113 protein-coding genes, 2 tRNA genes and 1 pseudogene (1 of these 116 running past the window's edge) are annotated in these 109,487 nt (G+C 64.4%); 59 read left to right on the top strand and 57 right to left on the bottom strand.

Annotation, left to right across the window (positions count from 1 at the left end; genetic code table 11):
* The 3 genes in view from LZA78_RS07010 to hslO are tightly spaced (each overlapping or abutting the next) and all read right to left on the bottom strand, a layout consistent with a single transcriptional unit that may run on beyond the window.
* On the bottom strand, nt 1–613 hold the 5' portion of the coding sequence (locus LZA78_RS07010; protein WP_233676228.1) for a CCA tRNA nucleotidyltransferase. It extends 533 nt beyond the left edge of the window; the window shows 613 of its 1,146 coding nt (coding positions 1–613); its start codon is at nt 611–613; the stop codon falls past the left edge of the window.
* On the bottom strand, nt 610–1,206 hold the full coding sequence (locus LZA78_RS07005; RefSeq protein WP_233676227.1) for an NUDIX hydrolase: 597 nt from the start codon (nt 1,204–1,206) through the stop codon (nt 610–612). The genes LZA78_RS07010 and LZA78_RS07005 overlap by 4 nt, the downstream gene beginning before the upstream one ends.
* Complete coding sequence (gene hslO / locus LZA78_RS07000) at nt 1,199–2,215, bottom strand: Hsp33 family molecular chaperone HslO (protein ID WP_233676226.1); 1,017 nt, start codon at nt 2,213–2,215, stop codon at nt 1,199–1,201. The genes LZA78_RS07005 and hslO overlap by 8 nt, the downstream gene beginning before the upstream one ends.
* A 96-nt stretch (nt 2,216–2,311) precedes the next feature.
* On the opposite strand from hslO, the gene LZA78_RS06995 reads away from it, so the two are divergent.
* Entirely contained in the window at nt 2,312–2,755 is a 444-nt protein-coding gene (locus LZA78_RS06995) for an NUDIX hydrolase (RefSeq protein WP_233676225.1), read from the top strand.
* Here the strand turns inward: LZA78_RS06995 and LZA78_RS06990 are convergent.
* Nucleotides 2,752–3,999 carry a PP2C family protein-serine/threonine phosphatase gene (locus LZA78_RS06990; RefSeq protein ID WP_233676224.1) on the bottom strand — a complete coding sequence of 416 codons (1,248 nt, stop codon included), beginning with the start codon at nt 3,997–3,999 and terminating at the stop codon, nt 2,752–2,754. The genes LZA78_RS06995 and LZA78_RS06990 overlap by 4 nt on opposite strands.
* A gap of 189 nt (nt 4,000–4,188) precedes the next feature.
* Between LZA78_RS06990 and LZA78_RS06985 the strand changes: the two genes are divergently transcribed.
* The gene (locus LZA78_RS06985; RefSeq protein ID WP_233676223.1) at nt 4,189–4,515 is read left to right on the top strand and encodes an Hpt domain-containing protein; all 327 of its coding nucleotides are present in this window, start codon (nt 4,189–4,191) and stop codon (nt 4,513–4,515) included.
* A gap of 3 nt (nt 4,516–4,518) precedes the next feature.
* On the opposite strand, the gene ilvA is transcribed toward LZA78_RS06985, so the two are convergent.
* Nucleotides 4,519–5,766 (bottom strand): threonine ammonia-lyase IlvA, encoded by a 1,248-nt coding sequence (gene ilvA / locus LZA78_RS06980; RefSeq protein WP_233676222.1) that lies wholly within the window; start codon nt 5,764–5,766, stop codon nt 4,519–4,521.
* A gap of 211 nt (nt 5,767–5,977) precedes the next feature.
* On the opposite strand from ilvA, the gene LZA78_RS06975 reads away from it, so the two are divergent.
* From LZA78_RS06975 to mog, 3 genes are all read left to right on the top strand, one after another.
* The gene (locus tag LZA78_RS06975) at nt 5,978–7,000 is read left to right on the top strand and encodes a hypothetical protein (RefSeq protein ID WP_233676221.1); all 1,023 of its coding nucleotides are present in this window, start codon (nt 5,978–5,980) and stop codon (nt 6,998–7,000) included.
* Nucleotides 7,001–7,143: 143 nt separating this feature from the next.
* Entirely contained in the window at nt 7,144–8,370 is a 1,227-nt protein-coding gene (locus LZA78_RS06970) for an argininosuccinate synthase (protein WP_233676220.1), read from the top strand.
* The gene (gene mog / locus LZA78_RS06965) at nt 8,367–8,894 is read left to right on the top strand and encodes a molybdopterin adenylyltransferase (RefSeq protein WP_233676219.1); all 528 of its coding nucleotides are present in this window, start codon (nt 8,367–8,369) and stop codon (nt 8,892–8,894) included. Before LZA78_RS06970 ends, mog begins: the two co-directional genes overlap by 4 nt.
* A 63-nt stretch (nt 8,895–8,957) precedes the next feature.
* Here the strand turns inward: mog and hemH are convergent, their stop codons facing one another.
* Complete coding sequence (gene hemH, locus LZA78_RS06960) at nt 8,958–10,007, bottom strand: ferrochelatase (protein WP_233676218.1); 1,050 nt, start codon at nt 10,005–10,007, stop codon at nt 8,958–8,960.
* A gap of 105 nt (nt 10,008–10,112) precedes the next feature.
* Between hemH and otsB the strand changes: the two genes are divergently transcribed.
* Complete coding sequence (gene otsB, locus LZA78_RS06955) at nt 10,113–10,859, top strand: trehalose-phosphatase (RefSeq protein ID WP_233676217.1); 747 nt, start codon at nt 10,113–10,115, stop codon at nt 10,857–10,859.
* Nucleotides 10,860–10,861: 2 nt separating this feature from the next.
* Nucleotides 10,862–12,208 carry an alpha,alpha-trehalose-phosphate synthase (UDP-forming) gene (locus tag LZA78_RS06950; protein WP_233676216.1) on the top strand — a complete coding sequence of 449 codons (1,347 nt, stop codon included), beginning with the start codon at nt 10,862–10,864 and terminating at the stop codon, nt 12,206–12,208.
* A gap of 21 nt (nt 12,209–12,229) precedes the next feature.
* On the opposite strand, the gene LZA78_RS06945 is transcribed toward LZA78_RS06950, so the two are convergent.
* Nucleotides 12,230–13,066, bottom strand: a complete 837-nt coding sequence (locus LZA78_RS06945) for a methyltransferase domain-containing protein (protein ID WP_233676215.1) — start codon at nt 13,064–13,066, stop codon at nt 12,230–12,232.
* Between the two features lie 70 nt (nt 13,067–13,136).
* Between LZA78_RS06945 and LZA78_RS06940 the strand changes: the two genes are divergently transcribed.
* Genes LZA78_RS06940 through LZA78_RS06925 form a run of 4 tightly spaced genes read left to right on the top strand, consistent with a single transcriptional unit; the run spans nt 13,137 to nt 15,402 of the window.
* Nucleotides 13,137–13,838 carry a ComF family protein gene (locus LZA78_RS06940; protein WP_233676214.1) on the top strand — a complete coding sequence of 234 codons (702 nt, stop codon included), beginning with the start codon at nt 13,137–13,139 and terminating at the stop codon, nt 13,836–13,838.
* Between the two features lie 36 nt (nt 13,839–13,874).
* A complete protein-coding gene (gene grxC / locus LZA78_RS06935; protein ID WP_233676213.1) occupies nt 13,875–14,132 on the top strand; it encodes a glutaredoxin 3 in 258 nt (85 codons plus the stop codon).
* Nucleotides 14,132–14,962 (top strand): carbon-nitrogen hydrolase family protein, encoded by an 831-nt coding sequence (locus LZA78_RS06930; protein WP_233676212.1) that lies wholly within the window; start codon nt 14,132–14,134, stop codon nt 14,960–14,962. Before grxC ends, LZA78_RS06930 begins: the two co-directional genes overlap by 1 nt.
* On the top strand, nt 14,959–15,402 hold the full coding sequence (locus tag LZA78_RS06925) for a MarR family winged helix-turn-helix transcriptional regulator (RefSeq protein WP_233676211.1): 444 nt from the start codon (nt 14,959–14,961) through the stop codon (nt 15,400–15,402). Before LZA78_RS06930 ends, LZA78_RS06925 begins: the two co-directional genes overlap by 4 nt.
* 107 nt (nt 15,403–15,509) lie before the next feature.
* Here the strand turns inward: LZA78_RS06925 and LZA78_RS06920 are convergent, their stop codons facing one another.
* The 3 genes from LZA78_RS06920 to LZA78_RS06910 all read right to left on the bottom strand — a co-directional run bounded on the left by LZA78_RS06920 (nt 15,510) and on the right by LZA78_RS06910 (nt 17,959).
* Nucleotides 15,510–16,625, bottom strand: coding sequence for a site-specific DNA-methyltransferase (locus tag LZA78_RS06920; RefSeq protein ID WP_233676210.1), 1,116 nt, complete (start codon nt 16,623–16,625; stop codon nt 15,510–15,512).
* Between the two features lie 99 nt (nt 16,626–16,724).
* Nucleotides 16,725–17,360 (bottom strand): ribonuclease HII, encoded by a 636-nt coding sequence (gene rnhB / locus LZA78_RS06915; protein WP_233676209.1) that lies wholly within the window; start codon nt 17,358–17,360, stop codon nt 16,725–16,727.
* 89 nt (nt 17,361–17,449) lie between these two features.
* A complete protein-coding gene (locus LZA78_RS06910; RefSeq protein ID WP_233676208.1) occupies nt 17,450–17,959 on the bottom strand; it encodes a hypothetical protein in 510 nt (169 codons plus the stop codon).
* Nucleotides 17,960–18,119: 160 nt separating this feature from the next.
* Between LZA78_RS06910 and LZA78_RS06905 the strand changes: the two genes are divergently transcribed.
* From LZA78_RS06905 to LZA78_RS06890, 4 genes are all read left to right on the top strand, one after another.
* Nucleotides 18,120–18,404: a hypothetical protein gene (locus LZA78_RS06905; protein WP_233676207.1), complete on the top strand. Its 285-nt coding sequence runs from the start codon at nt 18,120–18,122 to the stop codon at nt 18,402–18,404.
* Complete coding sequence (locus LZA78_RS06900) at nt 18,376–19,080, top strand: winged helix-turn-helix domain-containing protein (RefSeq protein WP_233676206.1); 705 nt, start codon at nt 18,376–18,378, stop codon at nt 19,078–19,080. Before LZA78_RS06905 ends, LZA78_RS06900 begins: the two co-directional genes overlap by 29 nt.
* A gap of 78 nt (nt 19,081–19,158) precedes the next feature.
* Entirely contained in the window at nt 19,159–20,259 is a 1,101-nt protein-coding gene (gene nspC, locus LZA78_RS06895; protein WP_233676205.1) for a carboxynorspermidine decarboxylase, read from the top strand.
* Nucleotides 20,260–20,330: 71 nt separating this feature from the next.
* Complete coding sequence (locus tag LZA78_RS06890) at nt 20,331–21,578, top strand: saccharopine dehydrogenase family protein (protein ID WP_233676204.1); 1,248 nt, start codon at nt 20,331–20,333, stop codon at nt 21,576–21,578.
* Between the two features lie 63 nt (nt 21,579–21,641).
* Here LZA78_RS06890 and LZA78_RS06885 read toward each other — a convergent pair whose 3' ends face one another.
* The gene (locus LZA78_RS06885) at nt 21,642–22,085 is read right to left on the bottom strand and encodes a PaaI family thioesterase (RefSeq protein WP_233676203.1); all 444 of its coding nucleotides are present in this window, start codon (nt 22,083–22,085) and stop codon (nt 21,642–21,644) included.
* Nucleotides 22,086–22,172: 87 nt separating this feature from the next.
* The gene (locus LZA78_RS06880) at nt 22,173–23,276 is read right to left on the bottom strand and encodes a succinylglutamate desuccinylase/aspartoacylase family protein (RefSeq protein ID WP_233676202.1); all 1,104 of its coding nucleotides are present in this window, start codon (nt 23,274–23,276) and stop codon (nt 22,173–22,175) included.
* Nucleotides 23,277–23,366: 90 nt separating this feature from the next.
* On the opposite strand from LZA78_RS06880, the gene LZA78_RS06875 reads away from it, so the two are divergent.
* The 12 genes from LZA78_RS06875 to LZA78_RS06820 all read left to right on the top strand — a co-directional run bounded on the left by LZA78_RS06875 (nt 23,367) and on the right by LZA78_RS06820 (nt 33,922).
* On the top strand, nt 23,367–24,269 hold the full coding sequence (locus LZA78_RS06875; RefSeq protein ID WP_233676201.1) for a LysR family transcriptional regulator: 903 nt from the start codon (nt 23,367–23,369) through the stop codon (nt 24,267–24,269).
* A 90-nt stretch (nt 24,270–24,359) separates the two neighbouring features.
* Nucleotides 24,360–25,148: an ABC transporter ATP-binding protein gene (locus LZA78_RS06870; protein WP_233676200.1), complete on the top strand. Its 789-nt coding sequence runs from the start codon at nt 24,360–24,362 to the stop codon at nt 25,146–25,148.
* A gap of 48 nt (nt 25,149–25,196) precedes the next feature.
* Entirely contained in the window at nt 25,197–25,955 is a 759-nt protein-coding gene (locus LZA78_RS06865) for a transporter substrate-binding domain-containing protein (RefSeq protein WP_233676199.1), read from the top strand.
* Between the two features lie 10 nt (nt 25,956–25,965).
* On the top strand, nt 25,966–26,643 hold the full coding sequence (locus LZA78_RS06860; protein ID WP_233676198.1) for an ABC transporter permease: 678 nt from the start codon (nt 25,966–25,968) through the stop codon (nt 26,641–26,643).
* A 3-nt stretch (nt 26,644–26,646) separates the two neighbouring features.
* Nucleotides 26,647–27,342, top strand: a complete 696-nt coding sequence (locus tag LZA78_RS06855; RefSeq protein WP_233676197.1) for an ABC transporter permease — start codon at nt 26,647–26,649, stop codon at nt 27,340–27,342.
* A gap of 7 nt (nt 27,343–27,349) precedes the next feature.
* The gene (ocd, locus tag LZA78_RS06850) at nt 27,350–28,420 is read left to right on the top strand and encodes an ornithine cyclodeaminase (RefSeq protein WP_233676196.1); all 1,071 of its coding nucleotides are present in this window, start codon (nt 27,350–27,352) and stop codon (nt 28,418–28,420) included.
* A 134-nt stretch (nt 28,421–28,554) separates the two neighbouring features.
* Nucleotides 28,555–29,535, top strand: coding sequence for a biotin synthase BioB (gene bioB / locus LZA78_RS06845; protein WP_233676195.1), 981 nt, complete (start codon nt 28,555–28,557; stop codon nt 29,533–29,535).
* Nucleotides 29,532–30,656, top strand: a complete 1,125-nt coding sequence (locus tag LZA78_RS06840) for an 8-amino-7-oxononanoate synthase (protein WP_233676194.1) — start codon at nt 29,532–29,534, stop codon at nt 30,654–30,656. The genes bioB and LZA78_RS06840 overlap by 4 nt, the downstream gene beginning before the upstream one ends.
* The gene (gene bioD, locus LZA78_RS06835) at nt 30,653–31,273 is read left to right on the top strand and encodes a dethiobiotin synthase (protein WP_233676193.1); all 621 of its coding nucleotides are present in this window, start codon (nt 30,653–30,655) and stop codon (nt 31,271–31,273) included. Before LZA78_RS06840 ends, bioD begins: the two co-directional genes overlap by 4 nt.
* Nucleotides 31,270–32,556: an adenosylmethionine--8-amino-7-oxononanoate transaminase gene (gene bioA, locus LZA78_RS06830; protein WP_233676192.1), complete on the top strand. Its 1,287-nt coding sequence runs from the start codon at nt 31,270–31,272 to the stop codon at nt 32,554–32,556. Before bioD ends, bioA begins: the two co-directional genes overlap by 4 nt.
* Entirely contained in the window at nt 32,553–33,173 is a 621-nt protein-coding gene (locus tag LZA78_RS06825; protein ID WP_233676191.1) for a pimeloyl-ACP methyl esterase BioG family protein, read from the top strand. The genes bioA and LZA78_RS06825 overlap by 4 nt, the downstream gene beginning before the upstream one ends.
* Nucleotides 33,170–33,922, top strand: a complete 753-nt coding sequence (locus LZA78_RS06820) for a methyltransferase domain-containing protein (protein WP_233676190.1) — start codon at nt 33,170–33,172, stop codon at nt 33,920–33,922. Before LZA78_RS06825 ends, LZA78_RS06820 begins: the two co-directional genes overlap by 4 nt.
* Here the strand turns inward: LZA78_RS06820 and LZA78_RS06815 are convergent.
* Nucleotides 33,919–34,527 (bottom strand): GntR family transcriptional regulator, encoded by a 609-nt coding sequence (locus LZA78_RS06815; protein WP_233676189.1) that lies wholly within the window; start codon nt 34,525–34,527, stop codon nt 33,919–33,921. The two genes, LZA78_RS06820 and LZA78_RS06815, sit on opposite strands and share 4 nt — an antisense overlap.
* Before the next feature lie 260 nt (nt 34,528–34,787).
* Here LZA78_RS06815 and LZA78_RS06810 point away from each other — a divergent pair, with 260 nt between their 5' ends.
* The 12 genes from LZA78_RS06810 (at nt 34,788) to LZA78_RS06755 (ending at nt 43,718) form a co-directional block, all read left to right on the top strand.
* A complete protein-coding gene (locus tag LZA78_RS06810) occupies nt 34,788–35,342 on the top strand; it encodes an RNA polymerase sigma factor (protein ID WP_233676188.1) in 555 nt (184 codons plus the stop codon).
* The gene (locus tag LZA78_RS06805; protein WP_233676187.1) at nt 35,339–35,896 is read left to right on the top strand and encodes a zf-HC2 domain-containing protein; all 558 of its coding nucleotides are present in this window, start codon (nt 35,339–35,341) and stop codon (nt 35,894–35,896) included. The genes LZA78_RS06810 and LZA78_RS06805 overlap by 4 nt, the downstream gene beginning before the upstream one ends.
* Nucleotides 35,897–35,906: 10 nt before the next feature.
* Nucleotides 35,907–37,112: a S8 family serine peptidase gene (locus LZA78_RS06800; RefSeq protein ID WP_233676186.1), complete on the top strand. Its 1,206-nt coding sequence runs from the start codon at nt 35,907–35,909 to the stop codon at nt 37,110–37,112.
* Between the two features lie 147 nt (nt 37,113–37,259).
* Complete coding sequence (locus tag LZA78_RS06795) at nt 37,260–37,670, top strand: hypothetical protein (RefSeq protein WP_233676185.1); 411 nt, start codon at nt 37,260–37,262, stop codon at nt 37,668–37,670.
* A gap of 127 nt (nt 37,671–37,797) precedes the next feature.
* Entirely contained in the window at nt 37,798–38,886 is a 1,089-nt protein-coding gene (locus LZA78_RS06790) for a transglutaminase-like domain-containing protein (RefSeq protein WP_233676184.1), read from the top strand.
* 141 nt (nt 38,887–39,027) lie between these two features.
* Nucleotides 39,028–39,642, top strand: a complete 615-nt coding sequence (locus LZA78_RS06785) for a ribonuclease D (protein ID WP_233676183.1) — start codon at nt 39,028–39,030, stop codon at nt 39,640–39,642.
* Nucleotides 39,623–40,579: a KpsF/GutQ family sugar-phosphate isomerase gene (locus LZA78_RS06780; protein WP_233676182.1), complete on the top strand. Its 957-nt coding sequence runs from the start codon at nt 39,623–39,625 to the stop codon at nt 40,577–40,579. The genes LZA78_RS06785 and LZA78_RS06780 overlap by 20 nt, the downstream gene beginning before the upstream one ends.
* Nucleotides 40,579–41,178: a hypothetical protein gene (locus tag LZA78_RS06775; protein WP_233676181.1), complete on the top strand. Its 600-nt coding sequence runs from the start codon at nt 40,579–40,581 to the stop codon at nt 41,176–41,178. Before LZA78_RS06780 ends, LZA78_RS06775 begins: the two co-directional genes overlap by 1 nt.
* A gap of 7 nt (nt 41,179–41,185) precedes the next feature.
* Entirely contained in the window at nt 41,186–41,668 is a 483-nt protein-coding gene (gene lptA, locus LZA78_RS06770; RefSeq protein ID WP_233676180.1) for a lipopolysaccharide transport periplasmic protein LptA, read from the top strand.
* Nucleotides 41,668–42,426, top strand: coding sequence for an LPS export ABC transporter ATP-binding protein (lptB, locus tag LZA78_RS06765; protein ID WP_233676179.1), 759 nt, complete (start codon nt 41,668–41,670; stop codon nt 42,424–42,426). Before lptA ends, lptB begins: the two co-directional genes overlap by 1 nt.
* Before the next feature lie 217 nt (nt 42,427–42,643).
* Nucleotides 42,644–43,219 carry a ribosome hibernation-promoting factor, HPF/YfiA family gene (hpf, locus tag LZA78_RS06760; RefSeq protein WP_233676178.1) on the top strand — a complete coding sequence of 192 codons (576 nt, stop codon included), beginning with the start codon at nt 42,644–42,646 and terminating at the stop codon, nt 43,217–43,219.
* Nucleotides 43,220–43,253: 34 nt separating this feature from the next.
* On the top strand, nt 43,254–43,718 hold the full coding sequence (locus tag LZA78_RS06755; RefSeq protein WP_233676177.1) for a PTS sugar transporter subunit IIA: 465 nt from the start codon (nt 43,254–43,256) through the stop codon (nt 43,716–43,718).
* Here LZA78_RS06755 and LZA78_RS06750 read toward each other — a convergent pair whose 3' ends face one another.
* The 9 genes from LZA78_RS06750 to cysQ form a co-directional block, all read right to left on the bottom strand.
* Entirely contained in the window at nt 43,719–45,086 is a 1,368-nt protein-coding gene (locus LZA78_RS06750; protein WP_233676176.1) for a nodulation protein NodH, read from the bottom strand.
* A gap of 3 nt (nt 45,087–45,089) precedes the next feature.
* On the bottom strand, nt 45,090–46,796 hold the full coding sequence (locus LZA78_RS06745) for a DUF5927 domain-containing protein (protein ID WP_233676175.1): 1,707 nt from the start codon (nt 46,794–46,796) through the stop codon (nt 45,090–45,092).
* A 3-nt stretch (nt 46,797–46,799) separates the two neighbouring features.
* On the bottom strand, nt 46,800–47,810 hold the full coding sequence (locus LZA78_RS06740) for a glycosyltransferase family 2 protein (RefSeq protein WP_233676174.1): 1,011 nt from the start codon (nt 47,808–47,810) through the stop codon (nt 46,800–46,802).
* Between the two features lie 42 nt (nt 47,811–47,852).
* On the bottom strand, nt 47,853–49,088 hold the full coding sequence (locus tag LZA78_RS06735; RefSeq protein WP_233676173.1) for a glycosyltransferase family 4 protein: 1,236 nt from the start codon (nt 49,086–49,088) through the stop codon (nt 47,853–47,855).
* Entirely contained in the window at nt 49,078–50,064 is a 987-nt protein-coding gene (gene galE / locus LZA78_RS06730) for a UDP-glucose 4-epimerase GalE (RefSeq protein ID WP_233676172.1), read from the bottom strand. The genes LZA78_RS06735 and galE overlap by 11 nt, the downstream gene beginning before the upstream one ends.
* 3 nt (nt 50,065–50,067) lie before the next feature.
* Nucleotides 50,068–50,961 carry a UTP--glucose-1-phosphate uridylyltransferase GalU gene (galU, locus tag LZA78_RS06725; RefSeq protein ID WP_233676171.1) on the bottom strand — a complete coding sequence of 298 codons (894 nt, stop codon included), beginning with the start codon at nt 50,959–50,961 and terminating at the stop codon, nt 50,068–50,070.
* Between the two features lie 150 nt (nt 50,962–51,111).
* Nucleotides 51,112–52,332: a glycosyltransferase family 2 protein gene (locus LZA78_RS06720; protein WP_233676170.1), complete on the bottom strand. Its 1,221-nt coding sequence runs from the start codon at nt 52,330–52,332 to the stop codon at nt 51,112–51,114.
* Nucleotides 52,329–53,129, bottom strand: a complete 801-nt coding sequence (locus LZA78_RS06715; RefSeq protein WP_233676169.1) for a 3-deoxy-manno-octulosonate cytidylyltransferase — start codon at nt 53,127–53,129, stop codon at nt 52,329–52,331. The genes LZA78_RS06720 and LZA78_RS06715 overlap by 4 nt, the downstream gene beginning before the upstream one ends.
* Nucleotides 53,129–53,926 (bottom strand): 3'(2'),5'-bisphosphate nucleotidase CysQ, encoded by a 798-nt coding sequence (gene cysQ, locus LZA78_RS06710; protein ID WP_233676168.1) that lies wholly within the window; start codon nt 53,924–53,926, stop codon nt 53,129–53,131. The genes LZA78_RS06715 and cysQ overlap by 1 nt, the downstream gene beginning before the upstream one ends.
* 130 nt (nt 53,927–54,056) lie before the next feature.
* Here cysQ and LZA78_RS06705 point away from each other — a divergent pair, with 130 nt between their 5' ends.
* On the top strand, nt 54,057–54,884 hold the full coding sequence (locus tag LZA78_RS06705; protein WP_233676167.1) for an ABC transporter permease: 828 nt from the start codon (nt 54,057–54,059) through the stop codon (nt 54,882–54,884).
* On the opposite strand, the gene LZA78_RS06700 is transcribed toward LZA78_RS06705, so the two are convergent.
* Nucleotides 54,881–55,912, bottom strand: coding sequence for a LacI family DNA-binding transcriptional regulator (locus LZA78_RS06700; protein ID WP_368861019.1), 1,032 nt, complete (start codon nt 55,910–55,912; stop codon nt 54,881–54,883). The genes LZA78_RS06705 and LZA78_RS06700 overlap by 4 nt on opposite strands.
* A 255-nt stretch (nt 55,913–56,167) precedes the next feature.
* On the opposite strand from LZA78_RS06700, the gene LZA78_RS06695 reads away from it, so the two are divergent.
* Together LZA78_RS06695 and LZA78_RS06690 are read left to right on the top strand one after the other, a co-directional pair.
* Nucleotides 56,168–56,244, top strand: a tRNA-Arg gene (locus tag LZA78_RS06695).
* A gap of 474 nt (nt 56,245–56,718) precedes the next feature.
* The gene (locus LZA78_RS06690; RefSeq protein ID WP_233676165.1) at nt 56,719–59,280 is read left to right on the top strand and encodes a GcvT family protein; all 2,562 of its coding nucleotides are present in this window, start codon (nt 56,719–56,721) and stop codon (nt 59,278–59,280) included.
* Between the two features lie 75 nt (nt 59,281–59,355).
* Here LZA78_RS06690 and LZA78_RS06685 read toward each other — a convergent pair whose 3' ends face one another.
* Nucleotides 59,356–59,964, bottom strand: coding sequence for a glutathione S-transferase family protein (locus LZA78_RS06685; protein ID WP_233676164.1), 609 nt, complete (start codon nt 59,962–59,964; stop codon nt 59,356–59,358).
* Nucleotides 59,965–60,137: 173 nt separating this feature from the next.
* Between LZA78_RS06685 and LZA78_RS06680 the strand changes: the two genes are divergently transcribed.
* Nucleotides 60,138–60,683: a carboxymuconolactone decarboxylase family protein gene (locus tag LZA78_RS06680; RefSeq protein WP_233676163.1), complete on the top strand. Its 546-nt coding sequence runs from the start codon at nt 60,138–60,140 to the stop codon at nt 60,681–60,683.
* Here LZA78_RS06680 and LZA78_RS06675 read toward each other — a convergent pair.
* The 8 genes from LZA78_RS06675 to LZA78_RS06640 all read right to left on the bottom strand — a co-directional run bounded on the left by LZA78_RS06675 (nt 60,680) and on the right by LZA78_RS06640 (nt 68,679).
* Nucleotides 60,680–61,468 carry a DNA-binding transcriptional regulator gene (locus LZA78_RS06675; RefSeq protein ID WP_233676162.1) on the bottom strand — a complete coding sequence of 263 codons (789 nt, stop codon included), beginning with the start codon at nt 61,466–61,468 and terminating at the stop codon, nt 60,680–60,682. The genes LZA78_RS06680 and LZA78_RS06675 overlap by 4 nt on opposite strands.
* Before the next feature lie 38 nt (nt 61,469–61,506).
* Nucleotides 61,507–62,349, bottom strand: a complete 843-nt coding sequence (locus tag LZA78_RS06670) for a fumarylacetoacetate hydrolase family protein (RefSeq protein ID WP_233676161.1) — start codon at nt 62,347–62,349, stop codon at nt 61,507–61,509.
* A gap of 3 nt (nt 62,350–62,352) precedes the next feature.
* Nucleotides 62,353–63,846 carry a bifunctional 3-(3-hydroxy-phenyl)propionate/3-hydroxycinnamic acid hydroxylase MhpA gene (mhpA, locus tag LZA78_RS06665; protein WP_233676160.1) on the bottom strand — a complete coding sequence of 498 codons (1,494 nt, stop codon included), beginning with the start codon at nt 63,844–63,846 and terminating at the stop codon, nt 62,353–62,355.
* 3 nt (nt 63,847–63,849) lie between these two features.
* Nucleotides 63,850–64,830, bottom strand: a complete 981-nt coding sequence (locus LZA78_RS06660) for a VOC family protein (protein ID WP_233676159.1) — start codon at nt 64,828–64,830, stop codon at nt 63,850–63,852.
* 103 nt (nt 64,831–64,933) lie between these two features.
* Nucleotides 64,934–65,932, bottom strand: coding sequence for a TRAP transporter substrate-binding protein (locus LZA78_RS06655; RefSeq protein ID WP_233676158.1), 999 nt, complete (start codon nt 65,930–65,932; stop codon nt 64,934–64,936).
* A 29-nt stretch (nt 65,933–65,961) separates the two neighbouring features.
* Nucleotides 65,962–67,263 (bottom strand): TRAP transporter large permease, encoded by a 1,302-nt coding sequence (locus LZA78_RS06650; RefSeq protein ID WP_233676157.1) that lies wholly within the window; start codon nt 67,261–67,263, stop codon nt 65,962–65,964.
* Complete coding sequence (locus LZA78_RS06645) at nt 67,260–67,745, bottom strand: TRAP transporter small permease (RefSeq protein ID WP_233676156.1); 486 nt, start codon at nt 67,743–67,745, stop codon at nt 67,260–67,262. The genes LZA78_RS06650 and LZA78_RS06645 overlap by 4 nt, the downstream gene beginning before the upstream one ends.
* A 175-nt stretch (nt 67,746–67,920) precedes the next feature.
* Nucleotides 67,921–68,679, bottom strand: a complete 759-nt coding sequence (locus LZA78_RS06640; RefSeq protein ID WP_233676155.1) for an IclR family transcriptional regulator domain-containing protein — start codon at nt 68,677–68,679, stop codon at nt 67,921–67,923.
* A gap of 109 nt (nt 68,680–68,788) precedes the next feature.
* On the opposite strand from LZA78_RS06640, the gene LZA78_RS06635 reads away from it, so the two are divergent.
* Genes LZA78_RS06635 through pcaF form a run of 3 tightly spaced genes read left to right on the top strand, consistent with a single transcriptional unit; the run spans nt 68,789 to nt 71,395 of the window.
* The gene (locus LZA78_RS06635) at nt 68,789–69,523 is read left to right on the top strand and encodes a 3-oxoacid CoA-transferase subunit A (protein WP_233676154.1); all 735 of its coding nucleotides are present in this window, start codon (nt 68,789–68,791) and stop codon (nt 69,521–69,523) included.
* Complete coding sequence (locus LZA78_RS06630; protein WP_233676153.1) at nt 69,520–70,191, top strand: 3-oxoacid CoA-transferase subunit B; 672 nt, start codon at nt 69,520–69,522, stop codon at nt 70,189–70,191. The genes LZA78_RS06635 and LZA78_RS06630 overlap by 4 nt, the downstream gene beginning before the upstream one ends.
* A gap of 1 nt (nt 70,192) precedes the next feature.
* Nucleotides 70,193–71,395 (top strand): 3-oxoadipyl-CoA thiolase, encoded by a 1,203-nt coding sequence (gene pcaF / locus LZA78_RS06625; RefSeq protein ID WP_233676152.1) that lies wholly within the window; start codon nt 70,193–70,195, stop codon nt 71,393–71,395.
* Between the two features lie 45 nt (nt 71,396–71,440).
* Here the strand turns inward: pcaF and LZA78_RS06620 are convergent, their stop codons facing one another.
* The 10 genes from LZA78_RS06620 to mhpA (LZA78_RS06575) form a co-directional block, all read right to left on the bottom strand.
* The gene (locus LZA78_RS06620) at nt 71,441–72,349 is read right to left on the bottom strand and encodes a SphA family protein (protein ID WP_233676151.1); all 909 of its coding nucleotides are present in this window, start codon (nt 72,347–72,349) and stop codon (nt 71,441–71,443) included.
* 159 nt (nt 72,350–72,508) lie between these two features.
* Complete coding sequence (locus tag LZA78_RS06615; RefSeq protein WP_233676150.1) at nt 72,509–72,844, bottom strand: hypothetical protein; 336 nt, start codon at nt 72,842–72,844, stop codon at nt 72,509–72,511.
* Nucleotides 72,845–72,900: 56 nt separating this feature from the next.
* Nucleotides 72,901–73,740 carry a dioxygenase family protein gene (locus LZA78_RS06610; protein WP_233676149.1) on the bottom strand — a complete coding sequence of 280 codons (840 nt, stop codon included), beginning with the start codon at nt 73,738–73,740 and terminating at the stop codon, nt 72,901–72,903.
* 1 nt (nt 73,741) lies between these two features.
* Nucleotides 73,742–74,809 carry a branched-chain amino acid ABC transporter permease gene (locus LZA78_RS06605; RefSeq protein ID WP_233676148.1) on the bottom strand — a complete coding sequence of 356 codons (1,068 nt, stop codon included), beginning with the start codon at nt 74,807–74,809 and terminating at the stop codon, nt 73,742–73,744.
* A 9-nt stretch (nt 74,810–74,818) separates the two neighbouring features.
* Nucleotides 74,819–75,682 carry a branched-chain amino acid ABC transporter permease gene (locus LZA78_RS06600; protein ID WP_233676147.1) on the bottom strand — a complete coding sequence of 288 codons (864 nt, stop codon included), beginning with the start codon at nt 75,680–75,682 and terminating at the stop codon, nt 74,819–74,821.
* Complete coding sequence (locus LZA78_RS06595; RefSeq protein WP_233676146.1) at nt 75,669–76,397, bottom strand: ABC transporter ATP-binding protein; 729 nt, start codon at nt 76,395–76,397, stop codon at nt 75,669–75,671. The genes LZA78_RS06600 and LZA78_RS06595 overlap by 14 nt, the downstream gene beginning before the upstream one ends.
* Nucleotides 76,394–77,113, bottom strand: coding sequence for an ABC transporter ATP-binding protein (locus LZA78_RS06590; RefSeq protein ID WP_233676145.1), 720 nt, complete (start codon nt 77,111–77,113; stop codon nt 76,394–76,396). The genes LZA78_RS06595 and LZA78_RS06590 overlap by 4 nt, the downstream gene beginning before the upstream one ends.
* Before the next feature lie 42 nt (nt 77,114–77,155).
* Entirely contained in the window at nt 77,156–78,421 is a 1,266-nt protein-coding gene (locus tag LZA78_RS06585; RefSeq protein WP_233676144.1) for an ABC transporter substrate-binding protein, read from the bottom strand.
* A 31-nt stretch (nt 78,422–78,452) separates the two neighbouring features.
* Nucleotides 78,453–79,517: a maleylacetate reductase gene (locus LZA78_RS06580; RefSeq protein ID WP_233676143.1), complete on the bottom strand. Its 1,065-nt coding sequence runs from the start codon at nt 79,515–79,517 to the stop codon at nt 78,453–78,455.
* 7 nt (nt 79,518–79,524) lie between these two features.
* Nucleotides 79,525–81,186, bottom strand: coding sequence for a bifunctional 3-(3-hydroxy-phenyl)propionate/3-hydroxycinnamic acid hydroxylase MhpA (gene mhpA / locus LZA78_RS06575; RefSeq protein ID WP_233676142.1), 1,662 nt, complete (start codon nt 81,184–81,186; stop codon nt 79,525–79,527).
* A gap of 363 nt (nt 81,187–81,549) precedes the next feature.
* Between mhpA (LZA78_RS06575) and LZA78_RS06570 the strand changes: the two genes are divergently transcribed.
* A complete protein-coding gene (locus LZA78_RS06570) occupies nt 81,550–82,197 on the top strand; it encodes a TetR/AcrR family transcriptional regulator (RefSeq protein ID WP_233676141.1) in 648 nt (215 codons plus the stop codon).
* Between the two features lie 258 nt (nt 82,198–82,455).
* On the opposite strand, the gene LZA78_RS06565 is transcribed toward LZA78_RS06570, so the two are convergent.
* From LZA78_RS06565 to LZA78_RS06530, 8 genes are all read right to left on the bottom strand, one after another.
* Entirely contained in the window at nt 82,456–83,667 is a 1,212-nt protein-coding gene (locus LZA78_RS06565; protein ID WP_233676140.1) for a 3-hydroxybenzoate 6-monooxygenase, read from the bottom strand.
* Nucleotides 83,668–83,738: 71 nt separating this feature from the next.
* Complete coding sequence (locus LZA78_RS06560) at nt 83,739–85,001, bottom strand: TRAP transporter large permease (RefSeq protein WP_233676139.1); 1,263 nt, start codon at nt 84,999–85,001, stop codon at nt 83,739–83,741.
* The gene (locus LZA78_RS06555; RefSeq protein WP_233676138.1) at nt 84,998–85,492 is read right to left on the bottom strand and encodes a TRAP transporter small permease; all 495 of its coding nucleotides are present in this window, start codon (nt 85,490–85,492) and stop codon (nt 84,998–85,000) included. Before LZA78_RS06555 ends, LZA78_RS06560 begins: the two co-directional genes overlap by 4 nt.
* Nucleotides 85,489–86,475 carry a TRAP transporter substrate-binding protein gene (locus LZA78_RS06550; protein WP_233676137.1) on the bottom strand — a complete coding sequence of 329 codons (987 nt, stop codon included), beginning with the start codon at nt 86,473–86,475 and terminating at the stop codon, nt 85,489–85,491. Before LZA78_RS06550 ends, LZA78_RS06555 begins: the two co-directional genes overlap by 4 nt.
* A 52-nt stretch (nt 86,476–86,527) precedes the next feature.
* The gene (maiA, locus tag LZA78_RS06545; RefSeq protein ID WP_233676136.1) at nt 86,528–87,175 is read right to left on the bottom strand and encodes a maleylacetoacetate isomerase; all 648 of its coding nucleotides are present in this window, start codon (nt 87,173–87,175) and stop codon (nt 86,528–86,530) included.
* A complete protein-coding gene (locus LZA78_RS06540) occupies nt 87,172–87,873 on the bottom strand; it encodes a fumarylacetoacetate hydrolase family protein (RefSeq protein WP_233676135.1) in 702 nt (233 codons plus the stop codon). Before LZA78_RS06540 ends, maiA begins: the two co-directional genes overlap by 4 nt.
* A 20-nt stretch (nt 87,874–87,893) precedes the next feature.
* On the bottom strand, nt 87,894–88,466 hold the full coding sequence (locus LZA78_RS06535) for a maleylpyruvate isomerase N-terminal domain-containing protein (RefSeq protein ID WP_233676134.1): 573 nt from the start codon (nt 88,464–88,466) through the stop codon (nt 87,894–87,896).
* A complete protein-coding gene (locus LZA78_RS06530; RefSeq protein WP_233676133.1) occupies nt 88,463–89,542 on the bottom strand; it encodes a cupin domain-containing protein in 1,080 nt (359 codons plus the stop codon). The genes LZA78_RS06535 and LZA78_RS06530 overlap by 4 nt, the downstream gene beginning before the upstream one ends.
* 155 nt (nt 89,543–89,697) lie before the next feature.
* Here LZA78_RS06530 and LZA78_RS06525 point away from each other — a divergent pair, with 155 nt between their 5' ends.
* On the top strand, nt 89,698–90,189 hold the full coding sequence (locus LZA78_RS06525; protein ID WP_233676132.1) for a MarR family winged helix-turn-helix transcriptional regulator: 492 nt from the start codon (nt 89,698–89,700) through the stop codon (nt 90,187–90,189).
* 459 nt (nt 90,190–90,648) lie between these two features.
* On the opposite strand, the gene LZA78_RS06520 is transcribed toward LZA78_RS06525, so the two are convergent.
* A complete protein-coding gene (locus tag LZA78_RS06520) occupies nt 90,649–90,981 on the bottom strand; it encodes a TRAP transporter large permease subunit (protein ID WP_233676131.1) in 333 nt (110 codons plus the stop codon).
* Nucleotides 90,982–91,439: 458 nt separating this feature from the next.
* Complete coding sequence (locus LZA78_RS06515; protein WP_233676130.1) at nt 91,440–91,883, bottom strand: Fur family transcriptional regulator; 444 nt, start codon at nt 91,881–91,883, stop codon at nt 91,440–91,442.
* Nucleotides 91,884–92,005: 122 nt separating this feature from the next.
* Here LZA78_RS06515 and LZA78_RS06510 point away from each other — a divergent pair, with 122 nt between their 5' ends.
* From LZA78_RS06510 to LZA78_RS06495, 4 genes are read left to right on the top strand one after another with little or no spacing between them, the layout of a single operon-like run.
* Nucleotides 92,006–92,902, top strand: coding sequence for a metal ABC transporter substrate-binding protein (locus tag LZA78_RS06510; protein ID WP_233676365.1), 897 nt, complete (start codon nt 92,006–92,008; stop codon nt 92,900–92,902).
* A complete protein-coding gene (locus tag LZA78_RS06505) occupies nt 92,899–93,756 on the top strand; it encodes a manganese/iron ABC transporter ATP-binding protein (RefSeq protein ID WP_233676129.1) in 858 nt (285 codons plus the stop codon). Before LZA78_RS06510 ends, LZA78_RS06505 begins: the two co-directional genes overlap by 4 nt.
* Nucleotides 93,753–94,610, top strand: coding sequence for a metal ABC transporter permease (locus tag LZA78_RS06500; protein ID WP_233676128.1), 858 nt, complete (start codon nt 93,753–93,755; stop codon nt 94,608–94,610). Before LZA78_RS06505 ends, LZA78_RS06500 begins: the two co-directional genes overlap by 4 nt.
* On the top strand, nt 94,607–95,437 hold the full coding sequence (locus LZA78_RS06495; protein ID WP_233676127.1) for a metal ABC transporter permease: 831 nt from the start codon (nt 94,607–94,609) through the stop codon (nt 95,435–95,437). Before LZA78_RS06500 ends, LZA78_RS06495 begins: the two co-directional genes overlap by 4 nt.
* 118 nt (nt 95,438–95,555) lie before the next feature.
* On the opposite strand, the gene LZA78_RS06490 is transcribed toward LZA78_RS06495, so the two are convergent.
* Both LZA78_RS06490 and LZA78_RS06485 read right to left on the bottom strand, forming a co-directional pair.
* A complete protein-coding gene (locus LZA78_RS06490) occupies nt 95,556–97,223 on the bottom strand; it encodes an amidohydrolase (protein ID WP_233676126.1) in 1,668 nt (555 codons plus the stop codon).
* A gap of 80 nt (nt 97,224–97,303) precedes the next feature.
* Nucleotides 97,304–97,657: a cupin domain-containing protein gene (locus tag LZA78_RS06485; RefSeq protein ID WP_233676125.1), complete on the bottom strand. Its 354-nt coding sequence runs from the start codon at nt 97,655–97,657 to the stop codon at nt 97,304–97,306.
* A gap of 161 nt (nt 97,658–97,818) precedes the next feature.
* Between LZA78_RS06485 and LZA78_RS06480 the strand changes: the two genes are divergently transcribed.
* Nucleotides 97,819–98,415: a GNAT family N-acetyltransferase gene (locus tag LZA78_RS06480; protein WP_233676124.1), complete on the top strand. Its 597-nt coding sequence runs from the start codon at nt 97,819–97,821 to the stop codon at nt 98,413–98,415.
* A gap of 484 nt (nt 98,416–98,899) precedes the next feature.
* Nucleotides 98,900–99,610 (top strand): HAD-IA family hydrolase, encoded by a 711-nt coding sequence (locus tag LZA78_RS06475; protein ID WP_233676123.1) that lies wholly within the window; start codon nt 98,900–98,902, stop codon nt 99,608–99,610.
* 253 nt (nt 99,611–99,863) lie between these two features.
* Here the strand turns inward: LZA78_RS06475 and LZA78_RS06470 are convergent, their stop codons facing one another.
* Together LZA78_RS06470 and LZA78_RS06465 are read right to left on the bottom strand one after the other, a co-directional pair.
* Nucleotides 99,864–100,283: a hypothetical protein gene (locus tag LZA78_RS06470; RefSeq protein WP_233676122.1), complete on the bottom strand. Its 420-nt coding sequence runs from the start codon at nt 100,281–100,283 to the stop codon at nt 99,864–99,866.
* A gap of 358 nt (nt 100,284–100,641) precedes the next feature.
* Nucleotides 100,642–101,108 (bottom strand): annotated as a pseudogene (locus tag LZA78_RS06465) (DDE-type integrase/transposase/recombinase); the annotation flags it as partial.
* 631 nt (nt 101,109–101,739) lie between these two features.
* On the opposite strand from LZA78_RS06465, the gene LZA78_RS06460 reads away from it, so the two are divergent.
* The 5 genes from LZA78_RS06460 (at nt 101,740) to LZA78_RS06440 (ending at nt 108,976) form a co-directional block, all read left to right on the top strand.
* Nucleotides 101,740–103,914, top strand: a complete 2,175-nt coding sequence (locus LZA78_RS06460; RefSeq protein WP_306798963.1) for an efflux RND transporter periplasmic adaptor subunit — start codon at nt 101,740–101,742, stop codon at nt 103,912–103,914.
* Nucleotides 103,911–107,102 carry an efflux RND transporter permease subunit gene (locus tag LZA78_RS06455; RefSeq protein WP_233676120.1) on the top strand — a complete coding sequence of 1,064 codons (3,192 nt, stop codon included), beginning with the start codon at nt 103,911–103,913 and terminating at the stop codon, nt 107,100–107,102. The genes LZA78_RS06460 and LZA78_RS06455 overlap by 4 nt, the downstream gene beginning before the upstream one ends.
* A 35-nt stretch (nt 107,103–107,137) precedes the next feature.
* Complete coding sequence (locus tag LZA78_RS06450) at nt 107,138–107,482, top strand: copper-binding protein (protein ID WP_233676119.1); 345 nt, start codon at nt 107,138–107,140, stop codon at nt 107,480–107,482.
* A gap of 222 nt (nt 107,483–107,704) precedes the next feature.
* Nucleotides 107,705–108,091 (top strand): copper resistance CopC family protein, encoded by a 387-nt coding sequence (locus tag LZA78_RS06445; protein WP_233676118.1) that lies wholly within the window; start codon nt 107,705–107,707, stop codon nt 108,089–108,091.
* Between the two features lie 6 nt (nt 108,092–108,097).
* The gene (locus LZA78_RS06440) at nt 108,098–108,976 is read left to right on the top strand and encodes a CopD family protein (protein ID WP_233676117.1); all 879 of its coding nucleotides are present in this window, start codon (nt 108,098–108,100) and stop codon (nt 108,974–108,976) included.
* Between the two features lie 384 nt (nt 108,977–109,360).
* Here the strand turns inward: LZA78_RS06440 and LZA78_RS06435 are convergent.
* Nucleotides 109,361–109,437 (bottom strand) — tRNA-Met (locus tag LZA78_RS06435).
* Nucleotides 109,438–109,487 lie beyond the last annotated feature (50 nt).

Raw genomic sequence — 109,487 nt, 5'->3', positions numbered from 1 at the left:
GCTCACGCGAGAGACCATCGAGGCCAAGCGCGTGTTCGGCGCAGGCCGAAAGTCCGTCGGGGTCGATCCCGATCGCGGGATCGCCATACCAGGCGGTAAAACGGAAGAAGCGCAGGATCCGCAGGTAATCCTCGCGGATGCGCTGATCAGGATCGCCCACGAAGCGCAGATGCCGCGCGGCCAGATCGGCTAGCCCCTGCCCAAGCGGATCAAGCACCGTGCCATCGGCGCGGGCGTAAAGCGCGTTCATGGTGAAATCGCGCCGCGCCGCGTCTTCCTCGATCCGGCTCGAAAATTCGACCGTGGCATGACGACCATGCGTTTCGACATCGCGGCGGAACGTGGTGATCTCATGCGGTTCATGCGCCGCAACAACTGTGACGGTGCCGTGGTCGATCCCCGTGGGCACCGATTTGAGACCGGCGGCCTGCGCAAGCTCGATGACGCGCTGCGGGACGGCATCGGTGGCGATATCCATATCGGTCACGGCGGCGCCGATCAGCGCGTTGCGCACGCAGCCGCCCACGAGCAGCGCCTGATGGCCGCCCGCCTCCAGCATGGCCAGCACCTGTTGCAGATGCGCGGCCTCGATCCACTTGCCCGTCAGTTTCATTCCACCATCCGGTCGCCCAGTGCTCGCAGCATACGCGCGGTTGCGCCCCAGATGTAATAGGGCCCGAAGGGCGCCACGTAATAGCTGCGCCAGGTGCCGCGCCAGCGCCGCCGCTCGACCCGGAAATTGGCCGGGTTGGCGATATGGGCGAAGGGCACGGTGAAGACCTCTTCGACCTCGCCCGCCTCGGGGATCGGGGTGAAGGGCGTGTGGATGCGCGCGACAACCGGCGTCACGTTGAAACTGGTGACGGTTTCATGCGCCTCGAGCGTGCCAAGAATTTCCAGATTGCCGGGCGGCAGGCCGATCTCCTCCTGCGCCTCGCGCAGGGCGGCGTCGATCGGGCCGCTGTCCTCGGGCTCCTGCTTGCCGCCGGGAAAGGCGATCTGGCCGGGATGGTGTTTCAGATGCGAACTGCGCTTGGTCAGATAAAGCTGCAAGCCGTCGCGCGTGGCCTCGAAAGCCACAAGGACGGCGGCCGGGCGCAGCACCCGGTTATCCGGCAGGAAGACCCCCGGATTGAGATCGTAGTCCGACGAGGGCCGCCCCGGACGGGCCAGGGCGGCCAGGACCGGGGCAAGCGGATCACTCATCGACGCGCTCCTTCGGGCTGCCATCGGGATTGACCGTCGCCTCGAACCCAAGGCTTTGCGGGTCGAACTCGTAATGTGCGCCGCAGAACTGGCAATCGGCGGTGACGCGGCCATCTTCGGTCGTCATGTGACGGATGTCCTTGGCCGAGTAGATCGCCAGACTGTCGCGCACCCGCGATTCCGAACAGGTGCAGCCGAACTCGATGCGCTGCGGATCGAAGACGCGCGGGCCTTCCTCGTGGAAGAGCCGCACCAGCAGGTCGGTCGGATGCACGGTCGGGCCGATCAGTTCCATCTCCTCGACAGTATCGAGCAGGTGGTTGACGCGGTTCCAGTTCTCTTCCTCGTCGCCTTCAAGGATGTCGGTGTGCTGCAGCAGCCCCGCCTCGCCCGAACCTTCCTTGGCTGCGAAGGGCGACGCCTTTGGCATCACCTGCAACATCACGCCACCGGCGCGCCAATGCTCGCCCTGACCCGGCAGGGTCGAGCGGCCGTAGGACATGGCAAAGCGGGTCGGCAGCTGCTCGGACTGCGCGAAATAGGTCTGCGCGCAGGAGATCAGCGAGCCGCCCGCCAAAGGCGTGATCCCCTGATAGGGCACGGTGCCCTCGCCCTGGTCGATCAGGATGGCAAAGTAGCCGTCACCGATCTGGCTGAACGGGTCGGCCTCGGGTTCGAGCCGCTCGACGTCAAAGCTGGCCCAGCCGCGGATACGCGCGGGCTGGCCATCGGAGGTGGGGCCGTAGTAGTCGGTCGCGAGGATGCGGATCGGGCCATTGCCGCGCACCTGGATCGACAGCTTCCAGCGCAGCTTGATCGTCTGGCCGATCATCGCGGTCAGCAGCGCGACCTCGGCCACCAGGGCCTCGACGATCGCCGGATAGTCATGTTGCGCCAGAACCTGCTCCAGAACGCCATCCAGCCGCGCCACCCGGCCGCGCACGTCGGAACGGTCGAGCTGGAACGGCAGGACAGTATCGTCCCATGCGATTTGAGATAGCGTGGTCATTCGGGTTCCTTGGGGGTTTTCCATCAGCCCGAAGGCTGGCATACCGCGCCTATATAGGCACAACAGCCGAAAGACCCAAGGGGGCAAGGAGCCGGCATGATCCGCAGGTTTGGAGAGCCCGTCGTGCGCGAGCGCACATATCGCCGTCGTCCCGGCGCCTATGCCGTGCTGATGCGCGACGGCGCGCTGCTGGTCACCCATCAGGCCGAACCCACGCCCGAGTTTCAGCTGCCCGGCGGCGGCATCGACCCCGGCGAAAGCCCGGTGCGCGCCCTGCACCGCGAGGTTTACGAGGAAACCGGCTGGAGCATCGCCACCCCGCGCCGGATCGGCACCTACCGGCGCTTTGTCTACATGCCGGAATACGATCTCTGGGCCGAGAAACTCTGCATGATCTACCTTGCGCGCCCGGTCCTGCGCCTTGGCCCGCCGACCGAGACAGGCCACAGCGCAATCTGGATGGAGCCGGAGGCCGCGCTAGAGCAGCTTGCGAACTCGGGCGACCGGCATTTCCTGGCGCAGGCAATCGCCGGACTTTAGGCGAGCAGCCCGCGCATCTCGTCGAACTCGAACAGCACGCCCGAGACGTCATCGGCCAGCTCGCCCCCGGCAAAGCGGTCGATCTTTTCATAGACCGCATTCAGGAAGGCCTCGCCGCGCAGCCCGGCGGCGGCCTCGATGATTTCGGCCAAGCGCTCCTCGCCCAGCAGATTCGCGTCTGCGGCGGCGGCCTCGGTGATCCCGTCCGACATCAGGAACAGCCGATCGCCCGGATTGAGCCTCGCCGTCACGGTCTCATATTCCGCGCCCTCGATCAGCCCGACCGGCAGGCCGCCGTCGCCAAGATACTCGACCGCGCCCGAGGCCCGCTGGATCGCCGGATAGGGATGGCCCGCCTGCACCAGCTCGACCCGCCCCGAGACCAGATCGACATCGGCATAGATCAGCGTGAAATAGCTGTCGGTCTGCATCTCGGCCAACACCAGCCGGTTGAGATAGGCGGCAAGCTCGGCCGGGGGGCGGGCATCGCAATGGCCGTAGCTGGCGGGAACAAGGGCGATGTTCTGCTCGGGCGTCGCGCCCGACAGATAGCCCGCCAACCGCGCCGTCATCAGCGCCGAGGTGATCCCGTGCCCCGCCACATCCAACCCGAACAGCGCCACGCGATGCGCGTTGATCGGGAAGAACCCGACCAGATCGCCGCCAACATGACCCGAGGGCCGCAGCATCAGCGACACCTGCGCCGTCCCGAATGAGCGGTATCGCTCCCGCACAAGGCTTTGCTGCAGCTTGCAGGCCTCGGTCAGGTCGCGGTCGATGACGTCGTAAAGCCCCTGCAACTCTCCCAGCGCCGAAGACAGCAGGCGGTTCTTCTCCTGCAGCTGCCGCTCCATGGTCAGGATACGCTCGCCCGCGCTCAGCCTTGCGCGCAGCTCTTCTCCGCTGATCGGCTTGGCCAGAAAATCGTCGGCGCCGCTTTCCAGACCCTGCGCCACCTCGTTCTTGTCGGTCTTCGAGGTCAGCAGGACGAAATAGCCATAGCCTTTACGCGGCATCTCTCGGAACGCGCGGCAGAAATCGAGCCCCGACATGCCCGGCATCATCCAGTCGGAAAGCACGATATCGGGCGCGTTCACGGCACAGATCGCCAACGCCTCTTCGGCATTGCCCGCCTCGATCACCTCATAGCCCGAACGCGCCAGCTGCGCCGAGAGGATACGGCGCTGCATCCGGCTGTCATCGACCACCAGAACGCGGCGCGGGGCTGCATCCGCCGCGGGCATCCCCGGCCGGGTTGATTGTGTCGTCTGTTCAAGCACCTTGGACCCATCGCACAAATACCGTCTGCGCCGATCCTGCGCCGACGGGTTTTAAGATCGCGTGAATCCCTGCGCGCAATGGCATTAAAACTTGCGAAAGGAATGGCGCCTAACCTGAAGGTCAGTCAGGGTTTCAGTGCGTCGGAGGTCACGGTGATTGATTGGCAAAGGGTTCTCGACCTGCATAAGGAAATCGGTGCCGAAGGATTGGCCGAGGTGCTGGAACTGTTCCTCGACGAGGTCGAAACCGTCACCATGCGCCTTGGCCGCACGCCCGACCTGCTCGAGGAAGACCTGCATTTTCTGAAAGGCTCGGCCTGGAACCTCGGCTTTCGTGACTTCGGTGCGCTGTGCCAGGACGGCGAGCGAAAGGCCGCCGCCGGCCACGTAGCGGCCATCGACATCACGGCCATCCTTGCCTGCTACACCGAATCGAAGTCGATGTTCCTGGCGCGGATCGAGACGGTTCTGGCGGCCTGAGCCTCAGACCAGGAACTCGGCCAGCGTCTCGTCCTCGGTGATGTCGCGGTAGGTGAACCCAGCCGCGTCGAGCTTGCCGGTCAGCAGATCGAAATTCTGCGCCTGTTTCGTCTCGATCCCGATCAGGACCGAACCGAAGTTGCGCGCCGATTTCTTGAGGTATTCGAACCGCGCGATATCGTCGTCGGGGCCTAGCATCTGCAGGAATTCGCGCAGCGCGCCGGGGCGCTGAGGCATCCGCAGGATGAAGTATTTCTTCAGCCCCGAGTACCGCTGCGCGCGTTCCTTGACCTCGGGCAGGCGCTCGAAATCGAAGTTCCCCCCCGAAGTGACGCAGACCACGGTCTTACCGCGAATCTCCTCGGCCAGTTCGGGCAGCACATCGACCGACATCGCGCCTGCGGGTTCCAGAACGATCCCCTCGATATTGAGCATCTCGAGCATGGTGATGCAGATCCGATCCTCGGGGGCGAGCAGGATCTGTTCGGGGCGCACCCAGTCAAGCGCCGCAAAGGGCAGCGCACCGATCCGCGCCACCGCCGCGCCATCGACAAAGCTGTTGACCTGGCGCAGCGTCACCGGCACGCGCGCGGCGACGGCCGCGGTCAGGCTGGCACCGCCGAGCGGTTCGACAAAGCGGAACTCGGTCGCCGGGGCGGTCGCGCGCAGATAGCCCGTGACGCCAGCGGCAAGGCCGCCGCCGCCCACCGGCAGGATCACCAGATCGGGCGCGCGGCCCAGCTGGTCCAGTATCTCGACACCGACCGAGGCCTGCCCCTCGATCACGTCCGTATCGTCGAAGGGCGCCAGGAAATGCGCGCGCGCCTCGGCGCAGTACTCCTTCGAGGCCGCCAGCGTCTGGTCAAAATAGTCGCCCGTCAGCACGATCTCGATCGCGTCGCCGCCGAAGGTCTTGGTCTTGTCGATCTTCTGCTGCGGCGTGGTGACCGGCATGAAGATCGTCCCCTTCACGCCGAAATACCGGCAGGCGAAGGCCACGCCCTGCGCGTGGTTGCCCGCGCTCGCGCAGACGAAATGCGCGGCCTGCGCATCGCGCTCGCGCAGCTTGCGCATGGCGGTGAAGGCCCCGCGCAGCTTGTAGCTGCGCACCGGCGTCAGATCCTCGCGCTTGAGCCAGATATCGGCCTCATAGCGCTTGGACAGGTGATCGTTGCGCTGAAGCGGCGTCGGCTCGAACAACGCGCGCAGCGCACGGGTGGCAGCAAGGGCGGCAAGGGCAAATTCACTCATGCCTTCTGCTCTGGCGCGCGTTGGGCCGTTAGGCAAGAGACTTTCCCCGGCGGCATAGGAAAACTTTCGCTCAGCGATGGCTGCAAAACGGCAAGAATATGCGCAGCCTGGGCGGCAACCCTATTTCCGCCCTGCCCCCGCCCAAAAATGACCATAGTCTGCGCCGTATCTGTTTACCAAACGTCACGCCCTTAACCTGCGGAGACCGCACATGCGTATCAAGACCCCCCTCATCATCGCCGCCACGGCCGCGGCCCTCGTCATCGCCCCGGTGGCGACCAGCTCTTTCACCGGCGCCGATCTCGTCTTTGCCAAGGGCAAGGATGGCGACAACGGTGGCGGCAACGGCGGTGGCAACGGCGGTGGCAACTCCAACAAGAGCTCGGGCAGCGACGGCGGCAACGGCAAGTCCAAGGGCACCTCGTTCAGCCCGAAGGACAAGTCGAGCAAATCGACCGGCACCTCGTTCAGCGGCTCGAACGGCAAGAAGGCCGCGACCAAGACCAACCACGGCGCGATCGCATCCGAACTCAAGGGCCTGAACGCAGCCCATGCCAGCCCGACCGCGCTGGCCAATGCCGCGCCCAACAGCCAGGTCGGCCGCATCGCCACCTACAAGGCCGCGGTCGAGGCAGGGATGCTGGCGGACAAGTTGCTTGACGATGCCAATCTCGCGCTTCTGGGTCTCGACGATAAACTGGCGGGTTACAGCACCCAGCGTACGGCCGCCGAGGTCGAAGCTGATCTGACCGGACTGACTGCGCCGGTCGAGCCGACTGCACCGACACCGCCGACCGCACCCGAAGGCGAAGAGGTTTCGCTCGAAGAACAAACCGCCTATGAGACCGCGCTTTCGGAGTACAACACGGCCCTGTCGGAATACGATACGGCGCTCGAGACCTACAACGGCGAAAAAGCCGCGCTTGAGGCCGAGCTTGCCGAAGCCGCAGCCCGCGACGCGGATCTCGCGGCGAAAGCAGCGCTTGAGGCCGAGATCGTGACCCTCGAAGAGGAAGCCGCAGCCGCCGATGCCGCCGAGCAAGACGCGCTGTTGGCCGCCTCGAATGGCCGCGAACTTTCTCCCGAGGCGCTTGCAGAACTGAACCGCCTGCTCGACCCGCAAATGCCGGTCGAAGAAGCAGCGGCGACGGAAGAAGGCACCACCGAGGAAGGCGCCACTGAAGAAGGCGCGACCGAGGACGAGGTTGTGCTGACCGAAGAGGCGACCGAATAAATCGCTCACCCAGCGTCATACTGGTTTCTACAGCTTGCGGGCGGCCTTCGGGCCGCCCCAATTCGTTCCGGCCGCACCCTTGCCCGTAAGAAAAAAAACCAATAGACCGCGTGCAAACCACTAAGCATAGCAAGGGGCTTGCCATGTCCGCGCCTAAGAAAGTCGTGCTTGCCTATTCGGGCGGCCTCGATACCTCGATCATCCTCAAGTGGCTGCAAACCGAATACGGCTGCGAAGTGATCACCTTCACCGCCGACCTCGGCCAGGGCGAAGAACTCGAACCCGCCCGCGCCAAGGCCGAACTGCTGGGCATCAAGCCCGAGAACATCCACATCGAGGACGTGCGCGAGGAATTCGTGCGCGATTTCGTCTTCCCGATGTTCCGCGCCAACGCGGTCTATGAGGGGCTCTATCTGCTGGGCACCTCGATCGCGCGCCCGCTGATCTCCAAGCGCCTCGTCGAGATCGCGCATGAGCATGGCGCCGATGCCGTCGCCCATGGCGCCACCGGCAAGGGCAACGACCAGGTCCGCTTCGAGCTGTCGGCCTATGCGCTCGACCCGATGATCAAGGTTATCGCACCCTGGCGCGAATGGGATCTGACCTCGCGCACCAAGCTGATCGAGTTCGCCGAGCAGAACCAGATCCCGATCGCCAAGGACAAGCGCGGCGAAGCGCCCTTCTCGGTCGATGCGAACCTGCTGCACACCTCGTCCGAGGGCAAGGCGCTGGAAAACCCGGCCGATGAGGCGCCCGATTACGTCTATCAGCGCACCGTCAGCCCCGAAGAGGCCCCGGACACCCCGGAATATATCGAGGTGACCTTCGAGAAGGGCGACGCCGTGGCAATCAACGGTGAGGCCCTGTCGCCCGCCACGATCCTGACCGCGCTGAACGAATGCGGTCGCAAGCATGGCATCGGCCGCCTCGACTTCGTGGAGAACCGCTTCGTCGGCATGAAGTCGCGCGGCATCTATGAAACCCCCGGCGGCACGATCCTGCTCGAGGCCCACCGCGGCATCGAACAGATCACACTCGACGCGGGCGCGGGCCACCTGAAAGACAGCCTGATGCCGCGCTATGCGGAACTGATCTACAACGGCTTCTGGTTCTCGCCCGAGCGCGAGATGCTGCAAGCCCTGATCGACAAGAGCCAGGAAAACGTCACCGGCACTGTGCGTCTCAAGCTCTACAAGGGCTCGGTGCATTGCGTGGGCCGCTGGTCGGACTACTCGCTCTATTCCGAAAAGCACGTGACCTTCGAGGAAGACGCGGGCGCCTACGACCAGAAGGACGCCGCGGGCTTCATCCGCCTGAACGCGCTGCGCCTGAAACTGATCGCCACCCGCAACGCGCGCGTGAAGAAATGAGCGCCCGGGCCGCCATTGTCACCGTCTCTGACCGCGCCAGCCGCGGCGAGTATGAGGACAAGGGCGGCCCCGGCTGCGAAGACTGGCTGCGCGGCGTGGTGACTACTCCGCTCACCATCACCCGTCACATCATCCCCGACGGACGCGAGAGTGTCGCGACGACCCTGCGCCAACTGGTGTTCGAAGGCGCCGACCTGATCCTCGTGACCGGCGGCACCGGCCCCGCTCCACGCGACGAAACCCCCGAAGGCTGCGCAGATGTGTTCGAGAAAGAGCTTGCGGGCTTTGGCGAGGAAATGCGCCGCGCCTCCCTGCTCGAAGTGCCAACCGCCATCCTGTCGCGCCAATCGGCAGGCATCGCGGGCAAGTCGCTGATCATCACGCTTCCCGGCAAGCCCTCGGCAATCGCCACCTGCCTGAACGCGGTATTCGCGGCGGTGCCCTATTGCCTCGATCTGATCGGCGCAGGCTTCATCGACACCGATCCCGCCAAGATCAAGGCCTTCCGCCCAAAGGCGAAGTAACCCGTCTCATTTCTTCTTGGCCGAAATACCTCGGGGTGCGGGGCAGAGCCCCGCCTAAACCCCTCAAGCAATCCACCCCGCCAGGTTTTCCTCAACCACTTCCATCAGCGCCGTGATGTGCAGATCGTCATCGTTGAGGCAGGGGATATAGCTAAAGCTCTCACCACCCGCGTGCTCGAAGGCCTCGCGGATCTCGCCGTTGATCTCTTCAAGCGTCTCAATGCAGTCCGCGCTGAAGGCGGGCGAGATCACTGCGATGTTCTTCTTGCCAGCCTTGGCGAGTTCCGCCACATGCTCGACCGTGTAGGGCTTGAGCCATTCCTCGGTGCCAAAGACCGACTGGAAGGTCGTGTCGATATCCCCCTTCTGCCAGCCAAGCCGTTCCATCAGCAGACGCGAGGTTTTCTGGCACTGGCAATGGTAGGGGTCGCCTTCCATCAGGTAGCGCTTGGGCATCCCGTGATACGAGGCCACCAGCACATCGGGGCGGGTGGGCAGCGTCGCATAGACCCGCTCGACCGAAGCCGCCAGCGCCTCAATATAGCTCGGGCGGTCGAAATACTCGGGCGCCACGCGCGCCGCGGGTTGGCGCTTTTGCGTCATCAGCGCACGGAAGAATTGATCGTTCGCGGTAGCCGAGGTTGCGCCTGCGTATTGCGGGTAAAGCGGCAGGAACAGGATTTTCTCGCAGCCCTGCTTCACCATCCGGTCCACGACGTCGTGGGTCGAGGGGTTGCCGTAGCGCATGCAGTAATCCACCACGACCTCGGCGCCATAACGCGCGGCGACAGCCTCGCGCAGCTTGGCCACCTGCTGCTTGGTGATCGTCATCAGCGGGCTTTCATCGGCCTCGTTGTTCCAGATCAGCTTGTAATTCGCGCCCGAGGTAAAGGGCCGCTTCGACAGGATGATCAGCTGCAACAGCGGCTGCCACTTCCATGCCGGGTAGTCGATCACCCGCTTGTCCGAGAGGAACTCGTTCAGGTAGCGCCGCATCGACCAGTAATCCGTCGCGTCCGGCGTACCGAGGTTGGCCACCAGCAGACCGATCTTTGCCACGGGAACCGGCGGGTGGTCGGCGGGGGCATGGGCAAGGCGCGGATTGGTGCTCATCTTCCTGTCCTGTCTCTCTTTTCGGAACCTCTCCCGACTTAAAGCGTTTTCAGCGAGGGTCAATGCGACCTTTAAGAGAGGGGCGCAATGGATTACCTTTGCGCCATGTCTTCATATCCGAACCGCTCCGATAGAACGGCGCCGCCTCTCCTCGACCCCGCTCGCCACGCCCTTTTTCTCGATTTCGACGGCACATTGGTCGAGATCGCCCCGCGCCCCGATGCGATCGTCGTTCCCCCGGACCTGCCCGCAACGCTCAGCGCAATCTCTGAAGCCTGCGGCGGCGCGCTGGCCATCGTATCTGGCCGCAGCCTGCCCGAACTGGCGCAATTCCTGGCCGGGTTCGACGGGCTTCTGGTCGGCAGCCACGGCGCCGAGGCGCGCGGCATGGCCCCGCCGCTTGAGCGCGCGCCCGAAGGGCTCGGCCGCCTGCAAGCCGACCTTGCCTCGTATGCCGCAAGCCGGGGCCTGCTCTACGAACACAAGACCCACGGTGCCGCGCTACATTACCGCCACGCGCCCGAGGCTGCCGAGACGGTCGAGGCCTTCGCCCGCGCGGTGTTGGAAACCCTTCCCGGTTTCGCAATGCAACCGGCGAAAATGGCCATCGAGCTGCGCCCCGAGGGTGTCTCGAAGGATCGCGCCCTTGATTCGCTCTGGCGCTTGCCGCAGTTTGCCGGGCGCCTTCCCGTCTATCTGGGCGATGACCGCACCGATGAGCCCGCACTCGACTGGGCCGCGCGCATGGGCGGTTTCGGCATCAAGGTGGGCGAGGGCGATAGCGTTGCACACTACCGCCTGCCCGACCCCGCGGGGGTTCGTACATGGCTCGGCGCCGGACAGGAGGAATAAGCATGGGACGTCTTATCTGCCTGTCGAACCGCATTCCGCTTGGCCCCAACCCCTCGGGCGGGCTTGTCGTTGCGCTAGGCGATGCGCTGACCGAACAGGGCGGCATCTGGATTGGCACCTCGGGTGAGTTGGCCGAAAAACCCGACAACACCCTGCGTGAGGTCGAAGGCGGCGCCTTCCGCCGCATGTGCTTTGACCTGTCGCCCGATGAGCAAGCCAATTACTATGACGGCTATGCCAACTCGGTGCTCTGGCCGCTGTTTCATGGCCGAACCGACCTGCTCGACATCCGGGGCGAGTATCTGTCCTCCTACAAGGAGGTGAACCGGCGTCTGGCCAAGATGCTGATGACGCTGATCGAGCCCGACGACCGCATCTGGGTGCATGATTTCCACCTGCTGCCGCTGGCCTATGACCTGCGTCAGCTGGGGGCGACGAACCGGATCGGGTTCTTCCTGCACACGCCCTTCCCCACCGCGCTCGCACTTCAGGCGCTGCCGAACGGGTCCGAGGTCTGCCAGTGGCTTGCGCATTACGAACTGGTCGGCCTTCAGGCCGAACGCGACGTGCGCAATTGCGTCGATGCAATGGTTCAGGTAGGCGGCGCGACCGAACTGGCCGGGGGCTTTGTCCACCTAGCCCCGCGGCAAACCCGAATTGCCGCCTTCCCGATCGCCATTGACGCCACCGAATTCGCCGACCTCGCCGAGGCCGAGTTCCGCAAACTGCCACCGGGCATCGTCAAGTCGGATCGCCGCCTGATGATCGGCGTGGACCGGCTGGATTACACCAAGGGTGTGCCACAGCGCTTCCGCGCCTTCGGCGAGTTCCTCCAGCGCCACGAGGACTGGCACCGCCATGTCTCGCTCTTGCAGATTTCGCCCCCCACCCGCGAAGGTGTCGCCGCCTATGACGATATCCGCGACGAGACCGAGCATCTCTCGGGCCATATCAACGGCACATTTGCCGACATCACCTGGGTGCCGGTGCGCTTCATCAACCGCCCAGTCCCGCGCGAGACGCTGGCGGGGCTTTATCGCGCCTCGCATGTCGGGCTTGTGACGCCGCTGATGGACGGGATGAACCTGGTGGCCAAGGAATTCGTGGCGGCGCAGAACCCCGACGATCCGGGAGTGCTGATCCTGAGCCAGTTCGCCGGCGCGGCCGAGCAGATGGGCGATGCGCTGATCGTCAACCCGCATGACCCCGAGCAGATGGCGACCGCGATGATGACCGCGCTGGCCATGCCACGCTCCGAGCGCAAGCGACGTCATGCGACGCTGATGGCGGCGCTGACCCGGCAGGATGTCCACTGGTGGTCGCGCGGCTTCCTGACTGCACTCGGATAGGGTTTTACGCTGGAATAGGGTCTATTTCGGGGGTTTCTCGCCGGTCGGCAGCTCGCAGGTGTTCAGCGCATCCGCGAGCCGCTGAATGGCCGAACCGGGGCGCAGCGGCTTTTGCTGGCTTTCATGCGGCTTCCAGCCGGTCAGCCAGACCATGTCGAAAGTGGCGCGCACCCGGCCCTCGGGTTCAGCGAAATTCTCGGTGTAGCGTCGCAGCGCATCAAGCATCACCTTGCGCGGCGTGAAACGGCGCAGCCGGGCGTCAAGCGCATTGCCCTCGCCCATGGCGCGCAGATCGCGCAGCAGCCGCAGCGGGTCGGCGTAGGTCACCTTGCGCTGCACGCTGTCGGCCACCGGCAGGGCAAGACCCCCGCGTTGCAAGAGCGCCCCAAGATCGCGGATCTCGCCCATCGGTAGGATGCGCGGGCTAAGGCCGCCGGTGACGGACGCCTCGGCCTCGGCCAGCACGGCGCGCAGCTCGTGCAGCGTCTGGCCGCCGAAGGCCACGGCAATGAACAGCCCGTCGGGGCGCAGAGCGCGCGCAGCCTGCACGATCTGCCCGACCGGGTCGTTAGCCCAATGCAGGCACATCGCATGAACCACCAGATCATGACCGCCGGGCTCCAGATCCAGCATCTCGTCATCAGCCACGATCTTGGCGCCGGGCAGGACGGCACGCCACGGATCGGGAAAATTCGTCACGATGGCGGGCTGCGTAAAGGTTCTGTTAACCTCGTTCAGCCTCTCCTGAAGCTCGATCGCGGCGTCTTCGTGCAGGAACAACTCGGGTCCCTGCCTCTTGGCGCGGTCACGGTTGCGCAACAGCGCGGCTCGGTCGGTGAGTTTGGGCGGGGTGCTCATGATGGGGCGAGAGATTAGTGCGCTTCGCAGCGGGATTCTAGCGGGGATCGGCAGCATCGGGCGCGGCCTGATGCACACGGTCTTTCCGCCGCGCTGTATCGCTTGCGGCGGGACGGTGGCGAGCGACTTCGGCCTGTGCGGCACCTGCTGGGCCGAGACTCCCTTCATCACCGGATTGTGTTGCGATCACTGTGGCGCGCCGCTTCCGGGCGACGATCCGGCAGCAGTCCTCTGCGATGACTGCCTGCGCCACCCGAGGCCCTGGCAACAGGGACGCGCGGCGATGCTCTATTCCGGCGCCGCGCGGCGCATGGTTCTGGGCCTCAAACACGGTGACAGACAGGATCTGGTGCGGCCGATGGCGGCCTGGCTGGAGCGCGCCTGCCAAGGCGTCATCGAAGACGGAATGCTGATCGCACCCGTCCCGCTGCACCGCAAGAGATTGATAAAACGGCGTTTCAACCAATCCGCCCTGATCGCGAAAGCGCTGGCGCGGCGCACGGGGCAGATCTGCCTGCCCGATCTCTTCCTGCGCAGCCGCGCCACCCCCAGCCAGGAGGGCCGCAGCCGTGAGGAGCGGTTCGAAAACCTCGCGGGTGCTATCTCCATCCGCCCGCGACACATGCAGGCATTGCGTGGCAAGACGGTGCTGATCGTGGACGACGTGATGACCTCGGGCGCCACGCTCAGCGCCGCGACCGAGGCCGCCTATGCCGCAGGCGCACAAAAGGTGTGTGTTGCGGCACTGGCGCGCGTTGCGAAGCATCCCTAAATCCCTATAGTCTTCGCCCCAGATCCGAGGGAACCCATGAAACGCGTCGAGATTTACACCACCCGCACCTGCCCCTATTGCATCGCCGCTAAGGCATTGCTGACCCGCAAGGGCATCCCCTTCGAGGAAACCGATGTCGGCGCCGACCCGTCGCTGCGTATCGCCATGATGGAGCGCGCGAACGGGCGCCGCTCGGTCCCGCAGATTTTCATCGGCGGCCAGCACGTCGGCGGCTGCGACGACCTGCACGCGCTCGATGCGGCGGGCAAGCTTGACCCGATGCTGGCGGCCTGATGAAAGCGGGGCTCGTTCAGCTTTCGGTGACCGACGATCCGGCAGCGAACCTGCCGGTCACGCTCGGCTTCATCCGCGAGGCGGCGAGCGCGGGCGCAGATTTCGTTCTGACGCCCGAATGCACCAACCTGCTGTCATCGAACCGCGCGTATCAGAACGACGTGCTGCGCCATGAAGAGGATGACCTGACGCTTGCCGCCCTGCGCGCCGAGGCCGAGGCGCTTGGAATCTGGCTCTTGATCGGTTCGCTCGGGCTCAAGACCCATGATGCCGACGGGCGGTTCGCGAACCGGTCCTTCCTGATCGGGCCGCAGGGTCAGATCGTGGCGCGCTACGACAAGATCCACATGTTCGACGTGGATGTGTCCGAAACCGAGCGGTATCGCGAATCCGAAGGCTATCGCCCCGGCACCCGCGCCGTGCTGACCGAGGTTGCCGGCACGCCCCTTGGCATGGCGATCTGCTACGATCTGCGCTTCCCGCATCTGTTCCGCCGCCTGGCGCAAGCCGGCGCGCAGATCCTGTCGCTGCCCGCGGCCTTCAACGACACCACGGGTGCGTCGCATTGGGAAAGCCTGATCCGCGCCCGCGCAATCGAGAACACCTGTTTCGTGCTGGCGCCCGCGCAATGCGGCACCCACGCGGCGCATGGCGGACGCCCGCGCCGGACCTGGGGCCACAGCCTTGCCGTCGCTCCCTGGGGCGAGGTTCTGGCCGATGGCGGCACGGAACCCGGCGTCACTGTGATTGATATCGACCTTGCGCGCGTTGCGCAGGCAAGGGTAAGGGTGCCCTCGTTAACGCATGACAGGGACTTCGAGGGACCATGAACGACGCAACCGATCCCCTCGCCGCAACCCTCTTTGCCGAGGTCTTCACGGTAGACCAGCTGGCCCGCAACGTAGTCAGCCGCGCCCTGCCCAAGGGGATGGAGATCTCGCATTTCTCGGTGCTGAACCATCTGGCCCATATCGGCGAGGAACGCACCCCGGCGCAATTGGCGGCCACGTTCCACGTCACCCGTGGGGCGATGACCAACACGCTGTCCAAGCTCGAATGGGCCGGACATGTGCATATCCGCCCCGACTGGGACGACGCGCGGCGCAAGTTCGTCTCGATCTCGCCCGCCGGGCGGCAGGCGCGCGATGCGGCGCTGGCGGCCTTCATGCCGGTGATCGCGGATGTCGTGCGTTCGATCGGCACCGAGAAGGTGCGCGCCGCCCTGCCGGTGCTGCGCGAGCTGCGCAAGCAACTCGAATCCGACTCCTGAGCCCATGAAAAGGCCCCGCCGAGCGAACGGCGGGGCAAGGCTGTGACCGCGGGCGGACCACGGGCACTGGCGGTAACCTAATTTTCAGGGGGAAAGCGGGCGCCCGATCAGTTCGGGCGGCCCTCCATTTCCGCACGGATCTGCTGGCGCAGCAGGTCGATGGGCACCATCTTGCCATCGCGCTTGAAGTGCCAGTAGGTCCAGCCGTTGCACGACGGCGCACCTTCCAGATGCGCGCCGACCTGGTGGATCGAGCCCTTCACGTCATTTCCGACGAGCGTGCCATCGGCGCGGACCTTCGCCTTGTAGCGATTGCCGATGGAGAAGAGCTCTTCGCCCGGGCGCAGCATGCCGCGCTCCACGAGCTGGCCGAAGGGAACGCGCGGTTCTGCGCGCTTCGAGCCGGTGATTTCGAGGGCTTCCTTGTCGAACTTCCGCACGCGGTCGATGCGCTTCTGCGCCACCGCACGATAAGAAGCCTCACGCTCGATGCCGATGAATTCGCGGCCGAGCATCTTGGCAACGGCGCCGGTCGTGCCGGTGCCGAAGAACGGGTCAAGGATCACGTCGCCCGGGTTCGTGGTGCCCAGGATCACACGATGCAACAGGCTTTCGGGCTTTTGCGTCGGATGCGCCTTGTCGCCCTGGTCGTCTTTCAGACGCTCGTTTCCGGTGCAGATCGGCAGCACCCAGTCCGAGCGCATCTGCACGCCTTCGTTCAGCGCCTTCAGCGCCTCGTAGTTGAAGGTGTATTTCGCCGCTTCCGACTTCGAGGCCCAGATCAGCGTCTCATGCGCGTTGGTCAGGCGCTTGCCGCGGAAGTTCGGCATCGGGTTCGACTTGCGCCAGACCACATCGTTGAGAATCCAGTAGCCCTGGTTCTGCAACTCGGCGCCGAGGCGGAAGACGTTGTGATAGGAGCCGATCACCCAGATCGCGCCATTGGGCTTGAGGATGCGGCGCGCCGCGGCCAGCCAGTCGCGGGTGAACCGGTCATAGGTGGCGAAGGACGAGAACTGATCCCAGTGGTCATCGACCGCATCGACCTTGGAATTGTCCGGCCGGTGCAGATCGCCGCGCAGCTGAAGATTATAGGGCGGATCGGCAAAGATCAGATCGACGCTTGCCTCGGGCAAGCTGTTCATGACCTCGATGCAGTCACCCGCAATGATCTGGTTAAGCGGAAGCCGCGAGGCCTCCACAGGAGTCTTCGTTTTCGTCATCTGTGCCTCATTTCCCGTACTGCTCGGGGTGCCGACTTGTGTCGATCTGTGGCTCCAAAGATGAGTCAAAGACGAATCAGCGTCAAATTCTTTTTTGAATCAAGCACTTACAGATTTTGCTTGGCACAAGATATTGTGCACCGGCTTGAACGAACGTCTATGAGCGGGGGTGACCCCAAGATCTAGAAGGGCCTGCAAATGGTCCTTGGTGGGGTAGCCTGCGTTCCTTTCCCAGCCATAGCCGGGGTATTGTTGCGCCAAATCCACCATCAGCGCGTCGCGCGCCTCTTTCGCCAGGATCGAGGCCGCCGCGATCGAGACTGACCGTGCGTCACCCTTCACCAGCGCCTCTGAGGACATCTTCAGATCGCGCGGGATACGGTTGCCATCGACCAGCACATGATCAGGCGCGCCTTGCAGCCCCGCAATGGCGCGGCACATCGCCAGATGCGAGGCTTGCAGGATGTTCAGGCTGTCGATCTCCTCCACGCTGGCGTGCGCCACACACCAGTCGGCGCTGGCGGTGATCTCGGCCACCAGTTCGGCGCGACGCTTGGCGCTCAGCTTCTTCGAATCGTTCAGCCCCTGCGGAATGCGTGCGGGGTCCAGAACCACGGCCGCCGCCGTGACCGGGCCGCAAAGCGGGCCGCGCCCGACCTCGTCCACGCCAGCGATACGCATCAGACCGCGCGCCTGCGCGGCCAGCTCGAAACTGTAATCGGGTGCCTGTGCCATGCGTCAGTCCTGCCCGCTCCGCCGACGCCGTGCAATGAAAAACGCGGGGGCTGGTGGCCCCCGCGTCCTGCTCGTGCCTCATGTTCTTGTCAGCGGCGGCTGATGCGGATGCCGCGATCCTCAAGGCAATTCTTGCCGTAGACCTCTTCGCGGAAGCCGCGATCGCCGCGGATGTCGAAGGCGCAGGATTGCGGCAGGCGGATATGCTCTTTCCGGGCGACCTTTTCGAGGCAGCGACCCTCGACCATCTGGCTGCGCTGGCCGCGACGCTCAACGGTGATCAGGCAGCGCCCGGGCACATCGAGGCGCACGCGGTGGCGGTTGCGATCCTGGTAACGGTAGTCATAGCCGCGGCGCGCGTCCCAAGGCTCGTCCACACGCTCGGCATAGGGATACCAGTTCTGAGTGTTGTTCCGGGTTGCCGGGCGGTTATTGTCTTTCATGTTGTCCACGATGATGGCCGCGGCGCCGAGGCCAAGGATCAGGCCAAGCGCCTCCTTGTCGTCAAGGGCGGCGGCGGGCGTGGGGGCAATGGCGGTCAGGGCGAACGCTGCGGCGGCGGTGGCGGCGGTAATGGCCTTGAAGGAGAAGCGGATCATAGTCAGGTCCTCGTCTTGGCGGGTCGCCCCGCGATTAGGGATGCCCGACCATTGCGCCAGCCCCGTCCGACACGCAATAACAGCCCCCTGCTATCCGATAACACCGGCAATAACCCGCTTGGCTATTGCATAGCGCCGCCGCCCGTCGCAGCCTGAGGCCATGATGAAACATGCCCTCCTTGCCCTTGCCCTGTTGGTCGCCGCCGCCCCCGCGCAGGCCGCCTGCTATGCCGATTACAAGGCCAAGCAGGACAATCCCCTGCGGCTGCATTACGGCGTCGCGGAACTGCCCGACGATGCCTGCTCGAAACAGGCGGCGGGCCGCGCATTGTCCAAACGCCTCGAACGCGGGGGATGGACGCTTTTGAACATTCTCTCCATTTTCGGCCCGGAAGGGTTGGAGCAGAGGAAGGCCAGTGCCGGACAATATTTCCTCCGTTACTGAGGGCCTGCGCACAGGCAACCGCGCAGTGATCTGGGGGATCGCGGCGATCGCCACGATTCTGGCGGTCGCGGCGGCGCTCCTGTTCCTGTCGCTGCCCGATGCCAATGTCTTCAACGCGCGGGTCGAGCGGATCTTTGTCGAGAACGACGCGCTGACCTCGCCCGGTGAGATCAAGCTGCTTGAGGTGCTGGCCCAGTCCGGCACCGCCTTCGCCGAGGTGCTCTCTTCCTATCGCGTGATCATCTTCATCCTGCTGGTCTTCGCCACCGCATTGATGATCGCCGCGCTGGTGTTGCTGGTCACCATCATCAGCCTCAACCGCCGCATGTCCGAGATCCAGCGCGCCGGGATCGAGGTGCAGCGTCTGCGCATCCTGCGCGGCGAGAACGCGGTGATGCTGAACGACATGGCCTTTACCCTGACCCCCGCCGCGATCGAGACGCTGGCCGTTCTGGCCGAGGCGCGGATGGATGACGACATCCTGACCGGCGCGCAGATCGAGGCCGTGATCTCGGGCCGCCCCGAGGCCGATTGCGACGAGGCCGCCGGTGCCACCCGCATCAAGCGGCTGCGCGACGCGCTTGGAAACCAGCTTGTGGCCGAGCTTCTGGTGCGCAACATTTCACGCAAGGGTTACACTCTCACCGTAGCCAAAGAGGCGATCCGCGTGGACTGACGCACCCCCTATTTTCCTTGCAGAGGGGGGTCCGGGGCCCTATATCGCGGCTTCACTTTGCCGCCCCGGGGGGAGTTCATGATTCCGACGCCCTACTACCTGATCGACGAAGCGCGCCTTCTCGAAAACATGCACAAGATCGCGCGGCTGCGCGAGCTGTCGGGCGCCAAGGCGCTTCTGGCGCTGAAATGCTTTGCGACCTGGGGCGCGTTCGATGCGATGAAACCGCATATGGACGGCACCACCTCGTCCTCGCTGTTCGAGCTGCGTCTGGGGCGCGAGAAATTCGGCGGCGAGACCCACGCCTATTCCGTCGCTTGGTCCGATGCCGAGATCGACGAGGCGATCTCCTACGCCGACAAGATCATCTTCAACTCGCTCTCGCAGCTGGATCGTTTCGCCGACAAGGCCAGCCATATCGAGATCGGCCTGCGCCTCAACCCGCGCTTCTCGACCTCGGGCTTCGATCTGGCCGATCCGGCGCGCCCCTTCTCGCGCCTTGGCGAATGGGACATCGCGCGCCTCGAGGCCGCGCTGCCGCGCATTTCCGGCGTGATGATCCATTACAACTGCGAGAACCGCGATTTTGACCTGTTCGACCAGCAGCTGACCCGGATCGAATCCGAGTTCGGCGATTTCCTGAAAAAGCTGAAATGGGTCAGCCTGGGCGGCGGCATCCATTTCACCGGCAAGGGCTACCCGCTGGAAAAGCTGGCCACGCGACTGCGGGAGTTTTCCGAGCGCCTCGGCGTGCAGGTTTACCTGGAACCCGGCGAGGCCTCGATCACGCAATCGACCACGCTTGAGGTCAGCGTCCTCGACATCGTCGATAACGGCAAGAAGGTCGCCATCGTCGACAGCTCGATCGAGGCGCATATGCTCGATCTGCTGATCTACCGCGAAACCGCGAAACTGCCGCAAGAGGGCGACTACCCCTATCAGGTGGCGGGCAAGACCTGTCTGGCGGGCGATATCTTTGGCGAGGCGCGTTTCCCCGCGCCCTTGCAGGTCGGCGACCGGATCTCGGTTCAGGATGCGGCCGGCTATACGATGGTCAAGAAGAACTGGTTCAACGGCGTCAACATGCCGGCAATCGCCATTCGCCGCGCGTATGGCAACGGCACGGTCGAACTGATCCGCGAATTCACCTACGAGGATTACGCTTCCTCATTGTCCTGAGGCCCCGGCCTCTTTCACGGGCCTGAAAAGCCCCCTTCCCCTGTCCTGTCAGACCTAAGGAGACAGCCGAAGTGAAACGCAACGTGCTCATCATCGGTGCCGGTGGCGTGGCGCAAGTCGTCGCCCATAAATGTGCGCAGAACAATGACGTTCTGGGCGCCCTGCACATCGCCTCGCGCACGAAGGCGAAATGCGATGCGGTCATCGCAAGCGTTCATGAAAAGAACGCGATGAAAGTGCCGGGCACGTTCGAGGCACATGCGGTTGACGCGATGGACACGGCCGCCGTGGCCGCGCTGATCCGCAAGACCGGCGCGCAAATCGTGATCAACGTGGGCTCGGCCTTCGTGAACATGACCGTGCTTGATGCCTGTATCGAGACGGGCGCGGCCTATATCGACACCGCCATTCACGAAGACCCCGCCAAGATCTGCGAGGCCCCGCCGTGGTATGCCAATTACGAATGGAAGAAGCGCGACCTGTGCGCCGAGAAGGGCGTGACCGCCATCCTCGGTGCTGGCTTTGACCCGGGCGTCGTGAACGCCTTTGCGCGCTTTGCCATCGACGAATACATGGACGAGGTGAAATCCATCGACATCGTCGACATCAACGCGGGCTCGCACGGCAAGTATTTCGCCACCAACTTCGACCCCGAGATCAACTTCCGCGAATTCACCGGCACCGTCTATTACTGGGAAGACCAGCAGTGGAAGGAAACCTCGATGTTCGCCTCGGGGCGTGACTGGGATCTGCCGGTCGTGGGCACCTGCCGCGCCTATCAGTCGGGCCACGATGAGGTGCATTCGCTCGCTGCCAACTACCCGAACGCCGATGTGCGCTTCTGGATGGGCTTTGGCGAGCATTACATCAACGTCTTCACCGTGCTGAAGAACCTCGGCCTGCTGTCCGAGCAGCCCGTCAAAACCGCCGAAGGCCAGGAAGTCGTGCCGCTCAAGGTGGTCAAGGCTGTGCTGCCCGACCCGGCAAGCCTCGCGCCCGATTACACTGGCAAGACCTGCATCGGCGATCTGGTGAAAGGCACCAAGGACGGCAAGGACGTCGAGGTCTTCGTCTATAACGTCGCCGATCACAAGGAAGCCTACCTCGAGGTTGGCTCGCAGGGGATTTCCTATACCGCGGGCGTGCCCCCGGTGGCCGCCGCGATGCTGGTCGCGACCGGCGAGTGGGACGCCAAGACCATGAAGAACGTCGAAGAGCTGGACCCCAAGCCCTTCTTCACCATCCTCGACCGCATCGGCCTGCCGACCCGCGTTCTGGAAGGCGGCCTTGGCGGCAAGGACAAGGCCTGGAACGCCTGATCCTGCGCCCACGCAGACCAAAGGCCCGCTTCGGCGGGCCTTTTGATTTGCCGGGGCCGGGATCTACTTTTCGTCTTTGCCGTGCATGACCATGATGGTCTGCTGCATCACGGCGCAGAGTTTCTCGCGCCCCGCGTCGATGCCGAAGACCTCTGCCTTGGTCAGGATCAGCGTGCGGCCGGGCCGCAGCACGGTTCCACGCGCAATCAGCTTCGATCCGACCGCCGGGGCCACAAGGTTGATCTTGTATTCCACCGTCAAGACCGAGGCCCCCTGCGGCACCATCGTCATGGCGGCATAACCCGCCGCCGAATCCGCGATCATGCCGACGACCCCACCGTGGACAAAGCCATGCTGCTGCTCGACCCCCTCCCAATGCGGCAGGTGGATCTCGGTAAGGCCCGGCCCAATCACCGGCAGCTCGGCGCGGATCAAGGCCATCGCGTGCTGGCGCGCGAAACTTGCGCGGATGGCGTCGGCAATCTGGGGATCAAGGGCGTTGGTCATGCCGAACGCTAAGGGCGGCCGCCCCGCGCTGTCAATCGCAGCGGGGACGCCCGGAAACTTTGCATTGCCGCGCGGGCGAAACCCCGATCACGCCCCGAGCAGCATCCCCGCCCGCAGCGGCTTTTGCCCGGCCACAAAGAACAGGTCGGTGCCCGCGCGCACGATGCGCATCTGTTCGCGCGCATAAAGCACGCCCTCGGTGCTGGCGTGGATCGCAATGTCCTGCCCGTCGGGGAAGCTTTTCACCGTGCCCAGCAGGGTGCCCGCCTGCACCCGCGCGCCGGGCTCGACGCAGGCGTGGAACAGGCCCGGCGCCGGGGCGCTGACCACCTCGACCGCGGCCAGCGGCGTGGGCGCGGCACCGGCCTCGCGCGACTGCCCGGCGGGGCCTTCGATGCAGCCGGTCTCGGCCAGCCAGGCGATGACGGCTTCCGCATCGCGGCGGGCCTCTTCGGGGCAGGTGTCCAGCACGCCGCGCCATTCCAGCGTGACGGCGAAACAGGCAATCGGCAGGTCGATCTGGAAACGCTCGCGCAGCGCCACCCAGGGCAGGGTGCAGGCTTCGTCGAACGAGCGCCCGCCCTGCACCTCGGCATGAAGCACCGCGGCCGAGCCGGTCGCGCGGCCCAGCCGGGCGGCTTCCTCGGTCTGCTCGGCATGGCAATAGATATGCGTCACGGCCTCGGAATCGCAGTGCATGTCCAGCACGATATCGGCGTCGATGGCCATGCGTAGCAGGGCGCGCTGTAGCGCGCCGATCGGGCTGCGCGGTTGCAGCGCGTCCAGCGCCGCGGCCAGGCGGGTGCGCAGCTCGGCGACCGGGTCGTTACCCGGCGCGCGGTCGTCTGCCGCCAGCGCCAGCGCCGCCGCATCGGGGAAGTCGCGGTTGAAGTTCTGCCCGCTCGTCGCCTCGAAACGCCCGAAGCTGCCGCCAACCACGCCCTGATCCAGCCCGATGGGGTTCGCCAGCGGCACCAGCAGCACCTCGCCCTTGATCCGGCCCTCGGTCTCCAGCCGGGCCAGGCTGTCACGCAGACTGAACCCCACCAGCATCCCGGGCGCCTCATCGGCATGAAGCCCGCCCTGGATATAGACGCGCGGCCGCGCGCCGGGTGTGCCGAACCGATAGACCGTAAGATGCCTGCTCCCGCTCATCGGGCCAGGGGTGAGGGTAACCTGTTCCGTCTGCATGATACTCTCCTGTGACTTGCGTCCACTCTAGGTTCTTGACAGCGGATCGAGTAATGAGTTCGCTTGAAACACGATGAGCGGAGTTCATGAATGACCAAGCGCCGCACCCAGATGAACCTGCGCGGATTCCAGGTTTTCGATGCCGTGGCCCGGCACCTGTCGGTGACTGCGGCGGCAGAGGAGCTTGGCATCACCCAAAGCGCCGCCAGCCATCAGTTGCGCAAGCTCTCGGACCTGCTGGGCGAAGTGCTGATCGAGCGTCAGGGCCGGTCAATCAGCCTGACGGATGCCGGACTGCGGCTAGCGGATTCGCTTGATGGCGCCTTCGATCTGATCGAGCAATCTGCCGCTGCGACGATCGGCCTGAACCGGAGGATGGTGCGGCTGGCGCTCTATTCGTCCTTCGCCTCGGGCTGGATGATCCCCGCCCTGCCGCAATTCACCGAGAAGAACCCCGATATCGACCTGCGCCTGATCATGATCTCGGACCCGCCGGAGATCACCGACCGGGTCGCGGATGTTTTCGTCAGCTCCGAGCCGCAAAGGCGTGGTTATTGGTCCACCCGCCTCTTCCGCGAGTTGCTGGTGCCGGTGGCCGCACCGCAATTCCAGCAAGCCTTCGCGCGGCCGATCCCGCTGATCTCCTCGGATACCGACCCGGTCCTGACAGGCAAGGACTGGGAGGCTTTCGCCGCGCTCAACAACCTTGAAATGAGCGCGCTGCGCGCGGGTGCGTGGCGGTGCTGCTCGCATTACCTGCTGGCGCTTGAGATGGTGCGCGCGGGCATGGGCGCGGCATTGGTGCCCGACTTCATCGCCTTCCCCCTGATGGCACGGGGCGAGGTGGTGCGCCTGCCCGGCGATGCGGTGCCCACCGGGCTGACCTATGACATCCAGGTCAAATATGAGCGCCGCAACGAGCCCGATATTGCTCGGCTCGTCGCATGGCTGCGCACCGCGGCGCGCCGGAACAGGCATGAATATGGTTCATGAGTTGAGCTGATTTCTCATGCCCTGTCGCGCGGGGCCGGTGGTAGCGTTTTCGCAACGACAACCAACCGGCTACCGACAGGGGAATTCACAATGCACGGCTTGGAACCTTCGGGCGCGCTGCGCCTTGCCGTCCGGGATCTGCACAAGAGCTATGGCTCGCTCGAGGTTCTGCGCGGCATCTCGCTTGAGGCGCATCAGGGCGACGTGATCGCGCTGATCGGGGCCTCGGGGTCGGGCAAATCCACCTTCCTGCGCTGCATCAACCAGCTTGAGGATTGCTCGCAGGGCGAGATCTTCGTCAATGGCGAGCATCTGGACCTTGTGCACCGCAAGGGCCGCCGCGTGGCGCGCGACCCGCGCCAGCTGCGTCGTATCCGCTCCAAGCTGGGCTTCGTCTTTCAAAGCTTCAATCTGTGGTCGCACATGACCGTGCTGGAGAACCTGATCGAAGGGCCCACCCGGATCCACGGGATGCATCGCGACGAGGCCGTCGCCCTGGCGCAATCGCTGCTGGAGCGCGTCGGCATGAAGGGCCGCGAAGGCGCCTACCCGGCGCAGCTTTCGGGCGGCCAGCAGCAGCGCATCGCCATCGCCCGCGCGCTGGCCATGCAGCCCGAGGTGATGCTGTTCGACGAACCCACCTCGGCACTCGACCCCGAACTGGTGGCCGAGGTGCTGGCGGTGATCCGCGATCTGGCGACCGAGGGGCGCACCATGCTGCTGGTCACCCATGAGATGGCATTCGCGCGCGACGTCGCCTCGAAGGTTGTGTTCCTGCACAAGGGACTCGTCGAGGAAAGCGGCCCGCCCGCCGAGATTTTCGGCGCCCCCAAATCCGTGCGCCTGACCCAGTTCCTCAAGCACGTGCGCCTGAACTAAGGCGCGCCGCCTTACCACCCCAACAAGAAACCAACAGGAGAACAGCAAATGAAGACTATCGCGGCCATTGCGGCCCTGCTTGCCACGACCGCCGTTGCCGGCGCGGCCGAAATGAAGGTTTGCGTCGAGGGCGCCTACCCGCCCATGTCGATGATGAACGAAAAGGGCGAGATCGTCGGCATGGACATCGACCTGACCAACGCGCTCTGCGCCGAGATCGGCACGGACTGCCTGCTGGTCAAGACCGACTGGGACGCCATGATCCCCTCGCTGCTCGAAGGTAAATGCGATGCGATCATCGCCTCGATGTCGATCACGCCCGAGCGCGCGCAGGTCGTGGCCTTCACCCAGAAATACCTGCAATCGCCCAACATGTTCATCGGCAAGGCCGATGCGGGCCTGACCGACACCGCCGAGGGCCTCTCGGGCAAGCGCGTCGGCGTGCAGCGCGGCACCATCGCACATGACTTCATGGCTGGCGAATTCGCCGATGTCGAACTGGGCCTCTATGGCTCGGAAGAAGATATCTACCTCGACCTGACCGCCGGGCGGATCGACGCGGCCTTCGTCGATGCGGGCACCGGCGAGATCGCCTTCCTTTCGACCCCGGCGGGCGAGGGCTTTGCCTTCTTCGGCGCGCCGCACCGCGAGGTGAAGTATTTCGGCGAGGGTGCCGGCATCGCCCTGCGCCCCGGCGAGGACGAGCTGCGCGAAAAGCTGAACGGCGCGATCAAGGCCATCCGCGCCAATGGCAAGTACATGGAAATCAACAACCAATACTTCTCGACCGACCAGTACGGCGAGTAAGGGGAATGCCATGGACAAGATCGTCGGTTATCTGCCGATCCTGATCGGCGGCATGGGTGTCACGATTGCGGTTGCGATCCTGTCCATGGCCCTCGCGCTTACCCTCGGGGCCGGTTTCGCCACGCTTTACCTGCGTGGCGGCCGCCTCGGGCGGGCGGCGACCACAAGCTACACGACCATCGCGCGCGGGGTTCCCGATCTTGTGCTGATGCTGCTCTTTTTCTTCGGTGGCGAGCGCGCGATCAACTCGGTCCTCGCGCTGATGGGATACGAGCGCATCAGCCTGAGCCCTTTCTTCATCGGAGTGGTGACGCTTGGCTTCATCTTCGGCGCCTTCCTGGCCGAGACCTTCCGCGGCGCCTACCTGTCGGTGCCGCACGGCCAGATCGAGGCCGCACAGGCCATCGGCCTTGCGCCGCGCCGCATCCTTGGGCGGATCATCTTCCCGCAGATGCTGCGGCTTGCCCTGCCCGGTTTCACCAACACCTGGCTGGTGATGCTGAAGTCCACCGCGATCATCTCGATCGTCGGGCTTCAGGACATGGTCGGGCTGGCCGACAAGGCCGGCAAGGCCACGCGTGAGCCCTTCGTCTTCATGCTAGCGGTGATCTTGTTCTTCCTCGCGCTGACGGCGGTATCGGGCAACCTGCTCCATCGGCTCGAGCGCCGTTACAGACCGGGGTTCTGACAGATGCGTTTCGACCTGATCTTCAAACACGCGGACATGTTCCTCGACAGCATCGTGATGACGCTGGAGCTGACCGTGGCCTCGCTGGCGATCGGCATGCTGATCGCCATGCCGGTGGCGGTTTTGCGCACCATGCGCCTGCCCTATATCGACGCGGTTCTGCGCGGCTATGTCTTCGTGTTCCGCGGCACGCCGATGCTGGTGCAGACCTATCTGGTCTATTACGGCCTCTCGCAGTTCGAGTTCATCCGCGACAGCTTTCTCTGGACGGTGCTGCGCAGCCCCTTCAACTGCGCGCTGATCGCGTTTTCGCTCAATACCGGGGCCTATACCGCCGAGATCCTGCGCGGCGCCATCGAGGCCACCCCGAAAGGCGAGATCGAGGCGGCGCAGGCCATCGGGATGTCGCCCCTGCGGATGTTGCGCCGCATCGTCATCCCCGGCGCCTTCCGCCGCGCGCTGCCGCAATATGGCAATGAGGTGATCTTGATGCTGCATGGCTCGACCGTGGCGAGCATCATCACCATCCAGGATATCCTGGGCGCCGGGCGCACGCTGAACGGCAAATACTACCTCGCCTATGAAGGGCTGGTCACGGCGGCCGTGCTCTACCTGGCGCTTACGTTCCTCATCGCCGGCGCTTTTGGAATCGCCGCGCGCCACTTGCAGGCGCATCTGCGCCCTGCCTCAACCCGGTAAGACTGACATGTCCCTCAATCTCGTTCCGTTCGTCAGCGTCGATCACATGATGCGGATCGTTACCCTCACTGGCGTGGAGACCTTCCTGCGCGATCTGGCGGCCTATATCGAGGCCGACTTCCGCAGATGGGAAAGCTTTGACAAGACGCCGCGCGTCGCCGCCCATTCCGACTCGGGCGTGATCGAGCTGATGCCGACCTCGGACGGCGAAACCTACAGCTTCAAATATGTGAACGGTCACCCCGAAAACACCCGCAGCGGCCGCCAGACCGTGACCGCCTTTGGCGTACTGGCCGATGTGGCGACGGGCTATCCGGTGCTGATGTCGGAAATGACCATCCTGACCGCGCTGCGCACGGCGGCGACCTCGGCGCTGACCACCAAGGTGCTGGCGCCGCTCGGGGCCGATACCGTGGCCATCATCGGCAACGGTGCGCAGTCTGAATTCCAGGCCCTGGCGTTCCACGCGCTGATGGGGATCCGCAAATTCCGCCTTTACGACATCGACCCGAGCGCGACCGAACGCCTGATCGCGAACCTCTCGGGCAAGGGCTTTTCGATGCAGGCCTGCGCCAGCGCGCAAGAGGCGGTTCTGGGCGCGCAGATCATCACCACCGTGACCGCCGACAAGCGCTATGCGACGATCCTGTCCGACAACATGGTCGCCGAGGGCGTGCATATCAACGCGGTGGGCGGCGATTGCCCGGGCAAGACCGAGCTGGCGCGCGACGTGCTTCTGCGCTCGGAGATCTTCGTGGAATACCCGCCGCAGACCCGTATCGAGGGCGAGATCCAGCAGCTTGATCCCGACCACCCGGTGACCGAGTTCTGGCAGGTGCTGACCGGCCATGCGCCGGGCCGCGTTTCGGACCAGCAGATCACGATCTTCGACTCGGTCGGTTTCGCGACCGAGGATTTCAGCGCCTTGCGCTACCTGCGCGACCGGGTCTCGGCCACCGGGCTATGCACGCCGCTCGACATGCTGGCCGACCCGGACGAGCCGCGCGATCTTTACGGGATGATCCTGCGCTCGGCCGCGAATACCCCGGCGCGGGAGATGGCCACCGCCGCGTCTTAAGCGCAGCCCTAGGGCCTGATGTGACCGATCCGGGGCGCCACATCGCTGCGGCGCCCCGTTCTTATCTGTTGCGCCGCCCGGAATTATCGATAAACAAGAGCGCAGTCACGCAATCTTTGGATTTTATCGATAAAATGAGCGACACACAGCCGAAATGGACCCGCGAGGCCGCCACAGCCCTGCACGATCTGCCCTTCATGGAGCTGCTGTTCCGCGCCCAGACCGTGCATCGCGCACATTTCGACCCGAACAAAGTGCAGATGTCGCGACTTCTGTCGATCAAGACTGGGGGCTGCGCCGAGGATTGTTCTTACTGCTCGCAATCCGCGCGTAATGGTTCGAACCTGTCGGCCTCGAAGCTGATCGAGGTCGAGCGGGTGCTGAGCGAGGCGCGCAAGGCGCGCGAGGCGGGCGCGACGCGGTTTTGCATGGGCGCCGCCTGGCGCGAACCCAAGGAGCGCGACATGGACACGCTGGTGGCCATGGTCGAGGGCGTCAAGGCGATGGGCATGGAAAGCTGCATGACGCTGGGGATGCTCGATGACACGCAGGTCGTGCGGCTGCGCGATGCGGGGCTCGATTACTACAACCACAACATCGACACCTCGGAACGCTACTACCCAGAGGTCATCACCACCCGCACCTTCGCCGACCGCATCGCCACGCTCAACCGCGTGCAGGAGGCCGGGATCAAGGTCTGCTCGGGCGGGATCATGGGCATGGGCGAAGAGGCCACCGACCGCATCGACATGCTGGTGTCGCTGGCCAACCTGCCCAAGGCGCCGGATTCGGTGCCAATCAACATGCTGATGCCGCAGGCCGACACGCCCTTGGCCAAGGCCGAGCCGCTCGACCCGATCGCCTTCGTGCGCGTGATCGCGCTGGCGCGGATCATGATGCCGCAATCGCATGTGCGCCTCTCGGCTGGTCGCAGCGAGATGAGCGACGAGATGCAGGCGCTGTGCTTCTTCGCCGGGGCGAACTCGATCTTCGCGGGTGACACGCTGCTGACCGCCGAGAACCCCGGCGACAGCCGCGACATGGCGCTTTTCGCCAAGCTCGGGCTGCAGCCGATGGCGGCGGAGGAGCATGCCTGCACGGAAGCGGCAGAATGACCACCGCAGCCCGGCTGGCCGGCGCGCTTGAGGCGCTGGCCGCGCGGCACCGGCTGCGTCGGCTGATCCCGCAAGAGGGGCTCGATTTAGCCTCGAACGATTATCTCGGGCTGGCGGGTTCGGCCCTGTTGCGCGATGCGGCGCTTGGGGCACTTGCGCGCGGTGTGCCGCCGGGGGCCGGTGGTTCGCGCCTCTTGCGGGGCAATCACCCCGAGCATGAGGCGCTGGAGGCCGAGGCCGCTGCCTTCTTCGGCACCGAGGCCGCGCTATACATGGGCGGCGGCTTTCAGGCCAATCAGGCGATCTTCTCGACCCTGCCCGCAGCGGACGACCTGATCCTGCACGATGCGCTGGTTCACGCCAGCGCGCATGAGGGGATGCGCTTAGGTCGCGCCACCGCGCGGGCTTTTGCCCATAACGACGCCGAGGACGCACGCCGCGTTCTGGCGCAATGGCGCTCTGATGGCGGCCGTGGACAGGTCTGGATCGCGGTTGAAAGCGTCTATTCGATGGAGGGCGATCTGGCGCCCCTAACCGATCTGACCGCCCTGAGCCGCGAGGCGGGCGCTGTTCTGGTTGTCGATGAGGCCCATGCCACCGGCATCTTCGGCCCACACGGGCGCGGGCTTGCGCATGACCTCAATGCCGAGGTGCTGACGCTGCACACCTGCGGCAAGGCGCTTGGATCGTCGGGCGGGTTGATCTGCGGCGCGCGGGTGATGATCGACACGCTGATCAACCGCGCGCGGCCCTTCATTTTCGCGACCGCCCCGGCACCGCTGAATGCCGCGATCACCCGCGCCGCGCTGGACGCCTTGGCCCGGCAGCCCGACCTTGTGACCTCGGCTCAGGCGCGGATCGCCCATGCCCATGCCGAGGCGCGCCGCCTGTGCGGGATCGAGGCGCTGCGCAGCCAGATCATCCCGGTCATCCTGGGCGAGGACGCGCTGGCGATGGCCCGGGCCGAGGCGCTGCGCGCGCAGGGCTTCGACGTGCGCGGCATCCGCCCGCCGACCGTGCCGCGCGGCACGGCGCGGCTGCGAGTCTCAATCACCGGCAATGTGGACGCGGCGCAGATCACCGCTCTGTTTGAGGCCATTGCCCAGCAGGAGGCAGCATGAAACCCGTCATCGTGACCGGCACCGATACCGGCGTGGGCAAGACCGTCTTTGCCGCCGGGCTGACCGCCGCACTGGGCGCAAGCTACTGGAAACCCGTTCAGGCGGGTCTTGAGGACGCGACCGACAGTGAGGTGGTCGCCGCGCTCTCCGGCCGCCCGACCCTGCCCGAGGCCTATCGCCTCAAGCTTCCCGCCTCGCCGCATCTGGCCGCCGAGGCCGAGGGGCTGCGCATCGACCCCGCGCGCCTTGCCCTGCCGCAGGTTAAGGGCCGCCTTGTGGTCGAGGGGGCGGGCGGCGTCATGGTGCCGCTGACGCGCGAGATCTCCTACCTCGATATGTTCGCGCGTTGGGGCGCGCCGGTCATTCTGGTCGCGCGCACGGCATTGGGGACGATCAACCATACCGCGCTGTCGCTTGCCGCCCTGCGCGGCGCGGGCTGCCCGGCTCTGGGCGTGGCCTTCATGGGTGCGCCCGAACCCGAGGTCGAAGACAGCATCGCCCAAATCTGCGACGTGCGGCATCTGGGGCGGATCGGCCCGCTTGCGCCGCTTGACCCGCAAAGCTTGGCCCGCACCTTCGAGGCGATCGACCTGCCCGCCATCGAGGCCGCGCTATGACCCCGCTTGAGTTTGACGCCCGCCACCTGTGGCACCCCTATACCAATGTGGCCAAACCCGGCCCGATGCACCTGATCACCGAGGCCGAGGGCGTCTGGCTGACCCGCGACGACGGGGTGCGGATGATCGACGCGATGTCCTCGTGGTGGTGCGCGATCCATGGCCACCGCCACCCGGCGATCACCTCGGCCATGGCCGAGCAACTCGGGCGGATGCCGCATGTGATGTTCGGCGGGCTGACCCATACTCCGGCGATCGAGCTTGGCCGCAAGCTGGTGGCGATGCTGCCCGAGGGGCTCGACCGGACTTTCTATTGCGACAGCGGTTCGGTCTCGGTCGAGGTGGCGCTGAAAATGGCGGTCCAATACCACAAGGCGCGTGGGCGCGATGGCAAGGTGGGCTTCGCCACGATCCGCGGCGGCTACCACGGCGACACCTGGAAGGCGATGAGCGTGTGCGACCCGGTCAACGGGATGCACGGGCTGTTTCGCGGGGCGCTCTCGATCCAGCATTTCGTGCCGCGCCCGCCGGTGGCCTTCGGTGCGCCCTGGCCCGAAGACCCGGCGCAGAACGGGCTTGCGCCGCTGGCGCAACTGCTGGCCGAGCAGGGCGAGGCTATCGCCGCGTTGATCCTTGAGCCCGTCGTACAGGGCGCGGGGGGGATGTATTTCTACCACCCCGAATGGCTGCGCGGCGCCCGCGCGCTTTGCGAGGCGCATGACGTGCTGGTGATCTTCGACGAGATCGCGACTGGCTTTGGCCGCACGGGCGAGATGTTTGCGATGGATCATGCCGGGATCGCGCCTGATATTCTTTGCCTGGGCAAGGCGCTGACCGGCGGGCATATCTCTTTCGCGGCGACCGTCGCCACCGCCGAGGTCGCCCGCACCATCGGCGAAAGTGCTGCCGGCGTGTTCATGCACGGGCCGACCTATATGGCCAATCCGCTGGCCTGCGCGGCGGGCTGCGCAAGCCTTGGGCTGCTTGAAACCGGTGCATGGCGCGCACAGGTCGCGGCCATCGCGCAGCAGATGCAGGCCGAACTGGCACCCGCGCGTGACCTGCCCGGCGTGGCTGATGTGCGGGTTCTGGGCGCCATCGGCGTGATCGAGATGACCGCGCCTGTTGACCCCACCATCGCGCATCGGCTTGCGCCCCAAACCGGCGTCTGGCTGCGCCCCTTCGCGCGCAATATCTACGCGATGCCGCCCTTTACGATCACCCCGCAGGAACTGAGCCGCGTGACCTCGGCCATGGTCGCGCTGGCCGGAGGCGTGGCATGAGGCGGCACTGGCTGGCGCGCGCAGGCTCGGACGAGTTGACGCTGGTCTTCGCGGGCTGGGGCCTTGGCGCGGCGCCGTTTGCCGGGCTGACCGGTGCTGCCGATGTGCTGGTGGTGGATGACTACACGACCCTCGACGATCCGCTGCCCGAGGTCACAGGCTATGCCCGCCTGCGGCTGCTGGCCTATTCCTTCGGCGTGGCCTCGGCTGCGCATTGGCTTGCGCGCGCGGACGTGCGGCCCGCGCGGCTCGTGGCAGTCAACGGCACGCTGCACCCCGCCGACCCGCAGCGCGGCATCGCCCCCGAGATGATTGCCGCCACCGCCGACGGGCTGAATGCCGATAGCTTCGCGCGTTTTTGCCGCCGCGCGGGGCTGACGGGCCCCGCCCCCACCATCGACCATCGCGCCGCCGCGGCCGAACTGTGCGCCATCGCCGCACGCGGCGCCGCCCCCGAAACACCGTTTGATCGGGTCTGGATTGCGGATGCCGACCGGATCATCCCCACCGCCGCGCAGGTCGTGGCGTGGCACGATCAGGCCGAAGCCGTGCGCCGTATCCCCGGCGGCCACGTGCCCTTCCGCCCCGGCCAAAGCTGGCAGGAGTGGTTCGCATGAGCGCCATCTCCGCCGAGCGTGTCGCGCGCAGTTTTCGCCGCAGCTTTGCCAGCTATCATGCGGCGACCGGGCCTCAGGCGCGGATTGCCGAGCATCTGGCCGCGCGACTGGCCGCGCTTGGTGCGCCCGCTCGCTTCGCGCAGGGGTTTGAGATCGGCTGCGGCACCGGCCATCTGACGCAGGCGCTGAAGGAGCGGTTCGAGTTCGACCGGCTGACGCTGAACGATCTGACCGAGGGCGCCTGCGCGACGGCGAAGCTTCACGGCGCAGAGTTCACTCCGGGCGACGCACGCGACTGTGGCTGGCCCCCGCAGCCCGATCTGATCGCCTCGGCCTCGATGATCCAGTGGCTGGAGGCGCCCGGCGCGCTGGTTGCCCAAGCGGCGCGGGCGCTGGCGCCGGGCGGGTGGCTGGCGATCTCGGGGTTTGGCCCGGCGCAATTTCATGAACTTGCCCGGCTTGGCTCGGACGCCCGCGCGCCGGGGTTGATCGCCGCGCAGCACCTGGCAGACGCCCTGCCCCAAGGCGTCGAGATCCTCGACCTTGGCGAGCGGCAGGAGGTCTTGTGGTTCGACACCCCGCGCGACGTGCTGCGCCACCTGCGCGAGACCGGCGTGAATGGCGCGGCCTCGCAGGTATGGACGCGGGCGCGGCTGGCGCGCTTCGATTCGGAGTATCGCGCGCTCTTCGGCATCGCGCGGGGCGTGCCGCTCACCTATCACCCGATCTGGATGATCGCGCGCCGTTAACTGAGCCGCGCGAGGTGGCGCTGCATGACCGCGCTGGCGCGTGCCGCGTCGCGCTCGCGGATGGCGGACATGATCGCCTGATGATCGGGGTCGCTGCGCGGCTTCCAGCGGCTGGCGTGCTTGGCCAGAAAATGGCGCGCATAGAGCAGTTGCAGATTGTCGATCTCTTCGCTCAGCCGAGCCATGCCGCAACCGGCGATGATCGCCATGTGGAACTGGCGGTTGGCCTCTTCCCAATCGACGGCGGTCTGCGCGGCGTCACACGCCAGACGCATTGCCTCAGCATGGGCGATCTGGGCGGGGGTCAGATGCGGAACCGAATGCAGCAGGGCCATGGGTTCCAGCGCTTGACGCATCAGGCGCAACTCCTCGACCGCGCTGCGATCGAGCGGCGCCACGCAGATCCCACGACGCGGCAGACGCAGCGCCAGCCCGCGCCCAGCAAGATACAAAAACGCCTCGCGCACGGTGACGTGGCTCACGCCGTATTCGCGGGCGATATGGTCCTGCAACAGCTTCTCGCCCGGAGCGAACTCACCGCGAACGATGCGCGTGGTCAGCAACAGTGCGATCTGCTCCGATTTGATGTTCTGTTGATCGGTCACGGCAGGAAACTGGTTAGGGGCAATCCCACCTAACCAGTTTCCGCGCTCCAGAGAAGCCGAAAGCGTTGGGTTGGGGCGTTTCAGCCCCTCAGGAACGTCCCAAAGGCGTCCCGCGGAGGCACGCAGCGGTGTTCGAGCCTTCACCGGGTGCGCGCAGATAACCGCACGGCTGCGCTTGACAGCGGGCACCTTCGTCCAAAACACTATGAGGGTGTTTCATCCGTTTCTTGGCGCCCTCTTATTCATTTACAGGATCAAGCTTGACCGATCCCCTCGCCCCCCTCCTTTCGGCGATCGCGGCGCATGACAAGGCCGCGCTGGCGGCGCTGTATCGGCAGCTGGAGCGGCCGGTCTACAGATTTATCCTCTCGCGATTGAACGATCCGCATGAAGCAGCCGACATACTTCATGACGTGTTCATGGAGGTCTGGCGTAGCGCGGGCCGTTTCGAGGGGAAATCGAAAGTGCAGACATGGATCTTTGGAATCGCCTGGCGCAAGGTCATCGACCTGCGGCGCAAGACCGGGCGGATGGATATGCCGGGCGAGACGCCCGAGATGGCCGATGAAAGCGCCGATACCGAGGCCGCGCTGCTGGCAGGGCAAGAGGCCGCGCATCTGCGCCACTGCCTTGATGAGCTGGGCGACGAACACCGGATGGCGATCACGCTCGCCTTCTACGAGGACATGACCTACGCCGAAGTTGCCGAGGTCGCCCGTGTCCCCGAAGGGACGATCAAGACGCGGATCTTTCATGCGAAGAAATTGCTGCTGCGCTGCCTTTCGGGGCGCGTGACGCGGGAGGTGGCCGGATGACGGATCGCGAAGACATCGAGGCGCTGCTGCCCTTCTATGCCAATGGCACCCTGTCGGACCCCGAGCGCGCCGCCGTCGAGGCCGCGCTGGCCGAAGACCCTGCGCTGGAGCTGGAGCTTGCCGCCCTGCGCGCGATGCGTGACACATTGCAGGCCGAGGCGCCGCGCAGCCCCGGCGAATTCGGTCTCGCCCGCCTGATGCGCGATGTCGAGCGCGAGGCACGACCCGCGCGTCCGCGCTCGCATTTCTGGCAGATCGCCGCGGCGGTCGCGCTCGCGGCGTTCCTGGGTCAGAGCCTTTACCTGCTAAGCCAGCGCGATGCGGGTTATGAGCTGGCGGGCGAGGCGCGCGATACGATCAGCGTGGCCTTCGCCCCGGCGGCCTCCGAGGCCGAAATGCGGAACCTGTTGCAATCGCTTGGTCTTGAGATCGTCGGCGGGCCGAGTGCGCTTGGGCTTTATGACGTCGCGGCGCCCGGGCGCGCAGTGTCTGCTCAGGATGTCGAGGCCCTGCGCGCCTCGCATCTGGTCGAGGCGGCTGACCGTGCGGAGTAAGCGCAGACATATGCTCGGGGCGACGATCGCCCTGATCGCGGCGCTGGCGCTTGCGCCTGCGGCCCATGCCCAGACCAGCCCGACCGGCGCGCCTTCGGGTGCAGGTAGTGACAGAGTCTCCGACGACAGCCCGCGCCCGGATCGGCGCGCTGTGTCCGGGCAGGTCGCCCGCACGCGCGGCCAGCCGGAATTCATCGCCCTCGGCCCGGCGGCTGAGGCCGCCCCGGCTGCCGAGGCCCTGCTGGCTGCCGGGGCCACGCAGATCCGCCGCCGCGACTATCCCGGCCTTGGCCGCGTAGGGCAGGTGTTCTTGTTGCCGCGCGGGCTGTCGCTCGCGCAAGCGCAGGCACTGCTAAGCACCGCCGCGCCGCGCACCCGTTTCGATGCCCATCACCTTTATGGCTATGCGGAGGGCGCGCCGCGCGTTTACGCGCCCGCGCTGGTGTCGGGCGGGACGGGTTGCCGCCTGACCGCCGGGCGCGCGGTGGGGATCATTGACGGGCCGGTCGACCGGGGCCACCCGGCGCTTGCGGGTGCGCGGATCGATTCCGTGGCGCTGATGGGCGATGCACGTGGTGAGTCGCCCGATCACGGCACAGCGGTGGCCGCCCTGATCGTGGGCGAGGATAGCGGCGGCGCTTTGGGCGGTTTTGCCCCCGGCGCACGGTTGATCGCGGTGGATGCATTTTCCGGGATGGGCACGCGCGGGCGCACCGATGTGGAACTGATCGGCGCCGGACTCGATCTGCTGTTGCGCAGCGATGTGCGGCTGGTGAACCTGTCGATCTCGGGTCCGGCCAATGCGGCACTGGCCGACCTGCTTGGCGCCGCTTCGACGCAGGGCATGGTGATGATTGCCGCCGCCGGGAATGAGGCAGGCGGCGTTGGCTGGCCCGCCGCCGCGCCCGAGGTGATCGCGGTCACCGCCGTTGATGCAGCACTTCGGCCCTATCGGCGCGCCAACTCCGGCCCCGAGGTCGAGTTCGCGGCGCCCGGTGTCGATCTGTGGGCAGCACGGAAAGGCGGCGGCGCCTATGTCAGCGGAACCTCCTATGCCGCGCCGATTGCCACGGCGCTGGCGGCCCGTCTGGGCGCGGGCCGCAACCTCACGACCGATCAGCTGCGCCGCGCGTTGCGCGCCTCGGCCCGCGATCTGGGGCCCGCGGGGCGCGATACGCAAACCGGCTGGGGCCTTGTGCAGGGTTCTGGCTGCTAAATTTCTTCAATTAATTTCCCTCAATAACAATGAACTAAAAGAATTCTGAATTTTCCTTCGGAAATCTTTGAACCCTTCGTCTCCGCCGCACGACACACGAATGTAACCCGGACAACACCGGCACACATTCAACCCAGGAGACGACAAATGACCTTCACCACCAAGACCGCTTTCGCCGCCCTCGCCCTGATCGCCGCTTCGGTCGGCACGCAAGCCAGCGCCAAGGGCAATGCCGGTGCCAGCATGGCAGCCTGCGCCTCGCATGTGATCAGCGCCTGCAACCAGAACTCCAAGCACCCCGAGGCCTGCACCTCGGCCGGCCTCGATGCCTGCGAGGAACTGCACGGCAGCGCCTCGCAATCCGCCCCCGCGATCGGCCGCATTCGCATCATCGAACGCCCCGATGGCACCTACCGCGTCGTGCTTGAAGGCAAGCCGGTGCCGCGCCCGGGCCGCAACAACGACAGCGGAAACGGCGGCAGCAATGACGACGGCGACACGAACGACACGCCGGACCGCTCGCCGAGCGACTCGGCCGCCGACTCGATCAGCCGCTGATCGGCAGGGATAATCCAGCGCGGGGCGGGGCAGGCAACTGCTCCGCTCGTTCTTTTGTTGCCGCGCTTGCAGCATCGGACACAGGGGACTAGAGAGGCGCCAACATTGAAGCAAAGGCGTTATCGACATGAACAGACGGACGATCCTGAAGCTCGGCGTAGCGGCCTCGGCCGTTGCGATGCTGCCGCGCATGGCTGCGGCCTCGTTCGCACCCAAGCCCGCGGGCTGGCGCGAGTTCGAGGTGATCACGCGCATCGACCTGCCCGCGGGCGACGTGGCCCAGGCCTGGGTGCCGCTACCCTCGGTGGATCAGGAGGGTTGGATGAAACCCGGCGCGCTGAGCTGGACGACCAGCGCCGAAAGCGCCGAGATCAAGACCGATCCGGTCAGCGGCGCGCGCTTCCTACATGTGCAGTGGGAAGCCGCCGATGCGCCGCGCTCGCTTGAGATCGTCGCCACCGTCGCGACCCGAGATCGCGCCACCGATTTAACGCAGGCAGGCACCGCCCCGGCCCTGTCCGAGGAAGATCGCGCGCTTTACACCGCGCCGACCGCGCTGATCCCCACCGACGGGATCGTGCGCCAGACCACCGATCAGATCGTGGTCGGCGCGCGCAGCGACCTCGACAAGGCCCGCCTGATCTACGAATGGATCGTCGAAAGTACCGCGCGCAACCCCGAGACCCGTGGCTGTGGCCTGGGTGACGTAGCCTCGATGCTGGAAATGGGCGACCTGACCGGCAAATGCGCCGACCTGAACGCGCTGTTCGTCGGGCTGGCCCGTGCGGCCGGTCTGCCCGCGCGCGATGTCTATGGGCTGCGCGTGGCGCCCTCGGCCTTCGGCTACAAGAGCCTTGGCGCCAACAAGCCCGATGTGACCAAGTCGCAGCACTGCCGCGCAGAGGTCTATCTGGAGGGCTTCGGCTGGGTCGCCGCCGATCCCGCCGATGTGCGCAAGGTGATGCTGGAAGAGCCTCCGGGCAATCTTGGCTTTGACGATCCGAAGGTGGCCGATGCCCGCGCCGCGCTGTTTGGCGCCTGGGAGGGCAACTGGATCGGCTACAACTTCGGCCATGATATCGCGCTGCCGGGCTCGAAGAACGACCCCGTCGCCTTCCTCATGTATCCCGAGGCCGAGATAGGCGGGGAACGCCTCGATCCGCTCGATGCGGCGGCCTTCGCCTACTCGATCACCGCGCGCGAACTGACCGCGTGATCATCTGCGGCAGCCCGCGAGGGCTGCCGCGCTCAAATCGGCGCCAGTTCGCCGTATCCCCACCCTGAACCAACCGGGTTGCGTTGGCAAAGCCCGCACAAAGGGATTATATCTGCGCCGACAAGACGAAGAGGATCCGGCGTGGCCATTTACCTGCATCAGAACGACCTGCCCGAGGGGCTGACCCTTGGGCCCGTGGTTGCCATCGACACCGAAACTATGGGGCTCGACCCGCGCCGCGACCGGTTGTGCCTTGTGCAGCTTTCCTCAGGCGACGGTAACGCGCATTTGGTGCAGATCGCAAAGGGCCAGAGCGAGGCACCGCGCCTCTGCGCGATGCTGGCCGATCCGGGCGTCGAGAAACTGTTCCACTTCGCGCGATTCGACATCGCCGCGCTGTATAATGCCTTTGGCGTCGTCACCGCCCCGGTGTTCTGCACCAAGATCGCGTCCAAGATGGTGCGCACCTTCACCGACCGTCATGGGCTGAAATACCTGCTGCAAGAACTGGCGGGCGTGGATATCTCGAAGCAGCAGCAGACCTCGGACTGGGGTGCGGCGGAGCTGACGCCGGCGCAGCTCGAATACGCGGCCTCGGACGTGCTCTACCTGCACCGTCTGCGCGAAGTCCTGGTCGAGCGCCTGGCACGCGAGGGCCGCACCGGGTTGGCGAAAGCGTGCTTCGATTTCCTGCCCGCCCGCGCGCAGCTGGACCTGATGGGGTGGGAGGAGCCCAATGACATCTTCCACCACTGATTACATCGCCACTGCCCGCCGCGTGATCGAGATCGAGGCCGAGGGGCTGGCGCAATTGGCGGCGGGCCTGAACGGCACCTTCGTCGCGGCGGTTGAGACGATCCTGAAGGCGCGCGGCCGGGTCATCGTGTCGGGCATGGGCAAATCAGGCCATGTCGGGCGCAAGATCGCGGCGACGCTGGCGTCGACCGGCACGCCCGCGCAATTCGTCCACCCGGCCGAGGCGAGCCACGGCGATCTGGGCATGGTCACGCGCGACGATGTGGCGCTGGTCTTGTCGAACTCGGGCGAGACGCCCGAACTGGCCGACCTGATCGCCCATACCCGGCGCTTCCAGATCCCGCTGATCGGTGTTGCCAGTCGTCCCGACTCGACCCTGCTCAAACAGGCCGATGTCGCGCTGGTGCTGCCGCGCGCGACCGAGGCCTGCGGCACGGGCAATGTGCCCACCACCTCGACCACCATGACGCTCGCACTTGGCGATGCGCTGGCCGTCGCGCTGATGGATCATCGCAAGTTCACGCCCGAGCATTTCCGCACTTTCCATCCGGGCGGCAAGCTGGGGGCAAAGCTTTCCAAGGTCGCCGACCTCATGCATGGCGACATGCCGTTGGTCCCCGAGGCCACGCCAATGTCCGAGGCGCTGCTGGTCATCAGCCAGAAGGGCTTTGGCGTTGTCGGCGTCACCGACTCCGAGGGGCGGCTGTCGGGCATCATCACCGATGGCGACCTGCGGCGTCACATGGAGGGCCTGCTAGGCCACGCCGCCGCCGAGGTGATGACGCGCAACCCGCGCACCATCGCGCCCGGCGTGCTGGCCGAATCCGCCGTGGCCGTGATGAACGAGAAAAAGATCACCTGCCTCTTCGCGGTCGATCAGGGGCGCCCGGTCGGCATCCTGCATATCCACGACTGCCTGCGCGCCGGGGTGGTCTGATGCGCTATGACAACAGCCATTCGCTGATCGTGGCATGGGCCAAGATTGCCCTGCCGCTGGCCGCGCTGACACTGTTGTCCACGCTGTTCTTGTTCTCGGACAAGGTCGATCCGCAGCTTGCGCAATTCTACGCCAAGGTCGATGTGGCCGAACTTGCGCGCGAGCAGCGCATGACCTCGCCGACCTATGCGGGCATGACCGAGGATGGCGCCGCCCTGACGGTGCGCGCCAGCGCCGCGCGGCCCGACCCGAATGGCGGATCTGGCGCCTCGGCCGAGGGCCTCGTTGCGAAGGTTGAGACCCGAGAGGGCCTCGTGACCGATCTGACGGCCTCGGCCGGGCTGCTTGATCCGGGCGGCGCGGGGATCCAGTTGTCCGACGGGGTGAGCGTGCAGACCTCTACGGGCTATCGCATGGCCACGCCCATCGTGCAGATCGCCACCGACCGCTCGCGCCTCGAAGCGCCGCAACCGGTAATGGCAGACGGCCCCTTTGGTTCCATCAATGCCGATTCGATGCTGATGACGACCAATGCTGCGGGTTCGCAGGATCTGATTTTCAATGGGCATGTAAAGCTGATATATCAGCCGCAAGAGTGAGGTTTTCATGTTCTCCCGTTCGCGCATTCTTGCCCTGATTTTTCTGCTCGCACCGGTGGCCGTATCGGCGCAGGAGGTGGCCTTCGCCGGGCTGCGCGCCGATACCGCAGCCCCCGTCGAGGTGACCGCCGACAGCCTCTCGATCAACCAGGCGGATGGCACGGCGGTGTTTTCGGGCAATGTCGTGATCGGCCAGGGCGAGATGCGCCTGCAGGCCGCGACGGTGCAGGTCGAGTATGGCGCGGACACTACCAAGATCGCGCGGCTGCATGCCTCGGGCGGGGTCACGCTAGCCTCGCCGACCGAGGCCGCCGAGGCCAGCGATGCGGTCTATGACGTGACCACCGGGCGGCTCGTGATGACCGGCGATGTGCTGCTGACGCAAGGCGCCAGCGTGATGTCGGGGCAAAAGCTCGACGTCGATCTGAAAACCGGCGTCGGCCGGATGGACGGGCGTGTGCGCACGATCCTGCAACCGGGAGGCAACTGATGGCCACCCCTGAACTCAGCCTGGCCGAGGGTGCGGGCGGTCTGCGCGTCACCAACCTGCGCAAAAGCTATCGCAAGCGGCTGGTGATCCGCGATGTCTCGCTTGAGCTGAACCGCGGCGAGGTCGTGGCGCTTCTGGGCCCGAACGGCTCGGGCAAGACCACCTGCTTTTACAACGTCGCCGGGCTGATCACCCCCGATGCGGGACAGGTCACGATCGACGGGCGCGACGTGACCACCCTGCCGATGTATCGCCGCGCCAAGCTGGGCATCGGCTACCTGCCGCAGGAAGCCTCCATCTTCCGCGGCCTGTCGGTCGAGAAGAACATCATGGCGGTGCTTGAGATCGCCGAGCACGACCCGCACAAGCGTCGGGAACGGCTGGAAGAATTGCTGGGCGAGTTCTCGGTCGAGCATCTGCGCCACGCCTCTGCGCTGGCGCTATCGGGGGGCGAGCGGCGGCGGGTTGAAATCGCGCGCTGTCTGGCTGCCGACCCCAAGTATCTGCTGCTTGACGAGCCCTTCGCCGGCGTCGATCCGATAGCCGTGGGCGAGATCCGCGCGCTGGTCTCGCAGCTCAAGCAACGTGGTATCGGCGTGCTCATCACCGACCATAACGTGCGCGAAACGCTCGAAATCGTGGACCGCGCCTATATCCTGCATGACGGCAAGGTGCTGATGTCGGGCACCACCGATGAGGTGGTGCGCGACGAAAACGTGCGCCGCGTCTACCTTGGGCAGAACTTCCGCATCCTCTGAGTGCTGCGGTGCAGCGAATGTCACCCGTTGACACCCCTCGCGATCCGTTCCCAAATGAGACAAATGCGTGAACATGGCCCCATTGCCCGAGCACCCTTTTCGACCGATTCCGGTCCGTCTCGGCCATTGCCATGCGCACAGCGATTCCCCAGATTTAACCGGCCCGCATCCCCGACAATTCCGTCCGGGTTCGGGCCACTGACGTGAAGGAGAAGCCATGCGGTACCAGATCAGCGGCAAACAGCTTGACGTGGGCGAAGCACTGCAAACCCATGTGAAGTCCGAACTGGGCGAGACTGTGGACAAGTATATGCAGCGCCCCACGGATGCGACCGTGGTGTTTTCGCGCGATGCGCATGAATATATCTGCGAAGCGACGGTTCACCTGTCGACCGGCCTGACCGCCTCGGCGAAGGGCCACGCGACCGAGGTCTATGCTGCCTTCGAATCCTGCCGTGAAAAGATGGACAAACAGCTGCGCCGCCACAAGCGCCGGCTGAAGGATCACCACAAGGAACGCTCGCAGCCTGTTGAATTCGGCGCTGCCGGGCTGTATGTGCTCGCCGCGGATGAAGAAGAGTCGCACGAGGACGGCGGTGGCCTTGCTCCCGTGATCGTGGCCGAGATGGAGACCAAGGTCCCCACGCTCTCGGTCGGCGAGGCGGTGATGCAGATGGAACTGTCCAACACCTCGATGCTCGTCTTCCGCAACGAGAAACATGGCGGGGTCAACGTCGTGCATCGCCGCGACGACGGCAATGTGGGCTGGATCGACCCTCGCAACAGCAAATGAGCGCCTGACGATGGCAGGCGCGGAAAAAGGACAGATGGATCTATCCTCGCTGCTCAAGCCGGGCGCCGTTAAGGCGCTCGTCAACGTCACGAGCAAGAAGCGCCTGTTTCAGGATCTCTCGGAAATCGCGCATTCAGCCTACGGGCTGGATGCCTCTCAGGCGATCGACGCGCTGCAAGAACGCGAAAGCCTTGGCCCGACGGGCGTGGGGCATGGCGTTGCCCTGCCGCATGCACGCCTGCACGGCCTGAAATCGGTCGTGGGCGTGTTCCTACGCCTTGAAAAGCCGCTCGATTTCGATGCGGTGGACCGGCTGCCGGTCGATCTGGTCTTCGCACTGTTCGCGCCGAAGGATTCGGGCGTCGATCATCTCAAGGCCCTCGCCCTCGTGTCGCGCACCATGCGCAACGCCGAGGTTTGCGCCAAGCTGCGCGCCAATACCGATCCGGCGGCGCTGCATGCCGTTCTGACGGCCGGGCCGGGTGCGCAAGCCGCCTGATCAGGCGCGCCAATCCCCAAAACCGAATTGCAGGAAGTCGCGCGGATAAGCCTCTCGCGCGGCTTTTTCCATTTCGGGCTGCCAGATATCGGCCAGCTTGACTGGCCCGGTTTCCGGGTCGGGCGCGGTGAAGGCGGGCGCGTCCAACCCCATCGCGCGGGCGAGATAGGCCAGATCCTCGGCCAGCCGATCTTCGCGCGCGAGCAAGTCGGGCGCACCGATCTGCGAAATCGACTGAACCATGTTCGACTGGCTCGCCCAAAGCGGCTGCACCGGCAGGCTGGTCTGCCCGCCCAGATGCGGTTTGAGCCAACGCAGCCATGCCAGAAACCCCGCTGCGTGATCGTCGAGCGTCAACTTGTAGCTTTTTGTCAGAACCCTGCGCGTTTCGTCAAAGCCCGGGGCCTCCAGCAGCGTGCAGAAGGCCAGATGGGCGCGCAACAACGGGTGGCGCAGCACGGTAAAGCTGCGGTGGCCGGGGTGGCGGCGCTTCCACTGCCGCAGGGTCTTTTGTGAGAACCCGTCCTCGACCTCACCCGACTGCTCAAGCCACGAGCGGATCGCCGCGTCCGGAGCCGGGCGGATCGGCATGAACAACAGCCCGGACTCGCGCAGCGCCATGAAGCCGGGCACGTTCGGCCCGCGACGGGGCTCAAAATTCGGCGTGCGTGCCAGATTGAAGCGATCTAGGCGCGCAAGCCCAGCCTCCATCGCCGCCGGGTCAAAGACCTTTTCTTCCAGCGGCTCGGGGTTCTGCGGCACGAGCTTTCCGGGAAGGGCATCCAGACGCGCCTCGACCCCAAGCCATTGCGCCAGGCCGTTCAGCACGGCCAGATCGGGCACATCCTCATAATCGAGATAGAAGGCCGTCTGCCCCGAGGCCTGAAGCGCGTGCAGCACATGCAGCTGAAACTGCTGCAAGGCCTTCACATGGGCGGCGAACTCGGCCGCGTCGAACTCGGCCCGCACGGCCTTGCGGTGGCGCGCGTCGGCAAGCCGCCACTGGCCGGTCGCCCGCGCGATCTTGAGGCTGACATAGCTTTCCAGAGGATTGCGGCTGAGCACGATCTTGGCGCAGCGCGGATCGTCAAGCATCGCGCCAAGCACGCGCGGATCGTGATCGGGGAAATAGCGGCAGCCGCTCAGGCCGGGTTCGGCGCAAATCTTGTTCCACAGCACCAGCGGGTCGGCATCGCGCTCGGCCAAACTCATGCCCAGAAGCGTCTCGCGCTTTGGGTAGCCGATCAGCACGGGATTGAAGGCCTCGCCATGGCAGGTCACACCCGCCAGCGCGTTCAGCGCGGTTTCAAGCAGGTTGGAGCCTGTCCGCATCGCCGCAAGGATGACGAAGCTGTCGAAGCGCGCCATCGGTCACTTCACCACGACATAGGGCCGTGACAGCGCGGGCGCGTTGGGGCGCTTGTCGGCCTCGGTCGGGAAATGGCCGGCCAGCCGCAACTGCATCCCCTGGTTCTTCAGCGCCTGCAAGAAGCCGCCAAAGCCGGTCAGATCGACGATATGCGGCGCCTCGGTCAGGCGTCGGGCATTTCGCGGGGCGATCTCATCGACGATGGCCTGCAGGTTCTCCATTGGGTGTTCGAGGAATTCCGACATGCTCCAGACCCGGATGCGGGCCTTGGCCAGCACGGATTTCAGAATCTCGACCTGATCGAATTCGATCTGTTGCAGACGCGCGGCCTCGTGCCGGATCTCGGCAAAGGTCAGGTTGGAGCGGAAGAGCGGCACCGCCCAAGCCCCCGTCACAACCGAGATCTGCGCATTGGGATCGGCCGCGGTGAAGGCGTTCAGGCTTTGCGTGTCGCGCGGGCCGAACATGAAACATTGCCGCTCGCCGCGCGAGTTCCAGATCAGGCTGGCCAGAAAAGACTGGGGATCGTAGTCGCGCAGGGTGGCGGAGTCGGACAGGCAGCCGTTGAACACAGTCTCTGCGCCAGCGAATTCGGCCCGTTCAGGCCCGAAAAGATGCCCATGCACCCGCGCGCCAACCTGCCGCCCGAGCCAGTCGTCGAAATCCTCGAACAGCTCGGTGAAGCCCTGAAAGATCGAATAGGGCGCCGAGGTCTTGCCATTCTCGCGGCCGCGCAGCGGGTAGCGCGATTGCATATACAGCCCCGCACGCCCCTTGGTGCGCCGCTCCACCGCCTGAGCAAAGAGGCGATCGACCTTCGAAGGGTTCGGCTCGGCTAGGCTCGCGGCCATGCGATTGGGGGCCAGGAAGGTCGCATAAAGCTGGTCGGCCTTGGGCCAGACCTTGCGCGCCACGAAGCAATCCGAGCGGCGCAGCAGCTCGAGGTGGTCATCGTAGAAGATATGCGGCTTACCCTGGAAATCGAACTTCGAGAGCGTCAGCGAACGGCTTTCCAGCGCCCCCGAGTAGCGCCGCACGAGCGTCTGGAAATAGGCCTCATCCGGGATCCAGACCTTCTTGAAATAGCGCTCGTAAAGCTTGCGTCTGGGGTCTTGCAGGATCGCGCTCAGCGTGCGGCGGGTCAGGCACCACCACTGGCTGCCCAGATGCGGATCAAGCCCCTCGGGGATGGTGCGCTTGAAGCCGAGGCGACGTTGCAGCGCGACGTAGCGGTCAAAGGCCTTGCGCTGCGATTTCCACGAGAACGGGAAGCGCAGGGTGAATCGCTCCATATCCACGCCACCCATCGACCAGCCGACATCGGTCGTGGTCACGCTTTCGATAAAGTCGGTGTTGGGCCGCGCGTCGAGATAGTCGACCAGTTCTTGCAACGGGCGCAGCGGCAGGCAGGCCCCCGAGGCGAGATAGACATGCCGCACCTCGGGGTGGCGGGCCAGCATCTGCTCGGCCCCGGCCTGCGAGGCCGCCACCAGCGACCAGGTGCCCCAGTCGCATTTGAACCGCTTGCAGAACGAAACGTTGTCGAGATCTGAGACCGCAGACGTCAGTTGCCCGTAGTCGGCATCGCCCACCCGATGATCGACATGGATAACCACCGGCGCGCCGTGCTCGGCCCAGTGCCGCGCGATCTGCGCGGTCCGGTGAAGCGCCGTATGGCACAGGATGATGAAGCCGACGGTCGTGCCCATGTCCTAAGCCCAGTTCCCCTTCGACATCAGGCCAAGGATTTCAAGCTGTCGCCAGTTGATATATTTCTCGGACCATTTGCACCAGAGGTCCGGCTCTATCGCCAGCGTCTCGGAATAGGCGCGGTATTCGCGCGAACCGTCGAAATGCTCGCCCCGTTGAATTTCCTCCGCGACCTTCTCATTCAGCGGCGAGATGAACTTGGCGTGCAAGAGGCAGCCCGAGACCTTCTCTCCGCCCCATTCGTCATAGACGGTGTTCAGCCCGCGCGGCAGCATCATATGGGTCGAGGAGATGAAGGCAAATCCGCGCTCCCATCGCACGAGCGGCACCTTGTTGAGCGAGGGCGCCTCGGTCGGGCGGTCGGCAAAGAACATCCGCGCACGCGGCCCACCCTGAATCCAGAGGTTATGATACTCGGGGTTCTTCGAGATCGTGTAATTGCCGCCATCGAACCAGCAGGCCGTCTCGAAAGGGTCGTCGCCCGCGCGATAGGGCACCGCGTCGATCGGCCCCTTGGGATACATGTCCAGCATCATCGCCGGGAAGGCGCGGATGTCATATGTATCCAGCCAGTCGGTCAGCGCGTCTATGGGCCGCGTGTCGCAGAAGGGATAGACGAAGAACTCATCAGGATCGACCGTCAGCGTCCAGTGCCCCGTGCCATATTTGCGCAGGAGCCAGTTGATCCAGTCGATGCCGTAACGCGCGCGCCGGTAGCTGGCCTCGGTGCGCCAGAGCGACACATCGGGCTGGGCCAGCAGATACTCGGTCGAGCCGTCATCCGAGCCGTTATCCACGATCAGGAAATGCCGCACGCCCAGTTCGCGGTAGTAGCGCAGGAAATAGGGCAGACGGATCTGTTCGTTGCGCAGCGTGGTGAAGACCAGGATATCCGACGCGGTGATCGCGCCGGTCCGGTCGGCGAGGCAGCTCAGTTCATGCCGTTTGCGGAAGGCGCGGAATAGCAAGCGCTTGCGTTTGTAACGCAGGCGCAGGGTCTCCCGTATGCTCATCTAGCCGCTCCGTCCGCTTCAGGCGCTGTTTCGCGAAGGCTTTCACACCGCGCTTAACACGAGGTTGAAATGCACCTCCCAGCTTGGCAGGGCCGGATGATCCTTGCCCGAAGGGTCCGCCCGTTCCTGCCCGCGCCTGTCGCCTGTCAGGTTTAATATCTTGTTAACCCAGTCATAGCTGTCGGTCGGGTCTGCGTAAATGACACTGTTGCCCAGGAATTCCTCATAGACCGGCAAGGGCGCCGCGATGACGCGGGTGCCAAGCGCCATCGCCTCAAGCGGGGGCAATCCGAACCCTTCGGCGAAGGAGGGCATAAGCAGCGCGTGCGCCCCGGCCAGCAGCGCGGAAACCGCCGCGTCGTTCAGTTCGGACAACTCATGCACCACCTTTCCCATGTAGGGCGCGCTGTCGAGCCGCTGGAACACCGCCTCGTTCTTCCAGCCGCGGCGGCCGATGATCAACAGGCGCGGCGCGCCCTCGGGGCCCATGCGGGCGATGATCTCCTCCCAGGCATCCAGCAGCACGGCGTGGTTCTTGCGCGGCTCGATCGTGCCGAGGGCTACGAAATAGTCGGGCATCAGGTCCAGATCGGGCGGGATTGCATGCGGATCGGGGCGCGGCAGATCGACGCCCAGATGGGCGACAAGGCAGGGCGGGAGCTGCGCCCCGGCGTGGCGCCGAACATCCGCCATGGTCGCGGCCGAGTTGCACAGGATCAGGTCGGCACTGCGGATGACCGCGTCGAAAGTGGCGCGAAACCGCTCGGGCTCTCCGACCCCGGCATAGTCGGGAAGATCGAGCGGGATCGTGTCATGCAACATGACGGTGATGCGCAGCCCCGGCACCCGGCGCAGTCGTTGCAGGTTCTTTTGCTTGAGCGAGCTTTGCCCGACGTTGATATAGCTGATCGGGCGCGGCAGGCGGCGCGCAAGCATCCAGGTCAGCCCGCCACCCGGCACCCGCGCCAATGCGCGCGTCCGCAGACCGGCCTCAAGGCGCAGGCGCGGACTGGTGCGGCCGCGCAGCCGGTCGATCAGGCTGGGTGGGGGCAGGGTCTCGGGGGCGGCCAAGGCTGCGAAAACATACTCGGCCTCGGAGCCGCGCAGCAGCAAGAACCCATAGGAAGTGCGGCAGAGCAGGAACAGCGGCACGTCCTCATGACGCAGCCGGTCGAGATAGGCGGCCTCGACCCGGTCGATCCCGGTCATCGGCCCGCGCCCCACTCGCGACACGAGCCGCGTGATATCCAGAAGTCGGCAGGCGGGCCTATCGCTCATAATGGCCGCTTTGATGCCAGCGCCAGGCATCGGCGATCATGGTGGACAGATCGGCGCGCTTTGGCGTCCAGCCAAGCACACGCGTGGCCTTGGTCGAACCCGAGACCAGCATCGCCGCATCACCGGGCCTCCGCGCGCCTTCCACAATTGGCACCTCGCGGTTGGTCACGGCCCGCGACTGCGCGATCACCTCGCGTACGGAAAAGCCCTGCCCGGTGCCCAGACAGAACACCTCCGATCCCTTCCCGGCCTCAAGCCATTGCAGCCCCAGCACATGCGCATCCACCAGATCGCAGACATGAACGTAGTCACGGATGCAGGTGCCATCGGGCGTGGGGTAGTCCGAGCCGAAAACCGTCAGCGCCGGACGTTTGCCGTCGATAGCATCAAGCATCAGCGGGATCAGATGCGTCTCGGGGCGGTGGAACTCGCCCACCTCGCCCTCGGGGTCCGAGCCCGCGACGTTGAAATAGCGGAAGATGACCGAGCGCAGACCGTGGCTCAGCCCGAAGTCGCGCAGCATGTCCTCGATCGCGCGTTTTGATCCGCCATAGGCGTTGATCGGGCGTTGCGGCGTTGTCTCGTCCAGCACGACGCCGTCCTGATCGCCATAGGTTGCGCAGGTCGAGGAGAAAACGAAATCGAGGCAACCCGCCGCGCAGGCCGCCTCGATCAGGTTCAGCGACGAAATCACGTTGGCGCGCCAGTATTTGCCGGGGTCCTGCATCGACTCGCCGACAAGGCTGAGGGCGGCAAAATGCATCACCGCCACCGGCTGCCATTTCGCAAAGACTGCATCGAGGCGCGCCCGGTCGGCCAGATCGCCCTCTTCGAGCGGACCGAACCGGACCGCATCGCACCATCCGGTGACAAAGCTGTCGTAGGTGACGGGCACATAGCCCGCGGCCCGCAGGGCCTTGCAAGCGTGGGAGCCGATATACCCGCCCCCACCCGTCACCAGAACATGCTTGGCCATCGGTTATTCGGCAGCCGTGCGCATCGCCATGAGATCGGTCAGGTAGTCCGAGAACTCATCGCGCAGATCCTCGCGCGCGAGGCCGAAGGCCACCGTCGCCTGCAGGAAGCCCGCCTTCGACCCGCAGTCGTAACGCTGGCCGCGGAAGCGGTAGCCATAGACCGGGTTGCCCTTGCTGATTTCCTCAGCGATTGCGTCGGTCAGCTGGATCTCGCCACCGGCGCCCTGCTTCTTGGCGTTGAGGTTGTTCATGATCTCGGGCGTCAGGATGTAGCGACCGATCACGGCGAGGTTCGAGGGCGCGACTTCCGGCTTGGGCTTTTCGACCATGCCCTTGACCTTCACGACCGCGCCGTTCTCTTCGGCGATGTCGAGCACGCCGTAGGACGAGGTGCGCTCATGCGGGACCTCCATCGCGGCGACGATATTGCCGCCGGTTTCCTCATAGGCCTCCATCATCTGCTGCAGACAGGGCTTGTCGGCGGCGATGACGTCGTCGGTCAGGATGACCGCGAAAGGCTCGTCGCCCACCAGTCGGCGGGCGCACCACACGGCATGGCCCAGGCCAAGCGCGCGGTTCTGGCGCACATAGGCGATGGCGCCCGAATCCATGTTGGTCGATTCAAGGATATCCAGCAGCTGCGTCTTGCCCGACTTGCGCAGCTGGTTCTCCAGCTCGGGCGCGTCGTCGAAGTAATCCTCAAGCGCGGATTTGCCGCGCGAGGTGACGAAGATGAATTCGGTGATGCCGGCGGCGCGGGCTTCGTCGATGGCGTATTGGATCAGCGGCCGATCGACGAGCGTCAGGATCTCTTTCGGGATCGACTTGGTGGCGGGAAGAAAGCGCGTTCCGAGACCTGCTACCGGAAAAATCGCTTTGGTGACCTTACGTTTCATTACTCACCCGATATTTGCAGACGGCGTCATGCCGCCTTTTAGGTTGCGGAGATATTAGGCGTTTTCACATGCAGAAAACAAGAAGTGCTCCCGGCGGCCGAAACATGCCTCGCGGAAACTTGCTTGGACTGAAAGATTTGCGCGAGCGGATCAGCGGGCGCGGAAAGGGGCGATCCTCGCGATCTCGCGGCGCAGTCGCGCAGCGAAGCGCCACGGAAAGAAGGCGGGCTGGCCTCGATCTGATTTCCCCCACAGCCCGCCGCTTTGCTCCCAGTAGCCGTCGGGGTGAAACCGGACCCGGTGGCGGCGGATCGAGGGAGCGAAGAGAAAGAGCGAGACGACCGCGCCTTGGGTGACCGCGCCTGCGGCCTCGGCGCGTTTGGCACGCGCCTGCCAGATGCGGCCTGCAACGATGCGGCGTGGGCGCGGCCCTACGGGGAACGGCAGGAAGGCATCGGGTGACGGGCCGATCGCGGGCAGCGGTTCGATTGCGCGGGCCTCGCCTGCGTCCAGCCCCTCGGTCAGGCTGTGCAGGAGCGGCCCTACTTCGCTTCGCGACATTCTCCCATCAGCGACATAGTTCTCAAGCCGCGCGCGTTGGGCCTCCATCAGGGCTGCGCGCGCTTCGGGGATGGCTTTGGCTGGGGCGTGCTTGCGCCAGAACACAGCCGAAGAGGCCCCGATCTCGTGCAGGTCCGTCGGCGTCCTGTCGGCCTTGCGCCGGGCCGAGGCGGCAAAACCGTGATGCACCTGCGCGCCCGGCACGATGGCCGTCAGCCCGCCGGTCTCGGCCAAGCGCAGGTTCAACTCGGTCTCATCAAGGAAGAAACGGAGCGCCGTATCGAAGCCGCCAATCGTCGCCACCGCGTCTCGGCGAAAGGCGCAATTAGTGCCCTCGGTCCGGATCGCGCCATTGGGCGGCGGCGGTAGCAATGTCGCTTGCACCTCATCCACGCTCAGCGCGTGGCTGATGCCAAGCCGGTCGGTCTGCGAGGCCTTCCATTGATAGGAGATCCCGTTACGCCCGCGCACGAACCCGCCTGCGGCCACCACGCGCGGATCTGCGAAAGGCGCGGTCAGGCGGCAGAGCCATGCCGGCTCGGGCACGGCATCGTCGTCGATGAAGGCAATCACCGGCGCTGCGGCCGTCGCGATCCCTGCATTGCGCGCGACCGAGATATTGGCCTCGTCAAACGCCACGCGCTTGACTGGCAGCCCCTCGGCAATCGCCAGCCCCTCCGGGTCGGCGACCACGATCACTTCGAACTCCGGGTGATCGAGCTGAGCAAGGCCGCGAAGGCAGATCGCCAGATGATCGGGTCGGTGGCGCGAGACGACAATGACACTCGCGCGCACCGGGGTAGGCGTCATTCGAGGCCCATACCCGCCATCATCGCCTCGATCCGGGCGACATCCGAGGGGTTGTTCAGCTCCCAGAACTCGCGCCCGCGGGCCTCGACCTCGGTGCACAGAACCGCGCGGCCGTTTTCGAGGAAGCGCAGTTGTTCCAGCCCTTCAAGCGTTTCCAGCGGGCCGATGGGCCAGTCGGAGTAGGCCAGAAGCGTCTCGGGACGGTAGGCATAGACGCCGACGTGATGGAAGACCGGCGTGGGGGCGGTGGGCATGTAGCTTTCCGAGGTGTAGGGAATGACCTCTTTCGAGAAGTAGATGCCGCGATTGCCCGCGCCGAAGACGGCGGTGGTGCCGCCGACGCGGCCATGATGGCGGTCCTCGCGCAGGCTGGCCAGCATCGCGCCCTCGCAGCGCAGAACGGGAGTTGCCAGCTCGGCCCAGGGGTTTGCCTCAAGCCCCGCGATCAGATCCTCGATGAACCAGGCCGGGGTCAGAGGCGCGTCGCCTTGCAGGTTCACCACGATGTCGTAACCGCCGCCAATGTTGCTGTAGGCCTCGGCGCAGCGCTCGGTCCCGTTGCGGCACTCGGTCGAGGTCATCACGACCTCGGCGCCATGACGCTCGGCCTCTGCCTTGATGCGCTCGTCATCGGTGGCGACGACGACGCGGTCAACACCCTTCACGGCCATCGCGGCCTCCCAGCTACGCTGGATCAGGGTCTTGGACACGCCGCTTGCCCCGGTCAGCGCGACGAGCGGCTTGGCGGGATAGCGGGTCGAGGCGTAGCGGGCGGGGATGACGATCAGGACGGACATTATTTCACCAGAAGAACGCCGGGGGCATAGGCGATGAAGAAGGGGTTTTCGAAGCCGGGCTTGCCATAGGTAAAGGGCGTGTGGTCGTCGAAGCGCACCATCTCGCCGCCCGCGCCGCGCAGCACCGCGTCGCCCGCCGCCGTGTCCCATTCCATCGTGCGGCCAAGACGCGGGTAAAGATCGGCCTCACCGGTGGCGACCAGACAGAATTTCAGCGACGAGCCCGCCGAGGTCATGTCTTTAAGGCCATATTGCGCGATGTAATCGTCGGTCGCCTGATCGCGGTGCGATTTCGACGCCACCACCATCAGCCCGCGATTGTCGGGAACCGAAACCGTGATCGGCGTCTGCGTTCCGGGGGCTTCCTTGTCGAACTCCGGGCCCACCTCTTCGACCGAGCGGCCGTCGGCCAGTGTGTAAAACAGCCGTCCCTTGGCGGGTGCATAGACGACGCCGCGCACCGGAACGCCATCGAGCACATAGGCGATGTTGACGGTGAAATCGCCGCGACGCTGGACGAATTCCTTGGTGCCATCGAGCGGATCGACGATCAGGAAGGTGCTGACCTGCTGGCTGTGGCTTGCCGCCTGCTCCTCGGTCACTTGCGCCACCTGCGGAAAAGCCTCGGCCAGACCTTCCGAAATCAGCGCATCGGCGGCCTCGTCGGCCTCGGTCACGGGCGAGGCGTCTGACTTCGACTTCACCTCGAACTCGGGCGAGTTGTAGATTTCCATGATCTTGTCGCCCGCTTCCAACGCCAGGCGGCGCATCACGCTGACGAGTCGTTCATAATCCATCTTGCACTCCATTCCAGATCGCCCGAGGCCCGATTGCTACGCGGCAACACCCACCTTATGATGCGCCATCAACGGAACGGCAAGTTTTCCCGGCCATGATCGGGGCACGGAAAGGCCAGGATCGCAGGGAATGTTCAAGGCAAAGCGCAGCAATTCAACGCTCGGCTCGACCTTCAGCCTGCTGGAACTGGTGTTTCACCTGACCGCGCGGCGCATCCGCGGATCAAGCGGGAATGCCATCGTCGGTTTGCTGTCGAACATGACCCAGGCCATCATGATGGTCGCCATCTTCTATCTGCTCATGAACATCATGGGGATGCGCCGCGCCGCAGTGCGCGGCGATTTCATTCTCTACCTGATGAGCGGCGTGTTCCTCTTCATGACCTACAACAAGACCATGTCGGCGGTGTCCGGGTCAGGCGGACCGACATCGGCGATGATGAAACACGCGCCGATGACCACGGCGGTGGCGATCCTCTCCTCGGCGCTGTCGGTGCTTTACAACCAGGTCCTGACGATGGTGATCGTGCTCTACCTCTACCACGCGGCCATCACCCCGATCGAGATCGAGAACTGGGTCGGCACCCTTGGGATGCTGATGCTGGCGTGGTTCGTGGGTATCGGGATCGGTTTGGTGTTTCTTGCGGCCACGCCCTGGGCGCCCGGACTGATCGGGATCATCCGGCTGGTCTATACCCGCGCCAATGTCATCGCCTCGGGCAAGATGTTTCTGGCCAACACCCTGCCCCCGAAGATGCTTGCGATGTTCAGCTGGAACCCGCTTTTCCACCTGATCGACCAGTCGCGCGGCTTCACCTTCATCAACTACAACCCGCATTTCACCGACTGGCATTACCCGCTTTATGTCGGGCTGACGTTGCTGATGCTGGGCTTGCTGGGCGAGTTCTACACCCGCCAGCATGCCTCGGCCAGTTGGGGTAAGGGCGGCGTCCTTTAAGCGCGGCGGATCGTGTCGCCGTATTGGATAACCGGCTCCAGCTCGACCACCTCGCCGCCGATCAGCCCCTGATGCGGACGTCCGGCGATGATCTGCGCGGCTGTACGGCCAATCTCGCGGCGGCAGGCGTCCATCGTGGCCAGACGCACCGGCAGACCGTCGAGCAGATCGACCCCGTTGAAGCCCGCAAGCCCCAGCTTGCCGGGCACGTCATAGCCGTTCTCAAGGCACCACAGCAGGCCGCCCGCGCCGATCATGTCATTCGAGTAATAGAGGAAGTCGATGTCCGGGGTGCGTTTCAGCATCGCCTCGGTCATCTCGCGGCCCTTCAGCAGCGCAGACCCGCCCGAGTAGAACTCGGTATCGGCCAGCGTGATACCCGCCTTCGCCAGACCTTCCTCGAAACCCTCAAGGCGTTTGCGCGCGCGGTGGTCCTCGGGCATCTTCGTGCCAAGGAAACCGATGCGCCGGTAACCCGCCGCCAGGATCGCCTCGGCCATGTGCAGGCCCGCGCGGCGATGCGAGATGCCGACGACCGAATCGACGCCGCGCCCATCCACATCCATGATCTCGACCACCGGCGCGCCAGCGTTCTCAAGCATGGCGCGCGCGGCGGGGGTGTGTTCGATCCCCGCGATGATCAGCCCGGAAGGCCGCCACGAGAGCATCTCGTAAAGCACGCTTTCCTCTTTCTCGGGGGAGTAGTTCGTGACGCCGAAGACCGGTTGCAGCCCGGTGTCCTCCAGCTCCTGGGAAATGCCCGAGAGCACCTCGGGGAATACCAGGTTCGACAGCGAGGGCACGATCACGCCCACAAGGTTCACCCGCTGCGAGGCCAGCGCCCCCGCGATCTTGTTGGGCACGTAGCCAAGCTCTTTGGCGGCCTCGAGCACCTTCTCGCGCGTCGCGTCGGACACATCTCCTCGGTTTCGCAAGACCCTGCTGACCGTCATTTCCGATACGCCGGAAGCCTCGGAGACATCGCGCAGAGTCAGCGGGCGGCGGGGTTCGACAGGAGGTCTGGACACGCAATTGGCCTTTCGTTGGGAATATACCTTGTTAGCGCCAAATATTTCTCTTGCGCAAGCGTCTCGCGCTGGCTATGTTAGCGATAACGGCGGAGGGCTAGAAACCGAACAATCCGACGCCGGCGATACCAGCAAGCGTGTAGACTCCGATCGCTGAGCTGGGTTGAAAAGGGGGAGCGGTGGGCCAATACGCTCCCCCTTTTTGCATCTTCGATCCCTTGCACGATGAACGATTGCCCGCGATAAGGGGGCAACGGCCCCGTGGCTCAACTGGATAGAGCAGCCCCCTCCTAAGGGGCAGGTTACAGGTTCAAATCCTGTCGGGGTCACCACACCTACAACATCAATGACTTACGCCTTTGACGAGGTCGTTTTCCGTGAGGGCCTGATCGGGGCGCTGCCGATTTCCGCACAGTTCTGTTTAGCCGCCACATAACTCCAAGCCGGATGACTCCGCGCGCGGCGGCGCGGACAAGCAGTCCCCGCCTCCAACACCGAATCACGGCAAGGATGTTTGACGGTCGCGCGCGCCGGGTTACTGTCGATGGCGAAAAACACACGGCTCGCGGTGCAGAATTCGAGCGGATGACCCGGATAACCCGCGTCGCCATCGTCACACCGGGCGGCACCGCGCTTACCCGCCAGACAGGAGAAAGCTTGATCGCGAATTTCGGCCAGCGGAGCCGAGAGTACCTCGATCCGACACGAACCGTCGCTTTTTGTCCTGCAAACGCCGGTTGGATCATAGCGACGATCCCCTCCGTGCAAAGACTGAACACAGCCCTCTAGAACAACTGGAATCACTCATGTCTTCGTTTCCTGAACGCGCAAAAGTCGTCATTGTCGGCCTCGGCGGCATCGTCGGCGCCTCTGTCGCGCATCACCTGATCGAGCGCGGCTGGGACGATATCGTCGGTATCGACAAGTCCGGCATCCCCACCGATATCGGCTCGACCGGCCATGCCTCGGACTTCTGCTACTGCACCAGCCACGATCTGCTGAGCACCTGGACCACCATGTACTCGGTCGATTTCTACGAGAAGATGGGCCACTACTCCCGGATCGGCGGGCTTGAAGTGGCGCGCGTCGGCGACGATGCCCGAATGGAAGAGCTCAAGCGTCGCTGCGACTCGGGCCGCGCTTTCGGCACCCGCGTCAAGATCATCTCCGCGGCCGAGGCCAAGGAGAAATTCCCGCTTCTGGAAGAAGACCAGATCCAGGGCGCCATGTGGGACCCGGATGCGGGCCTCGTGATCCCGCGCTCACAGACGGTTGCGGGCAAGCTGGTGGATGCGGCCGAGAAGTCGGGCAAGCTGAAGGCTTTCGCCAACACCCCCGCGCTGTCTCTGATCACCGAGGATGGCCGCATCAAGGGCGTGAAAACGGCCCGCGGCACCATCATGGCCGATTACGTCGTTGTCTGTGCCGGTCTCTGGGGCCGCCTGATCGCCGAGATGGCGGGCGAAGACCTGCCGGTCATGCCGGTCGACCACCCGCTGACCTTCTTCGGGCCCTATGACGAGTTCGCCGGCACCGGCCTCGAAATCGGCCGTCCGCTGCTCCGCGACCAAGGCAACTCTGCCTATATGCGCGACACGGGCGACCCGGCCACGACCGAGGGCGGCCAGATGGAATGGGGCTATTACTATGAGAAGGACGTGCGGATGGTTCACCCGCGCGACATTCTCGAAAAGGAACAGTCGCGCCTGTCGCCCTCGATGCGCGATCTTGTCCTTGATGACGTGATCGAGCCGCTGGAACGCGCCATGGAACTGACGCCGATCCTGGCCGAGCTTGGCTTCAACGAAAGCCACTCGTTCAACGGCTTGCTGCAAACCACCACTGACGGCGGCCCCTCGATGGGCGAAAGCCGCAAGCTGCGCGGTCTGTGGTATGCCGTGGCGATCTGGGTCAAGGACGGCCCCGGCATGGGCAAGCTGATCGCCGACTGGATGACCGATGGCCGCACCCATATCGACCACAACCGCATCGACTATGCGCGCTTCGCCGACTTCCAGCTGAAAGAGGATTTCATCTGGGGCCGCTGCCTGGAAACCGCCGCCAAGATCTACAATCCGCCGGTCCACCCGCGCGAGCCCTTCGGCAACGCGCGTGACATCCGCCGCTCGCCCTTCTACGAGCGTGAAGTCGAACTGGGCGGCTATTTCATGGAACTCGGCGGTTGGGAGCGGGCGCATGGCTACGCCGCCAACGAGCACCTGCTGGAGAAATACGCCGATCAGGTTCCGGTGCGTGAAAACGAGTGGGACAACCGTCACTTCTGGCGCGTGTCGAACGCCGAGCAGCTGGAGATGAGCGCGGATTGCGCGATCATCAACCTGTCGCACTTCCACATGACCGACATCTCAGGCCCCGATCATGTCGCACTGATGGAATACCTTTGTGCGGCCAAGATCGGTGGCGACGGCAACATCGGCAAGGGGATCTATACCCACATGCTCGATGACGAGGGCAATGTCCGCGCCGACTTCACCGTGTTCCGCATGGAAGACCGCTGCCGTCTGGTGAACGGCGCCGATGCCGGCCCGCGCGACCAGATCTATATGAAGCGCATGGCGCAGGACATGGGCCTTGACGTCACCATCACCGATGTGACCGAGGATTTCACCACGATCGGTATCTGGGGCCCGAACGCCCGCGAGAACCTGAAAAAGGTGGTCGCGGATCCGGACATGCTCGAGAAAGAGAACTTCCCCTTCGCGGCGATCAAGACCATCGAGATCGCAGGCAAGAAGGTCTCGGCCTTCCGCATCTCCTATGTCGGCGAGCAGGGGTGGGAACTCCACATGCGCTACGAGGACGGCCTCGCCGTCTGGGACGCGCTGCGGGGCGTGGGCGTGATGGCCATGGGTGTCGAGACCTATGCGAACTCGCGCCGTCTGGAAAAATCGCTTCGCCTGCAAAACGCGGACCTGCATACGCAGTACAACCTGCTGGAGGGCGACCTGGCGCGCCCGAAGGTCAAGGAGGCCGACTTCCGCGGCAAGGCGAAGCACCTCGAGTATCGTGAGCGCGACCACCAGCCCGCCATGCTCTGCACGCTGGTCATGACGGACAATACCGACAGCAAGGGTGTCGCGCGCTACCCGGTCAACACCATGCCTGTCATGGACCCGGAGACCGGCGAGGTTCTGATCGACGAACTGGGCCGCCGCTCCTACACCACCTCGCAGGCCTATGGTCCGACGATCGGTAAGAACATCATGCTGGCCTATCTGCCCTGGGATTACTGCCAGGTCGGTCGCAAGCTGAGCGTCACCTATTTCGACGAGACCTTCCCGGTCGAGGTTGCAGGTGTGGGCTATGCGCCGCTCTATGACCCCGAGAACCTCAAGCCGCGCAGCTGAGGCTTTTTGGTATCGCTTCGCTTAATCAACTCCGGCGGCCTCCGCCGGAGTTTTCTATTGTGATGCAGCGCGGGCTTAGCCGGTGGTTGCCAAGGCCCGTGCGACCGCAGGCCGTTCCATCATGCGCTGCATGTAGCCTTGCAATGTGTCGTTCAGCTCCACCCCGATCCGAGCGTGCCAGTTGAGCAGGTAGAACGCGGCGGCATCCGCGATGGAATAGTCCCCCATGATATAGTCGGCACCTGCCAGCCGGACCGCCAGCGCCTCGTAGCCTGCCTGCACCACCGTCTGGCCATGCAGGCGCAGCTCGGTCTGCGCGCCCGGGTCTGAGACGAACTTCTGCGGAAGCATGGCCAGCGTCGCCCCACGCATGTGCAAGGTGGCCACGATCTGGTCGATCAGTTCCAGCGCGCGGACCTCGGCCTCCAACCCTTCCGGCAGCAGGCCCGCCTGCGGAAAGCTGCGCGCGAGCCATAGCGCGATCGCGGGGAACTCGGTCAGCAGGGTTCCATCCGGGCGCAGCAATGCGGGCACCTTACCCTTGGGGTTGATCCGCAGGTAATCGGGATGCCTTTGGGCGCCGGTCTTCACGTCGATGATGCGCGTCGCATACGGCTGGCCGATCTCTTCGAGAATGAGCCTGATCCCGAGCGAGCACGCCCCCGGCGAGTGAAACAAAATCACGCGATGCCTCCTGTTCTGGCCCGTCGCCGCAGATTGACCGGTTCCTCGGTGCAGTCGCAATATGGTCACGCCGGGGTCGTGAGATCTGTCCACCTGATGGACGGAACACAGGGTATTCTTGTCGCGCCGCGGCTGCCCGGTGTCTTGGATTCAGCCTGCGACGAGAGGACGTGATGAGCGACACACCCAACTCCGCCTGCCCACCCCTGTCCGATGCGGACTGGCCCGAGTCCATCGCCGATCTGCGCGACGGCTTTGCCGGGGCGCTCAATGTCTATCGCACCATGGCCCATCACCCCGCGCTTCTGCGGGCCTGGGCCCCGTTGCGCCAGCATGTCGTCAAGGACAGCGCATTAGGCACCGACCGGTCCGAGGTCGTGATCCTGCGCGCGGCCTATCGCATGGGATCGGCCTATGAATGGGCGCATCACGTCAGCCGGGCACGCGCGCTTGGATTTGACGACGCGCGCATCGCGGCGCTGCGCGACACGCCTGCGGGCGAGGATGCGCTGATTGCCCGCGCGGTGGACGCGCTTTTCGACCTGCGCCGCCTGCCACCAGAGCTGGAGGCCAAATTGGCGGACGCAATCGGTCGCCCTGCCGTCATCGACCTTATCGCCACGGTCGGGTTCTACTCGGTCCTCGGTTACCTGCTGATGACCTACGACACGCCGATTGACGCCGATATCGCCGCGCAGATGGCGCGCGCGCCGCTTTAATCCGGCAAGGCCTGCGCGATCTTTTCCGCGATCTCGGTGAGCGGCTCGGCGAAGCTCTCCAAGGCCTTGCGGCCCGACATGGCAGTGCGGATCCAGATCATGGAGACGCAGCCCAGCACCCCGCCCTGCGACAGGATCGGCACCGCGATCGAGGCCGTCTGCGCCCGGAACTCGCCCGCATCGCGCAGCGCGACACCGCGTTTGCGCGTTTCCTCGATCATCCGCGTCAGACGCGCCGGCTCCAGAAACGGCTGGTCCGCCGGATCGCCAAGGCGTCGCAGATGGCCGATGATCAACTCGCGCTCCTCCTGTCCGCAGAAGGACAGGTAGGCACGCCCCGCCGAGGTGCGCAGCACCGGCAGCCGGTAACCGATCATCGCGCGGTCGATCGACAGCGGCGAACGCCCGTGCGTGGTTTCCTGAATGACCATCGCCGCATTGTCGTACACCGTCAGGTCAAGCGGCCAGACAAGCCGCGCGCCGTAATCGGCAAAAAGCGGCACCGCCGCCTGGCACAGCTCGGAGGTCAGCGCGTAGCCATCCCCCAGCGAGGCCGCAAGGCGCGTCACCCGCACAAGGTTCGAACTGCCAGAATAGACAACGTAGCCCGCCTCTTCGAGGGTTTCGAGAAGCCGATAGACGGTCGGGCGCGGCAGGTTCAGCGCGCGGGCGATCTCGCCGGGGCGCGCCTCTCCGGCGGTGTTGACATGGCGCAGGATCGCAAGCCCGCGCGTCAGGGCGCGGACGGAGTCTGGTTTCGATTTTGGCCGGGCGCTGTCGGACATGGGTGTCACTCTGTCACGCCCGGCCATCCGGTGAAAGCTCAGCCTTCGTTGCGCACCGGGTTCGACAGGATACCGATGCCCGAGACCTCGACCTCGCAGATATCGCCATCGCGCATCCACAGTTGCGGGGTGCGGCGCGCACCGACGCCACCGGGCGTGCCCGACACGATCACGTCGCCCGGCAGAAGCGGCAGGATCGTCGAGCAATAGGCGATCAGGCGCGGGATCGAGGTCACCAGCATCGAGACATCGGTGTCCTGCACGACCTGCCCGTTGAGACGGGTTTGCAGATGCATCTTGGTCGGATCGGGGATCTCGTCGGCGGTCACCATCCAGGGGCCGAAGGCACCCGTGCCCGCGAAGGTCTTGCCCGGCATGAACTGATGCGTGTGCTTTTGCCAGTCGCGCACCGAGCCGTCGTTGTAGCAGGCGTACCCCGCGACATAGTCAAGCGCGTCGGCCTCGGAAATCCGGCGGCCTTCCTTGCCGATGATCACGGCGACCTCGCCCTCGTAGTCGAACTCGTCCGACTCGAGCGGTTTGATCAGCGCCTCGTCATGGCCGATCTGGCTACCCGCGTAGCGCGCGAACAGGACCGGGTTCGGCGTTTCCTCGCGCCCGGTTTCCTCGATATGCGCGTGGTAGTTGAGGCCCACGCAGATGATCTTGTCGGGGTTCGGAATGACCGGGGCATGGGTCACCGCGTCAAAGGCGTAATCCGCAGGCTCGCCCGCAAGCGCCGATGCGCGCGACAGATCGCCCGCCGCAAGGAAGTTGCGCAGCGTGGCTTCGGCAAAGCGCTTGCCCAGATCGACGATCCCGGCCTCGGTCACCAGCCCGTAGCTGGCCGTGCCGTTGTGAATGAAGGAACAAAGTTTCATGGTTCAGACCATCTCCGGTTCTTGAATGGTGACAGGGTTGGGACGGCACAGCGCGATCAGCGCGGCCAGTTCTTCTTGGGTATCCGCCGCGCCAAGCGTGTGGCGGTCGGGGCGCAGGACCGTTGCGCGGGCGCCAAGCCGGGCGAGATGCTCAGCCGCGTTCGAGTTGGCCGTGGTGACCAGTCCGACACCGTCAGGCAGATCCAGCCCCTCGGCCAACGCGGCCTCGGCAACGACAACGAACTGGTGCATGAAGATCGCGTCCATCCGCTGGCCATCCGCGAGCCGGGGCTGCCCGAAGAGCCGCCCGGCCTTCTCGCCGATCCCGATCCCCGCCCCAAGCGGCGGCGCGATGCTTTCCATCCGGGCCGAGCCATCGCTTGAGGGCAGCGCCGCGCGCAGAGCCGTCTCGGTGCCGCAAGTATTGATCAGCCCGCCAAGCCGCACGGCCGTCTGGATATATTCGCGGGCATTCGGCTTGCGCTCGCTTTCATAGCTGTCAAGCAGCGCTTCGGCCTCAGCCCCCGACACCGCGCCCTGGCAGACCAAAGCGAGCTTCCAGTAGAGGTTCGAGACATCCCGCGTGCCCGCGCACATGCCTTGACCCATGAAGGGCGGGGTCTGGTGACAGGCGTCGCCCGCCAGGATCAGCCGCCCCTTGCGCCAGTCCTCGGCGACAAGCGAGTGGAAGACATAGACCGCCGTGCGCTCCAGTTCCGCCTCTTCCGGCGTCAGCCAGTCCTTCAGCAAGTCCCAGACGCGCTCGGGCTTCGAGATCTCCGCCGCATCCTCGCCGGGCTGGACCGTGATCTCCCACCGGCGGCGCATTCCGGGGCCGCGCACATAGGTTGCCGGGCGTTCGGGCACGCAATACTGGATAGAGTGATCGCCCAGTTCGGGCTTGTCCTGTTTCAGGATCACGTCGACGACCAGCCAGCGTTCGTGGAAGCCGTAATCCTCCATCCCGGTTTCGATGTAGCGACGGATGATCGAGCGCGCGCCGTCACACCCGACGACATACTTGGCCGAGACCCGGTTGATCTTGCCGCAGGACATGTCCTCGTAGCGCAGTTCGACGCGGTCGCCGTGATCCTGCACAAAGAAGACGTCGCAGCGGGTGCGGACGGTGACCGTCGGACGATCGGCCAGCGTGTCGCGCAGGATCTTCTCCAGATCCGGCTGGTGAAAGCGGTAATTCGCGCGCCAGCCCTGCGGGCCTTCGCCCTGTGGGCGCGGCCAGTCGAGCAGCAGCTTGCCCTGAGGGTCGACGAAACGCATGCCGGGATGCAGGGCGGTCAGCGGCTCCATCTTCTCGGCGATGCCGATCCACTGGAACACGCGCATCACCTCGGCGTCGAAATGCACCGCGCGCGGCAGGTGGTAGGCGGCGCTCTCACGCTCCAGCACCAGGGTTTTCAGCCCGCACTGCCCCAGCAGATGTGCCAGAGTGGCACCGGCAGGGCCATAGCCCACGATGGCGACGTCAAACTCTTCCATCTCTCAGATTCCTTGTTTCGCAAGTTCGCCGAACAGCCAGGGGCAGTCGGCCATCGGCGGCGAGCGCTTGCCGCGCGCGGCCGCATCGAGGCGCATGTCGCGCAGGCGTTTGCGCCCGCCCTCTTCGGTCAGGTAAAGCCGCTCGTGCCCCCAGAAGCTGGGGCCGTCATGGGTCTCGTGCGGCTCCCATGTGGCGGGGTCGATCAGCCGCCCGCCCCAGCCGTTCTCGACAAAGAACCCCGAGGGCGAGTTTGCGTAATAGCTGGTCATGTAGTCGTTGGTGTGGCGGCCCAGAGTGTAGGCGACGCGCCCCTCTTCCTGCTGTGCAAGGTCAAATCCCTGCCCCACATCGTCGAGGCTCTGGAACTCCACCATGAAGTGATGGAACCCCGCCTTGCCCGAGCCGACCATGGCGAAGGAATGGTGCCGGTCATTCAGGTGGAAGAAGTAAAGCCCGTAGGGTTTCAGCCCGTAGTCCGAGACATGGAAATCAAGCAGATCGCGGTAGAAGGGCATCATCACCTCGATGTCCTTCACATGCAGCACCGCATGGCCCATGCCGAGCGGACCGGTCTTGAACCCGTCGATCGGACGCCCCGGCACGAAGGGGTCAGAGGCGATCATCGGCGCGTGGAACAGCTCCACCCGGTTGCCCGCCGGATCCTCGAACCAAATCAGGTCGCCGACAAAGCGCCGATCCGCCAGTTCGCGCGATCCCAGGTGAACCCGCACCCCGGCCGCATCGAGACGCGCGGCATAGGATTGCAGATCGTCCTTGAAAGCCACCTCGAAGCCCAGGAAGGCCAGCGTCTCGCCCGGTTCATCCGAGACCAGCAACCGCTGCACCCGGTCATCCATGCGGAAGGCCAGCGCCTTGCCGCCCCGGTCGATCTTCTGCATCCCGAGGAGCTTGCCGGCGAAATCGCTCCAGTCGTCGAGCTTGTCGGAACGCACACCAAGATAACCCAGAGCATTGATTGCCATGGTCGTCTCCATTCGTTGAAGAGGAATTCGATCATTCTAGACGGGGCGAAAGCGCACCCCGAGGCGGTATCCCCGCCCGTCCGTCAGACGGACGGGGACATGATCATTTGCCGCCCAGCTCACCCGCGCGGATCAGAACGGCCTCGGCCACGGCCGGGTCGGCCTGCTCGGCCAGCCATTTCGCCGGGGCATCGGCCAGCGCCGCATCCCACTTGGCCTGCGTGTCGGCATCCAGATCGGTGAAGGTCACCTTGCCATCGGCGCGGAAGGCTGCCTCGATCTCGGCATCGGTGGCATCGACCACACCGGCAATCCACTCCGCCGTCGCGCGGCCCGTCATGTCATCCAGAACGGCGCGGTCAGCGTCGGACAGGCTCTCATAGGCGGCCTTGTTCATCAGGATCGCCATCGGCTGCGCGGTAAAGCGCGTGTCGGTCACATAGGGCGCAACCTCGTTCAGGCGGAAGGTGCGATAGGCATCCATCACCCAGACCGCACCCTGCACCACGCCGCGTTCAAGGTTTTCATATACCTGCGGCGCGGGAACCGAGACGCCCGAAGCACCCACCAGATCGAACAGGGTCGAGCCGAATTTCGACGGCGAGCGCAGCTTCAGCCCTGACAGATCGCCGGGCGCCGTCACCGCCTTGCCGGTCATGAAGAAGCGATAGCCCGGCGTCGTGAACAGCGCGACGATCTTGTAATCGGCATATTCCTTGTCGAGCGCCCCTTCCTCCGCCAGCGTGTTGAGGATGTTGGTGCCGCCAGCCGAGGTGGTCACCATTCCGGGCAGTTCAACCACACCGCTGTTGGGGAACAGGCCGGGCGTATAGGTCGGCACCACCAGCGCCACATCGGCGACACCGGCCTTCACCAGTTCGGCCTGCGCGGGCGGCGCACCGAGCATCGAACCGGGATAGAGCTTGAACGCATTGCCCTCGGACAGTTTCGGGTTGATCTCGTCGATCCAGGCCTGAAGGATCTTGGACGAGTAGAACCCCTGCGGCGGCTCGAAGGACGAGACGCGCATCTCGCGGGCCTCGACGGCGGGGGCCGCAAGCACAAGGGCCAGAGCGGCCGTTTTCAGGAACGTGTTGAGCATGGTATCCCTCCCTTGGATATCCTGTTCGGTCAGATTGCGATGCGCGGCAGCCAGGTCACGATTGCGGGGATGGCGATGATGATCGCTACCCGGACCAGGTCGGCCATGACGAAAGGGGTCACTCCGCGCCACAGATCCATCATCTGCAACTCGGGGTTGGTGGTCTTGAGCACGAAGAGGTTCATGCCCACCGGCGGGGTGATGAGGCCCATCTCGACCACCATCACGGCGAAGATGCCAAACCAGATCAGGTCGATCCCCGCGGCTTGCGCGACCGGCACGAACAGCGGCACCGTCAGCAAGAGCATCGCCAGGCTGTCCATCAGCGTGCCGAGGATCAGGTAGATCGCCAGCATCAGCAGGATCACCAGAAGCGGCTGGTCGAGGATGCCTGCGAACAGGCCGGTCAGCGAGAAGGGCAGCCCCGACAGCGCGAGGAAGAAGTTGAAGAGGTTCGCACCGATCAGCACCAGGTAAAGCGCGCCGCAGGTGAGGGCCGTGTCCATCGAGGCGTCGAAAAAGCCCTTCCACGACAGCCGGCGCGAGAACACGCCATAGGCCAGCACCACTGCAGCCCCGATCGCCGCCGTTTCATTCGCGGTGAACAACCCGGAATAAAGGCCGCCCATGATCAGCCCGAAGATCCCCAGCGGCGGCACCAGCTCGCGGATAGCGGCGCGGCGCTCGGCACCATTGGCGCGGCTACGGCTCGGGGCGGACGAAATCCCCAGCCAGATCGGCACCCAGATCGCCAGGCAATAGAGGCTGACAGCAAGAACGATCGGCCCGGCGGTGGCCAACAGCAGCGAGCGGATCGACTGCTCGGCGATGAAGGCATAGATCACCAGCACGGTCGAGGGCGGGATCAGGATCCCAAGCGTGCCACCCGCCGCGACCGACCCTGCCGACAGCGCCCGCGAATAGCCGGCCACCTGCATCTCGGGCAGGGCGATGCGCCCCATGGTAGCGGTCGTCGCCAGCGACGAGCCCGAGATCATCCCGAAGCCCGCCGAGGCCCCGATGGTCGCCAGCGCGAGCCCCCCGCGACGATGGCCGATCAACACCGACATCGACTGGTAAAGCTTGGTCGAAAGCCCGCATTGCGCAGCCATGTTACCCATCATTACGAAGAGCGGCAGCATCGTCAGCGTGTAGTTCGTCAGGCTGTCCCAGATCGTCGTGGCGCCAATCGTCATCGCACCGGACACGCCGATGATCATCGCGGCCCCGCCCAGACCCACAAGGCCAAGCGCAACGGCAACCGGGATCTCGAGAAAGATCATCAGGATCGCGGCGACAAACCCGATCCCGCCAAGGGCCAGACCGCTCATTCCCAGCCCCCCGCGCGGCGCCACTCGAGCCAGAGCCCGACACAGGCCGCGAAGAAGGCCGCCCCCAGCGTGATCGCCGTCACCGACAAAAGCACCGGCATCGGCAGGCCAAGATCCGCCGAGGTCTGGGGCGAGCCGAATTTCGAGATCGCATTTTCGCCCATGATCCAGACCAGCACGGCGGCAAAGATCACCGAGGTCACCGCCCCGACCCGCCCGAGCGGCTTGAGGAACAGGCCGGGCTTGAGTTCGGAGAGCAACTTGGCGGTCACATGGCTGCGCAGCGCATAACAGACCGGCATCGACAAAAGCGCCCCGAAGCCGATCGAAAACGAGGTCAGCTCGATCGCGCCCGGCACGTTGATGCCCGCCACCTTGCGCAGCACGACATCGGTCACGGTCACCCCGATACCCAGCAGGAAACACCCCGCCGCGGCGCTCAAGAGCGCGATGGAGATCAATGGGTTAGTCTTGAGCATCATCGCTCACGCCCTCCCAAGCGCGCAGGCCGCGTCGCGCGGCATCATCGTCCCGATGTCTATATGTTCGGCCACGCATTCTCCCAAACGGCGGCCGTAACTCCCGCCTTCGAGATAACGTAGTCGGTGCGTCAAAACGAAGCGGGTCGCATGGAGTGTCCACCAGACGGACATAGCCTCAGGCAAGGACGCGGCGCAAACCCGCCTGCACCCGCAGCAGCGAGGGAAGGTAAAGCCGGACAAGCTCTGCCGCATCGCCCTGCACTGCGGCAACGCCGGTGTTCAGCGCCGCGACCACCCGGCCGCGTGAGGATATCAATGGCACGGCAAGCGAGCGCAGACCCATCTCGACCTCTTGGTCGATCAGCGCATAGCCCTGTGCGCGCACCTGTGCGAGGCGCTCCATCAGTTCCCCCGGATCGGTGATGCTGTGGGCCGTGCGCGGGCTGAGGTCAGATCGCTCGATCAGCGCGCGCGCCTCATCCTCGGGCAGGGCCGCCAGCAGAACCCGCCCCATCGAGGTGCAATGCGCAGGCAGGCGCGAGCCGGGCATCAACCCGATCGACATCACCCGGCGCTGTGCGGCGCGGGCAAGATAGACGATCTCGGTTTCATCGAGGATCGAGACCGAGGTCGATTGCCCGATCTGTTCCGACAGCTGGTCGAGCCAAGGCTGCACCAGTTGCGCCAGCGGCAGCGCGGCAAGCGCGCCCATGCCCAGGCGCAAGACACGCGGTGTCAGGGTAAAGAACTTGCCGTCGTAATCGGCGTAACCGCCCTCGTGCAGCGTCAGCAGGCAGCGCCGCGCGGTGGCACGATCAAGCCCGGTGATCTCACTGACCTCGGCGATACTGAGTCGTGGCCGCTCGGCCCGGAAGGCCTCGATCACGCTCAGCCCCTTCAACATCGAGGCGATAATGTCGGTTCTGTTCACCATGCGCACGACAATTTGCGCATTCCGAACAAATGTCAACATGCGCACAAATTGCCTTTGTCCACCGAGGCGCCGCCCCTAGGGTCGCGCCAATCCAAACCCGGAGGAGACAATGGACAAACGTATCGCGTCACTGGCCGAGGCCGTGGCGGACATCCCCGATGGCGCCACGGTGATGATCGGCGGTTTCGGCGGCTCGGGCGCGCCGATCGAGTTGATCCACGCGCTGATCGACCGCTTCCTTGCCACCGGCAGCCCGAAGAACCTGACGGTGATCAACAACAACGCTGGCAATGGCCATGTCGGCATCGCCGCGCTGATCGAACAGGGCATGGTCGCCAAGATGATCTGCTCGTTCCCGCGCTCGGCCGATCCGCGCGTCTTCACCGAGCTGTATCTGGCGGGCAAGATCGAGCTGGAGCTGGTGCCGCAGGGCACGCTGGCCGAACGCATCCGCGCGGGCGGCGCCGGCATTCCGGCCTTCTACACGCCCACAAGCTACGGCACCGATCTGGCCAAGGGCAAACCGGTCGCCGAATTCGAGGGCCGCGCCTATGTGCAGGAGCGCTGGCTCAAGGCCGATTTCGCGCTGATCAAGGCCGAGTTGGGCGATCACTACGGCAACCTGACCTACCGGATGGCCGCGCGGAACTTCAACCCGCTGATGGCCAGCGCCGCCGCGCGCACCATCGTGCAGGTCTCGCGCGCCGTCGAACCCGGCGGAATCGACCCCGAACAGGTCATCACCCCCGGCATCTTCGTGCAGGGCATCGTCGAGGTACCAAACCCGCAGCAGGAAGAAGTGCTCAACCGCGCCAACGCCTATTACCCGGAGGTCTCGGCATGACGACCAAGCTTTCCAACGCCCAGATCGCCTGGCGCGCCGCGCAGGACATTGCGGACGGCGCCTATGTCAACCTCGGCATCGGCTTCCCCGAGATGGTGGCCAAGTTCCAGCCGCCCGGACGGCAGGCGGTGTTTCATACCGAAAACGGTGTCCTTGGCTTTGGCGAGGCCCCTGCCCCCGGCACAGAGGACTGGGACCTGATCAACGCCGGCAAGAAGGCGATCACGCTGAAGCCCGGCGCGGCCTTCTTCCACCATGCCGACAGCTTCGCGATGGTGCGCGGCGGGCATCTCGACGTCGCCATTCTTGGTGCCTACGAAGTGGCCGAGAACGGCGATCTGGCGAACTGGTCCACCGGCCCCAAGGGCGTGCCCGCCGTGGGTGGCGCGATGGATCTGGTGCATGGCGCGCGGCGCGTCGCGGTCATCACCGATCACGTCACCAAGGACGGCAAGCCCAAACTGCTTGAGCGTTGCACCCTGCCGCTGACCGGGGTGGGCTGTGTGACCCGCATCTATACCTCGCTCGCGGTGATCGACATCGACAACGGCCGCTTCGTGCTGCGCGAAAAGCTGCCCTCGCTGTCCTTCGACGAGTTGCAGGCCGTGACCGGCGCCAAGCTGCACCTCGACGGCCCGGTGGCCGACCTCATCGTTCCGGAGATCTGAGATGACCGAAGTCTATATCTGCGACTATATCCGCTCCCCCATCGGGCGCTTTGGCGGGTCGCTGTCGATGGTGCGCGCCGATGACCTCGGCGCGGTGCCGCTGCGCGCACTGATGGCGCGCAATGCGGGCGTCGATTGGGCCGCCGTCGATGACGTGATCATTGGCTGCGCCAACCAGGCGGGCGAGGATAACCGCAACGTCGCGCGCATGTCTCTGCTCCTCGCCGGGATGCCCGTCGAGGTGTCGGGCACCACGATCAACCGGCTCTGCGGTTCGGGGATGGATGCGATTATCGCGGGGGCACGGGCCATCAAGGCCGGAGAGGCTGATCTGATCGTCGCGGGCGGCGTCGAGAGCATGTCGCGCGCGCCCTTCGTCATGCCCAAGGCTGAAAGCGCCTTCTCGCGCTCGAACGAAGTGCATGACACCACCATCGGCTGGCGCTTCGTCAACCCGTTGATGAAGGCGCAATACGGTGTCGATTCAATGCCCGAAACCGCCGAGAACGTGGCCGAGGATTTCGCCATCTCGCGCGAGGATCAGGACGCCTTCGCGCTGCGCAGCCAGGCCAAGGCCGCCGCGGCGCAGGAAAACGGGCGTCTCGCCTCGGAAATCACCCCGGTCGAGATCCCCAGCCGCAAGGGCGATCCGAAGATCGTGGACCGCGACGAGCATCCACGCGCGACCACGATTGAGGCGCTGTCCAGTCTCAAGGCCTTCGTCAAGAAGGGTGGCACGATCACGGCAGGCAATGCGTCGGGCGTGAACGATGGTGCCGCGGCGCTGATCCTGGCCTCCGAGGCGGCGATCAAGCGCCATGGCCTGACCCCGATTGCCCGTGTGCTGGGTGGTGCGGCGGCAGGTGTCGCGCCGCGGATCATGGGCTTCGGCCCGGCGCCGGCCTCGAAGAAGCTGATGGCGCGGCTTGGTCTGACCCAGGCGGATTTCGACGTGATCGAGCTGAACGAGGCTTTCGCATCGCAGGGCCTTGCCACGCTGCGCGACCTTGGCATCGCCGATGACGACCCGCGCGTGAACCCGAACGGTGGTGCGATCGCGCTTGGCCACCCGCTTGGCATGTCCGGCGCCCGGATCACCGGCACGGCGGCGCTTGAACTGGTGAAGATCGGCGGCAAGCGCTCGCTCTCGACCATGTGCATTGGCGTGGGTCAGGGTATCTCCATCGCGCTTGAGCGCGTCTGATCCCCGAATATCGGATGGCGGCCCCGACACCTGGGCCGCCTTTCTTCATTTGCCAAGCGGCAGCGTGACGTTCACCCAGAGCCGATCGCCCGCGACCGTGTTCTTGTGCTCGATGTCCTTGGTGAAGTTGACGTTCAGCTCAGCCGCACCGATCCGGCGCGTAACACCGAGACCAAGGCCCAGTTGCTCGGCCTTGCCAGCCGTGCCGCCGCCAAAGGCGCTGCCGTTGTTGTCATCCTCGGTGATCTGCTTGCGCCAGTAACCGACGGGGCCGATGCTCCACCCCCCGACATCCTTCAGCGCGGTCATGTTCACCACCAGTTCGTCGCCCGACTTGTAGTCGTTGTCGTTGTTGCGCGTGTTGGTGAAATAGATCGCGTGGAGCGAGGCGTTCCAGCCATCGCGCAGGTAGCTGAAGCCCACGCTCGGCGCGACGGTCCAGAAATTGCCCTGCGTGTTGACCGCCTCCGAGGCGCTCCAGTTCCCGGTGGGCGCGAAGACGCTGACGCCGGTGCTGACGAAGATGCCCGGCTCGACCTGCCAGGAGACGTCCAGCGGGCGTACCTCGATCTGACCGAAGGACAGGCGATCCGCCTGCCCGCCGCCAAGCCCCGCCGACAGCGTCTGGTCGATGCTGAGCAGCGGAATAGTCGTCAGCGCCTTGTAGTCGCCGCCCCAGAGCTTGGTGCCCGGCACCCAGATGAACTGAAACGCGGTGTCGCGAACCGACAGGTCCACCCCAACCTCATCGCTGTTCTCGTCATATAGGCTGAACTCGGCAAAGCCGGTGCGGCTGCTCAGGTAAAGGCCGGGCGGCGGCGAGGCGCCCACCGGGACGCCCATCGTGCCGCCCACCGGCATCGAGGTCGGCACGCCGGGTTCGCGCGCCAGCGCAGGGCCAGCGAGCCCAAGCGCCAGCACCCCGGCGGCCGTCATTAGTTTCGCAGATTGCATGGTTTCCTCCCTTTTCATGCAGATCGAAGGATGCGGCGGCGCATGGGCGAGCCGACACCGTTGGTCGCGGCCGTTGGATGGCCGAGACCCTCTGCGCCCGACGTCTGCCGGGCACATGGTTGCGACTGGCCCTGCTGGGCCTGCCGACGAATTTCGGATTTACTTCAGCGCGACGTAGGTCACGGGATCGAGCGTCGTGTAGCGCACCGCCACCCGCGCCCCGCCGCTTGCCGGAGCGATCCTCCCGCGAAGGGTCTCGCCCAAGGCGCGCAGTTTTTCGGGCGTGCGTTCGGGACGCGGCAGGATTGCCAGCTCGATATTCACCTGCGGCTGGTCCGCCAACCCGATCACCGGAACGATGGCCAGCTGGCAGGCCTCGACCGACACGGCCAATTCAACGCAGAGCAGTTCGCGCAGCGGCTGCAAACTCGCGCGCAGCGTCTCTGCATGTGCAGGCCAGACCGTGTCATCGACATAGAGTTTCACATTGGGCATTCGCGCAGCTCCTGTCAGGGGGCGGCGCCCGAAGGCTCCGGGCGCCGGAGGCCATATCAGACCGGGGTCAGGACGAAATCGAAGGGCGAGCGCCACATCTGCGGCCCTTCCACGGTGCGCTCGAAAGGCGCAACCAGCGTGGCCTTGACGCCGAAGACCGTGTCGCTCTCGATGTAATCGTCGTCGCCCACGAAGGTATGCGTCACCAGCTTCTGGAAGCCGGGCGCAGTGACCAGATAATGGACATGCGCCGGACGGTAGGGATGGCGCCCAAGCTGCCCCAGCATCTTGCCCACCGGGCCGTCATCGGGGATCGGGTAGCAGACGGGCTTGATGCCGACGAAGCTGTACTTGCCATCGGCCCCAGTGACGAAGATGCCGCGATTGTTCCACTTCGGCTGGATGCCGGGCTGCTGGACGTCATAGAAGCCCTCGGCATTGTCCGACCAGACATCAACGCGCGCGCCCTCGATCGGGTTGCCGTGCAGGTCGATCACGCGACCCTCGAACAGACAACTATCGCCCTTGCCATCCAGGCAGATGGTATCGCCCATCTTGCGCTCGGGGGCGCCGGCGACGTGGAACGGGCCGAAGACGGTGTTCTCGGTCGCGCCCGGCGGGCGGCGGTTGTTGATCGCATCGACCAGCATCGAGAAGCCGAGCGTATCCGAGAGCAGGATGAACTCCTGCCGTTCGTCCGAGCAGATCTGGCCCGTCTTGGTCAGGAAGTCGATGCCCAGATCCCATTCGTCCTGGGTCAGGTGGATTTCCTTGGCGAAGGCATGCAGATGCTTGATCAGGCAGGCCATGACCTCGCGCAGGCGGGGGTTGATGTCCTCGCCCATCCGGGCGTTGACGGTCTCGACAGAGCTTTCTTCGGTGAAGTACTTGGTCATGTCAGGTCCTTTCGGGGACGGGTTGGCGCGTTTCGGAAAGGGGGGCGGGCGGCGCATGGCCGAGCGGCAGCAGATCAAAGCCCGTGCGATCGGTGATCAGGCCCCAGAGGCCGCGGCGGGCAAACAGCATCACCGCGATCCCCAGCAGCCCAAGAGCGATCAGATAGACCGTGCCATAATCAGCGAGCAGCCGCTCAAGCGCGTAGAAGACCAGCGCACCCAGGATCGGCCCCGGCAGCGTGCCGATACCGCCGATCACCACGATGAAGATCACGAAGGCGGTCCAGTCGATCACGGCAAACGCCGCTTGCGGGGTGACGCGGGTGATCTGGATGAAGATCAACGCCCCGGTCAGCCCAGTGCCAAAGGCGCAAAGCGTGAAGACCAGCGCCTTGAGCCGCGTGGGGTTGATGCCGACCGAGCGCGCAGCCTCAAGGTTGTCGCGCACGGCTTGCAGCCCCAGCCCCATCTTGGAGCGCAGGAAGACATAGCTGATCGTCAGCATCGCCAGTGCCAGCGCCAGTGCCAGCCAATAGGTCACCGCATCCGCGGCCGCCGCGCTTGAGACATCCAGCAGATCCTTGACGAAGGGCACGCCGAACATGTCCTTCGTCGTGCCCTTTGGCAGAGAGGTGCCGGTGCCGCCGCCAAGCGCCGTCCACTGGCTTGCGACCAGCCTCGCGATGTCGGCCACAGCCCAGGTGCCGATGGCGAAATAGGCGCCATTCAGGCGGAAGGCGAAGAAGGCCATCGGGATCGAGAACAGCATCGCGGCGACCCCGCCCACCAGCACCCCGACCAGCGGATCAAGCCCCCACAGGATGGTGCAGGCGAACATCACATAGGCGCCGATCCCGACGAATGCCTGCTGCCCGACCGAGACGAGCCCGGCGAAACCGGCCAGCATGTTCCAGTTCAACGCCAGTACCAGAAGCGTCAGCACCGAGAACAGATCCTGCACCAGCGCGCGCGAGCCGATCACCGGCACCGCGATCATGCCCAGGACCAGTACCACGGCAATCGCGATCCCCAGGCTGCGTGCGGACCCTTTCGAGAATGAAGAAGACATGTCCGCTCCTCAGTCGTTGGCGCGCGGGAAGAGGCCGCGCGGGCGCACGAGCAGCACGGCCACGAAGGCCAGATGCCCGGCAAGAATCTGCCATTCCGGGTTGATCGCCGCACCGAAAGCCTGCGCGACGCCGATCACGAGTCCTCCGGCGAGTGTACCCCAGAGGCTGCCAAGCCCGCCGATAATCACGGCCTCGAAGGCATAAAGCAGGCGCGCCGGACCGATGGTCGGGTCGAAGTTCGCGCGAGCGCCCAGGTAAAGCGCCGCCAGCGTCGCCACCATCAGCGCGATGCCGGTGGCGATCGCGAAGACCTTCTGCGGGTAGATCCCCATCAGCTGCACCGTCACCCGGTCATCCGAGGTCGCCCGGAAGGCGCGGCCAAGCGCGGTGCGGTAGAACAGCTGGTTGAGCGCGAAGATCACCGCGAAGGCCGAGCCGAGCGTGGCCAGCGGGATCAACCCCAGCGTGAAGGGGCCAAGCGTGACCGATTGCGCCTCGACCGCGCCCATGGCCAGCTTGCGGCTGTCGGCGCTGAAGAATTCCAGCAGCAGGTTTTGCGTGACCACCGAAAGGCCGAAGGTGACCAGCAGCGGCGGCAGGATATCCTCTCCCAGAACGCGGTTGAAGAGATGCGTCTGCAACAGCCAGCCGAAGACGAACATCACCGGCAGCGCCAGCGTCGCGGCGATAAACGGGTTCATCCCCGTGGCCGAGCAGATCCCGAGGATCACATAGGCGGCCAAAACGATCAGGTCGCCATGCGCAAGGTTCACCAGACGCATGATGCCGAAGACGAGGCTGAGCCCCGCGGCGAAAAGTGCATAGAGGCCGCCCAGAAGCACCCCCTGCACCAGCGTATCAAGCCAGATCATGGGACACTCCGAAATAGGCGTCGTGGATGGCCTCGCGGCTCAGGTCGGACGGGCGGCCCGACAGCGTGACGCGGCCCTCCATCATGCAATAGACGTAATCGGCGATCTTGAGCGCCTGCCCGATGTCCTGTTCGACCACCACGATGGCGGTGCCGCTTTCGCGGATGCGCGGAACGGCGGCGTAGATGTCGCGGATCACCACCGGCGCAAGGCCAAGGCTGATCTCGTCACAGAGCAGAACGCGCGGGTTTGACATCAGTGCGCGCCCGATCGCAACCATCTGCTGCTGCCCGCCCGAAAGCGCGGTGCCCGGGTTGCGGCGGCGCTCGCGCAGGATCGGGAAGAGGTCGTAGATGGTTTCGAGGTTCCAGCGCCCGTCACCCTTGCGCTCATGCGCGCCGATCAGCAGGTTTTCCTCGACTGAGAGCGAGGGGAAGAGCTTGCGCCCCTCGGGCACCATTGCAACGCCGTGGCGCAACACCTCGGGGGCGGCAAGGCGCTGGATCTCGGCGCCGTCCAGAAGGACACGCCCGGCACCCGCCCGCAGGATGCCCGCGATAGTGCGCATCAGCGTGGTCTTGCCTGCGCCATTCGCCCCGATGATGGCCACACAGCCGCCCGGATCGAGATGCAGATCGACGCCGAACAGCGCCTGGAAGTCGCCGTAATGGGCAGTCAGGGCCTCAACGGCCAGAAGCGGTTCACCTTCGCTCATACCTCGATCCCCAGATAGATTTCCTTGACCTCGGGCGAGGCCATCACCTCGTCCGGGGCGCCGATCATCAGCATCTTGCCGAAATTGAGCACCATCAGCCGCTCGACCACCGAGGTCAGCGCATGCAGGACATGCTCGATCCAGATGATCGCGATACCCTCGCCGTGGATGCCGCGGATCGTGGCGACCAGCTCGACGCATTCGCCATCGGTCAGCCCGCCCGCGATCTCATCAAGCAGGATGACGCGCGGGCGGGTGGCCATCGCGCGGGCCAGCTCAAGCCGCTTGCGGCTGAGCAGCGAGAGGCTGCCGGCAGGTTTTGCGGCGCTCTCGGCAAGACCCGTGCGGCGCAGGATGTCCATGCACAGGGCCGGGGCATCGTGCCCCGAGACCCCGCCGCCGAAGCGTGCCGCGACAAGCAGGTTTTCATAGACCGACAGATGCCCGAACGGCTGCGGGATCTGGAACGAGCGCCCAACGCCGCTGGCACAGCGCTGCATCGGGCTTTCGCCGGTCACGTCGCGCCCGCTCAGGGTGATGACGCCCTCATCGGGGCGCAGATTGCCCGCAATCAGGTTGAACAGGGTCGATTTGCCCGCGCCATTGGGACCGATGATGCCCAGGGCCTCACCCTCGGCCAGCTCGAAGCGGACGTCGTCGGTAACCTTGAGCGCGCCGAAACTTTTCGACACGTTTTGCAATGAGAGTATGGCCATGGTTGTGTCCATGGCACCCCGGCGAACCGGGGTGCCAATTCCTCAGGCCAGCAGCTCGAGCGTGCCGCCAAGCGGGATCTCGGGTGCGTTGCCATTCTCGACGATGACCAGATCGAAGCTGCCATCTTCCTTCCGGCGCCACTGACCGCCCACAAGCGGGGTCTTGGCGACGTTGCGGCGCGCGAACTCGGGGACGTTCTCCTTGCCCCAGCCGATGTTGCCGACGACCGTATCGAGCCTGGTCGCCGCAATCGCCTCGGCCAGCGCATCGCCATCGGTCGGGTCCTCGGCGCGCTTGAGCGCATCGGCCGCCACTTCGAACAGAGCATGGGTGAAGCCCACGGGCTGGGTCCACTGACGCTTGGCGGCCTCCTGGAACTTGCCCGCCAGATCCGCCGAACTGTCGCCGGTGAGCGAGGATTTGTAGGGGAACGCGGGCGACCAATACAGCTCGCAGCTCAGGTTGTGGCCCAGATCGCCGAGCGCCACGACGCTTTCGGGGAACAAGAGCGCCTTGGCGATCGAGACCACCTTGGGGTTGAAGCCTTGCTGCATGGCCTGGGTCCAGAAGGTGGTGAAGTCGGGCGGGATCGGGATACCCGTCATGATCTCGCACTCGGCGCGTTTGAAGGCGTTGATCTGGGCCGAGAAGTCGTCGGTCAGGTTCTGGTAGCGGCCCGCATCGGTCAGCTCGAACCCCGCAGCAGCGGCGGCGGGCGGCATCCCCACCTCCGAGGCCCAGGCGTTGCCGTCACCGTCGTTCGGCCACAGCGCGCCCACCTTGCGGTTGGTCTGCACGCTGTCCCACATCCGCAGGAAGGCGCCGATGTTATCCTCAAGCCCCCAGAAGAAGTGATAGACATAGTCGAAGGGCTGCCAGCTGCCCGGATCGCTGGGGTTGCCCTGCTGGCCGATGAACCACGGCTGCCACGGGGCGACGGACGAGATCACCGGGATCTCCTCGGCCTCTGCGATGGTGCAGACCGGGTTGGTGGTTTCTGGCGTCGAGGCCACGAGGATCAGGTTGACCTGATCGCGGGTGATCAGCTCGCGCGCCACTTCGGCGGCACGGTTCGGGTTAGACTGGCTGTCCTTGACGATGACCTCGACATCCAGGCCCTGCGCCTTGGCGACTTCGAGGAACTGCGCGACCATGAAGTTGTCGGCCTCGGAAAAGGCGCTCAGTGGGCCCGATTGCGGGCTGACATAGCCGATGCGGATCTTCGCATTCCCGCCCAGAGCGGGCAGCGCGAAGGAACTTGCGGCAAGTGCTGCGCCGCTCTTGAGTAGATTGCGTCTGGTGAACATGGCGTTTCTCCCTGTTGCCTGTTCGAGTGAGTTATTCGGGTCTGGCTCCCTCCCAGGCCCGCTGCAGGAGCGCGCGGATGCCGTCACGCTCGACGGGCCGCGGGTTCCAGTAGGGGTTCTTCACCGCGATATCGGCGGCGCGATCCAGGTCCGTCTCCAGCAGACCCAGATCGCGCAGCGCCTTGGGCGCACCGATGGATGAAGCAAAGTCGTAAAGCCCGGCGCCGATCGCGCCACCGAACAGCGCCGCTGCCGGGGCAAGCGCATCGGCCGCGGCCGCGGCGTTGAAAGCAGCCGTATGCGGCAGCATGATCGCGTGGGTCTCGGCATGGGGCAGATCGAAGCTGCCGCCGAGGACGTGGCAAAGCTTGTGGTGCAGCGACATGCCGACCGTGCCCAGAACCGTGCCGCAGAGCCAGGCACCATAAAGCGCCTCGCCCCGCGCCGCACGGTTGGACGGATCGCGCACGATCACCGGCAGCGCCGCGCGCAGGGCACGGATGCCCTCGGTGGCCTGAAGGCTCGAGACCGGGTTGCGGTCCTGCGCGTAAAGCCCCTCGACCGCGTGGGCCATGGCGTTGAGCCCGGAGGCCACGCTCATCGCCACCGGCAGGCCCAGCGTCAGCTCCGGGTCATAGATCACCGTTTTCGGCAGGACCTTGGGGTCGCGGAGCGTGGTCTTGAGACCCTTCTCGGTCTGGCCAAGGATCGGCGTCACCTCCGACCCGGCATAGGTCGTGGCCACGACGATCTGCGGCGCATCATTGCGCCACGCAATCGCCTTGCCTAGGCCGATTGTCGAGCCACCGCCATAGGTCAGCACACCGTCGGCGCCCGCCGCGGCATAGGCAGCCATGGCCTTCTCGGTGACCTCGACGGGCGTGTGCATCGCGGCTTCGGCAAAGACCCCGGCTGCCTGCGGACCAAGGGCTTCAGCCAGCGCCTCGGCATCATTTTTCTGGAAGGCCGTCGCCACGATCAGCACGCGCTTGCAGCCAAGGCGTTCGATCTCGGTGGCGGCCTGGGCCAGGCTCCCCGGGCCGAAGACAATCCGGCCCGGGTTGATTGAGAATTGAAACGGGGCGATGCCGGTCATGACCTGCTCACGCCACCGCCGCTTCGGCCTGCGCGGGCAGCGCCAGCGTTGCGATCACCGTATCGAAGCCACGGCGCAGCTCATCCGCCGAGGCGGCCGTTGCGGCAACGTAGAAGTCGGGGCGCAGCAGCACGTATTTCGCACCGATCCCGCCAAGCCATTTGGCATAGGTGCCCTCAGCATCGACAGCATCGCAATGCGTGCCTTTCTTGCCAAGACGCAAGGTCCGGCCTTCGATCCGGGCAAGCTGCGATAGCCGCTCGGCACCGAGCGCCTCGGCCGGATCGGCCTCCAGCCCCAGTACCATCCAGCCCGCACCGACCGCCTGATCGAAGCGGTCGCGCAGGCCGTTCGACTCGACCACACCCTGCACCGAAAGCTCGCCCGCATGGGCCGCCTCGGCCACCCAGGCGCCCGGCCCAAGCTGACAGATATCGGTTGGGACCGGCTTGTTGCCACGCGCTGCCAGGTCAGCCTTCATCGCCGCATCGCGCTCGGCGGCCTGCTCCGGGTCCGAGATACAGATGATCTTGCCCAGATCCTGGCTGAAGTTGATGTAGTGTTTGGCGTGTTCCTTGCGCTCGGTCGTGTAGCTGTCGAGCACCTCGACGCCGTATTTGCCCTCAAGGATCCCGTTTAGGCGCCAGCTCAGCGCGAAGGCGTCGCGCAGACCCGCACACATCCCCTCGCCGGCGAAGGGCGGCATCAGGTGGGCAGCGTCACCGGCGATGGCACAGCGGCCCTTGTTCCATTCCTTGGCCCAACGGGCCTGGAAACGATAGACGGCGGAGCGTTCAAGCTCGGCGTTCTCGGGGGTCAGACCCCAGGGCGCGAGCAGCTTCCAGGCATGCGCCTCGGTTTGCAGCACCGCCGGGTCTTCGTGCGGTAGCACCATGTATTCCCAGCGGCGACGCGCGGGGCCGCCCGGAACCGGACCCGGGCCACCCGGAACGATCGTCGTCGGACGCTTCGGGTCGCAGAGCTGCCACTGCGCGGGTTCGCCCGGGCGCGAGGCCACGTAGTCGAACTTGGGCAGCATATCGAGGATGAGCCAGTCGAAGAAATAGCCCTTGTCCTCGTTCTCGATGCCAAGCGCCTCACGCACGAAGCTGTTGGCGCCATCGGCCCCCACCACGAATTTCGCACGGATCGTCTGGGTCTCGGAGCTGGCCGGATCCTCGATCGGATTGCGCTTGATGGTCAGCGTCACGCCATTGGCGTCCTGCTCCATGCCGCTCGCCTCGAAGCCGCGGATCTGCGTCACGGTCGGGCACTTGTCGGCGATGCCGGTCAGGCGCAGTTCAAGCTCCGGCTGGTTGAACCAGTAGCGCACCCGCCACCCCGAGGCCGAGGTCGATTGCCAATCGACGATCTGGAGGTTCTCGCGGTTCGCGTCCTTCCAGTAATACAGTTCGTCGTGGTAGTTGATCGCGCTGTCGTTTTCGCTGTCGATCCCCAGCAGCGCGAGGATGCGCGCGATCTCGTGGTCATAGGTCACGGCGCGCGGGCGGCCATAGGCCTCGGTCCAGCGCTCGATCAGCGTCACCTTCTTGCCGCGCTTGCCCAGCATGATGGCAAGGAACGTGCCCACGGGGCCTCCGCCCACGATGGCCACATCGGTATCGTAAGGCGCCGCCGCCGAGGGCGCGCCAGCCATTTTGACTGTCATGTCGATCTCTCCCTGAACCGCCGAGCGGTCGTATCTCTCCCATCCGGACAAGCCATTCCCTGTGGCTATGGCCGGTATGTCTAAACGGTAAGGCACAACGTGAATAATCGTCAAGTTTGATCATTCGGCAATTACGAACCATATTCGCATCCGCAGAAGCCGCGTTATCTAGCTCAATTTACTAAGAAATGTCGCCCCGAACCCGGCGACGCAATTTGCAGCCGCAGCGAAGGTCTGCGGCCTAAGGGCGTCGTTCCTGGAGGCAATTCCGAATCGGCTTGCAATCAAAGATGAATGCATTCACTTCTGAATGCGGGCGCGAGGCACGTTTGCGCGCACCCTGTCCTGCCGGAGCCTGAACCGATGAACACAGCAGAACCGCCCGCCGAAGGCCGCGTTGCCCGCCGTCAACGGCTTGTACGCGAGGCCCTGATCCGCGCCGCCCGCGCGATCATGAGCGAGAAGGGCGTGGACGGCGCCACGATGCTTGAGATCGCCGAGCGTGCCGACGTGGGCGCCGGCACCGTCTACAACTACTTCAAGTCGAAGGATGAGCTGGCGGTTGCGGTGCTCGAGGAGATGATGTCCTCGCTTGCGGTGCGGATCGAGCGGGTCACCGATACGTTCGACGACCCCGCGCAGGTCTATGCCTACGGTATTCGGACCGTGCTTGAGGCGGCCACGCGCGACATCCGCTGGCGACAGCTGCTGAACCGCTCGGAGGTGCTTGCCGATGCGATGTATCGCCGGATGGGTCCCTATGCGATCCGCGACTTGCAGCAGGCGACCGCGGCCGGGCGGTTCCACGCCGACGATGCCGAGCTGATCTGGCGCATGGCCTGCCACGCGATCATTGGCGTAAGCCTTGCGATCACGCTTGGCGAAATGTCGGAAGAGGAAATCTCGAGTACGGTCGTGCGCCTGCTCTGCACCACCGGGATCGGGATCGACGCGGCGCGCGAACTTGCACATCGGCACCGGCCGGATCTTTCGCCTGAAGGCGACGACTGAACAACCCGCCGGTCATCGCGAGCGGCATCCCGCGCTGAGCAGACGACGCAACGGCGCAAAACAGGCCGCGGTCGGATCTGAACGGCACCCAATCGGAACCTCGGTCAGGCTCGCGTCCATGTCCGGATCAGGAAACCCGATGTGCCGGCGCGGCGCCCTTCGCTGCAACCTTCATGCTTACGCCCGGTAGGACGCGGCACTCATGCGATGCGGGTTGCGCGGCGAGGCGCCCGCATCGAGAGGCCGCTCCTATCCTGATTACCGCCTATGCGTCTCGGCCGAGACCGCGCCTTCCAGCCCGGTCGAGCCATAGAGCCAGTCGACGATATCATACCAGTTCTCGGGCGACTTGGCGCTCATCACTGCGTTACGCAGCTGCGCATGTGCGCCCGCCGGGTGATAGACATGCTGGCCGATCTCGCGCGATTGCAGCTGCACGCGGGCGGTGCGCAGGCGGCGCAGATCCTGGTATTGCGCCAGCGCCGCATCGTGATCCGCGTTCGTGTCGAGGCAATGGGCCAGCGCAACCGCGTCCTCCATCGCCATGCAGGCGCCCTGGGCGAAGTATTGCAGCATGGGGTGCGCGGCATCGCCCAACAGGGCCACGCGGCCATCGACCCAGTTGCTCACCGGGTCGCGATCACACAGCACCCAACGTTTCCAGTTCTGGCCGCGGTCGATGATCTGGCGCGCGACGGGGGCGACATGCTCGAAGCCCTTCTTGACCTCGTCATGGGTCACGCTGACGCCAGCCTCGGGGCTGGGGGCGTCGTTGTGATAGGTGACCACGAGGTTGAACAGCTTCCAGCCCTTGAGCGGGTAGTGAACGATGTGACACCTCGGCCCGGCCCAGAGCGTGGCGGCGTTCCAGCGCAGATCCTCGGGCATGTCCTCGGTCGGGATCACCGAGCGGTAGGTGGTATGACCCGAGACGCGCGGCATTCCGTCCCCGACGAGGCGCTTGCGGATGTTCGACCACAGGCCATCGGCGCCGATCAGGATGCGCCCGGTCACGCGCTCGCCCGAGGCAAGAAGCGCGGTGACCGAGGTGCCATCTTGCTCATAGTCAGCAACCTCGGAGTTCGTGCGCAGGTCGACCAGCGGATGCTCGCGGCAGGCGCGCAGGAAGACGCCATGCAGATCGCCGCGATGGATCACCGCATAGGGGTTCTTGAAACGGGCGCGGAAGGCCTCATCCAGCGGGATACGGGTGATCTCGGTCCCGGCGATCGCGTCCATCAGGCGCAGGTTGTCGACATAGACGGCCATCTCGCGGGCCTCGTCGCCGACGCCGAGATAGTCGAAGGCATGGAAGGCGTTCGGGCCAAGCTGGATGCCGGCGCCGATCTCGCCCAGTTCAGGGGCCTTTTCCAGCACCAGTGAGCGGATGCCCTTTTGCGCAAGGCCGATAGCGGTTGCGAGGCCGCCGATGCCGCCTCCGGCGATCAGGATGGGTAGTTCTTGGGTCATGACAATTCTCCTCCGTTGACCCGGGCGAGGGGCCGGGCCGTGTTTCAGTTTTCAGGAAAGCGGAAGGCGCCTCAGAACGGGCGCACCATCCAGGGCAGGAAGACCACCATCAGAATGACGACCAGGGTCGCCAGCACATAAGGGACGAGCAGCCGCGAGAGCCGCAGGATCGAGACATTCGAAAGGGCCGCCGCGATATAGAGGCCCGTTCCGACCGGCGGGGTCAGCAGGCCAAGGACCAGCGTAAGCCCCATGACGACGCCGAACTGGATCGGGTCGATGCCATAGTTCGAAACAGCGACGGGCAGCAGGATCGGCGTCAGGATGATCAGCGCCGCGATCCCGTCGAGGAACATGCCCACGAGGGACAGGAACGCAACGATCAGCAGCAGGAAGATCGTCGGGTTGTCGGTCAGCGAGACAATTAAATCCGCGACGTGCTGCGGGATCTGGTTGAACGTCAAAACCCAGCCGAAGATCTTGGCCGCGAGGATCAGGAACAGCACCACGGCCGAGTTGGTCACGGTGCGGTCGATGATCGCGGGCAGGCGGTTCAGCGGCAGTTCGCGGAAGATGACCGCGCCGAAGATCAGCGCAACAACGATGGCGGCGGCGGCGGACTCGGTGGGCGTGAAGATGCCAAACGAGATGCCCCCCACGATGACCGCCGGTATGGCCATGGTCGCAACGCCCGGCAATGTCGCACGCAGCTTCGAGCCGGTCGGCATCCCCGCGCCCGAAGCCGAGGGGTCGTGGTTCTTGCGCGCCTGCATCAACGCCAGCGCCAGGATGAACACGAAGAGCGTCACGCCAGGCACGATCCCCGCAGTGAACATGTCGGCGATCGAGACCTGCGCGATGACGCCGAAGATGATGAAGATCATCGAGGGCGGAATGATTGGCCCCAGAAGGCCCGCGGCGGCGGTCAGGCCCGCGGCATAGCCCCGGTTGTAGCCGTCCTTTTCCATCTCGGGGACGACGACGCGGCTCATCACCGCCATCTGCGCCGTGGCCGAGCCCATGATCGCGGCCAGCGCCAGGTTGGAGACAAGGTTCACGATGACAAGGTTATGCGGCACGCGCGTCAGCCAGACGCGCACCGCGATGATGATGCGCCGCGTCAGGCCGCTTTCGTTCATGATCTCGCCCAACAGGACGAACAGCGGGATCGCCAGCAGGTCGAAATTCTCGACCGAGCCGAAGGCGATTTGCGGGATGGCCGTCAGCAATTGCATCCGATCGGCCACGAACATGAAGACCAGCGTTGCGCCGATCAGCACGAAGGCGACCGGCATACCGCTCAGCATCAGCAGAAGGAAGGAAAGACCCGTCATTTGAGATGCTCCCACAAGACGCCGGTCGCGCGCGACAGATGCGCCAGCGCATGGACCAGGGCCGAGGCACAGAAGATCGGGAAGATGGTGAAGAACGGGGTTTTCGACCAGCCCGTGGTGATCACCTGCTCGAACGAAACCGCGGGCGAGCGGACCCAGGTCACACCGGCCTTCAGCAAGGAGCCAAGCATCAGGGCGACCAACGCCCAGACCACGATGTCCAGCACGCGCCGCGCCTGTGCGGGCAGTGCATCGGACAAAAGCGTGACCCCAATCTGGGCCTTGTCGTGGATCGAAATCGATACCGCGACCAGCGTCAGCCAGACCAGCAGGATCGCCGCCAGTTCCTCGGCAAAGACGATGGGCCGCCCGGCAAGGTAGCGCATCCCCACATTGGCCACGATCAGCCCGACAAAGCCGATCACCAGGAGTCTGCTGGCCCAGCGTTCAAGCCGGACCAGCCCCCCCGAAAGAACCGGGAAAAGGTTCACTTCGCCTGCCCCGCGACTTCGGCCTGGAACTGCGCGATCAGCGGATAAGCGGCAAAGCTGGCCTGAACCGCGTCATTGGCGGCCGTGAAAGCCTCTTTGCCGTTTTCGAGGGTCACGACATCCATCTGCGCCTCTAGGGTGGCAAGGTTGGCCTTCTCGGCTTCGATCTGCTGGGCCGAACCCCAGGCCAGCGCCTCGTTCACCACGGTGGTGAAGGCGGCCTGTTCTTCGGCCGACATGCCCGACCAGGCCATGTCCGACACGACCATGACAGCGGGGAAGGCCATGTGGTCGGTGATGGTCAGGCCCTTGGCCACCTCTCCGAACTTGAGGCCGACGAGCGCGTCGAGGTCAATGTCGATGCCGTCCAGAAGCCCGGTTTGCAGCGCCTGGTAGACCTCGGTCAGGTTGACCGGCGTCGGCACGGCGCCGACCGATTCCCACCAGGTCTTCATCGCCGGGAAGGGCACGATGCGGATCTTCTTGTTGGCGAGATCAGCGGCCGAGGTCGCGGGCGCATCCTTCATCAGGATGTGGCGCATACCGGCGAAGGTGTAGCCCAGACCGTGCAGGCCAGCGGCATCAAGCTCCTTGAGCATCTCGCCCGCCGCCGGCGTTTCCGAAGCCTTGATCGCGGCCGAGACATCCTCGAACAGGTAGGGCGTGAACCAACCCTGCATCGAGGGCGCGCGCAGCGAGGTGATGGCCGCGGTCATGAGACCCGCATCGAGCAGGCCCGTGGACATCTGCTGATACATTTCCTGCTCAGATCCAAGCTGGCCCGCCGGGAAGACAGCCACGCTCAGCTCACCCCCGGTGGCCTCGGGCAGCTTCTCGGCGATACGGTTGGCTACCTTGGTCCAGACATGGCTGGGCGGGGTGATGACGCCCATGCGCAGCTCGCGCGCCTCGGCGGCCATGGCGGCGGCCGTGGTCATCAGTGCCGCCAGAACCGCGCGGCTGGTGAAGTTTGCAATGGTCATGACTGATCCTCCCTGAGCATGACTATACAGAGTGTGAACTGGGTGCCCTCCCTCAGGCCTCCCAGTCCGGTTGATTCTTGGGATGCGCGTCGGCAAAGGCCGGCAGCGCCTCGCAGGCGGCGGCGATGGCGCGCAGGCGCGGCATCGCGGTCAGATCGGTGCCGAAGCGCGCGGCGGAAAAGACCTGCGGCACAAGGCAGATATCGGCCAGGCTCGGCGCCTCGCCAAAGCAGAAGGTCGAGGGCGCGCGTTCGGCCAGAAGCGCCTCGCAGGCTGCCAGGCCATCCGCGATCCAGCGGCCGCACCAGGCATCAAGCGCCGCCTGATCGGCGCCGAAAATTCCCTTGAGATAATCGAGCACCCGCAGGTTTTGCAGCGGATGGATGTCGCAGGCGATGACCTGCGAAAAGGCACGCACCTGTGCACGCAGATTGGCATCCTCGGGCAGCAGTTTCGGGCCAGGGTGGGTTTCGTCGAGCCACTCGATGATTGCCAGCGACTGGGTCAGACGGAACTCGCCCGCCTCCAGCGTCGGCACCAGTGCCTGCGGGTTCTTCGCACGATACTCCGGCGTCTTCTGCTGGCCACCGTCCCGGCGCAGATGCACCGAGACGAAATCGTAGCCGACCCCCTTCAGGTTGAAGGCGATCCGGCAGCGATAGGCCGAAGAGCTGCGGAAATATCCGTGAAAGCGGATCATTCGGCCGCCCCGACGTTCAGCGAGACCGGCGCGAGACCGTCGATACCCCCGGTGATCACGTCACCCGCCACGACCGCGCCGACGCCCGCCGGCGTGCCGGTCATGATCAGATCGCCCGGCACGAGGTGGTAGTAATGCGACAGGTGGCTGACGATTTCCTCGACCTTCCAGATCAGGTCCTCAAGCTTGGCGTCCTGACGGATCTCGCCGTTCACTTCCAGATGGATGCGCTGCGGGCCGATGGCGGCATAATCGGCGACCTTGGTGATCGGCGCGATGACGGCGGATTGCTCGACATCCTTGCCCAGATCCCAGGGGCGCTGCTTGGCGCGGGCCGCAAGTTGCAGATCACGGCGGGTCATGTCGAGGCCGCTCGCGTAGCCGTAGATCGCCTTGGCGGCGGCCTCCGTGTCGCCCTTGAAGATCGGTGCGCCGATGGCGATGACCAGTTCCATCTCGTAGTGGAAATTCGTGGTGCCCGGCGGGTAGGGCACAGTCGCGCCGCTCTGCTCGGTCATCAGGGCCGACTTGGTGAAGTAGAACGGCGCCTCGCGGTCCACCGCCACGCCCATCTCGGCGGCATGGGCGGCGTAGTTGCGGCCCACGCAGAAGATGCGATGCACCGGGTATTCGGCGGCTTCGCCTTTCACCGGCACGCTCGGCCATTCGGGGTTGGGGAACAGGGTGGCTTTGGTCATCGACGTTTCCTTGTTGAGTGTCAGTGCGCAGTCTGCGGGCGCAGTTGCACGGGCACGTCGCGCAGACGCGCCCCGTTATCGAGGTCGAGCGCGGCCTGCCAAAGCAGCCTTGTGCGCTCGGTCGCGGTGTCGCTCATGGCGCGGTCGGCGCCTTGCGCGTCGCTGGCCCGCGCAGACCAGCACGCACCCGGAAGATCGCGCCAGACGACATCCAGATGCACCGCCGAGTGGTCGGCAAGGTGGCGCAGGGCGCGCGGGGGCAGCGTCGCGCCCAGATCGATCGCCTCAAGACGCGCAGCCTCGCTTTCGTAGAACGGCGGGGCCGGAGAGCCCGCAGTCAGCGCCTCGGCCTGCGCGGCAATCGCGCGGGCCTGATAGGCGACATCGCAGATCACATGCGCCCGCGTCCAACCCGTCACGCGGGAAGGGCCGTAAAGCTCGACGTCGCTCAGCTCATTGAGCTTGCGCGCGAAATAGGCGGTCCCGCTGCGGGCAAGCGCCAGGGCCTGGGCCGGAGCCTCAGGCGCGTCGTAGCGCGCGCCAAGGCCCTGAAGCAGGCGCAGGGCTTCCCGCGCCTCGTCCAGCGTGCTCATTGCTCGCGGTCTTCGATCAGGGTGCGGTTGAAGTTCAGCCGCTCGATGATCGGCGCATCCGAGAAGCGGAACAGGTCGAACTGCGTCTCGGCCTGAAGCGACCACGGGATCCAGGAGGGGATGACGAAGATATCGCCCTTCTCGACCTTGTGGGTCACACCGCCCATCACAACCGCGCCCCGGCCCTCGAAGACCTGGAAGACGGTCGAGCCGACGTCGCGGCGCATCGGTGTTTCGCAGCCCGCGCGCAGGCGGTGGAACTCGGCCCGGATCGTCGGCATCACGTCGCCGCCGGTCGTCGGGTTGATATAGCGCACTGCGGCGTGGCCCTGTTCGACCGTCGCGGGGTGGCCCTCGTCCTCCAGCAGCAGTTGCTGGGTCAGGGCGGCATCGGTGCATTCCCAACGATAGGCGCCAATCGGCGAGGAGACGGTGTTTTGCAGCCCTGACAGAGGGCGCAGGCCCGGATGGCACCACAGCCGCTCGCCGCGCGAGTAGTTCGGCGTCGCGTAGTCGGTCACCCGATCCGAGCCGAATTCGAAGAAGCCCACGTCATTCTGGAACGAGAAGGGGATGTCGAGCCCGTCGATCCAGGCCATCGGCTTGTCGGTCTCGTTATGGTGGCCATGGAAGTTCCAACCCGGCGTCAGCAGGAAGTCGCCACGCGACATACGCACGGGGTCGCCGTTGACCACTGTCCAGACGCCTTCGCCCTCGACGACAAAGCGGAAGGCGTTTTGCGAGTGACGGTGTTCCGGCGCGGTTTCCTTAGGGCCGAGATACTGGATCGCGCACCACAGAGTGGGGGTGATATAGGCCTCGCCGCCAAGGCCGGGGTTGGCCAAACCGATCGCGCGGCGCTCGCCGCCGCGACCCACCGGCACCAGTTCGCCCGAGGTCTGGGCCAGCGGATGGAGGTCTGCCCATTTCCAGACATGCGCCTTGGCCAGCGGCCGCGGATGACGCGGCATCAGGTCGCCCAGCTGGGTCCAGAGCGGGTTGAGGTGCTGTGCCTTGAAGTCGGCATAAAGCTTCCGCAGCTCAGGCGTATCCTCGGGTTGCATCGCGTTTTCCATCGGCACTCCTCCCTAAAGCGACTCGAATTAATAGGTAGTATGCGTATTATTAGTATGCGTGTCAAATATGATGAGTGCACATATCATCTTTTTCAGGGGGGCGGCGGTGGATCAATCTCTTGCCCAAGAGACAAAGTTGGACTAGCGACCAAGACATGACCGTCATCTATGATCTTCCCGGGCACCTCATTCGCCGACTGCACCAGATCTCTGTTTCGGCATTCACGGCAGAGACGGCGGCAGCGGGTTTTGATCTGACGCCGGTGCAATTCGCTGCACTGAGCATGCTTGAAGAAAACCCCGGCATCGACCAGGCAACGCTTGCGGGATTGATCGCCTATGACCGGGTAACCATCGGCGGGGTCATCTCGCGCCTTGAAGCGCGCGGTCTGATCGAGCGCACGGTTTGCGAAAGCGACCGCCGCGCGAGGACGCTGAGGTTGACCGAGCGCGGCGCCTCGGTGCTGCGGACGATCTGGCCCGCAGTGCGCCGCACGCAGGAAGTCATCTTTGCTGATCTTAGCGACGATGAGCGCGCAACTCTGCTTTCCCTGATGCGCAAGATTGCGGATGCAAACAACGATCTGAGCCGTGCCCCCCTCAGGGCGGCAACCGGGCGCCCGGATCAGGACACCAGCGGAAGCTGAGCGCGTAGATATTTCACGCTGCGTGAACAACTGCGCGTTCAACATCGGGCCCTCATGATCGGTCGATCATTGCGCGACCATGGCGCGGCTGATGAGAGACCCATCCTTGGATCGCCCAAGGTCAGAGATTGCGCGCTTGAAGGCGACGACGGACCGATGCTCCGTCGAACCCGGCGGCTGAACCAGTACACACCCGTGTGAATCGGTGGGGCCAATGCCTCATCGCGAAGCACTCCGAGCGCCGGGTCACCAAGATCCACGCCCGCCTCGCAACTCGCCGGTTACATAGCCCTACGAAAGGCCTAAGGGTAAGTCGGCCCGCGGAAAGAGATAGTGCGTTTTGGATAGGATCGGCGCAATGGCGCCGCGTAGGCCGCGGCGGTGACTTTGCATCTTGATCGACGTTGAACAAAGTCTAGCCGGCCGGTCCGGAGCAGCGCCCTCCGGACCGGCCACGCATTACATCAGGTTTGGCAAGAACAGCGCGATTGAGGGGAGGGCCAGAAGCACGCCCCAACGGATGACGTCGATTAGAATGAAGGGCACAAGGCCGCGGTAGATGGTCGCCAGACCGATATCGCACTCGACCGAGTTGATGACAAAGGCGTTCATCCCGATAGGTGGTATGATCAGCCCCAGCTCGATCGCGACAACCACCAGCACGCCGAACCAGATCGGATCAAACCCGAGACCGGTCACGACCGGGAACAGGATCGGCACGGTCAGAACCACCATGGCCATCGAGTCAAGCACGCAGCCCAGGAGCAGGTAGAGCACCAGGATCAGCACCATGATCACGTAGCGGTTGACCGGCAGCGGACCCCTGGGGCTGCCAATCCAAGTCTCTCATGACTGCGTGTCAGGTCAGCGACGATACCGGCCCTGCCGCGCTGCCGAAGAGCCGTCCATAAGGGGACTGGCTGCGCTCCGAGGGGTTCTATCATGCTGATTGGTTCCGCGACGCGCTGAAAGAAAAGGGGGATACATCCCAGCATTCCGGACCGAGGGGTTCCGCGACAACCCCATCCAATACGACCAGTGCCGCCGGAGCCGGATCGAATTCATGTTCGGTAGGCAAAGGGATTTTCTTCACGTTAGGACGAGTGGCCGAAGATCGCCCTCTCCGCCGTCGCTCTGACCACGACTGTGATGGCCTGCTTATGTGTCCCAGGCCCAGCGCCCTAACATTGAGGACGTACTCCGTTGCCGCTGGACGCCCGCGAAACGGACCTTCCTTCACAAAGCGACATTCACTCCGCAGTTCGCGTGCTGCTTTTCCTGCGCACGTAAAGTTCAAGCCGATGGTGCACGATCTCATAACCCATCGCTTCCGCGATCTCGGCCTGAAGGCGCTCGATCCGGTCGTTGGCGAATTCCACCACCTCGCCGGTATCCACGTCGATCATATGGTCATGGTGCGTCGTCTCGGTGTGCTCGAACCGGGCAGGCGTGCCCGCGAACTGATGGCGCAGGATAACACCTTGGGACTCCAGCTCTGTCAGTGTTCGATAAACGGTCGAGAGCGAGATGCCGGGCACGACGCCTTCCGCACGACGTTGTAACTCGATCGCTTCGGGGTGGTCCTCGGCCTCAGCCAGAACCGACAGCAGAGCGGCCCTTTGACGCGTAATGCGCACCCCTGCGTCACGCAGTGCGCTGGTGAGTTTCTCGGTTCGGCGGTCGATTTCGTTCATGGTTTTTTTTCGCGCATTTCATGGGAAGCATGCAAGTGCCAGATGCAAATGATTTGCATTCTCCTTGACAGTTGCAAATCATTCCGAGATGCATTTAGGGCGAACAGGAATAGGAGATGGCGATGACCGGCAGAACGGCAGTTCTGGGATTGATTGCGAGTCTGGCACTATCGGCAGTTGCCGGACCTGCCTGCGCCGAAGGCAAGCTCAAGGTCGTCACGACCTTCACGGTCATTGCGGATATGGCGCAGAATGTGGCGGGCGACGCGGCCGAGGTCGTTTCGATCACGAGGCCCGGCGCCGAGATTCACGATTATTCGCCCACTCCGCGCGACCTGGTGAAGGCGCAGGACGCAGACCTGATCCTTTGGAACGGGCTGTTTCTTGAACGCTGGTTCGAGCAGTTCTTCTCGAACCTGCGTGACGTTCCCGACGCGACAATTTCCGATGGCGTGGTGCCGATCGCGATCTCTGGCGGGGATTATGCCGGCAAGCCCAACCCGCATGCCTGGATGGCGCTGGATTCCGCCGAGATCTATGTCGACAATATTCGTGACGCCCTGAGCAAGGCGGATCCGTCCAATGCCGAGACTTATGCGGCGAATGCCGAAGCCTACAAGCGACAGATCGCAGAGGTCATAGGGCCACTGCGCGCGACCGCGCGCGCGCTGCCCCCGGAGCGTCGCTGGCTCGTGACATCCGAGGGCGCGTTTTCATACCTCGCCCGCGATTTCGATCTGCAGGAAGTGTACCTCTGGCCGATCAACGCCGATGCGCAGGGGACGCCGCAGCAGGTGCGCGCGGTGATCGATACAGTGCGCGCACATAATATCCCCGTGGTTTTTTCTGAAAGCACGGTTTCAGACAAACCGGCGCGCCAAGTTGCGCGTGAGACCGGTGCGGAATATGGCGGCGTACTCTACGTCGACAGTATTTCGGAACCCGACGGCCCGGTGCCGACCTATCTGGACCTGTTGCGGGTCACATCCGAAACGATCGTGGGTGGGTTGCAGGAATGACTGACGTCGGCATCCGCGCCCAAGGCCTGACAGTCACCTACCGCAATGGCCACACCGCGCTGCGCGACACCAGCTTTACGATTCCGCGCGGAACGATCACGGCCCTGGTCGGAGTGAATGGAGCCGGCAAGTCGACTCTGTTCAAGGCTCTCATGGGGTTCGTCCCGGTCTCGACGGGCAAGATCGAAATCCTTGGCGAACCGGTCCGTACGATGATGAAGCGCCAGGCCATTGCCTATGTCCCGCAGGCCGAAGAGGTCGACTGGACTTTCCCCGTGCTGGTCGAGGACGTGGTGATGATGGGGCGTTACGGTCATATGGGCTTTCTGCGCAGGCCACGGCCTGCCGATCACGAAGCCGTCGCCGCAGCGCTCGCACGGGTGGACATAAGCGAATTGCGCCGCCGCCAGATTGGCGAGCTGTCCGGAGGGCAGAAAAAGCGCGTCTTCCTCGCGCGGGCACTTGCGCAGGATGCTCAGGTCATCCTGCTGGACGAGCCCTTCACGGGTGTAGACGTGACGACCGAAGAACAGATCATCGCCCTCTTGCGTGACCTGCGCGAGGAAGGGCGGGTCATGCTGGTCGCCACGCACAACCTCGGATCAGTTCCCGAGTTTTGTGACCATGTTGTCCTGGTGAAGGGAACCGTGCTGGCCCACGGACGCACGGCGGAGGTATTTACCCCCGAGAACCTGAAGGAAGCCTTCGGTGGCGTTTTGCGGCACTTCCTGCTGGAGGGACAGCGGCTGCACGAGGATGAGGACCCACGCAAGCTCAACATCTTCACAGACGATGAACGGCCACTGGTTATCTACGATGATCGCGCCCGAACGGTTAAGGGGCACTCTACATGACTTGGTTGGAGCCATTTCAGTATGGCTACATGACAACCGCTATCTGGGTCTCGGCACTGGTTGGGGCTGTCTGCGCCTTTCTGTCGGCGTATTTGATGCTCAAGGGCTGGTCGCTGATCGGTGACGCCCTTTCCCATTCGGTGGTCCCCGGCGTGGTGGGGGCCTACATGCTCGGACTGCCCTTCGCGCTCGGTGCCTTCCTGTCCGGGGGACTCGCTGCGCTGTCGATGCTATTTTTGCGCCAAAGGTCCGGCCTGAAAGAGGATGTGGTCATCGGCCTGATCTTCACCGCGTTCTTCGGCCTCGGACTCTTCATGGCGTCCCTGAACCCGATGGCCGTGTCGATCCAGACGATCATCATGGGGAATATCCTTGCGATCACACCCGGCGACACGCTGCAGCTTGCGATCATTGGGGGCGTGTCACTGGTCGTATTGCTTGCGAAATGGCGCGATCTTCTGGCGGTGTTCTTCGACGAGGCCCATGCCCGGTCGATCGGGCTGAACGTCACCGCGCTGAAGCTGGTGTTCTTCACGCTGCTGTCGGCAGTCACCGTTGCGGCGATGCAGACGGTCGGCGCATTCCTGGTCATAGCGCTTGTCGTTACCCCTGGGGCTACCGCCTATCTGCTGACTGACCGCTTCCTGTCGCTGCTGATACTGTCGGTGGCGATCGGATCGATCACCTCGGCGTTCGGAGCCTATGTCAGCTATTTCCTTGATGGAGCGACGGGCGGCGTCATCGTCTGCTTGCAGACCGCCCTCTTTGCCATCGCGCTGGTCCTGGCGCCCAAACACGGGCTTTTGGCGGCGCGAGCACGGGCGAAAGCCGCCTTGAGGAGGCCAGCTCAATGAGCGATCTGCTCCTGCCATTTCAGTTTCCCTTCATGCAGAACGCGCTGCTGGTCGTGGTGCTGATCGCTCCCGCGGCGGCGATGCTGAGTGCCTTCCTCGTGCTGAAGGGGTGGTCGCTGATGGGGGATGCCATGAGCCACGCGGTTCTGCCCGGTGTCGTGCTGGCCTATATCGCGGGGATACCCTTGATAATCGGGGCGTTTCTGGCAGGGCTTTTCTGTGCCCTCATCACGGGATTTATCAAGGACCACTCTCGGATCAAGCAGGACACCGTGATGGGAATTGTATTCTCGGGGATGTTCGGCGCAGGCATCGTGATCTACACGCAGATCGAGTCATCGATCCACCTTGACCACATTCTGTTCGGCAACATGCTCGGAGTGGACGCGGGTGAACTCTGGGCTGCCGGGTTGATCTCTGGCGGGGTGACCCTGATCCTCGCGATCAAGTGGCGTGATTTTCTGGCCCATAGCTTTGACCCGGTGCAGGCGCAGATGATCGGGCTGCCGGTCGGCTGGATACATTACGGCCTGCTCGCGATCCTTTCCGCAACGATCGTGTCGATGCTGTCGTCGGTGGGCATCATCCTGTCGATTGCCTACCTGATTGCTCCGGGCGCCGTTGCCTTCCTGCTGACACGGCGTTTCGCCTCCATGCTTGTGGCCTCTGTGGTTGTAGCCGTATTTGCAGGCATCACCGGGACCTATGCGTCCTTCTGGCTAGACGCGGCACCTGCGCCGACGATCGTGTTGATCCTGACGGCGCTGTTCCTGGTCGCGCTTGCATTGCGTAACTTGCGCCCGCGTCGCGACAGGGCGTTCGAATGATGTGCAAGAGCGGATCCTGTTAACGCGCGGCAAGGGGATCCAAACCGCAACGAGCTCTAGACGGCCCAGCAGAACTGCGCCCTCGTTTATGTGGCTCAACCGACAGCGATCAGTTTGGTCAGGCGGAAAATCCAGCACCATGGATGATGCGGCCACCGCAAATCGTCAGGATCACTCCCAGATCGGAAATCTTGTCTGGGGCCGTGGCTTCTATGTCCCCGCCCAGCATTACGAGGTCTGCGGCAAGTCCTGGACGCAGGCTTCCCGTCACGTGGTCGCGATGTGCCGCCCAGGCTGCGCCCGAGGTATAGGCGCGCAACGTCTCCATCTGGGACAGCCGTTCGTCGCGGGCGCCATCGTAGGGCGCGCGTGTCAGTGCCGCCGTAATGCCGCGCAGCACCGAAACGTCTGCCACTGGCCAATCACTTGAGAAAGCGACGGGGGCACCCGCCTCGGCGAGGCTGCGCCACTGGTAGGCATCCACCCAACGCTCCTCCCGGATCAGCGACAGCGTCGGTTGCAGCGGGAAATCCATCGCTCCGGGCGCATGGGGCGGTTGCAGGCTGCCAGTGATACCAAGCGCGCCCATCCGCGGGACATCGGCTGGGTCGATCAGCTCTATATGCTCGATACGGTGCCGGCTATCGCGGGGGCCGTTGGCTGCGCGGGCGGCCTGATAACCGTCAATCACCGTTCGAACCGCACCGTCTCCGATGGCATGAACTGCAATCTGCAAGCCGCGCCGGTCGATCTCGGTGGCGATTTCCTTGAAAAGCTCGGGCGCGAAAAGCGGCTCTGACCGGTGGCCTGGCTGGCTGGGATAGTCCTGGAGCATGTAAGCGGTGCTGCTGTCGATCACACCGTCCATGAACATCTTGACGAAGCCGGAACTGATCCAGTCATCGTCGAAGTCCGAGGCCATCGCCGAGGCGCGATCAAGCGCGCTCAGCTCCATGTGCGGTTTGAAATGGAAGGGCACCTTGACCCGTAGTGCCAACGTACCCTCGGCTTGCATCTCAGACAGCAGTTCTAGCGTGTAGCGGTTGCCGTCCATGTTGACGAGGCTGGTCACGCCATGCGCCGCGCAATGCTCCATCCCTTTCAGCAGCAGCGCCTTGTCGGCGGCGCGCTCGGTCTCCGTGGGCCAGGGATCGGGCTCTTCGCCCGTGGCGATGCCAAGGTTGATGCGCCCCTCACCCGAATAGGCGATCAACGGACCGAAGGCCTCGAACTCGCGCAATTCGCCAGTGGCAAGGCCGTCTTCCCCCATCACGACCTCGTGGCCATGCGGCATCTCGGCGCCATGCAGCAGCCCGGCGGCCTCGAGCGCGGCGGTGTTGGCCCAGACCGTGTGCAGATCGGGCGCCATCATCGCGATGGGACGATCCGCGATCATCGCGTCGAGGTCGTGGCGCGTGGTGGGTTTGTCGAGGATACCGTAATGCGCCTCCTGCGCCATAAGCAGCGGCGCGTCGGGGTTCTCAGCGGCAAAGTCGCGGAAAGCGGTGGCGACCGCCTCGGCGCCGTGCAGATGGCCGATGTGAAGATGCGTGAGGTCTGCACCGCCAAGCCCCAGATGCACATGCCCCTCGAAAAAACCGGGCAACACCGTTTGCCCACCCGCATCGATGATCCGGGTTCTGGGCCCCGCCAGCGCCGCGATCTCTGCCGCACCACCCACAGCGAGGATGCGCTCACCCGCAACTGCAACCGCCTCGGCGCGGGGGCGGTCCGGGTCCATGGTCAGGACGCGAGCATGGGTCAGGATCAGATCGGCGGTGGTCATGTGGGGCATATCCCGAGAATTCCGGCTGCCGTCCTGCCCCCGTCATGGGCGCGAAAGGATCACCGGAACAGCGGCATCACTTACTTCAACTTGATGGCGAAGTGCTTGCGCACCGGCTCCTCAATAGTCCAGGTACCCCTGAAAGACGGCTCGACCACGAAGGCGTCGCCAGGCATCAGTGTCACCGGTTCACCGCCGTCGGGGGTGATGGTGATGCGGCCCTCGATCAGGTGAACGAACTCGTAGAACTGGTAGCTCGCGCGCCAGGTGCCGGTCGTGGCCTCCCAAGTGCCCGAGATCATGCTGCCGTCGAGCGAGCTATGCTGCACCCAGTAGCGCATTGTCGGGTTGCCCTCGATCTTCGTCCAGCCGTCCAGATCGGCGGTGATGGGCTCCGGGCCGGGTGCGGGGAAGCGGAAAACCGTATCGCTCATTTCTATCCTCGTGAGGCGCCTCGTTGGTCAAAGCATTTGGTAGGCGGCGCCTGCGCGTAGCGCAAGCCAGATGATATGATCGATTGCATGATAGCCGAGGGGACTGGCCAGTGGACGCCAAATCGGTCAAATACCGGAACAGGCAGGGACGAGGAATGACTATGGAAATCCGCAAGGCGACGGCATCGGATGCCCCCCATCTGGTGCGCTTCATCAACATGGCGGCCGATGACCTGCCGCTGCATTTCTGGCGAAAGACAGTCGGCCCTGAGGGCGACCCTTGGGCGCTCGGACAGGAACGCGCGGCGCGCGATAGCGGGAACTTCTCCTACAGCAACGCCTGGCTGGCCGAAGTCGATGGCGCAGTCGGCGCCTGCCTGCTCGGATATGCCGCCGAGGACGAACCCGGGCCGATCGCCCCGGACACGCCGCCGATTTTCGTGCCACTGCTGGAACTGGAGGCTCTCGCACCGGGGTCATGGTATCTGAACGTTCTGGCCACCTACGAGGCCTTTCGCGGCAAGGGTTTGGGCAGCGCCCTGTTGGCCCACGCTGAAGAAATCGCCGCTGCCGCCGGTCACGACACCATTAGCCTGATCGCCGAGGATACGCATAAAGATGCGCTCCGCCTCTATTCGGCAAAGGGTTACCGACCGGTTGCCCGCCGTCCAGTTGTCAAAGGCGACTGGGATGTCGATGCCAGCGAATGGATCTTGTTCACGAAGCCTGTCGGCGACGCGGGAGCGCATCCGGAGTGATCCGGGTCAGTTAACCAACTGACGTGATTCCAAATCGCGCCCCGGCCAAGCCGCCACGTGCAAACGGGAAAAGCTGATCATTTCCCCCAAAATGAGTTGTATCGGCGGCGGCATTCACAGATCGGTTCGGCATTGCGAACTCTTCCGGCGGCTTTGCATAGGGGCCGATTTCTGCGGATTTTGGCTGGCGCGCTTCCGCACCTGCGACGGACGGTTGTCCGCTCAGGCTGCATGAAAGCCTGCGAACGCTCCAAGTGCCCCGCGCGACATGCTTGTTTTCGAAAGATGCAAACGAGTAAGTGGCCTTTTCAGTTCAGAGCGTCACGTCCCCACGCTCGATCGTCTCACATCGTGTGTCTAGCGAACGCCAGGAAACGGGCAGCCCATAGGCACAATCGGGTCGCGGCTTGCCGGAGTTTTCCTAGCTGTCGTCGCAATGACAGGATATTCTGTATGAAGCGGTCTGGAGCGGAGACAAAGTTCCATGGAGCGTGAAGTTCGAACATTGATCTTCGATATCGGCGGCACCGTCTTCGACTGGAACACCGCTATCGTCGAAGCACTCACCGAGGTGCTTCCGGAGGAACTTGCACCGCAAGTCGACAAGGCAGCATTTTCGATGACCTGTCGCGCGAAGTTCCTCGAGTTGAACACTGCCGTAATGCGAGGAACCGAACCCTGGCACACATCGGACCAAATGCTGACTCGGGTCGTTGCGGCGGCTTGGCGTGAAGCGGGTCTGGGCGAACTGCCCATGGACGCGTCAGGCACACTTGGTCGCGCTTGGCGCAACATGCCGGCTTGGTCCGGAGCAAGGGAGGCTCTCGCCTTGCTCCGGACGAAATACGTAGTAGCTCCGCTGACTATTCTCAGTTGCACCATGGCTGTCGGATCGTCGCGAAGGAACGGGATTGATTGGGACTTGATCCTGTCATGTGACGTTCTCGGCGTCTACAAACCCGATCCCCGCTGTTACATCCGTGCGGCCGAGGTCCTCGACAACTCACCGAATGAAATCATGATGGTCGCGGCCCATCCAAGCGATCTCCGCGCAGCAATCGCGAGCGGATATCGGTCAGCATACATCCTCCCGCGACTGGAAGATCCGGGCGAAGATTACTCGGGCACCGATTTTGATGAAGAGTTCGATATCGTAGCGCGTGATTTTGGCGATCTCGCAGAGCAACTCATCTGAAAAGCAAGTGTAGCCCGAAGGCGGTGGGTCTTTCGGTGTGACACGCTTCAACCAATGATAACGTCCAGCCGGTTGAGATAAAGGTAACTCAATCAGTTCGCCCGCACGCTGAACCCCCTGTTTTGAGTAAATTCAGCTGTTCACCCGAGTATTTCATGACTTCGCGTCAAGTCAGCGCCGATACCGGTGCTGCTGAGCCGTCCGCCCTACGCCGTTTGGCTGCGTATCACCACATGCTGGCAACGGGTGCTCGTCAAGGACCAAGCCAGTATGCGTGAATGAGGGTCCAAACCGACAGAAGCGTAACCGTGATAAGAAAGTAGCTTCGGTTCCACACCCAACCAACATCTATCGTTCTGATCGCGCCAAATCGGCCGATCAGCAGGTTAGTCGCAGTGAACGGCGAGGTCAAGCCAGTCATCGCCCAGCCACAGAGCAAGGCAACAGCAAGGGCGGCCGGCTCAATACCGATCTCCGCCGCCGGAGGCAGAAGTGGCGCCACGAGTGACATGGTAAGGATTGGGTTCGCTCCCATTTGTCCCATGACGGGCATGATCCAAAGAAGGCCAAGCAGAAGTAACCAAGCGGGGATCACGGCCAGATCGAGTCCGGCCCGCGACAGCGCCGGTCCAAGGATTGCCGCCCCGACGACCCCTATGTAGCCTGCGCTCATGATCAGCAGTAATGGGCAAATTCACGGCAGCGTCATTGTCCGTTGCATCTTCGCCACACCCCCAAATGCCTTCACTTGCTTCCGGAGTGCTTCCAGCTCGCCAGTTCAAATGCAAAAAGCCCCGCGAGTTTCGAGACTAAGTGATTGTCTTTATGTAGAATATTTGGTTGCGGGAGCTCGCAGCCACAGGATCCGACCGCAGCTGTCCTGTCGCTTCTGAAAACTGCCATCCGCCCCCCAAGTCAACTCAACCGCCTGACGAGGATCCCTTCAATCATATTTCCATTTTGAGGGGACTACCCAAAGGTGCAGCCGGACAAATTCGAACTAGACTCCGAATGGAAAGTGAGCCTGAACTTTATGCCACTCCAAGCTTGCGCCACTCTGCGAGAGCGGCGGCGCGGTTCAGCTTGAAGAGAGGTTTACTTTAGCGGCTGTGTTCCTGGTTGAAGTGGTTCAGAACCGATGCGTGGATGACGACGAATTTCTGTCGACTTTTAATCCGACGGAAGCGGAGCATTGCCCGCTCGCGCCGTCGGAACGGAAGGTGCCAATTTTCGGCCCGATTGTTGAGCCGACGCCCCGTCTCCTAATTGTCCTCGACGCCGAGATCCTTGAAGGCCGCACCATTCGACCGAGGCTTGTCCGTCACAAAGAGGTCAGCGCGACCATGCCTTTTCTTTGCTTTCTATAGGAATTTCAGTGCAGCTTTCTTGTCCCGCCTCATCGTAGTCGTGAAGCTTACCAGCACCTCGCCTTCGTGATCAACGGCCCGCCAAAGGTAAGATAGTGGCGTTCGCCGATGATCTTCACGAACATCTCGTCGGGTGCCTCAGATCTGGTAGGCTCAGCACGGGGACACTCAAAACCAAGGGCGAGTGTATGCGCCCGGCCCTCACAAACATTTTATTTTCTTTCGAGAATTTCTCGGGTATCCGTCCATCATGGCAGCGCGTTGGTTACGATTCCTCGCTAAGGCGACCAGACGGATGGTGGGGCTGATGCTCTTCCTGGGTTTGATTGCGCCCCAGTCGTTGATCTACGCAGGGGCCGCCGCTGTCGAGCATGATGAGCTTCGGACCCAAACGGCCCATCACTCTGGCCACTCGATGATGCCCTCAGAGCTTGCTGCCTCTGGTGTTGGCGAGTCATGCCCCGATTATGACGCCATGGCTCATTGTTCTGGCGCCCCATGCTGCTTTCATGGCGCTGAGAGCCTGACAAACACCAACCTCTACGGCGCTCCGACTGCCCAGAGCTATCTTTTCAAGAATGATAGCGCAGTCTTGTCGCGTCCTTCGATACCCCAAGACCGCCCACCACGCCTCGTCTGATCATCCACTCGAGCGGTTGATGCGATTCATGCATCGGCTCCGTTGTTTGATTGGACGCGACCTGCCGCCGATGCAGGTCCAGACAGAGGTAACTCATGCGTGGACGATATGCGGCCCTGAGTATGCTCGCGCTTGCCGCGGGCGTGGGTGGGGGCATCTCTTTGGAGCGGCTCTATTTTAACCCGGCGGAAAAGGCTGGCGGCGCGGGGCCGGAAATCCTTTACTGGGTGGCTCCGATGGACCCGAATTTCCGGCAACCAGGGCCTGGGAAGTCGCCCATGGGGATGGACCTGATCCCGGTCTACGCGGGGCAAGAACCTACGGGAGATCCCGCCGAGGTGACGCTCTCGGCCGCTGAGATCAATGCCATCGGGGTCCGGACTGCGCTAGCGCAAATGTCGGAGACTTCTCACCGGATCGAGACGGTCGGGTTCGTGGGATATGACGAACATTCGACAAGTCATGTCCACACGCGGGTTGATGGGTGGATTGAAGTCCTCAATGTGCGTGCCGTCGGCGATCAGGTTCGGAAGGGTGACGTACTGTTCGAGTTGTTCTCCCCCGAGTTTGGCATCGCGAGCTTTGACTTTCTTAGAGCGAGCGAGGCGGGCGTCGGGCTGTCGGGGGAAGCGGCGCGCAACAAATTGCGCAGCCATGGCGCAACAGAGCACCAGATCGCAGAGATCGAAAAAACCGGCGAAGTCGCGCGACGCATTCGGGTCGAGGCTCCACGGGATGGCGTCGTGATCGGCCTCGCCGCCGCCGATGGCATGTTCCTGCAACCCGGCACACAAGCCGTATCTATCGCCGACCTCAGTAGCGTTTGGCTGATCGTGGATGTTTTCGAACGCGATATCGCGCGCATCACGGATGACATGCGTGCCATCGCGCGTTTCGAGCATCTGCCTGGCCGGACGTTCGAGGGCACGATCGACTACATTTATCCCGAACTGGACCCGCAGACCCGCACATTGCCGGTTCGCCTGCGTTTCGACAACGCAGAGGGTCTTTTGCGGCCCAACATGTTTGGCACTGTCAGCCTGGTCTCCCCCGATGCGCGAATGGCGTTGACCGTTCCCTCCGAGGCGATCATCCGCACAGGCACGGCCGAGCGGGTGATCCTGAGAACCGGCGAAGGCACTTTCGTGCCCCGGCTGATCACGGCCGGTCTGCGCGACAATTTTGGCGAGGGCGGGCGTACTGAGGTGCTTCAAGGCCTTGCTCCGGGCGAAGAAGTCGTGGCCTCGGCGCAGTTTCTCATCGACAGCGAGAGCGCGCTTAGCGCCGGCCTTATGCGCATGGCACCAACCGATGAAGCCCCAGCGCAGGGCTCGGGAGAGTTGATCGCGCTGGACCGGGAGGCGCGCGTGGCGACGATACGGCACGGAGCGCTTGAGAGCCTGGACTGGCCCGCAATGACGTCGCGCTTTCCGGTCCGCGCGAATGTTGCTCTGGATCGGCTCGAGCCGGGCACCCAGGTTACCTTTCGTGCGGCCCGCGGCGCAGACGGGCTTCTTGGTCTGATGGAACTTGGGATGGATGATGGCATCGCGGCGACCGGAACCGGAACCGTGATCGCCGTAACGGCTGAGGGCAAGCTGACGCTGTCGCACGATCCGATTGCAGAACTCGGCTGGCCGGCGATGCAGATGGACATGCCCGTTGCGGGCTTTGATCCGGAATCGGTGCCGGTGAACGCGCCGATCGAATTCGACCTGAGCAAGGGCGACGACGGCCTCTTCACCATAGTTGCAGTGCGCGCGGACGGGGTTGAGCCGTCGCCCGTCATGCCGAAAACAACCGCGTCAGAACCGACAGCGGCTTCAGCGCCGGCAATTGTCGTGATGGGAACCATAGAAGCAATTGATGAAGCGACCCGAAAGGCAACCATAACCCACGGCCCGATCATCGAAATCGGTATGCCCGGGATGACGATGGAATTCGCGACGGAAGCGTCGCTCGACCTGACACTGGTGCCCATCGGTGTCGAGGCTGAACTGACCTTCGCTCGTCCGGACGGGATGACGATGATCCTCCAGGCGCTCGAGCCGTCTGCGCCCCCGCTGGAAGTCAGCGGAACAATCAACTCGATCGACCCTGATGCGGGCATGGCCAATATCACTCACGGGCCCCTGATCGAGATCGGCATGCCGGGGATGACGATGGACTTTCCCGTCCATGACAGTGTCGACACCGCATGGCTTCCGGTCGGGAGCGAGATCACGCTGCTTCTGCAGCGTAACCCGGACCTCTCGATGAGTTTGATCGGCACCCGCGAACATGAGGTTCAGCAATGATCGCGGCCATCATCCGAGCCTCTATCGCCAATCGCGTGATCATTCTGGCGCTAGCGCTCATGATGGGTATCGCGGGCATCTGGGCGATCCGCGAAACCCCGGTGGACGCGATCCCCGATCTGTCAGACGTGCAGGTGATCGTGAGGACACCCTTTGCCGGGCAGGCCCCGCAGGTGGTGGAAGATCAGGTCACCTATCCCATCGCGACCGCGATGCTGGCGGTGCCCGGTGCCAGCACTGTGCGCGGGTTTTCGTTTTTCGGTGACAGCTACGTTTATGTCGTCTTCGAGGATGGCACGGACCTTTACTGGGCGCGCACGCGAGTGTTGGAGTATCTTGGCCAGATTACGGCCAACCTGCCCGAAGGTGTGGCGCCACAGCTTGGCCCGGATGCGACCGGGGTGGGTTGGGTCTATCAATATGCGTTGATTGACCGCACAGGCGGGCATGATCTGGCACAACTGCGCACGATTCAGGACTGGTTCCTGAAATACGAATTGCAGACCGTCGACGGTGTTTCCGAAGTCGCGACCATCGGCGGCATGGTCAAGCAGTATCAGGTCGTCGTCGATCCCAACAAACTGCGGGCCTATGACGTGACCTTGGCGCAGATCCGCAATGCGATCCAAAACGCCAACCGCGAGACCGGCGGATCGGTGATCGAGATGGGCGAGGCCGAATACATGGTCCGCTCCACCGGCTATGTGGACGACCTGGATGATCTGGCGAAGGCGCCCCTGATGGTGAACCAGAGAGGTGCGGCGCTGACGCTTGGTGACGTCGCAGACATTCGGCTTGGACCCGAGATGCGGCGGGGCGTGGGCGAGCTGGATGGCGAAGGTGACGCTGTCGGCGGCGTCGTCATCCTGCGCTGGGGTGGCAATGCGCTGGCCACCATCAAGGCGGTCGAGGCGCGGATAGAGGAGCTGCGCTCGTCGCTGCCCGAGGGCGTCGAGATCGTCACAACCTACAATCGCGCCGGTGTGATCGAACGCGCGATCGAGAACCTGCAAAGCAAGCTGACCGAGGAATTCATCGTCGTCGTTTTGGTTTGTGCCGCCTTCCTGCTGCACGTTCGCTCGTCACTGGTGATCCTGTTGTCGCTACCCTTGGGCATATTCGCGGCTTTCATCATCATGAAAGTGCAGGGCGTGAACGCCAACATCATGAGCCTCGGCGGGATCGCCATCGCGATCGGCGCGATGGTGGATGCAGCGATTGTGATGATCGAGGCGATGCACAGGCGGCTTGAGAAGGAAAAGCTGACCTATGAAAACCGATGGCGCATCGTTACGGAATGCGCCATCGAAGTCGGTCCCGCCCTTTTCTTCTCTCTGGCGATCATCACCGTCAGTTTCCTTCCAGTTTTCGTTCTCGAAAGCCAGGAAGGACGTCTCTTCAAGCCGCTGGCCTTCACAAAGACTTACGCCATGGCGGCTGCAGCGATCTTGTCGATCACGTTGGTCCCGGTGCTTATGGGGTATTTCGTGCGCGGGCGGATTCTGCCGGAACACAAAAACCCCCTGAACCGGATCGTAATCTGGATCTACCGCCCCTTTCTGGATGCGGCCATCGCTTGGCCTTGGGTCACGACAGTGCTGGCGGGTGTCCTGGTGGTCTCCATGTGGTGGCCGCTGCAACGGATCGGGACCGAGTTCATGCCGGAGCTGAGCGAGGGCGACTTCCTCTATATGCCGACGCTCTATCCGGGTGTGTCCATCGGCAAGGCGCGCGAAGTCCTGCAGCAATCCGATCGACTGATCGCGACCGTACCGGAGGTTCTGACCGTCCATGGCAAGCTCGGGCGCGCTGAGACGGCCACTGATCCGGCCCCGCTGACGATGATCGAGACCACCATCCAGTTGCGACCGCAGAACGAATGGCGCGTCGGCATGACCATGGAAAAGATCCGCGACGAGCTTGATCGCGTCGTGCAAATCCCCGGCGTCACCAATGTCTGGATTCAGCCGATCAAGAACCGTATCGACATGCTGGCGACCGGGATAAAGACGCCTGTGGGCGTCAAGATCTCGGGTGCCGAACTGAGCGTAATCGAACAGATCGGCATCGAGATCGAGCGCGTCGTGGCGGGAATTGCGGGCACGGCCTCCGCCTATGCCGAGCGCCCCATCGGTGGCCGCTTTGTCGAGATCGACGTGAATCGCGATGCCGCTGCCCGCTACATGATGAGCGTGCGCGACGTGCAAGACGTGGTTCAGACAGCGATCGGTGGCATGCAGGTCTCGGAATCCGTCGAGCGGCTGGAACGCTTCCCGATCAATCTGCGCTATCCGCAGGAATGGCGTAACAGCCCCGAACGGCTGCGTGACCTGCCTGTAGTCACCCCCTCTGGCGCGCATATCCCACTGGGTGCCATGGCCGAGATCAGGGTGGTGGACGGTCCGGGCATGATCCGGTCGGAAAATGCGCGCCGTACCGGATTCGTGTTCATCGACATCGCGGGGCGTGATCTGGGCGGCTATGTCGCCGAGGCGCGGCAGCTGGTCGCGGACCAGGTGACCCTGCCGCCCGGCTATTCTGTCACCTGGTCCGGCCAGTACGAGTATATCGAGCGGATGCAGGAGCGCCTGAAGCTGGTCGCTCCAGCTACCTTGCTGATCATCACCTTGATGCTCTTCATGGCCTTCAATCGGGTTATCGAGGTGGGAATCATCCTCGCCGCCCTGCCGGTCGCACTGGCGGGGGGCGTCTGGTTCCTGTGGTATCTCGGCTTTGAAATCTCGGTCGCAGTTCTGGTCGGCTTTATCGCGCTGGCTGGCGTTGCCGTCGAGACTGCCATCGTCATGTTGCTATACCTCAATCTGGCCTGGGAAAAGCGTAAGAAGGCCGCGATCGAGCAGGCGCGCAGGTTGACCTCCGCCGATGTAGAGGATGTCGTCTTCGAAGGCGCGCTCCTGCGTGTACGGCCCAAGGTAATGACCGTGGCGACCATCTTCGCCGGGCTGATCCCGATCATGTATGGCAGCGGTACCGGGTCCGAGATCATGCAGCGGATTGCGGCGCCGATGGTCGGCGGCATGGCGACAGCAACGCTTCTGACGCTCCTCGTGATCCCCTCGATCTTCGTGATCTGGAAGCGGCTCGCCCTGAACCGGGTCAATAGCGAGCTTGAGAATAGCGCCCGGACAGCGCCGGCTGCGGATGCAGCGCATGTCCTGGCGGAATGACCCCGAAGCCTAAACCTTAACGCGAAAGGAACCTCATGAAACGCCTTACCCTTGTGCTCATCTCCACTCTTCTCGCCGCGCCCGCGGCCTTCGCACAAATGAACCATAGCAGCATGGATCATTCCAACATGCCCATGTCGGACACACAGATGCAGAGTGCTGTCCACGCCAGAGCCGTCGTTAACTCGATCGCCGACGGTAAGGCAAACGTAAGCCATGAACCGATCCCGGAAATCGGGTGGCCGGCAATGACCATGGACATCGCCATGACAGAAGACGCGCAAATGATGGGCGATGTCGTGCCTGGCGATACGGTGACCCTGATGCTGATCAAGGGCAATGACGGCATGTACGCGATCGGCGCGATGCTGCCCGAGTAACCCTGGACGCAGCAGGCGGCACCACCGCGCGCCAGCCTGCTGCCACCCACGCGACGGATGGCGGCCATGAAATACGTTTTCTGGACCGGACTGCCGGGGCCGCAATTTCAGGAGGGCACTATTGTTCTTTAGTCATATGCCCGCCCGAGAGGGGCTGACAACGGCAGACGCGGACGCCATGGTCCAATGCGCGGGACTGGCACGACGTGCCAAAGCTATCAAATGATCGAAACAAACAAGGACAATCGCATGACTTATCTCATCCGGGCAGCCCTCGGAGCCTTACTGGCGGTCGGCGCGGCATCGCAGGCAGCCCTTGCGCATGCAGAGAAGGAAGGCACACGTCCGGCCGATGGCGCGGTGTTGACGGCCCCACCCGAAACGCTCGGGATGAACTTCGATATGCCCATGAGGGTGACGCTGATCGCACTGACCGATCAAGATGGCAACGAGCACGCGCTGACGCGGCACGACGGCATGCAGCCCGTTACAGCGTTCGATGCGGTCCCTCCCGCGTTACCTTCAGGAATCTACACGGTGGAATGGCGTGGGCTGGCGGATGACGGCCACCCGATGCAGGGCAGATTTTCTTTTGAAGTGACCGACTGAGCGGCCATGCTGGAGACACTTGCATCTGCGGATGGGATCACGTGGCTGTCGATCTGCGTAAAGGCGTTGGTCTATGCGTCGACTCTGCTTGCTGCGGGTGCCGCTTTGGCGGTTCTGTTCTTGAAGCAAATTCCAGAAGCTGAACAGAGGCCCCTCAGGAAAACCGCGGGCGTGATGGCTATTGCTGCCGCAGTCTTGTCGCTCCTGCGCTTGCCGATCCGCGCCAGCTTCCTGATGGGGGGCACATGGGCAGGCGCGATGGAGCCGATGATGATGAATATGGTCATCCAGAGTCCCCTTGGCTTTGCGATTGTCCTGCGTCTAATCGGGCTCGCCCTGGTCTGCACGATCATGATTCCGACTCGATCGGGGCAGATCGCGGCGGCGTTTGGGACACTGCTCGTTGCGGCCTCCTTTGCCATGCGGGGGCATGCGCTGGAAGAACCGCGACTGGCTTTGGGACTTCTGATTACCGCGCATATTCTCGGACTGGCGTTCTGGATCGGGGCATTCATCCCCCTGCATCGTCTTTCGGCTCAGTACGTACCCAAAACTGCGGGCGCCCTTGCCGAGGAGTTCGGACGGAAGGCGCTCTGGGTCGTTGCGGGCCTGATGTTCGCAGGTCTTGTGACGCTCGCCATCCTGACGGCCGGACGGCTAACCTTGAGCGGACATGCCTACAATCAGTTTTTTGCGGTCAAACTTGCGCTCTTCTCCGGCGTGCTGGGCTTGGCGGCATGGAACAAGCTCCGGCTGACCCCGGCCCTGCTTCAGGGCGCACCGGAGGCTGGCGCACAGATGTGCTTTTCTCTCAAGCTGGAGGCCGTTCTGCTCGTGATCATCCTGCTCGCTACGGCCTCGCTTACCACCGTCAGTGCGCCGTAGCGTCTTGTCATTTTTGAACGGCTCCGGTTTTGCAAGAGATTTCTAGCGTGACTGTGATCGAAACAGGTTGCGGTCATTTTCTCGACCTTTGTGCGCGGTACGAGTGATCGTTGGCCCTGATGAAACCCGCATGCCAGCATCTCCTTGGTGATTTGAGTGAGTGCCTTGTCGTCCCCCGGCGCAAGGTCACGGCCCTCGCGCAGACCCTTTCCGATCCGGCCATCCGCACAGCAGCGCTGGAGACCATCCGGGGCCTGATCAGCTCGGTGACGATTCACGTTGATGCGGAGAAGGTAACGGTCGAACTCGAAGGCGCGATCACGGCGCTCATTGGCCTTGCACAGCCGGATGCCGTTGAGGGTCTCGATGCGTGTTCGTTTGAAGTGGTTGCGGGGGTAGGATTTGAACCTACGACCTTCAGGTTATGAGCCTGACGAGCTACCGGGCTGCTCCACCCCGCGACGGTGACGCGTTTGCGTCGGGCCCCGAGGGCATTGTTATGCGATCGGGG

The sequence above is a fragment of the Rhodobacter flavimaris genome (assembly GCF_021378075.1).
Lineage (GTDB): Bacteria > Pseudomonadota > Alphaproteobacteria > Rhodobacterales > Rhodobacteraceae > Rhodobacter > Rhodobacter flavimaris.
The sequence above is the reverse complement of the archived record's forward strand: the minus strand, read 5'-3'. Positions and strand labels throughout refer to the sequence as shown.

What these genes read in the sequence shown, in the direction of transcription:
- maiA (WP_233676136.1), bottom strand. Translation starts at nt 87,175, where the DNA reads ATGATCCGCTTTCACGGATATTTCCGCAGCTCTTCGGCCTATCGCTGC.
- cysQ (WP_233676168.1), bottom strand. Translation starts at nt 53,926, where the DNA reads ATGGATTATGAACGACTCGTCAGCGTGATGCGCCGCCTGGCGTTGGAA.
- LZA78_RS06795 (WP_233676185.1), top strand. Translation starts at nt 37,260, where the DNA reads ATGACCTTCACCACCAAGACCGCTTTCGCCGCCCTCGCCCTGATCGCC.
- bioA (WP_233676192.1), top strand. Translation starts at nt 31,270, where the DNA reads ATGACCCCGCTTGAGTTTGACGCCCGCCACCTGTGGCACCCCTATACC.
- LZA78_RS06825 (WP_233676191.1), top strand. Translation starts at nt 32,553, where the DNA reads ATGAGGCGGCACTGGCTGGCGCGCGCAGGCTCGGACGAGTTGACGCTG.
- pcaF (WP_233676152.1), top strand. Translation starts at nt 70,193, where the DNA reads ATGACCGAAGTCTATATCTGCGACTATATCCGCTCCCCCATCGGGCGC.
- LZA78_RS06580 (WP_233676143.1), bottom strand. Translation starts at nt 79,517, where the DNA reads ATGACCGGCATCGCCCCGTTTCAATTCTCAATCAACCCGGGCCGGATT.
- LZA78_RS06505 (WP_233676129.1), top strand. Translation starts at nt 92,899, where the DNA reads ATGACTGACGTCGGCATCCGCGCCCAAGGCCTGACAGTCACCTACCGC.
- LZA78_RS06585 (WP_233676144.1), bottom strand. Translation starts at nt 78,421, where the DNA reads ATGTTCACCAGACGCAATCTACTCAAGAGCGGCGCAGCACTTGCCGCA.
- LZA78_RS06715 (WP_233676169.1), bottom strand. Translation starts at nt 53,129, where the DNA reads ATGTCCGTCCTGATCGTCATCCCCGCCCGCTACGCCTCGACCCGCTAT.
- LZA78_RS06480 (WP_233676124.1), top strand. Translation starts at nt 97,819, where the DNA reads ATGGAAATCCGCAAGGCGACGGCATCGGATGCCCCCCATCTGGTGCGC.
- LZA78_RS06840 (WP_233676194.1), top strand. Translation starts at nt 29,532, where the DNA reads ATGACCACCGCAGCCCGGCTGGCCGGCGCGCTTGAGGCGCTGGCCGCG.
- ocd (WP_233676196.1), top strand. Translation starts at nt 27,350, where the DNA reads ATGTCCCTCAATCTCGTTCCGTTCGTCAGCGTCGATCACATGATGCGG.
- hpf (WP_233676178.1), top strand. Translation starts at nt 42,644, where the DNA reads ATGCGGTACCAGATCAGCGGCAAACAGCTTGACGTGGGCGAAGCACTG.
- LZA78_RS06485 (WP_233676125.1), bottom strand. Translation starts at nt 97,657, where the DNA reads ATGAGCGATACGGTTTTCCGCTTCCCCGCACCCGGCCCGGAGCCCATC.
- LZA78_RS06990 (WP_233676224.1), bottom strand. Translation starts at nt 3,999, where the DNA reads ATGCCCGCGGCGGATGCAGCCCCGCGCCGCGTTCTGGTGGTCGATGAC.
- LZA78_RS06530 (WP_233676133.1), bottom strand. Translation starts at nt 89,542, where the DNA reads ATGGAAAACGCGATGCAACCCGAGGATACGCCTGAGCTGCGGAAGCTT.
- LZA78_RS06865 (WP_233676199.1), top strand. Translation starts at nt 25,197, where the DNA reads ATGAAGACTATCGCGGCCATTGCGGCCCTGCTTGCCACGACCGCCGTT.
- LZA78_RS06855 (WP_233676197.1), top strand. Translation starts at nt 26,647, where the DNA reads ATGCGTTTCGACCTGATCTTCAAACACGCGGACATGTTCCTCGACAGC.
- LZA78_RS06950 (WP_233676216.1), top strand. Translation starts at nt 10,862, where the DNA reads ATGGGACGTCTTATCTGCCTGTCGAACCGCATTCCGCTTGGCCCCAAC.
- LZA78_RS06490 (WP_233676126.1), bottom strand. Translation starts at nt 97,223, where the DNA reads ATGACCACCGCCGATCTGATCCTGACCCATGCTCGCGTCCTGACCATG.
- LZA78_RS06540 (WP_233676135.1), bottom strand. Translation starts at nt 87,873, where the DNA reads ATGACCAAAGCCACCCTGTTCCCCAACCCCGAATGGCCGAGCGTGCCG.
- LZA78_RS06630 (WP_233676153.1), top strand. Translation starts at nt 69,520, where the DNA reads ATGACGACCAAGCTTTCCAACGCCCAGATCGCCTGGCGCGCCGCGCAG.
- LZA78_RS06520 (WP_233676131.1), bottom strand. Translation starts at nt 90,981, where the DNA reads ATGGTGCTGATCCTGGTGCTCTACCTGCTCCTGGGCTGCGTGCTTGAC.
- LZA78_RS06455 (WP_233676120.1), top strand. Translation starts at nt 103,911, where the DNA reads ATGATCGCGGCCATCATCCGAGCCTCTATCGCCAATCGCGTGATCATT.
- nspC (WP_233676205.1), top strand. Translation starts at nt 19,159, where the DNA reads ATGATTCCGACGCCCTACTACCTGATCGACGAAGCGCGCCTTCTCGAA.
- LZA78_RS06945 (WP_233676215.1), bottom strand. Translation starts at nt 13,066, where the DNA reads ATGAGCACCCCGCCCAAACTCACCGACCGAGCCGCGCTGTTGCGCAAC.
- LZA78_RS06615 (WP_233676150.1), bottom strand. Translation starts at nt 72,844, where the DNA reads ATGCCCAATGTGAAACTCTATGTCGATGACACGGTCTGGCCTGCACAT.
- LZA78_RS06600 (WP_233676147.1), bottom strand. Translation starts at nt 75,682, where the DNA reads ATGATCTGGCTTGATACGCTGGTGCAGGGGGTGCTTCTGGGCGGCCTC.
- LZA78_RS07005 (WP_233676227.1), bottom strand. Translation starts at nt 1,206, where the DNA reads ATGAGTGATCCGCTTGCCCCGGTCCTGGCCGCCCTGGCCCGTCCGGGG.
- LZA78_RS06655 (WP_233676158.1), bottom strand. Translation starts at nt 65,932, where the DNA reads ATGCTCAACACGTTCCTGAAAACGGCCGCTCTGGCCCTTGTGCTTGCG.
- LZA78_RS06745 (WP_233676175.1), bottom strand. Translation starts at nt 46,796, where the DNA reads ATGGGCACGACCGTCGGCTTCATCATCCTGTGCCATACGGCGCTTCAC.
- hslO (WP_233676226.1), bottom strand. Translation starts at nt 2,215, where the DNA reads ATGACCACGCTATCTCAAATCGCATGGGACGATACTGTCCTGCCGTTC.
- LZA78_RS06460 (WP_306798963.1), top strand. Translation starts at nt 101,740, where the DNA reads ATGCTCGCGCTTGCCGCGGGCGTGGGTGGGGGCATCTCTTTGGAGCGG.
- bioD (WP_233676193.1), top strand. Translation starts at nt 30,653, where the DNA reads ATGAAACCCGTCATCGTGACCGGCACCGATACCGGCGTGGGCAAGACC.
- LZA78_RS06775 (WP_233676181.1), top strand. Translation starts at nt 40,579, where the DNA reads ATGCGCTATGACAACAGCCATTCGCTGATCGTGGCATGGGCCAAGATT.
- mhpA (WP_233676142.1), bottom strand. Translation starts at nt 81,186, where the DNA reads ATGACAGTCAAAATGGCTGGCGCGCCCTCGGCGGCGGCGCCTTACGAT.
- galU (WP_233676171.1), bottom strand. Translation starts at nt 50,961, where the DNA reads ATGAAACGTAAGGTCACCAAAGCGATTTTTCCGGTAGCAGGTCTCGGA.
- LZA78_RS06820 (WP_233676190.1), top strand. Translation starts at nt 33,170, where the DNA reads ATGAGCGCCATCTCCGCCGAGCGTGTCGCGCGCAGTTTTCGCCGCAGC.
- LZA78_RS06475 (WP_233676123.1), top strand. Translation starts at nt 98,900, where the DNA reads ATGGAGCGTGAAGTTCGAACATTGATCTTCGATATCGGCGGCACCGTC.
- LZA78_RS06495 (WP_233676127.1), top strand. Translation starts at nt 94,607, where the DNA reads ATGAGCGATCTGCTCCTGCCATTTCAGTTTCCCTTCATGCAGAACGCG.
- LZA78_RS06800 (WP_233676186.1), top strand. Translation starts at nt 35,907, where the DNA reads ATGCTCGGGGCGACGATCGCCCTGATCGCGGCGCTGGCGCTTGCGCCT.
- LZA78_RS06640 (WP_233676155.1), bottom strand. Translation starts at nt 68,679, where the DNA reads ATGGTGAACAGAACCGACATTATCGCCTCGATGTTGAAGGGGCTGAGC.
- bioB (WP_233676195.1), top strand. Translation starts at nt 28,555, where the DNA reads ATGAGCGACACACAGCCGAAATGGACCCGCGAGGCCGCCACAGCCCTG.
- LZA78_RS06645 (WP_233676156.1), bottom strand. Translation starts at nt 67,745, where the DNA reads ATGATGCTCAAGACTAACCCATTGATCTCCATCGCGCTCTTGAGCGCC.
- LZA78_RS06870 (WP_233676200.1), top strand. Translation starts at nt 24,360, where the DNA reads ATGCACGGCTTGGAACCTTCGGGCGCGCTGCGCCTTGCCGTCCGGGAT.
- LZA78_RS06675 (WP_233676162.1), bottom strand. Translation starts at nt 61,468, where the DNA reads ATGTCCGACAGCGCCCGGCCAAAATCGAAACCAGACTCCGTCCGCGCC.
- mhpA (WP_233676160.1), bottom strand. Translation starts at nt 63,846, where the DNA reads ATGGAAGAGTTTGACGTCGCCATCGTGGGCTATGGCCCTGCCGGTGCC.
- LZA78_RS06885 (WP_233676203.1), bottom strand. Translation starts at nt 22,085, where the DNA reads ATGACCAACGCCCTTGATCCCCAGATTGCCGACGCCATCCGCGCAAGT.
- LZA78_RS06610 (WP_233676149.1), bottom strand. Translation starts at nt 73,740, where the DNA reads ATGACCAAGTACTTCACCGAAGAAAGCTCTGTCGAGACCGTCAACGCC.
- LZA78_RS06595 (WP_233676146.1), bottom strand. Translation starts at nt 76,397, where the DNA reads ATGAGCGAAGGTGAACCGCTTCTGGCCGTTGAGGCCCTGACTGCCCAT.
- galE (WP_233676172.1), bottom strand. Translation starts at nt 50,064, where the DNA reads ATGGCCAAGCATGTTCTGGTGACGGGTGGGGGCGGGTATATCGGCTCC.
- lptA (WP_233676180.1), top strand. Translation starts at nt 41,186, where the DNA reads ATGTTCTCCCGTTCGCGCATTCTTGCCCTGATTTTTCTGCTCGCACCG.
- hemH (WP_233676218.1), bottom strand. Translation starts at nt 10,007, where the DNA reads ATGAGCACCAATCCGCGCCTTGCCCATGCCCCCGCCGACCACCCGCCG.
- LZA78_RS06805 (WP_233676187.1), top strand. Translation starts at nt 35,339, where the DNA reads ATGACGGATCGCGAAGACATCGAGGCGCTGCTGCCCTTCTATGCCAAT.
- LZA78_RS06470 (WP_233676122.1), bottom strand. Translation starts at nt 100,283, where the DNA reads ATGAGCGCAGGCTACATAGGGGTCGTCGGGGCGGCAATCCTTGGACCG.
- LZA78_RS06510 (WP_233676365.1), top strand. Translation starts at nt 92,006, where the DNA reads ATGACCGGCAGAACGGCAGTTCTGGGATTGATTGCGAGTCTGGCACTA.
- LZA78_RS06975 (WP_233676221.1), top strand. Translation starts at nt 5,978, where the DNA reads ATGCGTATCAAGACCCCCCTCATCATCGCCGCCACGGCCGCGGCCCTC.
- LZA78_RS06780 (WP_233676182.1), top strand. Translation starts at nt 39,623, where the DNA reads ATGACATCTTCCACCACTGATTACATCGCCACTGCCCGCCGCGTGATC.
- ilvA (WP_233676222.1), bottom strand. Translation starts at nt 5,766, where the DNA reads ATGAGTGAATTTGCCCTTGCCGCCCTTGCTGCCACCCGTGCGCTGCGC.
- lptB (WP_233676179.1), top strand. Translation starts at nt 41,668, where the DNA reads ATGGCCACCCCTGAACTCAGCCTGGCCGAGGGTGCGGGCGGTCTGCGC.
- LZA78_RS06755 (WP_233676177.1), top strand. Translation starts at nt 43,254, where the DNA reads ATGGATCTATCCTCGCTGCTCAAGCCGGGCGCCGTTAAGGCGCTCGTC.
- LZA78_RS06880 (WP_233676202.1), bottom strand. Translation starts at nt 23,276, where the DNA reads ATGCAGACGGAACAGGTTACCCTCACCCCTGGCCCGATGAGCGGGAGC.
- LZA78_RS06590 (WP_233676145.1), bottom strand. Translation starts at nt 77,113, where the DNA reads ATGGCCATACTCTCATTGCAAAACGTGTCGAAAAGTTTCGGCGCGCTC.
- LZA78_RS06690 (WP_233676165.1), top strand. Translation starts at nt 56,719, where the DNA reads ATGTCTTCGTTTCCTGAACGCGCAAAAGTCGTCATTGTCGGCCTCGGC.
- LZA78_RS06570 (WP_233676141.1), top strand. Translation starts at nt 81,550, where the DNA reads ATGAACACAGCAGAACCGCCCGCCGAAGGCCGCGTTGCCCGCCGTCAA.
- LZA78_RS06650 (WP_233676157.1), bottom strand. Translation starts at nt 67,263, where the DNA reads ATGAGCGGTCTGGCCCTTGGCGGGATCGGGTTTGTCGCCGCGATCCTG.
- LZA78_RS06680 (WP_233676163.1), top strand. Translation starts at nt 60,138, where the DNA reads ATGAGCGACACACCCAACTCCGCCTGCCCACCCCTGTCCGATGCGGAC.
- LZA78_RS06860 (WP_233676198.1), top strand. Translation starts at nt 25,966, where the DNA reads ATGGACAAGATCGTCGGTTATCTGCCGATCCTGATCGGCGGCATGGGT.
- otsB (WP_233676217.1), top strand. Translation starts at nt 10,113, where the DNA reads ATGTCTTCATATCCGAACCGCTCCGATAGAACGGCGCCGCCTCTCCTC.
- LZA78_RS06940 (WP_233676214.1), top strand. Translation starts at nt 13,137, where the DNA reads ATGCACACGGTCTTTCCGCCGCGCTGTATCGCTTGCGGCGGGACGGTG.
- LZA78_RS06605 (WP_233676148.1), bottom strand. Translation starts at nt 74,809, where the DNA reads ATGTCTTCTTCATTCTCGAAAGGGTCCGCACGCAGCCTGGGGATCGCG.
- LZA78_RS06920 (WP_233676210.1), bottom strand. Translation starts at nt 16,625, where the DNA reads ATGACGAAAACGAAGACTCCTGTGGAGGCCTCGCGGCTTCCGCTTAAC.
- LZA78_RS06750 (WP_233676176.1), bottom strand. Translation starts at nt 45,086, where the DNA reads ATGGCGCGCTTCGACAGCTTCGTCATCCTTGCGGCGATGCGGACAGGC.
- LZA78_RS06910 (WP_233676208.1), bottom strand. Translation starts at nt 17,959, where the DNA reads ATGATCCGCTTCTCCTTCAAGGCCATTACCGCCGCCACCGCCGCCGCA.
- LZA78_RS06515 (WP_233676130.1), bottom strand. Translation starts at nt 91,883, where the DNA reads ATGAACGAAATCGACCGCCGAACCGAGAAACTCACCAGCGCACTGCGT.
- LZA78_RS06740 (WP_233676174.1), bottom strand. Translation starts at nt 47,810, where the DNA reads ATGAGCATACGGGAGACCCTGCGCCTGCGTTACAAACGCAAGCGCTTG.
- LZA78_RS06670 (WP_233676161.1), bottom strand. Translation starts at nt 62,349, where the DNA reads ATGAAACTTTGTTCCTTCATTCACAACGGCACGGCCAGCTACGGGCTG.
- LZA78_RS06875 (WP_233676201.1), top strand. Translation starts at nt 23,367, where the DNA reads ATGACCAAGCGCCGCACCCAGATGAACCTGCGCGGATTCCAGGTTTTC.
- LZA78_RS06620 (WP_233676151.1), bottom strand. Translation starts at nt 72,349, where the DNA reads ATGCAATCTGCGAAACTAATGACGGCCGCCGGGGTGCTGGCGCTTGGG.
- LZA78_RS06705 (WP_233676167.1), top strand. Translation starts at nt 54,057, where the DNA reads ATGTTCAAGGCAAAGCGCAGCAATTCAACGCTCGGCTCGACCTTCAGC.
- LZA78_RS06660 (WP_233676159.1), bottom strand. Translation starts at nt 64,830, where the DNA reads ATGGCAATCAATGCTCTGGGTTATCTTGGTGTGCGTTCCGACAAGCTC.
- LZA78_RS06720 (WP_233676170.1), bottom strand. Translation starts at nt 52,332, where the DNA reads ATGACGCCTACCCCGGTGCGCGCGAGTGTCATTGTCGTCTCGCGCCAC.
- LZA78_RS06450 (WP_233676119.1), top strand. Translation starts at nt 107,138, where the DNA reads ATGAAACGCCTTACCCTTGTGCTCATCTCCACTCTTCTCGCCGCGCCC.
- LZA78_RS06995 (WP_233676225.1), top strand. Translation starts at nt 2,312, where the DNA reads ATGATCCGCAGGTTTGGAGAGCCCGTCGTGCGCGAGCGCACATATCGC.
- LZA78_RS06565 (WP_233676140.1), bottom strand. Translation starts at nt 83,667, where the DNA reads ATGACCCAAGAACTACCCATCCTGATCGCCGGAGGCGGCATCGGCGGC.
- LZA78_RS06550 (WP_233676137.1), bottom strand. Translation starts at nt 86,475, where the DNA reads ATGACCATTGCAAACTTCACCAGCCGCGCGGTTCTGGCGGCACTGATG.
- LZA78_RS06500 (WP_233676128.1), top strand. Translation starts at nt 93,753, where the DNA reads ATGACTTGGTTGGAGCCATTTCAGTATGGCTACATGACAACCGCTATC.
- LZA78_RS06735 (WP_233676173.1), bottom strand. Translation starts at nt 49,088, where the DNA reads ATGAGCGATAGGCCCGCCTGCCGACTTCTGGATATCACGCGGCTCGTG.
- LZA78_RS06525 (WP_233676132.1), top strand. Translation starts at nt 89,698, where the DNA reads ATGACCGTCATCTATGATCTTCCCGGGCACCTCATTCGCCGACTGCAC.
- LZA78_RS06635 (WP_233676154.1), top strand. Translation starts at nt 68,789, where the DNA reads ATGGACAAACGTATCGCGTCACTGGCCGAGGCCGTGGCGGACATCCCC.
- LZA78_RS06930 (WP_233676212.1), top strand. Translation starts at nt 14,132, where the DNA reads ATGAAAGCGGGGCTCGTTCAGCTTTCGGTGACCGACGATCCGGCAGCG.
- LZA78_RS06905 (WP_233676207.1), top strand. Translation starts at nt 18,120, where the DNA reads ATGATGAAACATGCCCTCCTTGCCCTTGCCCTGTTGGTCGCCGCCGCC.
- LZA78_RS06925 (WP_233676211.1), top strand. Translation starts at nt 14,959, where the DNA reads ATGAACGACGCAACCGATCCCCTCGCCGCAACCCTCTTTGCCGAGGTC.
- mog (WP_233676219.1), top strand. Translation starts at nt 8,367, where the DNA reads ATGAGCGCCCGGGCCGCCATTGTCACCGTCTCTGACCGCGCCAGCCGC.
- LZA78_RS06440 (WP_233676117.1), top strand. Translation starts at nt 108,098, where the DNA reads ATGCTGGAGACACTTGCATCTGCGGATGGGATCACGTGGCTGTCGATC.
- grxC (WP_233676213.1), top strand. Translation starts at nt 13,875, where the DNA reads ATGAAACGCGTCGAGATTTACACCACCCGCACCTGCCCCTATTGCATC.
- LZA78_RS06535 (WP_233676134.1), bottom strand. Translation starts at nt 88,466, where the DNA reads ATGAGCACGCTGGACGAGGCGCGGGAAGCCCTGCGCCTGCTTCAGGGC.
- LZA78_RS06445 (WP_233676118.1), top strand. Translation starts at nt 107,705, where the DNA reads ATGATCGAAACAAACAAGGACAATCGCATGACTTATCTCATCCGGGCA.
- LZA78_RS06970 (WP_233676220.1), top strand. Translation starts at nt 7,144, where the DNA reads ATGTCCGCGCCTAAGAAAGTCGTGCTTGCCTATTCGGGCGGCCTCGAT.
- rnhB (WP_233676209.1), bottom strand. Translation starts at nt 17,360, where the DNA reads ATGGCACAGGCACCCGATTACAGTTTCGAGCTGGCCGCGCAGGCGCGC.
- LZA78_RS06790 (WP_233676184.1), top strand. Translation starts at nt 37,798, where the DNA reads ATGAACAGACGGACGATCCTGAAGCTCGGCGTAGCGGCCTCGGCCGTT.
- LZA78_RS06560 (WP_233676139.1), bottom strand. Translation starts at nt 85,001, where the DNA reads ATGACGGGTCTTTCCTTCCTTCTGCTGATGCTGAGCGGTATGCCGGTC.